This is a genomic window from Paenibacillus athensensis, assembly GCF_004514475.2.
Classification (GTDB): domain Bacteria; phylum Bacillota; class Bacilli; order Paenibacillales; family NBRC-103111; genus Paenibacillus_AL; species Paenibacillus_AL athensensis.
Map to the genome: position 1 here is coordinate 1 of NZ_MYFO02000016.1, position 105,464 is coordinate 105,464.

At 58.9% G+C, this 105,464-nt stretch carries 91 protein-coding genes and 1 other RNA gene; 9 read left to right on the forward strand and 83 right to left on the reverse strand.

What is annotated here, in order from left to right:
• The 12 genes from B5M42_RS22140 to B5M42_RS22195 form a co-directional block, all read right to left on the reverse strand.
• On the reverse strand, window positions 1-948 hold a 948-nt coding region (locus tag B5M42_RS22140), incomplete at its 3' end, for a hypothetical protein (protein ID WP_230633139.1).
• A 140-nt stretch (window positions 949-1,088) separates the two neighbouring features.
• Window positions 1,089-2,351 (reverse strand): adenosylhomocysteinase, encoded by a 1,263-nt coding sequence (locus tag B5M42_RS22145; protein ID WP_268999322.1) that lies wholly within the window; start codon window positions 2,349-2,351, stop codon window positions 1,089-1,091.
• A gap of 11 nt (window positions 2,352-2,362) precedes the next feature.
• Complete coding sequence (gene bshC, locus B5M42_RS22150) at window positions 2,363-3,994, reverse strand: bacillithiol biosynthesis cysteine-adding enzyme BshC (protein ID WP_134757304.1); 1,632 nt, start codon at window positions 3,992-3,994, stop codon at window positions 2,363-2,365.
• Between the two features lie 298 nt (window positions 3,995-4,292).
• Complete coding sequence (locus tag B5M42_RS22155; protein WP_134757302.1) at window positions 4,293-5,255, reverse strand: ABC transporter ATP-binding protein; 963 nt, start codon at window positions 5,253-5,255, stop codon at window positions 4,293-4,295.
• Window positions 5,248-6,435 carry an ABC transporter ATP-binding protein gene (locus B5M42_RS22160; protein WP_134757300.1) on the reverse strand — a complete coding sequence of 396 codons (1,188 nt, stop codon included), beginning with the start codon at window positions 6,433-6,435 and terminating at the stop codon, window positions 5,248-5,250. Before B5M42_RS22160 ends, B5M42_RS22155 begins: the two co-directional genes overlap by 8 nt.
• A 45-nt stretch (window positions 6,436-6,480) precedes the next feature.
• On the reverse strand, window positions 6,481-7,668 hold the full coding sequence (locus B5M42_RS22165) for an ABC transporter permease (protein WP_230633140.1): 1,188 nt from the start codon (window positions 7,666-7,668) through the stop codon (window positions 6,481-6,483).
• A gap of 1 nt (window position 7,669) precedes the next feature.
• Window positions 7,670-8,602, reverse strand: a complete 933-nt coding sequence (locus tag B5M42_RS22170; protein ID WP_134757298.1) for an ABC transporter permease — start codon at window positions 8,600-8,602, stop codon at window positions 7,670-7,672.
• A 1-nt stretch (window position 8,603) separates the two neighbouring features.
• Window positions 8,604-10,244 carry a peptide ABC transporter substrate-binding protein gene (locus B5M42_RS22175; protein ID WP_134757296.1) on the reverse strand — a complete coding sequence of 547 codons (1,641 nt, stop codon included), beginning with the start codon at window positions 10,242-10,244 and terminating at the stop codon, window positions 8,604-8,606.
• Between the two features lie 121 nt (window positions 10,245-10,365).
• The gene (locus tag B5M42_RS22180; protein WP_134757294.1) at window positions 10,366-10,647 is read right to left on the reverse strand and encodes a late competence development ComFB family protein; all 282 of its coding nucleotides are present in this window, start codon (window positions 10,645-10,647) and stop codon (window positions 10,366-10,368) included.
• A 67-nt stretch (window positions 10,648-10,714) separates the two neighbouring features.
• A complete protein-coding gene (locus B5M42_RS22185; RefSeq protein WP_134757292.1) occupies window positions 10,715-11,113 on the reverse strand; it encodes a DUF3397 domain-containing protein in 399 nt (132 codons plus the stop codon).
• A gap of 4 nt (window positions 11,114-11,117) precedes the next feature.
• The gene (locus B5M42_RS22190; protein WP_134757290.1) at window positions 11,118-12,071 is read right to left on the reverse strand and encodes a ketopantoate reductase family protein; all 954 of its coding nucleotides are present in this window, start codon (window positions 12,069-12,071) and stop codon (window positions 11,118-11,120) included.
• A 195-nt stretch (window positions 12,072-12,266) separates the two neighbouring features.
• Window positions 12,267-12,917: an RsfA family transcriptional regulator gene (locus B5M42_RS22195; RefSeq protein ID WP_134757288.1), complete on the reverse strand. Its 651-nt coding sequence runs from the start codon at window positions 12,915-12,917 to the stop codon at window positions 12,267-12,269.
• A 321-nt stretch (window positions 12,918-13,238) separates the two neighbouring features.
• On the opposite strand from B5M42_RS22195, the gene B5M42_RS22200 reads away from it, so the two are divergent.
• Complete coding sequence (locus tag B5M42_RS22200; RefSeq protein WP_134757287.1) at window positions 13,239-13,469, forward strand: DUF2626 domain-containing protein; 231 nt, start codon at window positions 13,239-13,241, stop codon at window positions 13,467-13,469.
• A gap of 270 nt (window positions 13,470-13,739) precedes the next feature.
• Here B5M42_RS22200 and B5M42_RS22205 read toward each other — a convergent pair whose 3' ends face one another.
• The gene (locus B5M42_RS22205; RefSeq protein ID WP_134757285.1) at window positions 13,740-14,939 is read right to left on the reverse strand and encodes a class I SAM-dependent methyltransferase; all 1,200 of its coding nucleotides are present in this window, start codon (window positions 14,937-14,939) and stop codon (window positions 13,740-13,742) included.
• A 107-nt stretch (window positions 14,940-15,046) separates the two neighbouring features.
• Between B5M42_RS22205 and B5M42_RS22210 the strand changes: the two genes are divergently transcribed.
• The 3 genes from B5M42_RS22210 (at window position 15,047) to B5M42_RS22220 (ending at window position 17,714) form a co-directional block, all read left to right on the forward strand.
• The gene (locus B5M42_RS22210) at window positions 15,047-16,027 is read left to right on the forward strand and encodes a hypothetical protein (protein ID WP_134757283.1); all 981 of its coding nucleotides are present in this window, start codon (window positions 15,047-15,049) and stop codon (window positions 16,025-16,027) included.
• A 93-nt stretch (window positions 16,028-16,120) separates the two neighbouring features.
• Window positions 16,121-17,203, forward strand: a complete 1,083-nt coding sequence (locus B5M42_RS22215; RefSeq protein ID WP_134757281.1) for a coiled-coil domain-containing protein — start codon at window positions 16,121-16,123, stop codon at window positions 17,201-17,203.
• Between the two features lie 22 nt (window positions 17,204-17,225).
• On the forward strand, window positions 17,226-17,714 hold the full coding sequence (locus B5M42_RS22220) for a hypothetical protein (protein ID WP_134757279.1): 489 nt from the start codon (window positions 17,226-17,228) through the stop codon (window positions 17,712-17,714).
• A gap of 151 nt (window positions 17,715-17,865) precedes the next feature.
• Here the strand turns inward: B5M42_RS22220 and B5M42_RS22225 are convergent, their stop codons facing one another.
• The 3 genes from B5M42_RS22225 to B5M42_RS22235 all read right to left on the reverse strand — a co-directional run bounded on the left by B5M42_RS22225 (window position 17,866) and on the right by B5M42_RS22235 (window position 20,869).
• Window positions 17,866-18,417: a dihydrofolate reductase family protein gene (locus B5M42_RS22225; RefSeq protein WP_134757277.1), complete on the reverse strand. Its 552-nt coding sequence runs from the start codon at window positions 18,415-18,417 to the stop codon at window positions 17,866-17,868.
• Window positions 18,418-18,486: 69 nt separating this feature from the next.
• Entirely contained in the window at window positions 18,487-19,416 is a 930-nt protein-coding gene (locus B5M42_RS22230; RefSeq protein ID WP_134757275.1) for an oxidoreductase, read from the reverse strand.
• Window positions 19,417-19,537: 121 nt separating this feature from the next.
• Complete coding sequence (locus B5M42_RS22235; RefSeq protein ID WP_134757273.1) at window positions 19,538-20,869, reverse strand: PhoH family protein; 1,332 nt, start codon at window positions 20,867-20,869, stop codon at window positions 19,538-19,540.
• Window positions 20,870-20,984: 115 nt separating this feature from the next.
• On the opposite strand from B5M42_RS22235, the gene B5M42_RS22240 reads away from it, so the two are divergent.
• Complete coding sequence (locus B5M42_RS22240; protein WP_134757309.1) at window positions 20,985-21,530, forward strand: YhcN/YlaJ family sporulation lipoprotein; 546 nt, start codon at window positions 20,985-20,987, stop codon at window positions 21,528-21,530.
• Between the two features lie 44 nt (window positions 21,531-21,574).
• On the opposite strand, the gene B5M42_RS22245 is transcribed toward B5M42_RS22240, so the two are convergent.
• The 23 genes from B5M42_RS22245 to B5M42_RS22355 form a co-directional block, all read right to left on the reverse strand.
• On the reverse strand, window positions 21,575-22,027 hold the full coding sequence (locus tag B5M42_RS22245; RefSeq protein ID WP_134757271.1) for a pyridoxamine 5'-phosphate oxidase family protein: 453 nt from the start codon (window positions 22,025-22,027) through the stop codon (window positions 21,575-21,577).
• A gap of 184 nt (window positions 22,028-22,211) precedes the next feature.
• Window positions 22,212-22,487, reverse strand: a complete 276-nt coding sequence (locus B5M42_RS22250) for a hypothetical protein (RefSeq protein WP_134757269.1) — start codon at window positions 22,485-22,487, stop codon at window positions 22,212-22,214.
• Complete coding sequence (locus B5M42_RS22255) at window positions 22,487-22,930, reverse strand: hypothetical protein (protein WP_134757268.1); 444 nt, start codon at window positions 22,928-22,930, stop codon at window positions 22,487-22,489. Before B5M42_RS22255 ends, B5M42_RS22250 begins: the two co-directional genes overlap by 1 nt.
• 69 nt (window positions 22,931-22,999) lie before the next feature.
• The gene (locus B5M42_RS22260) at window positions 23,000-23,275 is read right to left on the reverse strand and encodes a YlaH-like family protein (protein ID WP_134757307.1); all 276 of its coding nucleotides are present in this window, start codon (window positions 23,273-23,275) and stop codon (window positions 23,000-23,002) included.
• A 113-nt stretch (window positions 23,276-23,388) separates the two neighbouring features.
• Complete coding sequence (gene typA / locus B5M42_RS22265; RefSeq protein WP_134757266.1) at window positions 23,389-25,230, reverse strand: translational GTPase TypA; 1,842 nt, start codon at window positions 25,228-25,230, stop codon at window positions 23,389-23,391.
• 174 nt (window positions 25,231-25,404) lie between these two features.
• Window positions 25,405-25,887, reverse strand: coding sequence for a hypothetical protein (locus B5M42_RS22270; protein ID WP_134757264.1), 483 nt, complete (start codon window positions 25,885-25,887; stop codon window positions 25,405-25,407).
• Window positions 25,888-26,495: 608 nt separating this feature from the next.
• Window positions 26,496-29,489 carry a VWA domain-containing protein gene (locus B5M42_RS25625; protein WP_230633141.1) on the reverse strand — a complete coding sequence of 998 codons (2,994 nt, stop codon included), beginning with the start codon at window positions 29,487-29,489 and terminating at the stop codon, window positions 26,496-26,498.
• Entirely contained in the window at window positions 29,473-31,515 is a 2,043-nt protein-coding gene (locus B5M42_RS22280; RefSeq protein ID WP_134756657.1) for a vWA domain-containing protein, read from the reverse strand. The genes B5M42_RS25625 and B5M42_RS22280 overlap by 17 nt, the downstream gene beginning before the upstream one ends.
• A 92-nt stretch (window positions 31,516-31,607) precedes the next feature.
• Window positions 31,608-32,561, reverse strand: coding sequence for a DUF58 domain-containing protein (locus tag B5M42_RS22285; protein WP_134756655.1), 954 nt, complete (start codon window positions 32,559-32,561; stop codon window positions 31,608-31,610).
• Window positions 32,558-33,547 (reverse strand): AAA family ATPase, encoded by a 990-nt coding sequence (locus tag B5M42_RS22290; RefSeq protein WP_134756653.1) that lies wholly within the window; start codon window positions 33,545-33,547, stop codon window positions 32,558-32,560. Before B5M42_RS22290 ends, B5M42_RS22285 begins: the two co-directional genes overlap by 4 nt.
• Before the next feature lie 19 nt (window positions 33,548-33,566).
• Window positions 33,567-35,324, reverse strand: a complete 1,758-nt coding sequence (locus B5M42_RS22295; RefSeq protein ID WP_134756651.1) for a hypothetical protein — start codon at window positions 35,322-35,324, stop codon at window positions 33,567-33,569.
• 82 nt (window positions 35,325-35,406) lie between these two features.
• Entirely contained in the window at window positions 35,407-36,240 is an 834-nt protein-coding gene (locus B5M42_RS22300; protein WP_134756649.1) for an ABC transporter permease, read from the reverse strand.
• Window positions 36,212-37,165: an ABC transporter ATP-binding protein gene (locus tag B5M42_RS22305; RefSeq protein WP_134756647.1), complete on the reverse strand. Its 954-nt coding sequence runs from the start codon at window positions 37,163-37,165 to the stop codon at window positions 36,212-36,214. The genes B5M42_RS22300 and B5M42_RS22305 overlap by 29 nt, the downstream gene beginning before the upstream one ends.
• A complete protein-coding gene (locus B5M42_RS22310; protein ID WP_134756645.1) occupies window positions 37,162-39,567 on the reverse strand; it encodes a hypothetical protein in 2,406 nt (801 codons plus the stop codon). Before B5M42_RS22310 ends, B5M42_RS22305 begins: the two co-directional genes overlap by 4 nt.
• A 184-nt stretch (window positions 39,568-39,751) precedes the next feature.
• Window positions 39,752-40,426: a TerC family protein gene (locus B5M42_RS22315; protein WP_134756643.1), complete on the reverse strand. Its 675-nt coding sequence runs from the start codon at window positions 40,424-40,426 to the stop codon at window positions 39,752-39,754.
• Window positions 40,427-40,603: 177 nt separating this feature from the next.
• Complete coding sequence (gene thiI / locus B5M42_RS22320; protein WP_134756641.1) at window positions 40,604-41,809, reverse strand: tRNA uracil 4-sulfurtransferase ThiI; 1,206 nt, start codon at window positions 41,807-41,809, stop codon at window positions 40,604-40,606.
• Window positions 41,810-42,982, reverse strand: a complete 1,173-nt coding sequence (locus B5M42_RS22325) for a cysteine desulfurase family protein (protein WP_134756639.1) — start codon at window positions 42,980-42,982, stop codon at window positions 41,810-41,812.
• A 149-nt stretch (window positions 42,983-43,131) separates the two neighbouring features.
• Window positions 43,132-43,923 carry a lytic transglycosylase domain-containing protein gene (locus B5M42_RS22330; RefSeq protein WP_134756637.1) on the reverse strand — a complete coding sequence of 264 codons (792 nt, stop codon included), beginning with the start codon at window positions 43,921-43,923 and terminating at the stop codon, window positions 43,132-43,134.
• A gap of 183 nt (window positions 43,924-44,106) precedes the next feature.
• Entirely contained in the window at window positions 44,107-45,450 is a 1,344-nt protein-coding gene (locus tag B5M42_RS22335; RefSeq protein ID WP_134756635.1) for a hemolysin family protein, read from the reverse strand.
• Between the two features lie 352 nt (window positions 45,451-45,802).
• Window positions 45,803-46,213, reverse strand: a complete 411-nt coding sequence (locus B5M42_RS22340) for a hypothetical protein (protein WP_134756633.1) — start codon at window positions 46,211-46,213, stop codon at window positions 45,803-45,805.
• A 19-nt stretch (window positions 46,214-46,232) separates the two neighbouring features.
• Window positions 46,233-46,448 (reverse strand): DUF1540 domain-containing protein, encoded by a 216-nt coding sequence (locus tag B5M42_RS22345; RefSeq protein ID WP_134756631.1) that lies wholly within the window; start codon window positions 46,446-46,448, stop codon window positions 46,233-46,235.
• Between the two features lie 55 nt (window positions 46,449-46,503).
• A complete protein-coding gene (locus B5M42_RS22350) occupies window positions 46,504-47,658 on the reverse strand; it encodes a glycoside hydrolase family 15 protein (RefSeq protein ID WP_230633143.1) in 1,155 nt (384 codons plus the stop codon).
• A gap of 7 nt (window positions 47,659-47,665) precedes the next feature.
• A complete protein-coding gene (locus B5M42_RS22355; RefSeq protein WP_134756663.1) occupies window positions 47,666-48,166 on the reverse strand; it encodes a YpuI family protein in 501 nt (166 codons plus the stop codon).
• Between the two features lie 151 nt (window positions 48,167-48,317).
• Between B5M42_RS22355 and B5M42_RS22360 the strand changes: the two genes are divergently transcribed.
• Window positions 48,318-50,207 carry a S8 family peptidase gene (locus tag B5M42_RS22360; protein WP_134756629.1) on the forward strand — a complete coding sequence of 630 codons (1,890 nt, stop codon included), beginning with the start codon at window positions 48,318-48,320 and terminating at the stop codon, window positions 50,205-50,207.
• Between the two features lie 74 nt (window positions 50,208-50,281).
• Here the strand turns inward: B5M42_RS22360 and B5M42_RS22365 are convergent, their stop codons facing one another.
• The 30 genes from B5M42_RS22365 to B5M42_RS22510 form a co-directional block, all read right to left on the reverse strand.
• The gene (locus B5M42_RS22365; protein ID WP_134756628.1) at window positions 50,282-50,599 is read right to left on the reverse strand and encodes a thioredoxin family protein; all 318 of its coding nucleotides are present in this window, start codon (window positions 50,597-50,599) and stop codon (window positions 50,282-50,284) included.
• Between the two features lies 1 nt (window position 50,600).
• Complete coding sequence (locus B5M42_RS22370) at window positions 50,601-51,041, reverse strand: MarR family winged helix-turn-helix transcriptional regulator (protein ID WP_134756626.1); 441 nt, start codon at window positions 51,039-51,041, stop codon at window positions 50,601-50,603.
• Window positions 51,042-51,207: 166 nt separating this feature from the next.
• Window positions 51,208-51,623, reverse strand: an RNA gene (rnpB, locus tag B5M42_RS22375) — RNase P RNA component class A.
• A 282-nt stretch (window positions 51,624-51,905) separates the two neighbouring features.
• A complete protein-coding gene (locus tag B5M42_RS22380; protein WP_134756624.1) occupies window positions 51,906-53,015 on the reverse strand; it encodes a Nif3-like dinuclear metal center hexameric protein in 1,110 nt (369 codons plus the stop codon).
• Window positions 52,991-53,749 (reverse strand): tRNA (adenine(22)-N(1))-methyltransferase, encoded by a 759-nt coding sequence (locus B5M42_RS22385; protein WP_134756622.1) that lies wholly within the window; start codon window positions 53,747-53,749, stop codon window positions 52,991-52,993. The genes B5M42_RS22380 and B5M42_RS22385 overlap by 25 nt, the downstream gene beginning before the upstream one ends.
• 1 nt (window position 53,750) lies before the next feature.
• Entirely contained in the window at window positions 53,751-54,581 is an 831-nt protein-coding gene (locus B5M42_RS22390; protein ID WP_134756620.1) for a hypothetical protein, read from the reverse strand.
• A gap of 108 nt (window positions 54,582-54,689) precedes the next feature.
• On the reverse strand, window positions 54,690-55,808 hold the full coding sequence (gene rpoD, locus B5M42_RS22395) for an RNA polymerase sigma factor RpoD (RefSeq protein WP_134756618.1): 1,119 nt from the start codon (window positions 55,806-55,808) through the stop codon (window positions 54,690-54,692).
• Between the two features lie 34 nt (window positions 55,809-55,842).
• The gene (gene dnaG, locus B5M42_RS22400; protein ID WP_134756616.1) at window positions 55,843-57,675 is read right to left on the reverse strand and encodes a DNA primase; all 1,833 of its coding nucleotides are present in this window, start codon (window positions 57,673-57,675) and stop codon (window positions 55,843-55,845) included.
• Between the two features lie 49 nt (window positions 57,676-57,724).
• A complete protein-coding gene (locus B5M42_RS22405) occupies window positions 57,725-58,195 on the reverse strand; it encodes a YaiI/YqxD family protein (protein WP_134756614.1) in 471 nt (156 codons plus the stop codon).
• A 92-nt stretch (window positions 58,196-58,287) separates the two neighbouring features.
• Window positions 58,288-59,106, reverse strand: coding sequence for a pyruvate, water dikinase regulatory protein (locus B5M42_RS22410; RefSeq protein WP_134756612.1), 819 nt, complete (start codon window positions 59,104-59,106; stop codon window positions 58,288-58,290).
• Window positions 59,107-59,276: 170 nt separating this feature from the next.
• Window positions 59,277-60,032, reverse strand: a complete 756-nt coding sequence (gene recO / locus B5M42_RS22415) for a DNA repair protein RecO (protein WP_134756610.1) — start codon at window positions 60,030-60,032, stop codon at window positions 59,277-59,279.
• Between the two features lie 37 nt (window positions 60,033-60,069).
• Complete coding sequence (locus tag B5M42_RS22420; protein ID WP_134756608.1) at window positions 60,070-60,222, reverse strand: YqzL family protein; 153 nt, start codon at window positions 60,220-60,222, stop codon at window positions 60,070-60,072.
• Window positions 60,223-60,318: 96 nt separating this feature from the next.
• Window positions 60,319-61,218 (reverse strand): GTPase Era, encoded by a 900-nt coding sequence (gene era / locus B5M42_RS22425; protein ID WP_134756606.1) that lies wholly within the window; start codon window positions 61,216-61,218, stop codon window positions 60,319-60,321.
• Window positions 61,219-61,635: a cytidine deaminase gene (locus tag B5M42_RS22430; RefSeq protein WP_134756604.1), complete on the reverse strand. Its 417-nt coding sequence runs from the start codon at window positions 61,633-61,635 to the stop codon at window positions 61,219-61,221.
• A 16-nt stretch (window positions 61,636-61,651) separates the two neighbouring features.
• Window positions 61,652-62,356 (reverse strand): diacylglycerol kinase family protein, encoded by a 705-nt coding sequence (locus B5M42_RS22435; RefSeq protein WP_134756602.1) that lies wholly within the window; start codon window positions 62,354-62,356, stop codon window positions 61,652-61,654.
• The gene (gene ybeY / locus B5M42_RS22440; protein WP_134756599.1) at window positions 62,356-62,886 is read right to left on the reverse strand and encodes an rRNA maturation RNase YbeY; all 531 of its coding nucleotides are present in this window, start codon (window positions 62,884-62,886) and stop codon (window positions 62,356-62,358) included. The genes B5M42_RS22435 and ybeY overlap by 1 nt, the downstream gene beginning before the upstream one ends.
• A 27-nt stretch (window positions 62,887-62,913) precedes the next feature.
• On the reverse strand, window positions 62,914-65,139 hold the full coding sequence (locus tag B5M42_RS22445; RefSeq protein ID WP_134756597.1) for an HD family phosphohydrolase: 2,226 nt from the start codon (window positions 65,137-65,139) through the stop codon (window positions 62,914-62,916).
• Window positions 65,140-65,178: 39 nt separating this feature from the next.
• A complete protein-coding gene (locus B5M42_RS22450) occupies window positions 65,179-66,144 on the reverse strand; it encodes a PhoH family protein (protein ID WP_134756595.1) in 966 nt (321 codons plus the stop codon).
• Window positions 66,145-66,150: 6 nt separating this feature from the next.
• Window positions 66,151-67,344, reverse strand: a complete 1,194-nt coding sequence (gene yqfD, locus B5M42_RS22455) for a sporulation protein YqfD (RefSeq protein WP_209280783.1) — start codon at window positions 67,342-67,344, stop codon at window positions 66,151-66,153.
• 28 nt (window positions 67,345-67,372) lie between these two features.
• Complete coding sequence (gene yqfC, locus B5M42_RS22460) at window positions 67,373-67,651, reverse strand: sporulation protein YqfC (protein WP_134756593.1); 279 nt, start codon at window positions 67,649-67,651, stop codon at window positions 67,373-67,375.
• Window positions 67,652-68,155: 504 nt separating this feature from the next.
• Window positions 68,156-68,998 carry a hypothetical protein gene (locus B5M42_RS22465; RefSeq protein WP_134756591.1) on the reverse strand — a complete coding sequence of 281 codons (843 nt, stop codon included), beginning with the start codon at window positions 68,996-68,998 and terminating at the stop codon, window positions 68,156-68,158.
• Between the two features lie 155 nt (window positions 68,999-69,153).
• Entirely contained in the window at window positions 69,154-69,681 is a 528-nt protein-coding gene (locus tag B5M42_RS22470; protein WP_230633144.1) for a hypothetical protein, read from the reverse strand.
• 17 nt (window positions 69,682-69,698) lie between these two features.
• Entirely contained in the window at window positions 69,699-70,685 is a 987-nt protein-coding gene (floA, locus tag B5M42_RS22475; RefSeq protein WP_134757071.1) for a flotillin-like protein FloA, read from the reverse strand.
• A 38-nt stretch (window positions 70,686-70,723) separates the two neighbouring features.
• Window positions 70,724-71,437, reverse strand: coding sequence for an NfeD family protein (locus B5M42_RS22480; protein WP_134757069.1), 714 nt, complete (start codon window positions 71,435-71,437; stop codon window positions 70,724-70,726).
• A 120-nt stretch (window positions 71,438-71,557) separates the two neighbouring features.
• The gene (locus B5M42_RS22485; RefSeq protein ID WP_134757067.1) at window positions 71,558-72,001 is read right to left on the reverse strand and encodes a GatB/YqeY domain-containing protein; all 444 of its coding nucleotides are present in this window, start codon (window positions 71,999-72,001) and stop codon (window positions 71,558-71,560) included.
• 15 nt (window positions 72,002-72,016) lie between these two features.
• Window positions 72,017-72,190 (reverse strand): 30S ribosomal protein S21, encoded by a 174-nt coding sequence (gene rpsU / locus B5M42_RS22490; protein ID WP_010491812.1) that lies wholly within the window; start codon window positions 72,188-72,190, stop codon window positions 72,017-72,019.
• Between the two features lie 113 nt (window positions 72,191-72,303).
• Window positions 72,304-72,657, reverse strand: coding sequence for a histidine triad nucleotide-binding protein (locus B5M42_RS22495; protein WP_134757065.1), 354 nt, complete (start codon window positions 72,655-72,657; stop codon window positions 72,304-72,306).
• 88 nt (window positions 72,658-72,745) lie between these two features.
• Window positions 72,746-75,211: a putative bifunctional diguanylate cyclase/phosphodiesterase gene (locus B5M42_RS22500; protein ID WP_134757063.1), complete on the reverse strand. Its 2,466-nt coding sequence runs from the start codon at window positions 75,209-75,211 to the stop codon at window positions 72,746-72,748.
• A gap of 29 nt (window positions 75,212-75,240) precedes the next feature.
• On the reverse strand, window positions 75,241-76,704 hold the full coding sequence (locus B5M42_RS22505) for a methyl-accepting chemotaxis protein (RefSeq protein ID WP_134757061.1): 1,464 nt from the start codon (window positions 76,702-76,704) through the stop codon (window positions 75,241-75,243).
• Between the two features lie 165 nt (window positions 76,705-76,869).
• Entirely contained in the window at window positions 76,870-78,228 is a 1,359-nt protein-coding gene (locus B5M42_RS22510; protein ID WP_134757059.1) for a hypothetical protein, read from the reverse strand.
• Between the two features lie 207 nt (window positions 78,229-78,435).
• On the opposite strand from B5M42_RS22510, the gene B5M42_RS22515 reads away from it, so the two are divergent.
• The gene (locus tag B5M42_RS22515) at window positions 78,436-80,358 is read left to right on the forward strand and encodes an FAD-dependent oxidoreductase (protein WP_134757057.1); all 1,923 of its coding nucleotides are present in this window, start codon (window positions 78,436-78,438) and stop codon (window positions 80,356-80,358) included.
• A gap of 541 nt (window positions 80,359-80,899) precedes the next feature.
• Here the strand turns inward: B5M42_RS22515 and B5M42_RS22520 are convergent.
• The 5 genes from B5M42_RS22520 to addB all read right to left on the reverse strand — a co-directional run bounded on the left by B5M42_RS22520 (window position 80,900) and on the right by addB (window position 95,289).
• The gene (locus tag B5M42_RS22520) at window positions 80,900-82,006 is read right to left on the reverse strand and encodes a hypothetical protein (RefSeq protein ID WP_230633145.1); all 1,107 of its coding nucleotides are present in this window, start codon (window positions 82,004-82,006) and stop codon (window positions 80,900-80,902) included.
• Between the two features lie 342 nt (window positions 82,007-82,348).
• Entirely contained in the window at window positions 82,349-86,062 is a 3,714-nt protein-coding gene (locus tag B5M42_RS22525) for an AAA family ATPase (RefSeq protein WP_134757053.1), read from the reverse strand.
• A gap of 18 nt (window positions 86,063-86,080) precedes the next feature.
• Window positions 86,081-87,259: a metallophosphoesterase family protein gene (locus tag B5M42_RS22530; RefSeq protein WP_134757051.1), complete on the reverse strand. Its 1,179-nt coding sequence runs from the start codon at window positions 87,257-87,259 to the stop codon at window positions 86,081-86,083.
• Window positions 87,259-91,563 carry a UvrD-helicase domain-containing protein gene (locus B5M42_RS22535; protein WP_134757049.1) on the reverse strand — a complete coding sequence of 1,435 codons (4,305 nt, stop codon included), beginning with the start codon at window positions 91,561-91,563 and terminating at the stop codon, window positions 87,259-87,261. Before B5M42_RS22535 ends, B5M42_RS22530 begins: the two co-directional genes overlap by 1 nt.
• A 180-nt stretch (window positions 91,564-91,743) precedes the next feature.
• Entirely contained in the window at window positions 91,744-95,289 is a 3,546-nt protein-coding gene (gene addB, locus B5M42_RS22540) for a helicase-exonuclease AddAB subunit AddB (RefSeq protein ID WP_134757047.1), read from the reverse strand.
• Window positions 95,290-95,629: 340 nt separating this feature from the next.
• On the opposite strand from addB, the gene B5M42_RS22545 reads away from it, so the two are divergent.
• Entirely contained in the window at window positions 95,630-95,842 is a 213-nt protein-coding gene (locus tag B5M42_RS22545; RefSeq protein ID WP_134757045.1) for a hypothetical protein, read from the forward strand.
• 256 nt (window positions 95,843-96,098) lie between these two features.
• On the opposite strand, the gene B5M42_RS22550 is transcribed toward B5M42_RS22545, so the two are convergent.
• Window positions 96,099-97,475 (reverse strand): class I SAM-dependent rRNA methyltransferase, encoded by a 1,377-nt coding sequence (locus tag B5M42_RS22550; protein WP_134757043.1) that lies wholly within the window; start codon window positions 97,473-97,475, stop codon window positions 96,099-96,101.
• Window positions 97,476-97,588: 113 nt separating this feature from the next.
• Here B5M42_RS22550 and B5M42_RS22555 point away from each other — a divergent pair, with 113 nt between their 5' ends.
• On the forward strand, window positions 97,589-98,635 hold the full coding sequence (locus tag B5M42_RS22555; RefSeq protein WP_134757075.1) for a Na/Pi cotransporter family protein: 1,047 nt from the start codon (window positions 97,589-97,591) through the stop codon (window positions 98,633-98,635).
• Here B5M42_RS22555 and deoC read toward each other — a convergent pair.
• From deoC to B5M42_RS22600, 8 genes are all read right to left on the reverse strand, one after another.
• Window positions 98,601-99,713, reverse strand: a complete 1,113-nt coding sequence (gene deoC / locus B5M42_RS25630) for a deoxyribose-phosphate aldolase (RefSeq protein WP_134757041.1) — start codon at window positions 99,711-99,713, stop codon at window positions 98,601-98,603. The genes B5M42_RS22555 and deoC overlap by 35 nt on opposite strands.
• A 94-nt stretch (window positions 99,714-99,807) precedes the next feature.
• A complete protein-coding gene (gene mtaB, locus B5M42_RS22570) occupies window positions 99,808-101,163 on the reverse strand; it encodes a tRNA (N(6)-L-threonylcarbamoyladenosine(37)-C(2))-methylthiotransferase MtaB (protein WP_134757039.1) in 1,356 nt (451 codons plus the stop codon).
• A 6-nt stretch (window positions 101,164-101,169) separates the two neighbouring features.
• On the reverse strand, window positions 101,170-101,931 hold the full coding sequence (locus tag B5M42_RS22575; RefSeq protein ID WP_134757037.1) for a 16S rRNA (uracil(1498)-N(3))-methyltransferase: 762 nt from the start codon (window positions 101,929-101,931) through the stop codon (window positions 101,170-101,172).
• Window positions 101,932-102,019: 88 nt separating this feature from the next.
• Window positions 102,020-102,718: a site-2 protease family protein gene (locus B5M42_RS22580; RefSeq protein WP_134757034.1), complete on the reverse strand. Its 699-nt coding sequence runs from the start codon at window positions 102,716-102,718 to the stop codon at window positions 102,020-102,022.
• Window positions 102,719-102,728: 10 nt separating this feature from the next.
• Window positions 102,729-103,703: a 50S ribosomal protein L11 methyltransferase gene (gene prmA / locus B5M42_RS22585; RefSeq protein ID WP_134757032.1), complete on the reverse strand. Its 975-nt coding sequence runs from the start codon at window positions 103,701-103,703 to the stop codon at window positions 102,729-102,731.
• Window positions 103,704-104,097: 394 nt separating this feature from the next.
• Window positions 104,098-104,313: a hypothetical protein gene (locus B5M42_RS22590; RefSeq protein WP_134757030.1), complete on the reverse strand. Its 216-nt coding sequence runs from the start codon at window positions 104,311-104,313 to the stop codon at window positions 104,098-104,100.
• Window positions 104,303-104,635, reverse strand: a complete 333-nt coding sequence (locus tag B5M42_RS22595; protein WP_134757028.1) for a hypothetical protein — start codon at window positions 104,633-104,635, stop codon at window positions 104,303-104,305. The genes B5M42_RS22590 and B5M42_RS22595 overlap by 11 nt, the downstream gene beginning before the upstream one ends.
• A 13-nt stretch (window positions 104,636-104,648) precedes the next feature.
• A partial coding sequence (locus tag B5M42_RS22600; RefSeq protein ID WP_329959355.1) for a zincin-like metallopeptidase toxin domain-containing protein occupies window positions 104,649-105,464 on the reverse strand: 816 nt, incomplete at its 5' end.

A 105,464-nucleotide genomic window follows, 5' to 3' on the forward strand; every position in this document is an offset into this window, starting at 1 on the left:
CACCTGCTCTACACCAAAGCCCAGCATATCCGCTTTCTTGTTCGGATCGCCTTGTGCAAACTGCTCCTTCTTATCCGAAAAGCTTTGCTTGATGCCTTGCCACATCTCCTGTCCTTCCGCTGCCTTTTGCTTCATCGTTTGCAGCGCATCTTGGCGCAGCTTCTCCAGCGGCTTGTCGTCCGCGGCCGTTTCAATCAGGTACGTCGTGGCTTTGGTCATCTCGTTTGACGGTGTGTGCTTGAACAGCTCTGCCGAAGACAGGACAACCCCTTCTGCCAATATAAATGCCGTTGAAGTCAAGCCGCGAGCTGCACCTACCCGAAAATGCGATGCCAGCTGCGCCCCCTGATCCACGGTATCGATCACTTGATGCAGGTACTTGTTGTCCAGCCAAGTCCCTTCCAGCCATTTCTCCGCGATGCTTTTGTACTCGCCGTTGTACACGCCTTTTTCGAGCCATTCCTCTACAAATCGCTCGCCCCCGTCGAACCAGCGCATAACCATCGTTTCTCCGAGGTCGATCAACCGTTCCTTTGCTTGGATTTGTTGGCCCATATACTGTCCATATTGTACCACTTTTGACCCTAATGTGTGCATGTCGCGGTTCCACGCCGATTTGGCCGCGCTCCACCAGCCATTGTCGCCTCCATCCAAAACGCGGACGTCTGTCAGTTGTCCGGACCTGCGTACGATGTCCGACTCGGCCTGTCCATAGCGATCCACAGCGCCTTCGATACAACCGCACAGCTGCTGGAGCGCCGCTTCCACCCTATCCAATCGCTGAACAGTGCCGCTCAATCGCGAACTGATGCTTCGCCGGGAAGCGATCGCACCGTCCACTCCCGCCGACGCAGCATGGCTGCGCACCTCCGCTAACCGCCGCTTCAACTGCTGCAATTGGCCGTTCACTTCGCTTGTTACCGAGATGTCCAGCTTGATCCCGCTCACCTGCTCACCTCATTCATTTTGTTCATTTTATACGACATATTATTTTTAGATTAGCACAATGTTTTCCATCTGTCACTCGGTTTCCATAAAAAAGAAGCCTCCTAAGAGGCTCCCTTACGCATACGCGCATCGCGTAGCGATTAATGCTCGGTCCAGCTGTCCAGGTACGATCTTTGCTCCTCGGAGAGCGAATCGATGCCCGTGCCCAGCGACTCCAGCTTGTAGCGAGCGACCTGCTCGTCAAGCTCGTAAGGCACGTTAACGACCTTTTTGCCGATGCTTTCATATTGATCGTTTACGTATTTAAGCGACATGGCCTGCAACGCAAACGTCATATCCATAATTTCCGCCGGATGGCCGTCGCCTGCCGCCAGATTGACGAGCCGTCCTTCCGCCAGCAAATAAAATTTGCGGCCGTCGGCCAACTGATATTCTTCAATGTTCCGGCGCACCGTGCGCTTGGAAACGGACATCGCCTCCAATTCCGGCTTGTTCACTTCAACGTCGAAGTGACCGGCATTAGACAAAATCGCTCCGTCCTTCATCACTTTGTAGTGCTCGCCGCGGATCACATCGCGATTGCCCGTAACGGTAACGAAAAAGTCACCGTGCTTGGCCGCTTCGCTCATCGGCATGACGGCAAAGCCGTCCATGTAAGCTTCCACGGCTTTAATCGCATCGATTTCCGTCACAATTACATTGGCGCCCAGACCTTTGGCGCGCATCGCCACACCTTTGCCGCACCAGCCGTAACCGACGACAACAACGGTTTTCCCGGCAACCACGAGGTTCGTCGTCCGGTTGATGCCGTCCCACACGGATTGTCCAGTGCCATAGCGATTATCAAACAAATATTTGCAAAACGCATCGTTGACTGCGACCATCGGAAATTGCAGCTGATTTTCCTTTTCCATTGCCTTCAAGCGCAGGATGCCGGTAGTCGTCTCTTCCGCGCCGCCGCGCACCTGGGCCAGCAAATCACGGCGTTCCGAATGCAAAATCGACACCAGATCGCCGCCGTCGTCGATGATCAGATCAGGCTTTGTTTCGAGCGCCTTGATCAGCAGCTCCTTGTATTCTTCAGGACTTGGATTGTATTTGGCAAAAACGGTCACGCCGTCTTCGACCAACGCCGCGCACACATCATCTTGCGTGGACAGCGGGTTGCTGCCGGTAATCGTTACTTCCGCGCCGCCGGCCTGTACGACCTTGGCCAAGTAAGCCGTTTTCGCTTCCAGATGCAAGGAAATCGCTACCTTGAGCCCTTTAAACGGCTGCTCCTTTTCGAATTGCTCGCGAATGCGGTTCAGCACTGGCATGTGGGCTTGCACCCAATCGATTTTCAAATGACCCTCGGGAGCCAGTTTCATATCCGTTACAATACTTCTTTCTACTGCGTTCAAAATATCGCCTCCTATAAATAATAAACCCGGTGCTGCCCGTCGACCGGAATGCGCTGCTCGACAAGCTGCTGCAGCCAGCTGTTGCCGTACCTGTTCAAATATGCACACCCATTATACACTCTTTCCTGCGGCTTGGCTAATGGCAGCACCGTCAGCTTGATGCGGTCGAGCTGGCGCAGCGCCGCGTCGAATTGAGTCTGATGCGCATCCGACGCTTTAGCGGCGAGGAAATCGATCTGTTCCAAAATTTTTTGCAAATTCGTTTCGCCCAGCTTCTTGACGCCAGGATTAATCGCAGCCAGCGAATCGACCAACGGCTCGTATTCGGCCCGGAACGCCGTCTTGACAGAGGCAAAACGCTCAGGCAGCCGCAACGTATCTTGCGCATCCAACCACTGCCGCTTCTTCTCGTCAAAGCGATGCAGCACATCGTCCAGCGATAAGCCGTATTTGTTCATATGCTTGTGCACCGTGCCCTCCAGCAGCGTAAATTCCAGCCGCGGCACAATAATCGGCATCGGCAGTCCCAAACGTTCAAATGCCGGGCCCGTCAATCCCCAATAGGCAATTTCGCCCGGACCGAGCACCGTTGCCAGCGCCGGAAACAAAAATTGCTGCATCAGCGGCCGAGTCATCACGTTGTTACTCAAGCTATCCGGGCTGTTCGTTGCCAACTCCAGCAGCTCGTCGAGAGTAAGGCGCAGTTCTTGCTTTTTATCGGCAAAAAGCTCGCCGTCCCGCTGCAGCAGCAGCCGCTGGCCTGCATGGAACACAAACAGGTTGGCTCCATCGGGCGCCACCTCGGCCTGCGGCGTAAAGCCTGCGGCTTCAACAGCCGACCTCCCGGCGGACAAGGCTTCCGATAGTCCCGGGTTCTGCGCAATCAGCTCGGCGAAAAACGGGGCTTCAACCCGGCGCAGCGCCGGATCGTCGGAATCCAGAAGCACCAGCCCGTATTCACCGAACAAGCCAGCCATCCAGCGACCGAATGCTTCGGACAGCGTCGGCGCGCCCTCCGCACACGCCCGCAGCTTATCCAGCAGCGAAGCTTTGAATTCGGTATCGGGCAGTGTCATCTCCAGCGCCTCCAGCGCCCCATTCCACGTGGTCTCATTTATCGGCAGCCTGCTGACCGACGTGCGCCGACCTGTCGGATGCTCGACCTTGATTTTCTCGATCTGCTGCGCGGACGAAAGCACGGCGACATGATTCACTTCGTCAAAATCGTGATCCTCCCCGGCGATCCAGAACACCGGGACAACCGGGCGTTCCAGCCGCTCGCCCCACTCGCGAGCGAGCTGAAGCAGCGTAACCGCCTTATATAAAACGAGCAGCGGCCCGCCGAAAAGACCGGCTTGCTGCCCGCCGACCACGACCAGCGAGTCCGGGTGACGCAGATGGGCAAGCGCCTCCAGCGCCTGCGGGGCATTGCCGATCCGCTCGTTGTAGGCCCCGAGCGCTTCGACCAGCGCGGTCCGATCGGCGGAAGGTCCGCGGTGTGCCGACAACTGCTGCGCCTGGCGGCTCCAATCCGCTTCGCGGGCAAAATGATGCGGGAACAGCGGCAGCGCCTGCTCCGCACCTGCTATGTATGCCTCAGCCAGAGGCTGGCTTTTTTTCCAATGGAACGCTTCCCATGCCATCGTTTCGCGGTCTCCTCTATATGCGAAATAAGTGATATCCGATCCTGCATCATCGAACGTTACTCTATAGATTGTACACGCCTGAAGCGGGATCGTCAAAACTGTATTTTTTTCGTGTACAATTGATCCCGCCACATCCGTGGAAGGCGCCGTTTATGAGACAAGCGACGAGCGGGACAGCGCTCCCGCTCGCGGCTGGATAGCCGTGCGGTCGGAAGCGGAACGGCTGGAGAAGCGCCAGCCGCAACAAGCAGCGTGCACGACAAATAGCGGTCGCCTGCTAACGAACGGCAACCGCTTAAATCAAATGACAGGCCACTGTATGGTCGGGCCCTACTGTTTTTGGAGCAGGCATCGAAGCGGCGCAAACCGGCTGAGCGTGCGGACACCGCGTGCGGAATGGGCAGCCTGACGGCGGGTCAAGCGGGCTGGGCGGCTCGCCGCTCGGCAGCAGCCGCGGACGCAATCGCTCGGCCGCCGGATCGGGCAGCGGAGCGGCAGCGAGCAGCGACTGGGTGTACGGATGCTGCGGACGGGCATACAGCTCGGCGGACGGCGCCGTTTCGACGAGACAGCCCAAATACATGACGCCGACACGGTCGGAGATCAGCTTGACCATCGCCAGATCGTGAGCGATGAACAGATACGTCAAGCCGCGCTCGCGTTGCAATCGGTACAGCAGCTGCACGACCTGCGCTTGCACGGAAACATCGAGCGCAGACAGCGGCTCGTCGGCGACGAGCAGGCGCGGTTCAACGGCCAAAGCCCTGGCAATACCGATGCGCTGACGCTGGCCGCCGGAAAATTCATGCGGATAACGTCCGGCGGCATCTTCAGGCAGCCCGACAGCCTGCAGCAGCTCGGCTACGCGGGCCGCACGCTCGCGCCTGCCGGCGCATAGACGGTGAATATCCAGCCCCTCGCCGACAATTCCGCCAACCGTAATTCGCGGATTTAGCGAAGCGTAAGGGTCCTGGAACACCATCTGCACCGAACGGCGGAACGCCTGCAGCTTGCGGCCGCGCAGCCGGTGTACATCCTCGCCGTCGAACAGCACCTCGCCTTCCGTGGCTTCATACAGCCGCATAATCGTCCTGCCTGCCGTCGACTTGCCGCAGCCCGATTCGCCGACAAGGCCAACCGTTTCTCCGACGCGCACGCTGAGCGTAAACTGCTCGACAGCTTTGAGCAGCTTCCCCTGGCCGAGCGCAAAATGCTTTTTGAGCCCGCGCACAGCGAGCAGCGGACGCTCATCAGCCATTGGCGTCCACCTCCCCGGCGCTGGCTGCTTGGAGCTGGAGGCGAGCTTCGGCCAGGCCGCCAGCGGCAGCAGCGGCCGGGAGCGCAGCAGGTGCAGCGAACGCCGGCGATGACGCTGGCGGCTGCTTGGCCTGTGGCGGCGCACAGGACGGCGCGTACCGCGGCTCAGCCCATGACGCAGGAAGCGGCGCTTCCTGCGCCGCCACCGGGCCCAGCAGCCAGCAAGCCGCGCTGTGCCCGGGCGCGAGCTCCGTCGGCGGCGGCTCGGCCTCGCGGCACAGCGGCTGCGCCTGCGGACAGCGGGCCGCAAACGCGCAGCCGGCCGGAGGCGCCAGCAGGCTGGGCGGCGCGCCGGGAATCGGCGTCAGCGACGCGCAGCCCTGCGCCTCCAGCCGCGGCACGGCGCGCAGCAGTCCCTGCGTGTACGGATGACGCGGGGCGGCATACACGTCGTCGACAGGTCCCTGCTCGACGATTCGCCCCGCATACATGACCGCGACACGCCGGGCCATTGCGGCCACGACGCCCCAATCGTGCGTGATCAGCAGCACGGAGGCGCCGGTTTGCGCCGTCAAATCCTGCATTAGCGCGATCATTTGCGCCTGCACGGTGACATCAAGCGCCGTCGTCGGCTCATCGGCGATCAGCAGCTTCGGCTCGCAGGCCAGCGCCATCGCAATCATCGCTCGTTGCCGCATGCCGCCCGACAGCTCGTGCGGGTACTGGCGCAGCCGCCGCTCCGGCTGGCCCAGACCCGCCTGCGCCAGCAGCTTGCAGGCCCGCTGCCGCGCCGCTTTGCGGCGCAAGCCGCGATGGCGGACCAGCCCCTCGACGAGCTGCGCGCCTAGCGTCATCGTCGGGTTCAACGACGTCATCGGATCCTGGAATACCATCCCGATTTCCGCGCCGCGCACCCGCTGGAGCTGCCGTTCCTTCAACGCCGTCAGCTCCAGCCGTCCGTCAAAGCGGATCGAACCGGCGCGAATCGATGCAGAGGGCAGCAAGCGCAGGAGTGTTTTTGCAGTGACCGACTTGCCGCTCCCGGATTCGCCAACGAGCGCCAGTACCTCGCCGCGCCCAATCGTCAGCGACACGCCGCGGACAGCGTGTACATCGCCGGCAGTTGTCGGCAGGACAACATGCAGGTTGTCGATGGTTACTAAAGCTTCGTCCGCCTCCATAACAACTCTCCTTTCAAATAAACGGACACAGGATTCTCGCCCGCTTCACCTCCGGCGACCCGGATCCAACGCATCACGCAAGCCGTCGCCCAGCAAATTAAAGCTGACCAAAAGCAGGCTGAACACTACTGCCGGTCCAATCAGACGATGCTGGTGAAACCGAATATAGCCGCTGCCCTCCGACAGCAAATTGCCCAGCGAAGCGAGCGGCGGCTTGAGGCCCAGACCGATGAAGCTGAGAAACGCTTCTGCGAACATCGCCGCAGGCACCGCGAACGTCAGCTGCACAATCATCACGCTCAGCGCATTCGGCAGCAAATGGCGCCAGACGATGCGCAGGCCCGAAGCGCCAAGCGCTTGCGCAGCCAATACGTATTCCCGTTCTTTAAGCGACAGCAACTGACCCCGGACAAGCCGGGCCATCGGCACCCAGCCGGTGAGCGCATACGCCGCGATAATCGAAGGCAGCCCCGGCCCGATCACCATAATGAGCAATATCGCTACCAGCAAATAAGGCACCGCGTAGATGACCTCCAAAAGACGTTGAAGCGCATCGTCCACCCGTCCGCCCGCATAGGCCGAAATACCGCCGTACACGACGCCAACCACCAGATCGATCAAAGCAGCGCATACGCCAATCAACAGCGAGATCCGCGCTCCCCACCAGATTCGGGTCCACAAATCGCGTCCAAAATCGTCCGTACCGAACCAATGAGCCGCACTCGGCCCCTCATTACGAGCTGCAAGCTGCTGCGTGTCGTAGTCGTATGGCGACAGCCACGGAGCAATAAGCGCCAGTAACGTAAGCGCACACAACAGCCCCAAACCGAGCAACGCCAACCGATGGGTGGCCAGCTGACGCCACATCCCCGCCCGCACGGACAAAGCACCGGAGGTGGAAGTGGACAAGCTCTTGCCGGCTTGGCCGAATACGCTCGTCCAGACAACGTTCACGACATTCCCAAAAATCCCCGAGCTCCCCGTTTCCCCGACAATCTTCCCTTTCCCGACCCCTGCAACGCTCCGAGCGATCCCGGCTTTCTCATACGCCCCGGCCTCCGCAACGCCTCCGACATTCCCGGCACTCCCGACACTTTCGGCACTCCCGGCCCCATCAGCACTCCCCAATGCTCCGCCTTCGGCAGCAGACTCCCCATCTTCATACCTAAGCTCGTTATCCTCCCTGCCGGCCTCTCCGGCCAGCCATCCTCCCAAGGATGTCGCCTTCAGCATGCTAGGCTCCCCCCTTCTGCAAACGAATACGCGGGTCCACCCAGCCGTACAGCACATCTGTCAGCCACATCACAGCAATCAGCAGCGCCGAATAAAAAATCGTCAGCCCCGCAATCATCGTATAGTCATTGGCATAAACCGATTCGACGAAATGCTTGCCAAGTCCCGGCACCGCAAACACCTGCTCAACCACCAGTGTACCCGTAATTACATTGACGAAAATCGGCCCGATGATCGTCAATACCGGCAGCAGCGCATTGCGCAGCGCATGACGAATCAGCACCGCCGGCCCGCTCAGCCCTTTCGCCCGCGCCGTCTGGATGTAATCCATCTGCAGCACCTCCAACAACGTCGCCCGCATCAGCCTTGCAAGCACCGCCACCGTGCCAAAAGAGAGCGCCAGCGCCGGCAGCACGCGATGCTGCGGCCCTTCCCACAACCCTGCCGGCAGCCAGCCGAGCTTGACGCCGACGAAATAGGACAGCAGCGGGCCCGCGATCATCGAAGGCACCGCTACGCCCATAACCGCAACCAGCATGGCGGCATAATCGCCCGCCCGGTTATGGCGCATCGCCGCATACATGCCAAGCGTAAGCCCCATTGCCGCCGCCAGCGCCAGCGACCATAAACCAAGCTCCAGCGAAGCCGGCAGCGCCTGACGAATAATATCGGTCACACGCTGTGCCGGAAACTGGTAGGACACCCCCAAATCGCCGTGCGCAACATGCCCCATGTAGGTGGCATATTGCTGCCATAAGGGCTTGTCCAGCCCATATTGCCGCAGCAGCAGCGCACGCGTCTCCTGCGGGATGCGTTCGGCTCCTTCCCCCAGCGGATCGCCGGGCAGCTGCTTCATCAGCACAAACGTCAACGTGGCAATCAGCCACAACGTGAGCAGCGCATACAGCAGCCTGCGGGTCATATAACGAACCATCCTACAGTCCTCCCTTCAGCTCCCAGTCCATCCCGAACGGAGGCAGCGCCAGCTCGGCCGCCGCCGGCTTTTTCAAAAAAGCCCGCTTGCGGTAATACAACGGTGAAACCGCCTGCTCCTCCATCAAAAGCCGCTCCGCCTCAGCAAGCTGCTCCGCCCGCCGCGCTAGGCTCAGCTCCCGTCCCGCTGCAGCCAGCAGCGCGTCATAACGCGGATTGCTGAAGTCCCCCTCATTGAATTGCCCCCCGCTCGTCCACAAATCGAGAAACGACTGCGGATCGTTATAATCGGCCCCCCACAACGCCAAAGCGATCTGAAAATCGTGCCGGACGCAGCGCTCGATCCGCAGCGCATGCGGCAGCGGAGCGGCTTCCGCTTCATAACCAAGATGCTGCTTCCATTGGGCTAAAATAAATTCCAGCGACTTCTTCGCGCTTTCGGAATCGTCAGCGATCACAGTTAGCCTCGGAAGCCCGGCTAACCCCAGCTCGCGCAGCCCCTCGGCCAGCAGCAGCCGCGCTGCCGCCGGATCAAACGGCGGCTGGGTATCGCCTGCGGTCCGGCGGAACTCGCCGCCAGCGCCGTCCAGCGTGCCGACAGGCACAAGCCCGGCCGCCGGAGCCGCGCTCCCGGCAAGCGCCGTTTGCGTCAGCGCAGCGCGGTCAATCGCCATGCCGAGCGCCCGGCGAATCTTCGCGCTGCTCAGCGCCGGAACCCGCTGCGTCTGATACAGCAGGTAACCCGTCGTCAGCTCCTGTTTGACCGCGCGGTCCGGCTTGCCGGCGTACAACTGCAACTGGTCGCCGTTCACCTCGGTCAAATCGGCATGACCCGTTTCGTACAAATTGAGCGCCGTATGAATATCTTTGACGATGTGCAGCGTCGCCCGCGGAATATGCACGCTCGCTGCGTCCCAATAACGCGGATTTTTCACCAGCGCCAGCGACTGCCCATGCTTCCATTCAGCCAGCGTATACGGCCCGGCGCCGAGCACCGCTCTCGCCTCCGCCCCATACATCGCACCCTCGCGTTCAACCACATCCCTGCGCTGCGGAAAAAACACCGGAAACGCCAGCAGCTGCGTAAAAAACGGCACCGGCCGCTCCAGCCGGATTTCCAGCCGCCGTTCATCCAACGCGCGCGCTCCAAGCTGTTCCTGCGCCGCCCGCACGGCTGCCGGCGAACCCGCTTCCGTCACCGCCCGGCCTCCGGCAATCCAGCCGACCATAAAGCTGTAGGGCGCGCGCGTCGCCGGATCAAGGGTCCGCCGGAACGCATAGACGAAATCGTCCGCTGTTACCGGACGACCGTCAGCCCATACCGCATGGGGCCTGATCGACATCGTGTAGACCAGCCCGTCAGCCGACACCTGCGGCAGCGCCTCGGCCAGCCCCGGCACAACCTGGCCGTCGCGGCGGGTACGGTACAACCCTTCATGAAACGCATTGATCAGCGTGAACGCCGCATTTGAAGTCGTTTTCGAACTGTCGAGAATCGGCGGCTCGCCGGACAGATTGATGCGGATATCGGGCGCCCGGGCTGCAGCAGCAAGCATCGTTTCCTGCGGCGCAGAGCAGCCAGCCAAGCCGCCCGCCCCCAGCAATGAAGCAATGCAAGCCGCGAGTGCTTTGATTTTGTTCATAACGCCGCCCCTCCCTCCAGAAAACAAAAAAAAGAATTTATGCCCGCCAGCGATTTGCGCTTCGTCGGACATCCATTCTTTCTTTCAAGTTTATTGGTTATTGTTTACACTTGCCCGGTAATTATTCGGACGGCTGCTGGAATTCACTTTTGCGGCTGTAGTTGAGCACCTTCTCGGCGGCCAGCGACAGCTCGCGGTACACCTCCGGCTTCATCTGCTGCGCTTGCGCCTTGATGAACATTTCGCCCTGCAGCGACGACACATACTTGGGCGGCAAGCTGTTCAGCGCGATCGCCATGATGTCGTCTTGCGTCTTGACATCGCAGCCCTTCAGCGATTCCTGCGCGCCCATCATTTCATCCAGACATTGCTTAACGATTTCTTCCATTAAATTGCGAACCATACGGAACCGACCCCTTCGGCAAAATTTCAGAATCCATTTATGACCATTATCGGCTTTCGGCCTAAGTTTATGTAGAGAAAAGGAAGTTTTTTCCTATATTCAAAAAAAACAAAATCACATAGCAGCAGGTCAGCGCCATAAAGCCGAGCCGCCACACAATTCGTGTGACTTTCAGCAGGTCGGTACGGCCTTTTTCATGCGTTTGCAGCCCGCCGATCAAGCCAAAAGCAATCAGCAGCAGCAGCGCAATCAGCCAAAAACCAAAGGTCGATTGAAACAGCTTGTTCCACATGATCGACACCGAGCCGATCAGAAACAGCATCGTGATGTCCATCGACAGACGCGTGGTCATTTTTTTATCCTTTACAAAGACGTAGGCCACCAGCCAAACCGCCACAAACGTCAGCAGCGGAAAGATCGCCAACACCGCATACATCGTAGACAAAACGTTCATTATCGCAGACATCGACTCACCTCTTTGGCTCCAGCGCTTTTACGAAACGATAGACGGTCTGATGCTCGGGCAGCGTCAAGCCGTGCTTTTCAGCGATGCGCAGCAGACTGCCGTTCATGGTATCGATTTCCGTCGGCCGACCCATCTGGACATCCCGCAGCATGGAGGAATGGTTATCCGCCGTGGCCGTGCATACATCAAGCACGGTTTGCCACAAATCGTCCGGCAAGCGGACGCCCTGCAGCGCAGCGACCCGCTTGCCTTCCTCCAGCAGCGCCTCCATCATGCCCAGCGCCCAGCGAGAATGCAGCAGCCCGCCATTATTCACCTGCAGCATCGCCGTTAACGGATTAATAACGGCATTGATCAGCAGCTTGGTCCATATACGGATATCCATGTCATTCGACAAATTCGCGGAAAATCCTGCCTGCCGCAGCATGCCCAGCAACAATTTTTGCCGTTCTATTCGCCCATTTCCCTGCTCCGCTTCGCTTCCGTCATGCAACGCGCTCTCGATATACGTCATACCGCGCCCGGTATGCGTAACGCCCGTTGCGCTTTCCCGCCGCGCCGCTTCCGTCGTCACAGCCAGCGTCACGCGATCCGCCCCGAGCGCCGAGCGCAGCTTATCTTCATGGCCGATACCGTTCTGCAAGCCGACGACCAGCGTATTCGCGGCCAGCCGCAGCGCCAGCTCGACGAGCAGTTCCTCCGTCAAGGCGGGCTGCTTGAGCGTCAGCAGCAGCACGTCGGGCGCTTGAGCCAGCGGCCGCTGCGGCCAGGCCGAGATAACCGCAGGCCGGACGATTTGCCGCGACCCGTCGGGCTCCATCAGACGAATGCCTTGAAATTGCAGCAGCTCGGCCTGATTTACCGTGCGCGTCACCAATTCGACCGCAGCTCCCGACGCCGCCAACCGCGCAGCAAACAGCAAGCCCAAAGAGCCTGCTCCCATCACCGCAATCCGCATCTGAACCCTCCTCCACACTTTAGAACGAGCGCCTGCGTCTCATGCGCTGTCGTCTATTTGCTTACATTATAGCACTCCGTCCGGCGATTCAGGCAAATATCAGGCAACGCCAAATAGCCCGCGGCACCGCTTCCGCGGTTCCACGAGCTGTAAGTTTCTCTGCGGCGTTCAAGCCGGGCGCCTCAGTTTGCAGCGCTAATCCATTCGTTCCAGATTGCCGTTAGCGTCCATTTTAAAGCGCTTGCCTTCCTCTTCCTCTTCCACGAGAAACGCCAGCTTGCGCGCCCGATCCATAATCTGGATCAACGCCTTGTAATCGTCGTTCACGACGCGATAGTCGGTTTCCACCTCACTGACCTGATGGCTCAGCTTGTGATTTTCCCGTGCCAGTCTATCGATTTCCTCGTCTTTTTCCTGCAAATCCTTTTCCATTGTTTTCATATGCCGACACATATCCTGATAGGTATTGCGCCAATGCCGCAAAAAGCGGATCACAGCGTCAATGGACAGCGTTTCCTCGCTAAGCGGCTCGGCTTTGCCGCCTGCGGTTGGCTCTGACGGGTCCAGCGTAGCAATGGCCGAAGCGGATATGGTGACGCTTGCGTGTTTTTTTAAATGAGAGCGTTTTTGGCGTTGCGCTTTGGCGATTTGAATCGCCGCTTCGTATTTTTTGCGGACAAAGCTGTTCCAGCGGAACCCGCAAGCGGCCGCAGTCCGGCCGATCCGTTCCCCGACTTCCTCAAATGCGGACAGCTGCGTGCTGCCCTCGCGAATATGGCGCAGCGTCACCTCCGCTAAAATCAAGTCGTCTTCATCGCTCCAAGCGTCTTGTCTGATTGCTGACATAAGGGTCAATCCTCCTAACGTAATGTACAACCTGCATCTAAAGAAAGAGAATCAATTCGCCGTAAGAGGTATCGATTGATTCGTGCCATTATTCCTATTTCTATGCCCATACTAGAGTTCATAGAATCTATTTCATACTAAATGGTATTGCCATTTTTTTTGCGGCTCATACATGAAAGACCGGACAAAAAGCCATACTAGCAAAGCAGGACGAAATGTTTTTAAATTCGTCACCGTTTGACGGTTTACACTGTCTACCCCAAAAGGTATAATGTGATTTAGTTAATGTGCAACGCGGTTAGGAGAGGGGGATGTAACGGAATGGATCGCATGTTTCGGGTACTTGGATTTTGGACACTGGTCATCGCGCTGATGAGCTTAGCCGGCGATATGGTTCCGATGTCGCTGATTTTCTTTTTCCAAACAGCCGTATTCGTGATTCTGGGCTATATGCGCCTGTCAGAACGCACTTACATACTGTTGTTCTGGGGATATATGATACTGTCCTTTACCGGCTTCACGTACTGGTCATTTTTCAAAATGTCCATCTAATCGTGTCGGCCCAATCAAAAAGGCTGTGCCCTGCCGCGGGAGATGCTCCTGCAAGGGACAGCCTTTTTTTCTATGTTTCGGGGCAAAAAAGATCGGCCGCTCCGCGTCTGGAGAGAGCACGCTCGGGGGTGGAGCCGGTGCTGCGGAGCCGGGACAGTCCATTAGGGCAGCAGATGTTCCATCCGCAGCCCAAGCAGGCGCAAACAAACTCGCCGGGGCTTTGGATGAAGCTTATCCCGACCGCGCCGCGGGCAACACCTGCCCCTTGTCCTAGCGAACAGCCTCTTCTTCCGCAGATGCAGGATGCTTGTACGCCGTCATCACCTTGAACAGCTCACTCATCTGGTCGCTGAGCAGCAGCTGACGGATCGCCCGGTTGCGCCGCGCTTTCTCGCTGAACGGGTTCGGGTCGTGGGCGTCCTGCAGCTTGCCCAGAATACCCAGCTCGACCAGAAACTCACGTTGCGTCTGCAAGCGCGTCGGCGAGAAGCCGGCATCCGCCGCAGCGGCCAGACACACGCTGAAATTGACGTGAGCGGTCACATCCTGCTCGCCGGCGTACACCAGCGCATCGGCGCTGGCCTGATGACGGCGGTAGCACATCAGCGTGCCAAGCTGCCGATGGGCAGCGTACAGCTCGGCGCTTACATCGCCGTAGTCGATGACGATAAGCTGCCCGCTGCGGATGCGCCGGCCAACCCGGCGCACCCACTCTGCGGCGGCGAGATTGAACTCCGCCTGCTGCCCTTCGCGCCAGGCAACGCCAAGCGCGTCGGCGTGCGCGAGCAGCGCCGGATCGTCGGCGGGCCGCCACAGCTCGCCGAACGCCTTGCGCCGCTCGTCCCAGACGACGGCGCATTCCTCCCAGCGCTGCTCGCGCCAGCGCATCCGGTGGACGGGAAACGCGTCCACCAGCTCATTGGCGATGACGATGAGATGGTCTTCGGGCGGCTCCTCCGCCCAGACCTCGCCATCGGCAAAGCGGATCAACGCTGCGTGCTCATGCAGCGTTTCGGCCTGCAAGCGGCGGTGGTAGCCGCTTGATTCAATCAGCATATACGTCGTATGCGCGTATACGTCAGGATGGGCTCGACGCAGTTCGTCGAGCAGGTGCAGGGCGAGGCGGCCCGTGCCCCCGCCCCATTCGACCAGACGCAGCGGAGCTGGCGCTGCGTCTGGTCCGTGCGCTGCGGCGTCACGCTCGCCCGCGCTCGCCGCGTCACGCCCGCCCGCGCCATACGCCGCCACATGCGCGGCGAGCAGCTCGCCCATCAGCGTGCCGATCGACGCGCTCGTATAGAAATCGCCGTCGCGGCCGATTTTGACCCGCTCCTCGCGGTAATAGCCGTGCGGCTCGTGATATAACGCCAGCTCCATATAATCGCGGAACGTGATCGCTCCGTCGGGGCTGGCCGCCATGCGCTCGCGGATCGCGGCGACAACGGCCGGATGGCCTGCCGATTCGCTCATGCGGGCTTCCTCCTTTGCGGACTCCAATTTTACAACTCATTGCTTGAAGACAAACGACGGTGAAACCTTTATAATAAGAATGGTTTATGGAAGGAGCGATTACGCACATGTTGAAAAAATGGATGCCTCTGACGGCAGCCGCCGCTATCGGACTCGTTACGCTGACCGGCTGCACCGATCATACAAAGCTGAAGGATTCCGTCACCCAGGCACTCGATAAGCAGCAATCTATGAAAGCTTACACCTTCAAGGGAAGCGCCGAGCTTGGCCTCAGCGACAAGCTGTTGAACTCGCCGAACCTGCTGACCGGCGGCTTGCTGGCGATGCTGCGGGAAAGCACCATCGACTGGTCGGGCGCAGCCACGCTGGAGCCGCTGCAATACGAAAGCGATCTGACGATCACGCCAAAAGGCAGCACATCTCCCATCGCCATCCCTGTCCTCATTAAAGATAGCAAATTGTATTTCAATATGCCAGCCTTGAACAAGACAGCGGACGAATACTATATGGTGGATTTGCAGCAGATGAGCGCATCGGGCAAAAGTCCGATTACCGTCGACAGTCTGAAAAACAGCTCCGGCGTCGGCGTCGAGTTGGGACGTCTCCTGCTCACCGATCTGGACGCCAAATGGTTTAATGAAGCCAAAGAGCCATTAAAGCTGGCCGACGGCACAGCCGCTGCGCAATCGATCATCATCGATATTACCGCCAAAAACGAAGAGGCGCTCAACGCCGAGCTGAAAAACAAGCTGCCCGGACTGATTGACACGCTCTCCACCAACGGACTGCTGCCCACCGCCAAAGCCGATCAGCTCAAGCAAGCGCCTGACGGAGCGGTCAAGCTGCACGCGCCGGGGCAAATCAGCCTCGCGATCGACGATCAGGGCTTTATCCGCGATCAAGTGATTGACGTTGCGTTCACCACGACGCCCGCCGGAGGCCAAAGCGCCGACAATCACATCAAGCTGCATCAGTCGTTCGGTGCCATCAACCAGACGCCGACGTTCACCAAAGAAGTACCGGGCACGATCAAAAACTTCGACGATATCCTCAAGCAGCTTGGCAAGGCGCAAGCGCCGGCCAACTGATCTGCGATGCGTCCTCCACCAACGGAGGGCGCATTTTTTTCTGCTTTTTTTAATAAGATTATGGTAATCTGTTCGTAGGAGGAGAACTGGCACATGAGATGGGGAATCTTGTATATCATGCTGATCGGCTTGCTGCTCGCCGTCCTGCCTCCCGCCGCTTATGCGGAAGAAGCGGACACGCCGTCCGCGGAAACCAATGCGCTTGTGCAAAAAGGGTTGACGATCTTTGAAATCGATCGCGAGGTTGCGCGTCTCAATGACAAGGATGCAGCCATCGCCGCGCAGATCGGGCAAGCCGAGCTGGACATAACGGCGCAGGACGCCAAGGTCCAGGCCACCCGCAAGCATGCCGGAGGCGTATTGCGCGCCTATTATATGGGCAGCCGCAGCTCGCTGTGGATGATGATGCTCTCAGCAAATTCGCTGGCAGACGCGCTGCGGCTTTTTGAATATTTGCAAATGATCGTAACGAATGATCGGAAAGCGTTGAACGCTTATACCGAATCGTACAAGCAGCTGACAACTCTGAAATCCGGTTTGGAGGACTCGCGCGTCGCGCTGCAGATGACCAAAGTCGCCTACCTGAAGCAGCGCGAGCGGCTGGTGAGCCTGCAGGCCGAGCTGGACCGCGAGCTTGCAGAAAACAAGGAAGCGCAAGCGATCATGCAGCGGATTCAAGCGTTAAACGATCAGTGGCAGCATCAGGGCCTGCCGCTGTTCCAGCAATATTTTAACGGCTTGTCGGTCGCTTTCATGGATCTGCCCAAGCTGCTCGCCGACGGCAGCCGCCTGGATATGAGTTCATTCAAGAATCCGGTGTTCACCTTGACCGACAGCGACTTCAACGCCTTTTTGCAGCAGACGAACCGCGAGCTGTTTCAGACGCTGCAATTTCGCTTTGCGCCCAACGAGCTGGTGGCCAGCGGCGGCAAAGACGGCCATACGCTGGAGCTGCACGGCAGCTTTGCGCTGATTAAAGGCCCGTCGATGAATGAAGTGCGGTTTCAGGTCAACCGCATGTTGTTTGACGGTTATGAGCTGCCGGATACGACAGTGCAGGATTTGATGAGCCGCTTCCCGTTGGCGTTTCAGCCCAAGGCGTTTATTCCGGCTATAGACGTAGACACGGTGACGATGGACAATGGCAAGCTGGTCGTCAAGCTGGTTTTGCTATAACGAAAAAGGAGATCAACAACGTATGCAAATCAAATGGGGCGTATGCATCGATTTGCCTGACGACAAGCTGCCCGGCTTTTACGCGCAAATTGTCAAGGCGCTGGCCGGTAAAGCGAACCTGTTCGACCGCGACAAGGAGCTGCTTGTGCTGGGCACCGAGGAAGATCAGCAAACGACGCTGGACATTATGGACAGCTACAAGGTGCCGGCCGAGCCGCTAGCGCTGCTCCTGCTGCCGGAATCGGCGGAAACGACCGTGCTGTTCAGTGATTACGGCTTTGAAAGCCGTCTGGCCAACCGCTATTTGTATGCCAATCAGGTCCGCATATTCCGCTTCGCTGACGACGGCGCAACGCAGGCCGGACAAGCGGTGATGCAAATGCAGGAGCATTTGCTGGCGCGTTTTCCCGACGAGGACGGCGAGAAGCTTTATGCGGTCAGCCGGCAGTTGGATGCGCTGATGAGCGGCATTGCCCGCGCCTACCGCTGTGAGCTAGTATTTGTCCGCTAAGCGTTTCTGACTTGCAGCAGAAAGAGTTCAGAAGCCTTCTAAAGCTTCCGAGTTCCCGCTCAGCTCCCGCACAAGACGAAAAAGATGCTTCCAGCCCCGCGTTATCGTGGTTTTGGAAGCATCTTTTGCTTTATCCGCAGCCGGCTAGCCCTCAACCGGCGGGTACATAACGCATCAATACGACGCCGGAGCCAAAGGTTCTGGTCTCGGTCAGCTTGAGCTTCATTCGCCCACTGATCCCCCCCAATAATTGGGGGCCGCGTCCGGCAACGATGGGCTGCACCAGAAAGTGGTACTCGTCCACCAAGCCCAGTTGCGCCAGCGTGGAGCCGAGGCCGGGACCGCCGTTCACCAGCAGCGTCTTCCCTTCTGCCGTCAGCTTGGGCACCTCTTCAGAAACAGGTCCCTTCAACAAATAAGCATTCTGCCACGACACGTGATCCAGCGTCCGCGAGAACACATATTTGGGCTTGCGATCAAGCTTGCGCGCAAAATCGACCAGAAATTCTGGCCCTTCGCCGCTGCTCGCTATAGCCGGCCAAGTGCTCTCCATGAGCTGATAAATTGTACGTCCAAAAAGCCCGCCGTCGGACTGATCCATCAGGTCCGCCGTATATCGGTGAAGCTCCTCATCCGCAATCACCTGCGTGTGGTCACAGCAACCATCCAGCGTGACATTCATCATCAAAATGACTCGTCCCATTATGCAGCCTCCCTTTGACAATAGGTTATCATCTGCAAGCAGGTCCGGTTTCTCATGGATTGCTAATCTTCATATAAAGCTCAGCCCTGCCTGCCGTTCCGCAGTTTCCCACAGCCGCCGGGCCGATTCGCGATCCTCGGCCTGCGGCGCGATTCGCGCCGGAGCGGGATAGCCCCGGACTTCATTATAGCCGTCAGGGCCGTAATATCCGCCGCCTTGCGCAGCAGGCGAAGTGGCAGCGAACAAGGTAGGCAACGCGCCTTGCGCCGGCGTCTGGAACATCAGCGGCCCCATCAGCTTCAGCGACAACGTAAGCGGACTCCAGCGCCCTGCGCCGTTGGCCAGCAGCTCCGTGCGGGCAATGCCGGGATGGGCGGCCAGGCTCGACACCCCCCAGCCGGCTGCTTCGCTGCGCCGCTGCAGCTCCAGCGCAAACATCAAATTCGCCAGCTTGGACTGGCTGTACGCCACCATCGGCTTGTAGCTTATCTCCGATTGCAGGTCGTCAAAGTGAATCGTCCCGTTGCGATGGGCAATGCTGCTCACATGTATAACGCGCGGCTGGTCTCCTTGCCGCAGCAGCGGCAAAAGCCGGGCAGTCAAAGCAAAATGCCCGATAAAGTTCGTGCCCCACTGCAGCTCCAGCCCATCCTTGGTCGTCAGACGACGCGGCGGCGTCATAACACCCGCATTGTTGATCAAAAGATCAAGCTTGTCCCGCCGTCCCAGCTCCCGCTCCGCAAAAGCATGTACCGAAGCCAAGTCAGCCAAATCCAGCTCTTCGAAGCAGATATGGGCCGAGCCTGTCGCATCGCGCAAGCTGCGCACAGCCTCCGCTCCCTTTCCGGCATTGCGGCCGGCCAGCGTAACCTCGGCTCCGGCCCGCAGCAGCGCCAGCGCCGTCTCGTAGCCGAGTCCCCCTGTTCCGGTAATGACGACGCGGCGTCCGGTCTGGGACGGGATATCCGCTGCCGTCCAGCGTGTTGATCTTGTAGTCATGTCTGCTCCTCTCTTTCCGTTGCCATCGTCTGGCTCCTGTCCTCTTCGGTCCATCATACAACAAAAACTTCGCTCCCGCCGATCCGGCGAAAGCGAAGTTCGGTTGAGCAGCGCCAGCTGCTTACAGCAAGTCCGCTGCAAGCTGCGCCAGATTCGAGCGTTCGCCGCGTTCCAGCGTAATGTGACCGCTGACGCCCTGCTCCTTGAAGCGTTCCACGACGTAGGTCAAGCCATTGCTTGAAGCGTCGAGATATGGGTGGTCAATCTGGTCGGGATCGCCCAGCAGGACGATTTTACTGCCTTCGCCGACGCGCGACACAATCGTTTTGACTTCGTGTTTCGATAAGTTCTGGGCCTCGTCAATAATGATGAACTGGCTCGGAATCGAACGGCCGCGGATATAGGTCAGCGCTTCGACCTGAATGCTGCCGAGACCGGCAAGAATTTTATCGATGTCGCCCGGTTTTTTGGTATCGAACAGGAATTCCAGATTATCGTAGATCGGCTGCATCCACGGACGCAGCTTTTCGTCCTTTTCGCCGGGCAGGTAACCGATATCTTTGCCCATCGGCACGACCGGACGAGCGATCAGCAGCTTTTTGTATTTGCGTTCGTCTTCAATTTTCATCAGTCCCGCTGCAAGCGTCAGCAGCGTTTTGCCGGTTCCCGCTTTGCCGGTCAGCGTCACAAGCGGAATTTCGTCGTTCAGCAGCAGCTCCAGCGCCATGCGCTGTTGAACGTTGCGCGCCGCGATGCCCCAGATCGGGTCATTGCTCATGAACAACGGCTCCAGCCGCTTGCCGTCGGCATTCACCTTCAGCAGCGCCGATTTGGATGTGCCCAGCTCATCTTTCATAATGACAAACTCATGAGGATGCAGCGAACAGCCCAATTGCAACGAGCTGACGCTCAAATGCCGGTACGAATAAAATTCGTCGATCAGCGACGGGTGAACGTGCAGCGTGAGGCAGCCTGTATACATATCCGATTGAGACACAATGCGGTCGGTCAAATAGTCCTGCGCCGTTAAACCCAGCACATCGGCCTTGATGCGCACCAGGGTATCCTTGGTGACAATAATCACCGGCTTGGGCTCGCCTTTTTCCTGCTCCTCCAGATGATAGTTCAGAGCGACGGCGAGAATCCGGTTATCGTTGGTCAGCTCGGCGAACGTCTCCTGCAGCTTGGAGAAGCTGCGATGGTTGAGCTCAACCTTGACGCTGCCGCCGCTCTCCAGCTCCACGCCCTCGGAAAGCGTACCGCGGGCGCGAAAGCCGTCCAGCAGCCGCGACACATGACGGGCATTGCGTCCCAATTCGTCGGCATTTCGTTTTTTCGAATCGATTTCTTCCAACACCACGGCAGGAATGACTACTTCATTATCGGCGAAGGCAAACAACGCATTGGGGTCCTGAAGCAGTACGTTGGTATCCAGCACATAAATTTTTCTCATAGTGGGTCCCCTCCCGGATTTGGCGTCAGAGCATTTGCTGTGCATACTCCACAGCGGCTTTGAACAAACTAACGCATAAAGCAGGAACAAAAAAGGAGAGATTCGAGTGAAACGAATGTACGTGCTGCTTCCGCTGCTGGTCGTGCTGGCGGGCGGCTGCAGCCAAACGGCGAAAAATGGTGCTGCCTCCTCTCCCTTGCCCAATCAGAATCAGATTCAAGTGCAACAAATCGCTCCGCCCAAGCTGGAAATCAAGGATCGCGCGGCGGTTGCGGAGCGTTTGGAGAACCTTGCAGCCAGCATTCCACAGGTGGAAAGCGCTCATTGCGTCATCTTCGGCAATACAGCCGTCGTCGGAATCAACGTCCATCCGAATGTCGATCGTTCGCGGCTGGGCACCATCAAATATTCGGTAGCCGAAGCGCTGCATAAGGACCCGTACGGCGTACATGCGATTGTTACGGCGGATATGGATCTGGACCAGCGGCTGCGCAACATCCGCGACAACGTCAAGGCCGGAAGACCTGTGACCGGCTTCGCCGAGCAGATGGCCGACATTATCGGCCGCGTCATGCCGCAGCTTCCTCGCGATATTCAAGAGCAGCCGGCGAATCCGCTGCCGCAGGAAGCAGGCCAAGCCGGAACGAGCCCCAACCTGTAATCCGCCAAAAACCAACAAAAAGCCTGACCGGATCATTAGCCGGCCTAGGCTTTTTTCATCGCATCGAAAACTTGGGCATCCAGCTTGGCTGCAGCCCGCTCGTCGTACGTTTTCTCATATTCAGGTTCAGACACAATCCGGGCGCCGTAAAACATGGCGTCTTGCACCGACTCGATGTCGACATCGACGCAAGTCAGCTTGAACGGAACGCCTTCCAGCGCTTCCGCGACCATGCGCGCACGTCCGCTTACAACATGAACGGAGCCCGCGCCGATATAGCTCAGAGAAACAGAGGCAAACTGCTGCAGATTCGACACGATCCGGGATCGCGCATCAACAGCAAAACGCAGCGTGGACGGGTCCTTCGCATACACCCACGAAATCGCGTGGACGCTTGGCGCTCCGGTAGTCGCATCCAACGTGTTCAGAAGCATAAACTTCTCTTTCTGCAGGACTGAGAACAGCTGCTCCGGTAAAGCTGTGATGAGTTCAGCCATGACGTTTGCGCCTCCTACAAGGTAAGTGATGAACCGACCTTATGCCTTCAGTATAGCACAGGTTGGTGGCGTCTTCCACCGTTATGTAGCCCATTTTCGGCCTCATGCTTACACTCCTTTTCCAGCCGATATACTTTATTGTATCCGCAATTGGAAAAAGTTATGTCGGAGGTTTGCCCGCCACTCACTGATTGTATTTGGGGTTGGAGTTGATGTCGTCCAGCAGCTTTTCCGCCGTCTCCCGATCGAACGGCTGCTTGCGAAGCTCACCCTCCTGCTCGTAGGCGATATAAATGTTGTCGTCATCCTTGCCATCGACATAAAAGCGGGTTAAACCGTGATCTTCGCGCAAAATGATCGCAAAAAATTCAAGCGTTTCCGCCGCCGCCCCATCCTCGGGGCGCGCATCGGCCACGATATGCATTTGCAGCCAGTTATACAGTGCATCCTGCAGCTTCACTAGAACGATCCATCCTCTCTGAGCAAAATAACCTCGCAGCCGGCAGCCAGCCACTGCCGCATGACGCCGAGCCAGCGGGCGGAAGAAACGAATACTTCCTCCCCTTCGGCTCCGGCTTCGTCAAGCAGCGTCAACGCTTCGCGCGGCGACAAGAGCCGGTCGATAAAAGCCTCTGCGCAATGCGAAAGCATCAGCGACACGCCGTCGAATCGGATATCGTCCCCGCCGCCCCAATCGGGCTCCGCCGCTTCGTCGCCGCACGCCTCCGCTTCCTCGTCGCCGGGCAGCAGGCTCGCTTTGAACATCGGCAGCAGCCGCGGATGCAGCTTCGCGAGCTGCTCGCGCAGCCGTTCCAGCTCCGCTTGCGGCTCGCACACCAGCCGCTCGCCGCCAAGCGTCAGCGGCTCCTTCGCCGTTACCGGCGTCAGCCAATATCGCGCCATCGCGTCAACGCCTCCTTTTTACTACCAGCTTGTGATTCCATCAACCGCGGGCTTCCCGCGCCGCCGCACTCAGGACGGCCTGCGTCCGCTGCGTTTTTCCACAAAATAGCGCACCCGAACGAGCAGCATCAAAAATACCGCTACCGCCAGACACAAAATGATTGGCAGCCCGACAATCTGGAACACGAGCAGCATCACCGAGCCGATCGCCAGCAGTACATAGATGACGGCCGCTTTGAGCACAGGCAGCTTGCGGGTCCGAAATACCTTGTTGTAGACATAGGTCATAAACACAAAGATCAGCAGATACGAGATGTAAATATGATCGCTAAACCAATCTGTCAGCATATCGTTCTTCACCTTTCACAAGCGGCCGCAGCCGCGCTGATATAGGGAAAGGGAAATGCCGGCTGTAGACGCCGTCATTTCCCTTTCTGACGCAAGGCATTCCTTGCGGCTTATACGCCGGCTTCGGACATTTTGCGGTGCTTCTCTGCGCGCTCGCGCTCGCTTTTATTCAAAATCTTTTTGCGCAAACGCACCGATTTCGGCGTGATTTCGCAATATTCGTCGTCATTCAAATATTCCAGCGCCTGCTCCAGCGAATAGAGACGCGGCGTTTTCATTTTGACCGTTTCTTCCTTGTTGGCCGAACGGATGTTGTTGACGGCTTTTTCTTTACAGATGTTGACGATGATGTCGTTGTCGCGCGTATGCTCGCCAACGATCATGCCCTCGTATACTTCCGTTTGCGGATTGACGAACAAAATGCCGCGGTCTTCGACCGACAAAATACCGTACAGCGTCGAGACGCCGGTTTCGCTCGAAACAAGCACGCCTTCATGACGGCCGCCTACGCCTGCGCCCTGATAAGGACCATAGCTGTCGTAGGCATGGTTCATGATGCCGTAGCCGCGCGTCAGTGTCAGGAAATACGTGCGGTAGCCGATCAGGCCGCGGGCCGGAATCAGGAATTCCAGACGGACGTTGCCATTGCCGTTGTTGATCATGTTAACCATTTCCGCTTTGCGCGTGCCAAGGCTCTCCATGACCGCGCCCATGCTTTCTTCCGGCACGTCGATGATCAGGCGTTCGATCGGCTCCATCTTTTTGCCGTCGATTTCACGAATGATGACTTCCGGCTTGGACACCTGCAGTTCAAAGCCTTCACGGCGCATATTTTCGATCAAAATGCCCAAGTGCAGCTCGCCGCGGCCGGAAACGATAAATGCATCCGGGCTGTCCGTATCTTCCACGCGCAAGCTGACGTCGGTTTCCAGCTCTTTGTACAGGCGCTCGCGCAGCTTGCGCGACGTGACCCATTTGCCCTCGCGGCCAGCGAACGGGCTGTTGTTGACGAGGAACGTCATTTGCAGCGTCGGCTCGTCGATCTTGAGCACCGGCAGCGCCTCCGGATTGGCCGGGTCGGCTACCGTTTCCCCGATGTTGATTTCCTTAATGCCGGCAATCGCTACGATGTCGCCGGCGCCCGCCTCTTCGATTTCTACCCGTTTCAGACCGGAGAAGCCGAACAGCTTTTCGATTCTCGCTTGCTTGGTAAGGCCTTCGCGCGTAATGACTGCAACCGGCTGGCCTTGGCGGATTTTGCCGCGGTTCACGCGACCTACGCCGATGCGGCCCAAATATTCGTTGTAGTCCATCAGCGTCACGAGGAATTGCAGCGGCTGGCTGTCGTCTTCCGTCGGGGATGGAATGTGCTGCACGATCGTTTCGTAGATTGCTTCCATGTTGGCGTCTTGCGTGTCGGCGTTCAGGCTCGACGTGCCTTGCAGCGCCGACGCATAGACGACCGGGAAGTCAAGCTGCTCGTCGTTGGCGCCCAGCTCGATGAACAGATCGAGCACTTCGTCGACGACTTCAGCCGGACGTGCGTTCGGACGGTCGATCTTGTTGACAACAACAACCGGCGTCAGGTTCTGCTCCAACGCCTTGCGCAGCACGAATTTTGTCTGCGGCATCGTGCCTTCGAACGCATCGACGACGAGCAATACGCCGTCAACCATTTTCATAATCCGTTCCACTTCGCCGCCGAAATCGGCGTGCCCTGGCGTATCCACGATGTTGATCAAGAACTCTTTATACTTAATGGCTGTATTTTTCGCCAAAATCGTAATGCCGCGCTCCCGTTCCAAGTCGTTCGAGTCCATTGCTCTTTCTTGAACCGCCTCGTTCTCGCGAAATGCGCCCGACTGCTGGAGCAGCTTGTCGACAAGCGTCGTTTTACCGTGGTCGACGTGCGCGATAATCGCGATATTGCGGATTTTGTCCCTTGCGTGCATGTGTGTTCAAACCCTCTCTACCCGTGATTTTCGTCTATAATCTTCTTCATAAAAGAAGCGTCGGACAACAGCGCCGACGCTTGACATTAATATTCATTATACTGGCGCAACCGCTAAAAAGCAAGGCGTTCAGAGCCGTTTACGCAACTTTTACCCGAAAAAACGACGGAAATTTCACCAGATTTTCGGCTTGCGCAGAATCATGAAAACGCCCGCGAGTATAAGCAGCAGCACAATCACATATACGCCAAGCTTGAAAAGCAGCGTCATGCCGAACAGTCCGACAGCCACAGCCGCCAGAATCATGGCCGCAATCAGCACCCCGCGCTCGGCGTTGCGGTCAAATAAATGGAACTCGTACAGCCCGACGGCGACGCCGAGAATAAAGCCCGGCCACAGATAGCTCATCGCGCCCCAGCCCACAAAATTGCAAAACAAAAACATCAGCGCATATGTCGTTAAAATGCCGCCCGGCACCAGCACGCCGGCTGGCCAGATCCGCCCGAAAAACAGCGCGTGAAACAGCAGCCCCGGCACCAAAATAAACAGCGGCCACAGCATCGAGCCGACAAAATGAAATACACCCAGCTTGCCCAGCAGCAGAACAACTGCAAGACCGATCAGCACCACGCCTACGGAATAGCTGTTTCTAGCCATCAGTTCGCCTCCTGACTTCACGAATCGCCCTGCGATTCGACATCGTTCTACTTGCTAGTTTAGCGTACTCGCTCTGAAAATGCCAGAAGAATGGCGAAAATCACGTTGACCGGCACGAGCCTGTCGGGCAGGGTGCGAGCGACAGCTGCGCCGGTGGGGGCGGTGCGCGGCGGCCATGTGAGTTAGGCGCGCAGACAGACGACGGCCGCGCAAGACAAGCCGTTCCGGGAGCAGGCAGCTCACGTCGCTTTAGGCCGGCGGTGCGCGATCTCCCGAGCGCGGTGCCGTCTGTACGGCGGCTGTCAGCCCCGTGCGGACGGTGGTGCTTTGGAAGCAGCGGCCACGCGGGTGCGAGAACGGCCTGCGGGCGGACAGCGGTGCCGGCTCACGCAAGCGATGGTGCTGTCCGGGCGACGCGCGGCGGGCGCTCAAGCCTGAGACGCGCTTCACAAGCCGGGACTGACGCCGCGCAGGCCGAGCTCTGCGACGCGGGCAACGCCGCGCAGGCCGAGCTCTGCGACGCGGGCAACGCCGCGACAGGAACGGCAACGGCGTAAGCGGCTTGCCGCCCGCCAAGACGCCGCATGCCGCGTTGAACGCGCCAAGCGCTATTTGCGGCTGCGGCGCTTGGCCGCGAGCAGACGGCTCATCGCGGCGCCGTCGTCCGCAGCTGCGGCGCCCGGCGATGCCGCGGAGGCATCGTCGGGCGTGGCGGCATCCGGCGGGGAAGGCGGCGACGCGAAGCCAGGCGAGGCCGGAGCCGAGGCTGGCGGTGCGGGCGGCGAGGCTGGGGCCGGGGCGCCTGGCGCGGCCGATGGAGCCGCGGGCTCAGGCGGCGCGGGCGCTGCGGGAGCGGCCGGTGGCACCGCGGGCGCGGACCGCGCGGATGCCGGCGGCGGCACGCGACGGGCGGCCGCTTCGCGCGCCCGCTGCTCGCGCAGGCGGCCCAGCGGCCCGGCGGCGGATGCAGCCGGCGCAGCAGCCGACGCGGACGCAGCCGGGCGGCGCCGCGCCAGCGGCCAGCGAGCGGCCAGCGCCGCCAGCGCGCTCGCCGGCCAGCGCACGCGCCGAATCGCGATGTCGACGAGCAGCATCGCCAGCGCCGCAGCCAGCAGCGGCCACTCCAGCGGCGAGCTGCGCTGCGTGGAAGCAGCCGCGAACGCCAGCGCCGCTTCCGGCCGCTCCGGCGCCAGCACGCGGCCGCCGGTCAGCGCCGCAAGCTGCTGCAGCCGGGCATAGCCCCGGCCATCCGGCAGCCGGTACTCCGGCGAATAGGGCACGACGAAGCCGGTTGTCGAACTGCCGGTCAGCAGCGGCTTTTCGCCCGGCGCTCCCGGCTGTGTCAATTCCGTTCGCACCATATACACCCCAGGCTTATCCACAGATAGCTGCTGGGTATATTCACCGGGCGCCGTTGGCGTAAAGGGCAGCTCGCGCACATTCAGCGATTCGTCCGTAACCAGCGCCTTCAGCTCCTGCGCGCCGTCTGCACCGGCACTTCGGGCATCAAGCGTCACCACATCGCCGTTCAAATGAGCCTCAAGCTCAAGCGGCTCCGCTTGAAACTGCGGGAACGTCCATTTGACCATTTGGGAGATTACGGCCGGAAAACCGGACCAGCCGATCCAATGGGCCGACCAGCCTCCGCTCACATCGCTCGTCCACGCGGCTGCCCGACCCGCTCCATACTGCCAGCGCGCCAGAATCGGATCGGGCTCGGCGCTCGTCAGCACCGCTTCTGCCGTCTCTTTAAGCGTAGTGGCGACGTAGCCGTTCAGCAACGGCAGCCCGCTGCCAAGAGCCCCGCTGAAATCCGGCGCGCCGTTAAACGCCGGTGTCACTGGACGGTCTACGACGTATGTCCTTGATATCAGCACCGCCTCGCGGCTGAAAATGGCCGGTACAGTTGACTGGTCAGACGCGGCATAAAACCTCCCGCCGGCCAGCTTCGCCAGCCGCTCCAGCAGCGCCTGATCGGCGTCCGTTCCGATGGCGACTGTCGACATCGTGACGTTCGTTGCCTTCATTTGTTCGGCCAACGCTTCATAGCTGCCGCCCGATGCCGATTGCCCGTCCGTCAGCACAATGACATGCTTGCGCTGGGCATCGACGCCGGCCAGCTTGTCATAAGCGGCCTTGACCGCCGGATAGATTTCCGTGCCGCCGTCGGCCGGAATCGAGTTAATTTTTTGAATCACGTCTGCACGGTTCTGGGCGTTTTGCAGCTTTTGCGGCTCTACATACCAAAGCGGCGATGAATCGAAGCCGAGCACGCCCAAGCTGTCTCCGTCGCGCAGCAAATCGACAGTACGGGCAGCCGCTTCCTGGGCCAGTTGCATTTTATCGCCGCTCATGCTCCCGGACTTGTCGATCACCAGCACGATTCCCAGTGACGGAAGCTGCCTTTTGCCCCGTAAATCCATATACACCGGAAGCGCCCGCTCAATCGGCGTCTGGAAATATCCGCCCAAGCCAAAGCTGTTGTCGCCGCCCAGCATAACAAGTCCCGTACCGTAATCGCGCACGGCCATCTCGATCATTTCCATGTGGGTCTGCGACAGCTGCGTCGCCCCCACATTGTTCAGTACGATGCTTTGATAACCGGCATAAGTCGTAAAATCATTGGACAGCAATTCAGGACGAACCGTGTCAAAAGGAATCAGCGCCGCCTGCAGAACAGATTCCACATTGCGCGAGCTGCCGCTTTTCCCTTCTACAATCAGCACCTTGGGCGGTCCTTTGACCGTGCTGAACGCGTAGCTTGTATTATTGGCAGCCTGCTCGTCCCCGGTCATGTAAATTTCCGCCCGATAGCGATGCAGCCCAGGCGACTTGGCCAGCGCACGAATCGCAAAGCGGTTGTCCCCCTGCTCCAGCCGGATTTGCTGAACGGCAATCTCCTGCTTGTCCTCATAAACGCGCAGCTCCGCATCCCCGGCTTCGGTGGCGCGCACCTCCACCTCGGCCGTATAGGCCTCTGCCTGATACAGCGATTCCGGAACGCGCAGCGCCTCGATCGCCGCGTCGCGCTTTTCGCGCGCCAAGAGCGGCAATACGTCGACAGTAATGCCGCGATCGCGCAGCAGCCGGCCTTGACTGAGCAGGTCGCCAACGTTCTCCTCGCCGTCCGACAGCAGCACGATTCGGCCTGCCCCCGGCAGCAGCGCTCCGGCCAACTGCAAGCCCGCGGCGGCATTGGTAAATTGGCCGTTGACTTGGGCGTCGAAGCCAAACGCGTCTAGCCCGCGGGCGTCCAGCGGCTTTTCAATCGCTGCGCTCAAGCCGAAGGAGACAACCGCCGATTGTTCCTTGCCGTCCCCGCCTTTCATCGCGGCGCGCAGCCATTGCCCGACCTGCGCATCTGTGTTCAGACTCGCCGAGCGATCCACAGCAAACACGATGTTTTTTTGCGCAAGCGGCGTTTGCCAATACGGACCGGCCAACGCCAGAACGAGCAAAATCAAGACGCAGGTTCGAGCTGCAGCGGCCCATCGCTTGCGCCCGCGCTCCAGCCGGTGCAGTCTGGTCCACAGCCACCAGATGTACGCCGGCAACAGCGCCAGCAGCAGCAACGCCTCGACCCGGTCAAATCGTATGCCCACGCCGATACACCTCCCATTCCACAAGCACAACAAGCAGCAGCGCGGCAATGATCCACGGAGCAAGAGGCACGCCGTTTTTACTTGCTGCCAAAAGCTGCTGTGCAGCCTGCTCCCCGTCCGAGTCCGCCCCCTGTGCTGCTCCGCTCCGGCTTCCCGTTTCGCCATCCGGCTCGGCCGGCGGCCAGGCCGATCTCGCGTCCACATCCGCCTCGCGCGGGTCCGTCCTGACCGCGAGCCAGCGCTGCTGCAGCTCGGCTCCGCTTGCATCCCGCTCGACAAAGCGGTAGAGCCCGGGCTCTGTCGGGGCGTTTTGCTGCGGCGATACCGCGCCGTCAATGACCTCAGCAGGCAACGCAGCGCCCGAAGCGGACACCCACTGCGCCGACACCGCTTCCGGCCGCACGGCAAGCGTCAACCGCTCTCCCGCAAGCATCTGGCCCAAATAACCGGCTGCTTGCGCTGTCAGCCATGTGACGGCATTTTGCACCAAAACCGGAAACTCCGCGCGCAGCGGCAAATCGCTTTGCGTTAGCGCAAAGGCAAATTCCAGCCGCGGCTGACCGGCCATAGCGCCGGCAACGACCAGCGGACGCCCGTCGCCGGTCGATATAAGCGGCTTCCATCCGGCGGCCTTCGCGCCAAGCGGCTGAAGCTGAGCGACGTGTACGCCATCGAGCCGCAGATAGCGATTGACGGGATGATCGTTAAATTCAAACGGTGCATCGGCCGGCCCGCTGCTCGTGTCTGCCGCTGGAGCCGCCACCGGAAATTCCCAAATCGGCGTAGCGGCCAGAAGCCGCTGCCAGCCTGCAGCAGCCACTTCGGCCGGCGCAACGCCATCGAGCACGATCAAATCGGGTGAACCCGACGCGGGTGCGCCGTAAATCCCGTCAGCGCCCTTTTCCGCCCGCAGCACGTCCACACCGGCCAAAGCAAGCGCTTTGTCCAAAAACAAATTTCCTGCGCCCGCATAAACGGCCCGCTTGCGCTCGACATTGGCAGCGGCGAAAGCAAACGCCGTGTTATCCGCAAGATAAGCGTCACGAACGTCAAGCTCCAGCCGATAAACTCCTGCGCCTCGCAGCCGTTGCCAGTAAACCGGCTGCTGCTCGCCCGGCTGCAGCGTCACCCGTTGCAGAGCTTCGGCATGCTCGTCAGCATATACGACAGCATCGAACGTCGCTGGCGCTGTCCCCCAATTTTTCAGCACAGCCACCGCCTCTTGAACGGTTGTCCCACCTTCCCCGGACACATCGGTGTAGGGCAAAGCCGTTTGCGCGGATGAAGCCGCCGATGCCTTGACGCCAAATTGCACGATACTGACATTACCCTCGGCCGCACCGCCGATCCGCTCGACCTGCACCGGCACATCAAAGCGCAAGCCGTCCATCGTTTCCGGCCATTGCTGATCCGTATACACGCGCACCTCGGCCGTGCGGTCTCCGCGCGTCAGCGCCGAAGCCAGCGAAAGCGTTTCGCGGTAAGCCGCATGTCCGTAAAACGGTTGCGCCTTATCGAGCGCCGCTTGCAAATCGGCAATCCCCGCCTGCCGCTGCATAACCAGCTCAGGCTGACCGCGCAGCAGCAGCAGCGAATATTCGCTGCCACCCGCTTCATCCTGCGCGTAACGAATAATCGCTTCTTTGGCGCGCTCCAGCCTGCTGGGCACAGGCAGCCGTTCCCCTTCCGGCCGGTCGGCGGCGCTTGCCGATTCCGCAGCCGCTTGCATGCTCGCCGAAGCATCCAGAACAAACAAAACGTGCGCCCGGGCATGGCCCTCAGTCCTTACAGACGGCTGGGTCAGCGCCAACACAAGCAGCGCAGCCGCCAGCAGCTGCAGCCAAACCAGCAATTGCCGGCGAAGCCGCTGCCAGGGCCGATTCGCTTCTTGCTCGCGTAACACCCGTCGCCATAGCAGATGGCTGGAGACAGGCGTATCCACATAACGACGCTTCAATAAATATAAAATCACGATCAGCGGCAGCGATACAGCTAGCCACAAGCTGCTTAGCGATGCGAATTCCATGATTCACCCCCGGCGTCACCGCTCTCTTTTCACACTGTCCCATACCGTCTTGGTCCACACGCAAACGCAGCAACGCGGCAATTGCCGCCTGCTCAGCCGAGCAAGCCGCTCCTGCGCAGCTCCTTCAGCAGCACCTCTTCCAGCGGCATATCGGTCACAGCCAATACATAAGCGATCCCCCGCTCGAAGCAAAAAGCCCGCAGCTCGCCGGTAAAATGCTCAAACGCCTCGCTATACGCCTTCAATACCTTGTCGCTGAGCGCAACCTCTTTCCCTAGCCCGGTTTCGCTGTCAATCAGCTTCAATTCACCGCTCAAGGAGGGCGTTACTTCCTCGCGCGCCAGCACCTGCACCACGACAACCTCTTGCCGCGCCGCCAATAAATAACTGAGCGCCTCGCGCACGCCAGATTCATACATGAAATCGGAAAACAGCCACGTCATGCCCGGCTTTTCCGGCAACGCCCCCGGACGGCCGAACACCGACAGCGCATCGCCGGTGCCCGCCAGCGCACATTGCTCCAGAAACGCAAAAAGGCGCGGCGCGCCGCCCTTTCCCCTGAGCGGGGCAAGCCGGCTTTCGATGCGGTCCGTAAAGCTTGCCGCACCGACCCGGTCGAAGCGATTCAAAGCCATATAGCCGATCGCCGCAGCCAGACGTTTGGCATATTCCAGCTTGCTTAACGGCTGTACGCCGGACTTGCTTCCGCCGATTGCCGGATTCTCCGGCGTATGTGCGTCTTCTTTTGCTCCGCCAAAGCCCATCGAAGCCGATACGTCCAGCCACACATGCACCTGCAGCTCCTGCTCGTCCATGAACAGCTTGATAAACGGCTTGCCGGTTCGGCCATAGGCATTCCAATCCAGCCGGCGCGGATCGTCGCCGGGGCTGTAGAGCCGATAATCGGCAAATTCGAGCGAAGAACCGAGTCCGCGCGAGCGCCGCCGGCCCATCTGCGCGCCGCGCATGCGCGTTTTGGCAGCAATACCAAGCAGGTCCAGACGGGCCAGCAGCCGGGGATCCAGCAATCCCGCCCCGCTGCTCATCGCGCTTCCTCCAGCGCCGCAATCGCGGCCTGCACAATCGAGTCAGCGGAAATCCCCATCGCCTGACCTTCAAAATTCAGCAAGACCCGGTGCCGCAGCGCCGGTAGCGCAACAGCCGCCACGTCCTGGCGCGACACGTGGTATCGGCCGGCCATAAAGGCACGCACTTTAGCCACTGCTATTATCGCTTGCGCACCCCGCGGCCCGGGCCCGAAGCGCACGTAACGGTTGACCGCTTCCGGAGCGCGCTCGCCTCCGGGATGTGTCGCCAGCAGCAGAGACACCGCGTAATCCAACACCTCGTCGGCCACCAGCATGCCGCGGAGTCCCGCCTGCATCGCCAGCAGCAGCGGGCCGTCGGCCACCGGCTCCGCTTGGGGAGCTTCGGTCGCCGTCGTGCGGCTGACAATCGCCTTTAACTCCTCTTTTGTGGGGAAGGTGACGAGAATTTTCAGCAAAAAACGATCGAGCTGCGCTTCCGGCAGCGGGTACGTCCCTTCCTGCTCCAGCGGATTTTGCGTAGCCAGTACAAAAAAGGGCGCAGGCAGCGAATGCGTCGCCGCCCCGACCGTAACCGTCTGCTCCTGCATCGCTTCCAAAAGGGCGCTTTGCGTCTTGGGCGTAGCCCGGTTGATTTCATCCGCCAGCACGAAATGGCCAAAAATCGGTCCCTGTTCAAAACGATGCGACGTTTCGCTGCCGCTGCCAAAGCGGATCACATTCGTTCCGGTAATATCGGCCGGCATCAAATCCGGCGTAAACTGAATGCGCGAAAAGCTTAAATCCACGGTATCGGCCACCGTTTTGACCAGCATCGTTTTCCCAAGCCCCGGAATGCCCTCCAGCAGCGCATGACCGCCGGCCAACAGACACCAGAGCAGTTGCTCGACCACCTCCTGCTGACCGACGATCACACGTCCGATCTGCTCGCGCATGCGCGCAACCGCCGCTCCCCAGGCGTCAAGCTCCGCTTTTGAATCCACCATCTGCATCCAACTCCCTATCCTAGCGCTGCGGCTGTATTTGCAAAAAATAATCGCGAACGAGATTTTGCACGTTTTGCGGAAGCTCGGAGCGGTTCAGCGCAGATGACGCCTCGGCAGCGTAGTCGGCATACACGTCCTCATACGGACGCGAGCCGCCATCTACGCCAGCCGCACTGCCGGCCTGCGATGTTGTACCGCCGCTGCCCCCGCCAAGCGGACCGCTGTCAAGAACCGGATCGGCTCCTCCTGCCGTGCGTTCACGCGGCGTGGATACCAGCCCGCGCGAGCCTGCGCCGGTCCCAGCCCCGGCTCCGCTTCCGCCCGGCGCATCGGCTCCGCTTCCGCCCTGAGCGCCCGCTCCGCTTCCGCCCTGCGCGCTGGCTCCGCTTCCGCCTTGCGCGCCGGCTCCGCTTCCGCCCTGCGCGCCGGCTCCGCTCCCGCCTTGCACGCCGGCTCCTGCAGCAAGCTCCGCAGCTTGCTGCCCGGCCACGGCTCGCTGCTCCGCAAGCGCGAGCCGGCCTGCGGCGGCGTCGCCAAGCGCCGCCGTCAAGCCCTGCAGCGCCGCCGCCGCGCTGCCCGTATCGCCGCCGGCTAACGCAGCGGCGGCTTGCTCCAGACCGCCGGCCAATCCGGCAGCGGTCTGCCCCGGGGCCGCGGCTTCCGCCGACGCGGCCAGCCGCCGGAGCTCGTCGGCGAGCTGCTGTTGCTGCGGCGTCATGCCCGCCACAGCCTCAGCAACGCCGCCGAGCTCGCGGCGCACCCCGGCGGCATCGCCGCGAGCGAGCGCCTCGCCAATGCCGCGCAGCAACGCGGTCCGCTGCCACGAGTCCGCCCACGCCTGCGCCGCGAGCTGCTGCTTATCCAGGTCCTTCAGGCCCTGGTCCAGCCGCTGCAGCGCCGCTTCCAGCTGATCAAGCGCCTCCGGCCCCGTTGTATCGGGAGCCAATTGCTTCCCCAGCTGCGACAAATCGCCGGCCATGCGCTGCACGGCCGGGGCCGGCGAGGGCAGCGCCGCAAGCGCCGCAGCGAGCCGTTCCACCTGCTGCTGCTCAGCAATCCACGCCTGATCCATCTGGCGGCGCGCCAGCGCCGCGTCCTGCCCGTTCGGCAGCAGCAGCAGGAGCCCCAGCAGCGCCGCAAGCGTAGCGGCAGACAGCCACAGCCGCCGCGGGGGCTGGAGCGGCAAAGCCGCTTGCAAGCCGCCATGCGCCAGCCACGCTTCAAGCCGTTCCGCCGCTTCTCGCCGCTGAAGCTCGGCGAACACGGACGTATCCCCGCGAAAACGCAGCGCCGTAGTCAACCGCTCCTCCAAACCGCTGGCATCCGTGAGCGCAGCTGCCGCTTGCAGCGGAATGCGGCGTAAAGCTGACGGCAGAAGACCTGCGACAATCGCAACCGCCGGCAAAATCCAAACCGCGCTCCGGTAGCCGGCAATCGGCCACAGTCGTCCAGCCGCCAGCACCAGACAAGCGGCACCCAAGCCGGCCATCACCGCCCACCAGCCGTTACGCAGCGCCCGGGCTTGGCGCATCCGCCGGATGACCGGACGTAATCGTCCGCTCCACTCCTCCTGCCGCTCCATATCGCCTTCCTCCTCTTTCTGTTGACCTGTTGCCTCCCACCTGCCCTCGACCTGCCTCCTGCCCGCAGCAATCAGCAGACAAACAATCAACACCGCCTTAGAGCCGGGTCCGCTCGCCGCCGACCGCTGCATGTTCTCCGCAGGTAACTGCAGCTCCGCGACAGCCCGTGCAGATTGGCGCGCGGCTAGCGCCATATTTTCCGCGCCTTACAGCGTTCTCCCTGTGCGTCCGCCAAGCGGAAACAAGCCGTTCAAGCAAGCGGGCAGCAGCGCCACCCTACTTCCTTTTTCGCAGCACAGGCCGCAAATAACGCACGCTGAACAGCAGCAGGAGCGCAGAAAGCAACGCATAAAACACCGTGAAAATATGCCACATCTGCAAATACTGGTGGTTGTGGAAAAATTCCTTGGCCAGATCGGGAACCATCAGACTGAGCAGCACGACCATCGGATTAAAGCTCAGGAAATAGCCGAGCACCTCTTCGTTCATCGAATTGCCGGCCAATTCGCCGAAAAACAGCCCGGCCAGCGCCGTAAAGCCGAAAATGACCAGCACAAAGCCGTAAGTGATAATGACGGAAATAACCGTTTTTTTGAACATCGTGGAAAAAAAGATACCTGCCGAGCCAATCGTCAGCATCACGAACAAATAAAAAGCAAAAATCGCCATCAACTGCCCCGGCGAGACGCCGCCGTACAAAAACACAATGCTATACAGCGGCATCGTCGCCAGCACCGTCAGCAGCATGAAGCTTAGCGAAGCGAGCAGCTTGCTCAAAATAATCGTGCTTGAGCTTTGCTGCGTCGTCAGCAGCATATTCAGCGTCTGCTTTTCGCGCTCGCCGCTGATCGTCCCCGCGGTCAGCCCCGGCGTCATAAACGAAATCAGCACGAGCTGCACGCCGCTCAGAAAGTAAAACAGCTCGCTGCTCTTGGTCGCGCTAAGCACATTGCCCGCGCCGCCGACATTGATGTAGGCGAAGCCAAGAGCCAGCAGCCCGATCGCCAGCAAATAGGCGAAAATTGCGATCGGCGAGCGCAGCGAACGCATGCGCAAGCGGATTTCTTTTTCCAGCACGGGATTAATCCACAGCTTCCTGCGAGTGTTCATGCGCGCCGCCTCCTTTCGTAATTTCCAAAAATACATCCTCCAGATTGGTCGCCGCTTCGCTGAACGCAATCACGGCAAAGCCCTGGCCGATCAGCTCGGTCAGCAGAGCCGCCTGTGCAGCATCGTCGCCGCCGAAATGCACCTGCAGGCTTTTGCCTTCGTCCTGCACGCCGCTTACCAGCGGCAGCCCCTGCAAATAGGCGGCAGCCTCTTCCCTGCGGCTGTCCAGCCGGATATGCAGCACGCGATTGGCCTTCATCCTGCTTTGGATGTCGTCGACGCGCCCTTTGGCGATCAGCTTGCCGTATTCAATCACGCCGATTTCATCGACCATCTCGGCCAGCTCGGGCAAAATGTGCGAGGAAATGATGATCGTCTTGCCCATCGCTTTCAATTCCTTGAGAATTTCCCGCATCTCGATGCGCGCCCGCGGGTCAAGCCCCGATGCCGGCTCGTCAAGAATGAGCACCTCCGGCTCATGAACGAGACAGCGGGCCAGACATAGCCGCTGCTTCATGCCGCGCGACAGCGTATCGACGTAAAAATCCGCTTTATCCGTCAAATTGACCAGCTCCAGCAGCTGCGGAATCAGCTTCACCCGCTCCGCCCGCGGAATGCCGTAGCTCGCGCCGTAAAAGTCCAGATATTCCGTCGTTTTGAAATTGTCGTATACCCCGAAAAAATCCGGCATGTAGCCGATCAGCTTGCGAACCTCCTTGGGCTTCTCCGTCACCTCGTATCCGCCGACCTTGGCCGAGCCCGACGTCGGAGCCAGCAGCGTGGCCAAGATCGCCATCGTCGTTGACTTTCCCGCGCCGTTAGGTCCGACGAAGCCAAATACGGTGCCTTTGCCAATATGCATGGTCAGGGAATCCAACGCTGTAAAGCTGCCGTAGCGCTTGGTCAAATTATCGATCTCAATCATCGCTGCACCGCTCCTTCCAATGAAAACGCCGGGAACGTCAGCCAGACGTCCTGCTGCGTTGTAGCCGCCTGCATACGGAGCACGCCTTCCTGAATGAAAGGCTGCAGCTTGTCATTTTCCACAACCAGCTTTGCTCCGGGCTCCAGAGCTTCCCAAGCAGCCGTCTGCGCATTCCACAGCTTCAGCGTTACCGCATTGTTGTTTTCGGACTCCAGCTGCAGCCGGCTGTACTCGGCGCCCGGCAACTGCGGCAGCCGGTATTCGAAGATCAGTTGACCGCTGCTCAGATGGACGCGCTGTCCGTCCTGATAATCGATCGCGCCCGCAGTCATTTCCGTGCTTGTAATGATCGGAGCCAGCGCCGTGCCAGGGATAAAAATACGTCCGTCTTCACCGGCAAACTGCAAGCTTACCGGCTGCACCCACAAGGAAATTTGCTCCGAGCGAACCGGATGCCCGTCCACGGTCAAATCCGAACCGCTTTCCCGCACAAAGCCGAACACGGCGGGAGGAATCAGCGAAGCTCCGGCGTTCCTGTTGTAAAAATAATCGGTCAACAGCGCTTTCTCCCGCACGTTCGTATCCGAATTCTGCATGACTCCGTAGGGGAACATCAGGTCGGCCAACGACGAAGGATCGCTGACATAGCTGCCGCCGGAAGCTTCCACATTGGCGGAAGCGCCGGGCGCCAGGTCCCCGATTTGCAGCCACTTGTTATTGATCAGCAGCCCGACGCTGAGCAGCTGCTGCTGCGTATGGTTCGTCACCACGCCGCTCAGCTTGTCGGGAGCCGAGGACTTGAGCGTAAAATCGAGCGTTCCCGCCGCCGGCAGCGTGCGTTCACCCGTTACCGTTTTGCTGATCGATGAATAAGGCACGCGGTGAAGCTGGATGGACGCGCCCGTCCCGCTTGTCGACATCGTCCAGCCGTTAGAGCTGCCGAGCCGCTGCGCTGCAGCCGTAGCGGCGGACGACAGCGGCTGCGCCGCCTCGACGCCGGGCAGACCAAGCTCCGGACTACCTCCCTTGGGCACAAACAGCGCCAGTGCCGTGCGCTGCACCGCCTGTCCCGTTCCGTTCAGCTCCACCGTATTCAGCTGCTGAGCCAGCATGCTGCCCCGGCTGGAAATGCCGAACTGGAAAATGCCGATGCTGGTCAGCACGGCAAGCGCCGGAATGACCACCCAAGCCCATTCGCGCCTGTCCCACTTGCGCAAAACCAAATAAAGCAGCGGCCCGACGATGATCGCATAAGCGAGCAGCACGAGCGAAAGCACGCCCAGCTTAGGCGGCTTGAGCTGCGGGAAATAATCCAGCGCATTGTCCAGCTGCCAAAACGACGGATAAGGACCCATGCGGTTGATGATAACGTTATTGGCGCCATTCGGCAGTCGGTCCGCGAGCAGCCGCTCCCACAGCCCGGCATTGCCCGGCCAGGAAGCAAGCGGGTCCAGCGCCAGGTCGTAAGCGACATAGCCGACCGTACCGCTCCCGTAAGCACGATGAGCGGCAAGCAGCTGCCCATCCTGCTGCACGTCGATCAGCGCTCCCGCCACCGGCTTGGCGAGCGATACGGTAAAAGGCACGCTCAAATTCAGCGGCTTGCCGCCGGCTTCGGCCAACGCCGTCAGCGCGGTTACAGCCGCCGTACCCGTATAGGTCACCGGGGACAACCCGGCAAACGGCCCCGCTGTTTTCGGAAAGCCTGCGCCTCCGGCGAGCAGCAGCTCGCCGCCCTGCTCCACCCAACGGGCAATCGCTTGCAATTGCGCAGGCGTCAACGTATCGGACGCAAAATCATTGATCGCAAGCACATCCAGATTGTGCAATGCGAGCGCATTGTCCGGCATATCAGCCGCCTGCACATGCAGCACGTCGACCTGCCGATTGTCCGCGTTCAGCAGTGCCAAAAAATTCAGCGTGTCCGCGCCTGCCGCCAGCACGCCTACCTGCAGCGCCGTCGGCGCCGTCATGCTGACTTCAAGCGCCGTATCGCCCGTAGCCGCGACCTCGCTTCCGTCTTCTACTGAATGCTCATAAAAAGCGATATGATTGCTTTCTTTCGTATATACGATGCCCGGAAGCAGCATCGCAACGGTTTTGACGCCGCCTTGCGGCAGCTCCACATGCTGCTTGTAGCTGAAATCGGGCTGGCCGCTCCCCTGTCGTCCGATTCGCACGACAAGATCACCTTCCAGATCCGCTCCCGGATTGCTCAGCGTAAAACGTACCGGCAGCCAAGCTCCCTCTTTGACTTTCGGTGCGGCCAGACCTGGCTGCGCCTCAATATGCAGCTGCGGCTCCGCCGCCGCTGCCACGCCGCTCGCTCCGACGCCCAGCAGCCCGAGCGCCAGACAGCCGCTCAAGCAAGCTTTGTAAAATCGCTGAAACTTGACGTACACGCCGACAACTCCCTTTTCATGTTAAGATACAAATCCATCAAATAGACGAAAACGGGCGAGAAAAGGTTTCATCGCCGCTAGTCCCATTGTATCGGATGCGCCGCGTATTTGGAAGAGAATGCAAAAAAACGCCGGACAGCGAATGCCCGGCGACATGCATGATGTTCGTTCCTGCGGACGGCAGCTACTCTGTGCGTGCGCGCAGCGTTTTGACCCACTTGCCGCCAAAGCCGGCCACCACCACCAGGAGCGTCGACCACACAGGCAGCCAAACATGCAGAAACTCAAATTGATATAAAAACAAGTCGATCATCTTTTCGTCCTGCACGAACATCTCTCCTGCCGTATAGCCCAGAATGCCCGCACCCAGATAAACCAGAACCGGAAAACGCGTCAACAGCCGCATCACGAGCGTGCTGCCCCAGATGATGATCGGAATGCTCAGCCCGATGCCGAGAATAATTACGGTCGGGTTGCCGTGGCCTTTGGCGGCAATTGCCAGCACATTGTCCAGACTCATGACAAAATCGGCGACAATGATCGTCCAGATCGCTTTGCCAAGCGTTGAGGCTTCTTTTACATGGGAATGGCTGTCGTCATCGGCCAGCAGCTTGACGGCGATCCATAGGAGCAGCACTGCCCCCGCAGCCTGCAAATACGGCACCTGCAGCAGACTGACCGCAACGAGCGTCAGCACCAGCCGCAGCGCAATCGCGCCGAACGCTCCCCACCAGATCGCCCGCTTGCGCTCGCGCAGCGGCAGATTTTTGCTAGCCAGAGCGATGACGACCGCGTTATCGCCGCTCAGCACCATGTTGATCAGCATAATTTGCAAAAACAGCAGCAATTCCTCCAGCATTGGGCCAACCCCTTTTCCTTAAACGAAAAGCGAGAGACGCCGAGTACCCGAGCTATAAGTACGCCGAGCCGTAACGCGGCATACGACTCCGGCGCACCGCACGGTCTGACAAACGCCGCGCGGCCGGCACCGCGCTCCGGGCGTCGCGCATTGTGCGCAGCCGCCGGAAGCAGGCGGTTACAGCAGGTGGTGCTCCCGCTCCTCCTTTTGATCAGATCGAATGATCAGGGTTTCCGTTTGCGCAGCGGCGCGCTGGATCAGCTCGGGTAAAAATGCCATCCCGCTTTCGATTTTCTCGACGACACGCAGGTTCGGGTTCGTGCTCGGCGACGGCGGCAGGAACAGCGTACAGCAGTCCTCATAAGGCAAAATCGAAATCGGGAACGTGCCGATCCGCTCGGCGATGCGGACAATTTCCTTCTTGTCCATCATCATCAGCGGCTGCAAAATCGGCAGCTGCGCCACGTTTCCGATCGCATGCAGACTCGGCAGCGTCTGGCTGGCCACTTGACCGAGGCTTTCCCCGGTCACCAGCGCCTGCAGCCCTTCCCGCTCGGCTACCAGACCGGCGATGCGGTACATCGCCCGGCGCATGAGCGTCACCAGCAGATTTTCCTTATAAGCGGCGTGAATCGCTGTCTGCACCTCGGTAAACGAAACGAGATGCATTTTGACCGACTCCGCGTAGCCGGCGAGCTGCCTGGCCAAATCCAGCACCTTGAGCTTGGCCCGCTCACTCGTATACGGATAGCTGTGGAAATGAATCATTTCCAGCTCCAGCCCTTTGCGCATCGCCAGCCAGCCGGCTACCGGGCTGTCAATCCCCCCGGAAAGCAGCAGCAGCGCTTTGCCGCTGCTCCCCGCCGGGAAGCCGCCCGCGCCTTCGACCGACTCGGCATATAAGAGCGCACGCTCCTCGCGCAGCTCGACGCGCAGCTCGACCTCGGGCCGATGCACGTCCACCGTCAGGCCCGGACAGCCCTCCAGCACATAACCACCCACCAGATAATTCATCTGCTGGGAATCATGCGGGAACGTCTTGTTCACGCGGCGCGCGTTGATCTTGAACGTTGCCGGTCGTTTCGGCAGCGCCAGCATGATCTGCAGCGCCAGCTCGCGGACCGCTTCAAGCTCCAGCGGCGCGGTATACGCCGGACTGAAGGAAGCCAGTCCGAATACGCGTCCGAGCGCCGCTGCGGCCGCTTCATAGGAAACACCCCTTAGCTCCACATATACGCGGCCAAATTCGGAAATATACCTCAAATCGGGAAAAGGCGCCAGCACGCGGCGAATTTGCCGCAGCACCGCCTTTTCAAATCGGCTGCGGTTTCGCCCCTTGAGCGTCAGCTCGCCGAGCTTGAGCAGCAAGCAATCCGGTTTCATCTATCGTCTTCTCCTCCCATGTTGCTCTCTTCGCGCCGGAGCGAGCTGCTCCGCGACTTGCGCCAGCGCCGCGAGAAAACGGTCCGCCTCGGCCTCCGGCAGCTCGGCCGGAAAGCTGACGCGCAGGCCGCTGGCCGCCTGCGCGCCGGAATAGCCCATCGCCAGCAGCACGGCGCTGGGCTGATCCTCCCCCGAAGCGCACGCGGACTTCGTGGAAATATACATGCCATGCTGCTCCAGCGCGTGCACAACGACCTCGGCCTTCATGCCGGGGTACGTAAAGTGCACGATATGCGGCGCATGGCAGTCCTCTTGGTCTGGCCCGCTGACGGCCAGACCGGGAATGGCCGCGATCCCTGCGGCCAAGCGGCGGCGCAGCCGGTACGCCGCCTCCGTCCGGGACTCGCGCCCCTGCATGGCCAGACGCAGCGCCTTGGCCATGCCAACAACCAGCGGCACATTCTCCGTGCCGCTGCGCACGCCCTGCTCTTGGCCGCCCCCGGCGAGCTGCGGTACAAGCCGCACGCCCTCACGGCGGTAGAGCAGGCCAACCCCCTTGGGGCCGCGGAATTTGTGCGCCGACACGCTGCACAAGTCGACGCCCAGCTCGCGCAGCCCCAAGGGCAGCTTGCCGATGCTCTGAATCGCATCGACATGGAACAGCACGGTCGGCTTGTCCGCCAGCAGCCGGCCGATCGCGGCGAGCGGCTGCACCGAGCCGACCTCATTGTTCACGTGCATCACGCTGACCAGCACTGTGTCGGGACGCAGCGCCGCGGCTAGCGCGTCGACGCTGACCAGCCCCTGCGCGTCCACCGGCAGACGCGTCACTTCAAAGCCGCTCTCCTCCAGCTGACGCAGCGGCTCCAGCACGGACGGATGCTCAATCTGCGTCGTGATCAGATGGCGGCCGCGGCTCTGATTCGCCCAAGCGGCGCCTTTAATCGCCAGATTATTGCTCTCCGTGCCGCCCGACGTGACGATCAGCTCGCGCCCGTCGACGCCCAGCGCCGCAGCCATCACATCCTTCGCGCGGCCCAGCAGCCGCTCGGCCTCTATGCCAAGCCCGTGAATGGAAGACGGGTTCCCGTAATGGCTGCGCATGGCCTCGGCCACGGCAGTGACGACTTCCTCGTAGGGCGGCGTTGTCGCCGCCCAATCCAAATACAGCATATGTAGCTTTCAGTCCTTTCGCTTGTACCCTCATTAAAGCGCAAAACACGTCCCCGCTCAAGCCGCACGCCTGCCAACAACAGAAAAAGCCGTCCCGCGTGTTGCGGAATCGGCTGTATGGCTGTATATGCCCGCTGCCCGGAGAGGGATCAGGTCGCGGCGTAGCCCGCTTTGAGCCCGAGCACCTTTTTCACATAAGCCTGCGTTTCCTTAGGCAGCATGAAAAGCTTGTCGGCCAGATCGCTGTCGGTCTTAATATTCAGACGGTCGACGCGTCCCGGTCCGGCGTTATAAGCAGCAAGCGCCACCCCTTCATTGCCGTTGTATTTGCTCAGCAGATTCGCCAGAAAATGCGTCCCTGCGGTCACGTTCTGCTGCGGATCAAACGGATTCGTAACGCCGAAGCCGCTGCCCGTGCCGTCCATCAGCTGCATCAAGCCTTTGGCTCCAGCCGATGATACCGCCGTATGGTCAAAATCGGATTCCTGGTGAATCACCGCTTTGACCAGCGCCGGATCAACGCCGAACCGACTCGCTGCCGACTGAATCAAGCCGTCGTATTGCGCCGAAGCATTCGACGTATCCAGTGTTGCGCTCGCGCTGCCGAGCGCCGACAGCGGATTATACGACTTGTTCAGCGCATAAAGCGAAGCCGGGATGTAGCTATTTCCCGACGAGGTGCCTGCCGACAGACCGGACAGCAGCCCGCTCAAATCGGACGAACCGCCGCCGCCCAGCGCCGCGAGCGCAGCCAGCGGATCGCTATCGCTGCCCGTCTCCGCCGCTCCTGTCTGACCCTGCTCCATCATCGTTTCAAGCAGCGCCTGAAAGTCGAGTCCGCCATCGTCGGAAGACGCATCGGCGCCGCCTGAAATCAGGCTCATTTTATTCAAAAGCTGCAGCTGCAGCAATTCCTTCATCACGCGCGGATCGATATTCATACGATACCTCGTTTCCCTCTATCGTTCGCTGATACCATTGTACACGTTTTGAACGCTCGGAGCCATACCAAATTTCAGGAAGCGCCCGTTTCCGTCGGGTGGGCACCTCGTCCTTCCTCCTATGTACCTATGCGCCACCGCATGCAAAAAGAACAGCCCCGCGGCTGTTCTCTCCATCGTAACTTATGAAATGTTTTGCTGAAAAATTTCCTGCTCCGGCAGCCTGCGCACGGTCACGCGCGAAATGCGCAAATGGTCGATTTCCTCGACAACAAACACGAATTCGTCGTTGTACACGACCTGCTGGTTGCGGCTCGGCGGAATCTCGATTTGCGAATAAATCCATCCGCCAATCGTATCGTAATCGTCCGATTCGATCTCGACGCCGAAGTAGTCGTTTACCTCGTCGATCAGCAGCAAGCCGTCGATGGAAAACGTATGCTCATCGCGCATCTCGATCGACGGACGCTCTTCGTCGAATTCGTCCTGAATTTCACCGACGATTTCTTCCATAATGTCCTCCAGCGTAACTAGACCGGAGGTTCCCCCGTATTCGTCGATCAGCAGCGCCATCTGGCTTTTCTTCTTCTGCATCAGCTTGAGCAGATCGCTGATCTGGATCGAATCCGGCACCGTGGTAATCGGACGGATGATTTTTTTGATCCCGGTCAGGTTGGCGTTAGGCTTGAGCAAATCCTTGATATGCACAAAACCGATGATATTGTCCTTGTCAGGGTCGCAAACCGGATAGCGGGTGCGCATTTCCTTCATGGCAATGCCCAGATTCTCGGCAAAGCTCAGCCGAGCGTACAAGCAGTCCATCTCGGTGCGCGGAATCATGATTTCTTTGGCGGTTGTTTCCGCAAAGTCGAATATATTGTCAACAAGCGTCAGCTCTGTATTATCGATAAGTCCGCTTTTGTGGCTTTCTTTCATCAGGACGCGAATTTCTTCCTCGGTATGCGCCGATTCATGCTCCGTCGTCGGTTCAATCCCGGCGCGGCGCAGCATCCAGTTGGAGATGCCGTTAAGCATCCAGATAAACGGGTACATGATTTTGTAGAAAACGATCATCGGACCGGCGGCCAGCAGCGTCACGTTCTCCGCTTTGCGGATCGCGTAAGTCTTGGGGAACTGCTCGCCGAGCGTGATGTGAAAAACCGTCATCATCGCAAAGGCAATCAAAAACGTAATCGTATGGAACAAACCGTCGGACAAATGCAGCGGGCGGAATAACGGCTCCAGCACCAATGCAAAGGCAGGCTCGCCGACATAACCCAAACCGAGCGACGTCAGTGTAATGCCCAATTGGCAGGCCGACAAATACGCATCAAGATTATTGATAATTCCTCTGGCAAACTTGGCATTCCGATTGCCGTCTTCTGCGAGCGATTCGATCCGGCTGCCCCGAACCTTGACCATCGCAAACTCGGCGGCGACGAAAAAACCGTTGAGCAATACAAGCACTACAACTAAAGCAAAGTTAAACAAAATCGGTAACGGATCACTGTCCAATACCCTACCCATCCCCTCGATCAAGCTTGAGGAGAATAGGTACACCTCCCTTAAAGTCATTTTTTATTCAATATTACTTTTCATTATATAATAATACTCTAATCCGTCAAACGTGAGAATATGACCTGAGCCGCCAAAAAGATCAAGAAATCGGGCGCACACAGGGTAAAATGGGCAAGCGAAGGGACTATTTACGCCGAGAATCGCCGATCCAGCCGATTTCGGACATTGCTGCATAAAAATAACCCCATCTCTGTAGAGATGAGGTTATTTTCCGGTGGCTCCATCCGATGCGGACATCAGTCGAGCCCCCATTTGCGGATCGGACGGGCAGGACGAAGCCTGCACGTCCGGACCTGAACGTTTACGCATAATTCGGTACGAGGAAAAAATAGGCAGCGATTGCCAGCAGTCCAAGCGAAATCGCCCATGCCCCCAGCGCCCGGTTGCCGCGCAGGAAAGCGAAAAAGCCTAACGCCACACCCGCCGGACCTAACACGGCCGGCAGCGCGAACAAGGAAATCAGCGCTGTAAATAAAGCGATGTATCCGAATGTCCGCGAGCGATTAACCGCTTCCTCCGTTTCCTCCAGCCGTTTCGCGTCAGCAGCATGCTCCATAGGAGCTGCAGCGCGCGACGACAGGGAGATTGGCAAACCGACGGCGTCCGCCGCGAATTCCTCGCGGTCGTTCAAGCCGCCTTTTTGGCGCAGCTGTTCCGTCCGGGCCCGCAGCTTGGCTGCTTTGCCCGATGCGAAGTCTGTTTGTTTGTCCATAACATCCTCCACGGACTGGCTATTTGCGCTTTTTCGGCTCGAACGTGTGGCAGCACGTTTGCGCTGTGTTGCTGGCGGCGTCCTGATGCTGCGAATCAAACGACTCTTCAGCGAACTCGGTGTCAAAGTGCGCGTTGGCGTGCTGATCGACATCGATCATAATCGTGTCTGCGCTGCATTTGTTGCCCTGCGACCAATATTCACAGTTGGCAACCGAACATTTCACTTCCGGCATTCGTCATCACCCCTCTAACAATTTGCCCGCTAAAAGGGTGACCTATTCTTATCGCCTACAGCTTGCTAGAAAGCACCAGATACATTGCATGCGACCACAGCAGCGGCATCGCCGGATCGCCCCATTGCTCCAGCCATTGGTCATAGGCTTCCGGAGCGCGCAGCGCGTCCGGCACCTGCTCCGGCAGCCGTCCGAGCGTATCGGCCTTGCTTGCGATCCAGTCCAGACAACGCTCGGCTTCGGCGCGGTCGCCTTGCTCCAGCTTGATCCAGCCGTACCAGGCCGTCAGCAGCAGCCATTCGCCGCCGCCATAGTACGTATCTTCGGCATAACGTTGAATGCCACCGTGCTTCAGCTCCGCTTCGATCGTTCGGACGGTCGCTTCCATCCGCGGATCATGCGGGTCCACCAGCCCGAACGGAACCGACAGCCACAGCAAACTGGCGTCAACGCCCGGCAGAACCGGCTGCCAGCTTTCATGCTCGCATTGGATGGATTTCACAAATCGCCCTTCATGCACCGCATGGCGCAGCACGAATTGCTTGATTTCCTCTGCCTTGTCCAGCAGCTCCGTTCTTTCTTCCAGCTCGCCCATTGCCCGCAAGCCGCCGTAGATGCAAGCGAGCGTCGCCGGATGCACATAATCGGCATTTTCCTCCCAGCAATCGAAGTTCGGAAAATGCCAGAAAGCGTGCAAATAATCGACAGTCAGCTCGATGCTGTCGCGCAGTTCATTCAGCAGACCACGATTGCCGGTCAGCCGGATATGCTCGGCCAACCCCCAGAGCCAGGCGCCGTAGCCGTCCAGCTGGAAATGGCCCCACTCCGAGCTATCGTCGCGGCCGTCCAGGTGGTAGCGGGTGCCCAGAAATTCGTAACGTTCGATCCATGCGCCGGCACGATGCTTCTCCAGCAGGCCATCCACTTGCCCGCGTTTGCTTTGCAGGACGCGATGCACCCATCTGAAAAACAGCTCGGCGCTGTCCCGCTCGCCGCTGACATCCATCGCATGCGCAATAAACGTACCGTCGCGCAGCCAGCTGTAAGCATAATGCGCGAATAGCGGACTTGCGGCGTAGCCGCCGCGCGGATGCTGATTGAGCTTGATGATTTCATGACTTTTTGCCGTCAACTGCGGATGCTTCAACCGTTCAACTCCCCCATTCATACGAAAGGAGATGCGCTTGTCCGCATCCCCTGTTGTTTTCATGTTTAGATTACACCTTTTCGCCTTGCATGCGGCGTTGTGTAATATAGTCGGTTTCGTAGTAGGACAAATCCTCGCGCAATTCCTCAAATACTTTGGACAGCTCAATCGTCAAATCGCGCACCTCGCGCGAAGGCTTTTTGCGGAAACGAATCGCGTCTTGACCGGTATAAGCATAACGGCCGTCTTCGGAATAGCACTCATTTTTCGGATAGAAAAACGTATTTACGCATGTATGATACACTTCGTACAGCACTTTCTCGGAAAAATCAACGTTGAATGTCGGGCGGCGCAAGCACACGCCGAGCTTCTCGTAAGCGACTTCACAAAATACGAGCAAATGCCGGGTATCCTGCAGGTAGCCGCGGTAGAACTCGTCCATGGCCGGATCGCTCTCCACGTTCAGTTGAGGCAGCGAATGCTGGTTCAAGAACAGCTCCATTTTAGCTGTCGCTTCTTTCAATTTCGTCCGCGTCGAGTCGCAAATATTTTTCACATTAAAAACAGCCATCATGAAGACCTCCTCTTTTTGCGCTGCTCTTATCGTACCATAAATTTGTCATAAAAGGTATATGCAAATGCGCCGGGAACAAGTGCATAAAAGCCTTGTCCGCACCCAACTCTAACGAATAGAAAACAGACTCACACAAGGAGGCTCTCATATGTGGCGTTATGTATGGTCCGCCGTGCTGGTTGTTGGTTTGGGCTTGTTTGTTCTGACAGGCAGTCCCAAGCACAAGGGCGCGCCGGGGCCCGAGGTATACAGTGTCAAGCAGGAAACGGGCAGCAAAATGACGCTCGTCCAGCAGGATGTCCGCTTGACCGACGAGCTTTGCCGCAGCCAATGCTCGTTCGATTTGCGCAGCATGGTTGCGCGGATTGAGGCCGGCCAGCCGGCTCGCGAGGTGCTCGCTGCCATGCGGCATCATCATGAAAAAATGGATATGCTCGTTTGGTCGCAGCGCGGCCAAAAGCTGGAGCAAGGCGTCAAAGAAGGCCAGGTGCTGTCGGACTACGCCGCAGACACGAATCGCTACGTGCAAGAGGCCAAAGCTGCTGCCGACGCAGGTAAAAGCTATCAGTCGCCAGCGTTTGGCCAAGGCAATCAGACGTATTTCGTACTGGCGCAGCCATCCGCGCTGGCAGCGGGCTCGCTGATCGGCGTCATCCACCAGGATGTGCTGTCCCAGGTCGAGGAGCATCAGAAAAAAAATCTGCGGCTGGCTCCTTACCCGGCCGAAAAAAGCTGGAAAATCGAATCTGTCGATACCGACACCTTGCAGGACAAGGTCGTTGATCACCCTGAGGATAATCAGGGGACGAGCCATTATCACCCGAACGAGGTCGTGGTGCGTTTCAAGAAGGACCCGACAGACAGCGAGCTCAACCGGATCAAAAGCGAAATCGGCAGCCGCACGGTGCGCAAGCTCGGCTATACGTATGTGTTCACAGCTGACGGCATGGAAGCAAAGCAGCTGATGGCGTATTTCAAAAAATGGGACGTCAGCTATGTTGAGCCGCATTTTCTGTATTTGACCAATGATGCCGCGGCTTCGTCCGGCAAAGCGCCGGGTGAAACGAACGGCAGGAATGACGTGACGGCCAATTTTATCCCCAACGACTATTTGTTCAGCCGCTATCAGTGGAATCTGCCTACCATTGAAACCGTTCAAGGCTGGCAAACGACGCGCGGGGCGCAAGACGTCATCGTTGGCGTCGTCGATACCGGCGTGGACCTGCAGCACCCGGATTTGCAGGGCCAGCTCGTGCCCGGCTACAATGTCGTCGGCAACAACGACGTGCCGCAGGACGATGTCGGCCACGGCACCCATGTCGCCGGGGTCATTGCCGCCGTTGTCAACAACAATGTCGGCGTGGCTGGCATGAGCTGGTACAACAAGGTGCTTCCCGTCAAGGTGCTCGATCAGTCGGGGGCCGGCAGCACATATGCCGTGGCGCAAGGGGTCATCTGGGCAACAGACCACGGGGCGAAGGTGATCAACATGAGTCTGGGCAACTATGCTGATTCCAGCTTTTTGCATGACGCGATTAAATACGCCTTCGATCACGATGTCGCGCTGATTGCCGCCAGCGGCAACGACAATACCGACCGGCCCGGATTTCCGGCGGCCTATCCCGAGGTGTTCGCCGTAGCGGCCACGGACGCACAAAATCAAAAAGCGCCTTTCTCCAACTACGGCGATTACATCGACGTGGCCGCGCCGGGCGTCAGCATTGCCAGCACGTATCCGAACAATCAATACGCGGCCCTGTCGGGCACCTCGATGGCCAGCCCGCACGTTACAGCGCTCGCCGCTCTGATCCGCTCGGTCAATCCGCTGCTGAAAAATACCGAGGTGTACGATATTATCCGCCAGACGGCCCAGGATTTGGGCGATAAAGGACGCGACGCCTATTACGGCTATGGGCTGATCGATGTCGACAAAGCGGTCAAGGCTGCTTCCGCAGCAGCAACGTCGCTGAACTATTGGCCGCAAAACACGGCGCGCGAAATGAACCGGCTACAGCGGCAATACGCGCCTGCTTCGTAAATCTTGCGCATACAACAACAAAAGCTTCCCTTGTCCGCTATGCAGCGGCGGGAAGCTTTTTGATCTGTAGGTCCTTACGCATATTTGGCCGCGATGTTCAAATACGCTTCTTTGGACCTTAAACCAACCAGCTTGTCGACCGCTTGCCCGTCTTTGAACACGACCACAGTCGGCATCGACATGACGCCAAACAGCGCAGCCGAGCTTGGAGCGTAATCGACATCGACCTTGACAATCGTCAGCCACGGTTGCTCGCGATCAAGCTGATCGAGAATCGGCAGCAGCGTTTTGCAAGGCGCGCACCAAGCTGCGCCAAAATCGACAAGTGTTACGCCGGTTGACGCAACGGCCCCCTGAAACATTTCATCGGAATGAACGGTTTGAATCGCCATTTTATTTGGCCTCCCGAAAATAACTGATCGTTTGCTGCAGCAAGCGCAGCAGCTCTCCGCCGTCCCCTTGGCCCAAATGCTCGACCAGCCCCTGGAACAGCTCGAAAAAATAAGCTTCCGTCTCCCGTACCTTATCTTGGCCGCGGGATGTAATGCGCACCATCACCACCCGCTTGTCGCCCGTTCCGGACAGCCGTTCGAGCAATTGCTGCGTTTCCAGCGTTTTCACCAGATGCGTCGCGCCGGACGGCGTCATTTGCAAAGCTTTGCTCAGCTCGGAAATTCGTATGCCGCCGCCCGTCGGCTCCGTCAGATTGTAAGCGACAGACAGCAGCTGAAATTCGCTGTATCTGAGCCCTTGATAAGATCGGCTATGGCTGTTCAAACGGTTTAACGTGCTGAATGTGCGTGCCAGCTCTTGAGCTAACCTCGTTCTTGTCATGGAATCGAACGCTTCGATAATTCGTTCCTCCCTTTCAAGTTTCAAGTTTGTTTATTTTATTTAGTAAAGTATATAAATATTATTTACTAAGTAAATCAATTTGTCAATATGCAGCATAAAAAAGCAAATACCCGCCCGGCGCAAGGCCGAGCGGGTAACGAGCGTAACGGAAAGCTTGCCGTAAGCCGGGTTCTGTGCTTCCAGTGGTCGTAACGGAGCGTCGTTCTCCTCCCACCGTTGAAGCGACAATCATCTATCTAGGCCGTACATTGCTGCACAGCTCCAGCGACCAACCCGAACGCGTCTCGGGCAAAGACTGCCGCCCCGAAGGCGGCTTGCGTTCCTCTAGGTCTTGCTCCAGGTGGGGTTTACCAGGAGCTATGTCACCATAGCTCCTCGTGGTCTCTTACACCACGGTTCCACCCTTGCCTGTGCGCTTCAAGCGCCATCGGCGGTCCGTTTCTGTGGCACTATCCTTCAGCTCGCGCTGACTGGACGTTATCCAGCACCCTGCCCTGTGGAGCCCGGACTTTCCTCTCGCAGCGGCATGACCCGCTTGCCAGCGATTGTCTGTCAAACTTTCCAATGCATTTGCTAGTATACAAGGAATAGCAGCGGAATACAACCGTTATTCGCTGCCTGCGCCGCCAATTCCGGGCAAACGCCTTGGTTCGTTTCGCATTTTGGCGTGTTTCGCAGGCCGGATCGCCATTGGCGCTTCAGCTTCGTCCCAAGCCCCGCCTGCTCGCACGCAAGGTTGCCACACAGCGGCTTACTTGCCCCAACCGGCTTAGCCCGACAGACGCCGTGCAGCCGGTGCCCAGGCCCAGCATCGGGAGTATGGGGCGAGCGCCGGACGCAACGTTACGCGAACTGGAACGGCTCCGTATCGACGGCCGACGCGACCACCTGCGTGCCGGTCTTGGCCAGCGCGGCGGCGAGATAATCGGCGACGCCGCGCTTCATGATCTTCTCAACGTTATGGCCGACGTCGATCAGGGCTATCCCCGCGGCGAGCGCATCGTGCGCCGTGTGGTAGTCGATGTCGCCGGTGACCAGCACATCGGCGCCGGCAAACAAGGCGTGCCGCATATACCGGCCGCCCGACCCGCCCAGAACGGCCGCTTTGCGAACAGGCCGTTCCAGATCGCCGACGACGCGCACAGCCGGCACGTCGAAGGCCGTCTTCGCGAGCGCAACCAGCTCGCGCAGGCTCATCGGCCCGGGCAGCTTGCCCGCCCGGCCGAGCCCGAACACTCTACCCTTGAGATCCATCGGGTAGAGGTCATAGGCCACCTCTTCGTAAGGGTGGGCCTTGAGCATGGCCTGAACGACCTTGCGCTGCAGCCGTTCAGGTACAATCGTCTCGACGCGCACTTCGGCGACGCGCTCGGTTTGCCCGGCCTGCCCGATGTAGGGGCTGGCCCCCTCTTGCGGCCGGAACGTGCCGGTGCCGCTAATGTTGAAGCTGCAATGGCTGTATTGGCCAATATGGCCCGCGCCCGCCGCAAACAACGCCTCCAGCACCTGCGGGTGATGCGTTTCGGGCACGAATACGACCAGCTTTTGCAGCTTTTCCGTATGGATGTCCTCCAGCGGCGTAAGCTCGGTCAGCCCGAGCGCTTCGGCCATCATATCGTTGATGCCGCCCTCCGCGACATCGAGATTCGTATGCGCGATGTAGACGGCGATATCGTGCTTGATCAGCTTCTCGTAAAGCCGGCCGGCCGGCGTATCCGTCTGCAGGTGCCCCAGCGGCCGGTAAATGATCGCATGATGCGCAATGATCAAATCCGCGCCTTCGCGAATCGCTTCCTCCACCACCGCGTCGGTGACGTCCAGCGCCACCAGCACCTTGCGGATATCCTTCTGCAGCGTGCCGAGCTGCAGGCCGATTTTATCGTCCGGCATCGCATAATGCTTGGGCGCCAGCTGCTCGAACAGCTGAATTACCGTTTGACCTTTTGCAAGCACAGCAGTACCTCCCGAATGTCATTGATTTCCCGCTCCAGCTCCAGCGCCTTGTTCTTCGACGCTTCGCTTTCCGACAGCCCCAGCTGCCTGCGGATCATCGCCAGCTTGTCCAGCTCGCTTTCCCATTTGCGGAACCAGACCTCGTCTTTTTGCCCGACCAAAAAAGGACCGAGCTGCTGCAGCCGCGGCTTGTCCAACGTCAGCCCGCCTTCCAGCGTCCGCCGCGCGTACAAGGCAGCCAGCGCTTCAGCAGAGCCGCGCTCAGCAGTCAAAATCTCATAAATCTTCCCGTCTTCTTCGATAATCGTCTCCGAAGTCAACAGCCAGCCCTCGCTGTCCAGCCAGCGGCGTACCAGCTCCTCGCCAACGTTCGGCTGGAGAATCAGCCGGCTTACGCCGTCCAGCTTCGCTTTCCCTTCTTCGAGAATCGTCGCGATCAGCCCGCCGCCCATGCCGGCAATCGTGATCGTGTCGACCTCGCCGGCGCCGATGACGGCCAAGCCGTTGCCTCCGCGCACGTCGACGAGCCGCCCTTGGCCGCTTTCCGCGACCTGACGCTTCGCCGCCTCCAGCGGGCCGGGATTGACCTCACCGGCCACGGCCAGCGCGACGACGCCGCTCTGCGCCAAATGAACGGGCAGCAGCGCGTGGTCGGAGCCGATATCGGCCAGCCGGGCGCCGCGAGGCACCAAGTCGGCAATCAGTTGCAAACGCTTTGATAATTTTACAGTCATCTCACATAATCCATTCTATCCATTTTTTGCGAAGCGCGAACAAGACGCCGCCTCCCGCCAGCAGCTTGCCGATAAACGAAAGCTGAATCCAGCGCGAAGCAATCGAAACCTCGACCAGCAACGTCGAGCCTTCCGGCGCCAGCCAGACCAGACAGCCGACCAGCAATAGCACGCCGGCCGCTTGCTTGTTGCGATGATGAACCAGCCAGGCCAGCCAGATGAACACAATGCTGACGGGAATCCAGCTGATCTCCAGCGGCAGCCAACCCGGTTCCTCCAAACGGCGCAGCAGCAGCCAACCATATACGCACAGCAAACCGCCCCAGCCACTGAACTGGAAAATCGCCATCCGTCCGGCCAAGCCGGTGATCAGCCATAGCAAGCTGCAAAAGGCGACATATCCAACAAAGGCGGCAGGAGCCGTCACACCCTGCACATGCAGGATGTACACCCCGATAAACAGCACAAATACAGAAGCCAAACCGCAAAGCATATACGTCATTAAAGGCGAGCTGCTTCGCTTGCGGTAAGCAAACGTATAGCAAAGCACGGCAAAAAGTGCAGACACCCCTATTTGCATTGGCAATGCAAAAGAGTTAAAATTAAGGGCAGATAAGGCAAGAGCGGCTACGACGGCAATGGACACCATCCATATTTTCCAATTACTTTCAGTGACGGCAGTAGCAGATACGCCCATTAGCGATTTCGGCTTAGGCGCTCCGTCCTCCAAATACAAGTTGAGCAGGAAGTCGCAATATTGCCCGGGGAGCAGCTTGCTTCTCCGCCAATGCTCGATTTCTCTGACAATCGTTTTTCTTTTCTCGGCATCCATGTCTCGCTCACCTTCCTAGCTACATTATCGGCGTGCCGGGCTTTTCCTGTTAGGGCATTCGGCAAAAAAAAGACCCCGCCGTTTCCGTCAGCAGGGCCGATGTTGCCTTTATTCCAGAAAATCCTTCAACCGCTTGCTTCGGCTCGGATGGCGCAGCTTGCGCAGCGCTTTGGCTTCGATCTGGCGAATCCGCTCGCGCGTCACGCCAAACACCTTGCCGACTTCCTCCAGCGTACGGGTCCGACCGTCATCGAGTCCGAAACGCAGCCTCAAGACGTTCTCTTCACGCTCAGTTAGCGTATCCAGCACATCCTCCAGCTGCTCCTTCAACAGCTCGTAAGCCGCTGCGTCAGCCGGCGCCAGCGCCTCCTGATCTTCAATGAAGTCGCCGAGATGCGAATCGTCCTCTTCACCGATCGGCGTTTCGAGCGAAACCGGCTCCTGAGCGATTTTCATAATCTCCCGCACCTTGTCGGTGCTCAAATCCATTTCCTTGGCGATTTCCTCCGGCGTCGGTTCGCGCCCCAGCTCCTGCAGCAGCTGCCGGGAGACACGGATCAATTTATTGATCGTTTCGACCATATGTACCGGAATCCGGATCGTTCTGGCTTGGTCGGCAATCGCCCGCGTAATCGCTTGGCGAATCCACCAGGTCGCATACGTACTGAACTTGAAGCCCTTCACGTGATCGAATTTCTCGACGGCTTTGATCAAGCCCATGTTGCCTTCCTGAATCAAATCGAGGAACAGCATGCCGCGTCCCACATAACGCTTGGCGATGCTGACAACAAGCCGCAGGTTCGCTTCGGCCAGACGCCGCTTCGCTTCTTCGTCGCCGTTTTCGATACGGCGGGCCAGGTCGATTTCGTCTTCGGCCGACAACAGCGGCACGCGTCCGATTTCTTTTAAATACATGCGCACCGGATCGTTGATTTTAATGCCTGGCGGGAGCGACAGATCGTCGTCGAAATTAAATTCGTCATGCTCCTGCTCATCCGGGTTCATGGACATCTCATCGTCCGATTCATTGCCCACATCGATGCCGAGTTCGGACAGCTGTTCAAAAAATTCATCAATCTGTTCAGCGTCCTGATCGAACGGAGCCAGCTTCTCCATAATATCCTTATAGGTCAGGGAGGATCGCTTCTTCCCTTGTTCGATAAGCTGCTCCTTGACCTGATCCAGAGTTAATTCAGTCTCTAATTCTGTGCGCTGATCGTTCGCCATAGTACGGACTCCCTCCTCCCTAGACTTGAGCCATTCATGATGTCTTTAATCGTTGTTCTAGGGCTATAATCTCAATTGCTATTTGTGCTGCCTGAAGATGATCCCCCGCGCGTTCGGCCCGGAGTCTCTCTTCCTTTTTGCGGTCGATTTCTAGCTGCATCGGTACTTTGCGGATTTGACGGATGTAGTCGTCGATGACCTGCTCGTTCACTCCGTGGCCTACCCCGATCATGACAATGGAACTCGCCAGACTCTCCAGTTGTTCGTCCTGCAGCATGGCTATGTAGCGGCTTGCGCTAGGCTCCGTGTGCTGAGCGTAGTAAGCATATAAATAAGCAGCTAATACTGCATGAGCTTCAACATGAAACTGATCACCCAATTGCTTTTCTACATAAAGACAAACATCACGATCATGCATCATGATAGCTAAAAGATAACGTTCCGCATTGTGATACGCGGGAAGCAGCGTTGGTGTTCGTTCCGCTGTTCTCCCATTATTCCTAACATTATTCCACAGAAAAGGTTTATTATCCCCATCGCTACGGTTTTTTTCCGACTGTAGCAGGATCTCGTGCATGTCCTGTTTCATGGCTTCATAGGAAGCGTCGGGGAACTCTGAAGCGAGCTGGCGCAAATAATGGTCCCTTTCCAGCGGAGAGCTGAGCTCAGCTATCGTTTTGACAGCGGATTGCAAATAACGGATGCGGTCACCGTCCTCGTGCAGTTTGAAATTTTTGCGGATATACAAAAGCTTATATTTCATCGACGGTACGGCAGGTTCAATGATCTCCCGTACAAATCGGTCAAAACCATAGTTCGTTACATATTCGTCAGGGTCCTTCCCGTCCGGCAGCATCGCCACCGAAACGCTGCTGCCGGCTTCCTCCAGCAACGGGATGCACTTGTACGCAGCCGCCTGTCCGGCGTTATCGCCGTCATAACAAACGACGATCTGGTCGGCGTTGCGGTTCAATACGCCAGCGTGCTCCTTGGTCAGCGAGGTGCCCATTGTAGCGACGCCGTTCAGCACGCCGGCTTCCCACGCCTTGATGACGTCGACATAGCCTTCGAACAAGACGACCTGCTGCAGCTTGCGAATGTGCGGCCGGGCCAGATGCAGATTGTACACGGTGCGGCTTTTGTTAAACAGCATCGATTCAGGACTGTTCAAATACTTCGGCTGCCCGTCGCCCATCGCTCTTCCGCCAAAGGCGATGACCTTGCCCGAGGCGTCGCAGATCGGGAACATGATCCGCTCGCGAAATTTGTCCACGTAGCCGCCGCCTTCGCGGGCGGAAATCAAGCCGCCTCGCTCCATCAGCGCCAGCTCAAATTGCCGTTTGTCGAGCTGCTGCACCAGCGTATCCCACATCGGCGGCGCATAGCCGAGCTGAAACGTATCGATCAGCTTGTCTGAAATACCGCGCGAGCGCAAGTACGAAAGCGCCCTTTTTCCCTGCTCCGTACTTTTCAATATATAATGATACAGCTTGGCGGTGAATTCGTGCGCTTTAAGCAGCACGCTGCGCTCCTGCTGCTGCTCGGTTTGCTCGTCCGTTGCCTCTTGCCAGGTGACGGCCACGCCCGCTTCTTCAGCCAGCCGCGTGACGGCTTCGGTAAAGCTGAAGCCCTCAATCTCCATCACGAAGCGGATGAGATGGCCGCCGGCCCCACACCCGAAACATCGGTAAATTTGCTTTTCCGGGGTGACGGTAAACGAAGGGCTTTTCTCGGAATGAAACGGGCAAAGCCCTTTCATATAATGCCCCTGCTTGGTCAACTGCACGTAGCGGCCGATCACCTCGACGATATCATGGTGACGAAGAACCGCTTCAATCGCTTCTTCAGGAATTCGTCCGTGCCTCATCGGTGTCCACCTTCCATCCGGGTCGGCTGCTCCGACTTATTACTATTCGCTACCTCTTTTCAATCTCCTGCAAACCGGATAAAACTTTTGTCAAACTTTGTAGAAAAAACAGGCGATCCGCGGCTGTAAAGGGCTTAGGGCCTTTGCCGTACTTGCCGCTTCGCCTAAGCCTCGCCGATTCGTGACGACGCTCCAGCAAATAATCAATCGAGCTATCCGTGTACGTCTGACCGCGATTGGACAAGCAAATCGCCTTCTTGGCCAAGCCGATGGCGGCCAGACCGAAATCCTGCGTGACGAGTATGTCGCCGGGTCGCAAGTGATTGGCGATAAATAAATCGACAGACTGATCGGAGCGATCGACCTGCACCACCGTCACTTTTCCCTGCTCGCTTTCGCGCATCCGATGATCGAATGAAGCGACGAGCAGCACTTCAACTCCAAATTGTCCGGCCGTATGTTCAATTTCGGCTTTTACCGGGCAAGCGTCAGCATCAACAACGATTCTAGTAACCGCCATCCGTAGTCTCACCCCCGGCGCTTCCGAAATGTTACCGTAGTATTATATACGATGGAGTTGCAAAAAATCCTGCAAAGCAAATGATAAAAACGTCAACCGCCCAGCTCGATGTAATCGAGAATCAAGCTCGCCGTTTCCTCCACGGCACGGTTCGACACATCAAAAACGACACAGCCGATCCGGGTCATAATTTTGTCGGCAAATTGTAGCTCTTGTTTAATACGTTCTACATTCGCATAAGTTGCATTTTCCGCCAAACCCAATGTCCGCAGACGCTCCTGGCGGATCAGGTTCAGCTTGGCCGGATCGATGCGAAGCCCGATAATTTTATGGCTCGGCACCGAATAAATCGCTTCCGGCGGCTGCATTTCCGGAACGAGCGGCACGTTGGCGACCTTGATCTTTTTATGAGCCAGATACATCGACAACGGTGTTTTGGACGTACGCGAGACGCCGAGCAGCACGATATCCGCTTTGGCGATGCCGCTGAAATCACGGCCATCGTCGTATTTGACGGCGAACTCGACCGCTTCAACCTTTTTGAAATAGTCCTCGTCGAGTGGATGCAGGTTGCCCGGCTCATTGCGGGGCGGCTTGTTCATCGCCTGCTGCAGCACAGCCAGCACCGGACCAAGCAAATCGACATAGGCAATGCCCAGCCGCGCGGCCTGCTCGACGAGACGCTGGCGCAGCTCGGGGACGACCAGCGTGAAGACGACGATGCCTCCGCCCGCCTTGACCGTGGCCAGCACCTTGTCGATGCCGGCGGCATCGTGTACAAACGGCGCGCGCACGATGTCGACCGGCGTCGGATAAAACTGCATCGCGGCTGCGCGCACGACCGACTCGCCCGTCTCCCCGGCCGAATCGGATACAACGTATACCCGCATATGCGGGGAAGGAAGCGTCATCCGTCAAAACCCCTTTCGCCTGTGAAGTCGATGCAACAGCTCGTTTCCTACATAAATATGTAAATACCCGCGTAACAGAACGCCGGCAAGCACAAAAAATCCCACCGCTATGTGGCCATAGGGCGAGAAGGTTAGAAAATCATAGCAGACGGGATACGCGGCTGTCAACCTTATTCGCCGATCCCGTATTTCTCCATTTGCTCGATAAAGCCGCGCGATTTCCAGTTGATCCCGATATGCGTATCCATGTAAGCGCGCATACAGAGCTTGAGCTGTTCCTTTGTTTCCGGCTTGACGGCAATAGCGCCGAGCCGCCGCAAATCCATGCGCGGAAACAGCTTGAGCAGCTTGAGCGTCCCTTCGCCGACAGCAAGCGCTTGAGCGTCCTTGTACAGACAGCGTCTGCATAGCACACCGCCAAGCATCGAGCTGAACGCTGCCAGCCCGTCGGCTGCTCCACAGCTGACGCAAGCGTCCGTCACCGGCAGGTAGCCGGCCAGCTCGAACATTTTCATCTCGAACAAGTGAACGATGATTTGCATGTCCTTGCGCTCCTCGATCGCAGTCAGACCGGCCTTGAGCTGCTCGAACACATAACCCGAGCCTTCTTCGTCGCCGAGCATACGATCGGCCATTTCCGCCAAATACGAGGAATACGCCGACATATGCAAATCCTCGCGCAGCGCATGATGGGCATCGATAATCTCCGCATTGCTAAGCGTGCCCATTTGCCCTGAGTTCTTGAAAAACACAAAATCGCCGTACGTAAACAGCTGCGTAACGGCGCTATGTCGGCTTTTAACTTTTTTGGCTCCGCGGGCCATCACGCTGACCTTGCCCAGCTCGAGCGTCAGCAAGCTGACAATTTTGTTGCCTTCTCCGTAGTCCATGCTCCTGAGCACAATTCCTTGTACACTGCGCAGCACCTGATTTCCCCCATACGATTGCCGGGGGTGCGGTCATCTAGCCGCTAAAGCCCTCCAGCGAATCCTCGTTTCCCTGCTCATCCTCCTGCATGTCGGCTTCGGGCGCAAGCTCGTCCGTCACCTGCTTATACAGCAGATAAGCGTCAACATCACCGGTCATTGAAAAGTACTTCCACGAAAAATCCTTCATGTGGCGCCATCCTCCCCATCGATCGTGATGGTGTTAGGATGGGACGCCGCGGAGGGAACTATGCGATGCAATAACTGGTATGATACCAAACAAGCGTTACTCGTGGCGGAAGCCCAGATCGCGCAGGACGCGGTCCTGATTGCGCCAGTCCTTTTTCACCTTGACCCACAGCTCCAGGAACGTCTTGGAGCCGAGCAAGGCTTCAATATCCTTGCGCGCCTGCTTGCCGACTTCCTTGAGCAAGCTGCCTTGTTTGCCGATAATAATCCCTTTTTGCGAATCGCGCTCGACGAAAATAACCGCGGAAATACGCACAAGCCCGTTTTCTTCCACGCGCATATCCTCGATTTGCACGGCAATGGAATGCGGGATTTCCTCACGTGTCAAATGCAAAATTTTCTCGCGGATCAGCTCGGCGCAGACGAATTGCTCGGGATGATCGGTCACCTGGTCGGCTGGATAGTATTGCGGGCCTTCCGGCAAATAACGGACGATTTGCTCCAGCAGCGTTGTCACGTTATTGCCCTTCAACGCCGAGATTGGCACGATTTCAGCAAACGGATACAAATCCTTGTAGGCGACGATGATCGGCAGCAGCGCTTCCGGATGCACCTGATCGATCTTGTTCAGCACGAGAATGACCGGCGTATCGACCGCCTTCAGCTGCTCGATAATGTAGCGGTCGCCGCCGCCGATGCCGTCGACGACATCGACGAGAAACAGCACCGCGTCGACTTCGCCGAGCGTGCTGTGCGCGGTTTTCATCATGTAATCGCCGAGCTTGGAATTCGGCTTGTGAATGCCTGGTGTGTCGAGAAACACGATCTGGCCTTCTTCGGACGTATATACGCCGTGAATTTTATTGCGCGTCGTTTGCGGCTTGTCTGACATAATCGCGATTTTTTGCCCGATGATTTGATTCATTAAGGTCGACTTGCCGACGTTCGGGCGTCCGATGATGGCGACGAACCCTGATTTGAAGCCTGATTTATTCACTTATCGTTCCTCCGTTGGTTGAACATCTTTCGGTGTAAAAGCTCCGGGCAGCAGCGCGGCAACCGTTGTAGCCAGCCACTCGCCCCGCAGGTTGCCGAGATAAACCGGCATGTCCGGCCGGCACAGCTCGACCAGCACCTGGCGGCAAACGCCGCAAGGGGCAATCGGAGCGTCCGTATCGCCGATGACGGCGATAGCCTGAAACGTGCCGGGCCCGCAGCCGTCGGCGACGGCGCGAAATAACGCGGTGCGCTCGGCGCAGTTGGTCGGTCCGTAGGCGGCGTTCTCTACGTTGCAGCCCATGTGGATCCGGCCTTCCGCGTCAAGCAGCGCCGCGCCGACCTGAAAATGCGAATAAGGCGTATAAGCCCGTTGTCTGGCTTCTGCCGCCAGTTGAAGCATCGCTTGCGCGTCCATAGCCGCCTCTCCTTCCTTACAGCAGGTTGAAGCAAAAAAATGCGAGCGCAGTCACCGATGCGCCGATGATCGCGCCGAGAAACAAAGCCGGGAACGGCCGCGTTTTTTTATCATACAGCACCAATAGCATCATGGCAGCCAGCAAATAGCCCAGCAGCGATACCAGCGTCGCTGCAGCAAACAACGCGATGACGGTAGCGACGGCAAAAGCGACAGCCGCCAGCAGACTCGGCCGCACCAGCTTGCCCTTATCGGAAAAACGCGTCTCGATGACGATGACCGACAAAACGACAAGCGCCAGCAGCACCCATACCGCACCTGCGGAAATGGCATGCGTCTGCAGCCGCCCTTCGCGCAGCAGCCGGTCGATCGGTTCAAAGAACACGATCAGACCGACCGCTACGGCAAAGCCGGCGCACACCAGCACGGAAGCGGCAGCGACGTCCTTGGCGATTTTTGCCAGCGGATGCCGATCCGGCATAGCCAGATCGACGGCCTTTTCCACCGCCGTATTGATCAGCTCCGTGACAATCATCAGCGTCACAGCCAATAGCAGAAACAGGATGTCCGTCTTGGACAGCCGCAAAAACAACGCCGCGAGCAGCACAAGAAAAGCGACCGTAAAATGGAATTTCATATTGCGCTGCGTATCGAGCGCGTATTTGATCCCTTCGTAGGCGTAGCGGAAGCTGCGCCGCCATTTGCGGAAGCCGCCGCTCATCAGCGCGTCAGGCCCGCTTTTTGCAAGATCTCCTCTTGCTTGGCAAACATGACTTTCTCTTCTTCTTCCGTCTCATGATCGTAGCCGATCAGATGTAAAAAGCCGTGTACGAACAAAAAGCCCAGCTCACGATCGACCGAATGGCCGTATTCCTCGGCCTGGGCCATCGCCCGCGGCACGGAAATGATAATATCGCCCAGCGGCTCAATGAACGCTTCGCTGACATCCTCGTCGCCTTCCTCCGGCTCCTCATCGCCTTCGGCTTCGTAATGAATCTCGATTTCGTCTTCGCCGAACTCGCTCATTGCAAAGCTGAGCACGTCGGTCGGCTTATCGATGCCGCGGTATTGCAGGTTCAGCTCGTGAATTGCCTCGTCGTCGACGAACGTCAGTGCGACCTCGCCTTCCGTGACGCCTTCCGCTTCGCCGGCCAGACGCAGCAGCTCCGTCAGCTTCTCGATCAGCCCTGGCGTTATCTCGGCTGCTTCCTGCTCATTGCTCCATTCGAGCGTTAAATCCGATTGGGCCATGAAAAGCCCTCCTTCGATCGTAAAATGTCAGCTTGATTTTTTCCCCGCCAGCTCGCTCGGGTATTCAATCCGCGAATGGAAAATGCCGAGCAGCGTCTCGTTCAGCGTCTTGGCGATCGTATCCAGCTCCTTGAGCGTGATGTCGCATTCGTTGAACTGGCCGTCGTCCAGACGGGACTTGATAATTTTGTGCACCATCGAATCGATCTGCTCCAGCGTCGGGTTGCGCAGCGAGCGGACCGCCGCTTCCACACTGTCGGCGATACCGATAATTGCCGCTTCCTTCGATTGCGCTTTCGGCCCCGGATAGCGGAAATCCTCTTCGCGAATCTCCTTCTCGCTGTTGTCCTCCGCGGCCATCTTCACAGCCTTGTGATAGAAAAAATGCAGCAGCGTCGTGCCGTGATGCTGTTCGGCGATATCGCGGATCGGCTTGGGAATTTTGAAATCCTTGAGCATTTCCACCCCGTCGCGCGGATGCGCGGTAATGATCGACTTGCTCAAATTCGGATCGATCCGGTCATGCGGATTTTCGATATTCGTCTGATTTTCGATAAAATAGCTCGGCCGCTTCGTCTTGCCGATATCGTGGTAATAGGAGCCGACCCGGCAAAGCAAGCCGTCGGCGCCGATTGATTCGGCCGCAGCCTCCGACAAGTTGCCGACCATCACGCTGTGATGGTACGTGCCCGGCGTTTCGGTGAGCAGCTTGCGCAGCAGCGGATGATTGGGGTTGGACAGCTCCACGAGCTTGAGCGGCGACAGGATGCCGAAGGCAACCTCGAAGAACGGCAGCAACCCGATCACAAACACGGCTGTCAACAACCCGCTGGCGGCAGCAAACGAAAACGCCATGAGCGCTTCCTTTTGCGTAAAGCGATCATCCAGCAGCAGCAGGGCGCAAATCGTCAGCATCGAGAAAAAGGAAATCATAAGTCCCGCTTTTAAAATCGTGGCCCGCTGGCTGGCCCGCTGAATCGTAAAAACCGCTCCGAAGCAAACGACAAGGCTGACCAGACCGTAGCGGAAATCGAACAGCTCGGCGTGCTCGGTGTTAAAGATAATGCTCGACATCAGCGAAAACAGCACGGAAGCGATAAACGCCAGCGGCGCGTCCAGCAAAATCGCGATCAATATGCTGCCCATTGCCGTAGGAGCCAAATAACCGATATACGGATAATCGAGATTTTGGCCGAGCGAAACAATTTTCATCCCCACCACATTGATCATCACAATCAGCACCAGCATGACCAGCTGCGAATTGTTGTAATGAATCGGCAGCGAGCTCATTCTGACAAACATAAACAGCACGAAGCTCAGCATCGCCACCAGTATCGCCAGTCCGAGCTCGGGCCAATGATTCGCTTTGTCGCGCAGCAGCTCGAGCTTATCCAGACGCTGGTAAATCTCCTCGGAAATGACCTCACCTTTGTTGACAAGCACGTCGTTTTTATTGATATAGACGGGGCCGACACTTTCGCGAGCTTGCCCCTTGGCGTCATCCGTGCCCTTTTGATCAAAAAACTTGTTCGGCGTCAATACAGCGCGCACCAGCTCCTGCACCATTTCGCGTGAGGTGTTCTTCGACAGCGTCGACGTATTGACCAGCTCGGCAACCTTGGCCCGCGCCGTTTGCGCGTCCAGAATCTGCTCGTTCATCAGCTTGGAGACGATTTCCTTCGTCACCGGCTCCATCGCCATCAAATCTTCCTTTGTCAGCCGGGGCAGCTTGAAATACGACTCCTCCGGCAGCGGATACGCCTGATCGGTCAGTTGCTGATCGATCAGTTGCAGCAGCGGCTCGTTATATTGCCCGCTTTCGCGCAGCGACTTGATCGCGCTGCCTTCGCCGTCGCGAATCAGCTGCGGAATGACGCTGCGGAAGATGCTCACTTTATCCTCAAATTTAACTTCCGCGTCGTTATTGATTTGCAGCAGCTTGTCGTAAATCGCATCGACCAGCGCCTCGTTTTTCAAATTGACGATCCGATATACCGGCTGAACGCGCTTGGCCGCATCTTCCTTGGCTTTTTCCGTAGCCAGTGCGTTTTCGATTTGTCTCGGCGCATAGATCGTCTTCTCGCTGACCGCGCCAAGCTGAATATCGTATACCTGCGGTACGAGCTTGACATAAAGCGCAAAATAAAAGAGGAGCGCCAGCAGCAAAAACAGCAGCAGCCGCACCCAAATACTGTATTTCCATCCGTTCAGCCGATAATGAAATTTGCCCTTGATTTGCACTTCATTCTTCATCACGGAGGTCATCCTCTCTGCTTAGACAACCGATGGAGCTTATTTGTCCTTGTCTGCGTTGTAGGCGACGATAATTTTCTGCACGAGGGAATGGCGCACCACGTCCTGCTCGTCAAAATACATAAAGCCGAGTTCGTCAATGCCGTGCAAAATCCGTTCGGCCTCTACCAGCCCGGACGATTTGCCGCGCGGCAGATCGATTTGCGTGACGTCGCCGGTAATCACCATCTTCGAGCCAAAGCCCAGACGGGTCAAAAACATCTTCATTTGCTCAGGCGTCGTGTTCTGGGCCTCGTCCAAAATAATGAACGAATCGTCGAGCGTCCGGCCACGCATATAGGCAAGCGGCGCAATTTCGATCAACCCGCGCTCCAGCGATTTGGCCACCTGCTCGGCGCCCAGCACATCGTTAAGAGCATCATACAACGGCCTCAAATAAGGGTCAACCTTTTCCTGGAGATCGCCTGGCAAAAAACCGAGGCTTTCTCCGGCCTCCACGGCGGGACGCGTCAGGACGATCCGCTTGACCTGTCCTTCCTTGAGCGCGGTGACGGCGAGCACGACGGCCAGGTACGTTTTGCCCGTACCGGCGGGACCAATGCCAAAGACAATGTCTTTCTTTTTGATGCTGCTCACGTACTGCCGCTGTCCGATCGTTTTGACGCGAATCGGCTTGCCCCGATGCGTGACGGCAATTTCGCCCTTGAACAAATCGAGCAGCTGGTCGGCCTTCATTTGCTTGGCCAGCTCGATCGCATATTTGACGTCGCGCTCCGTCAGCGTGTACGCATGGCGGACCAGCTGCAGCAGAACCTCAAAAAGCTGCTGAAGCGCGTTAACTTCGGCAGCAGCTCCCTGAATCGTGACTTCCGCTTCGCGCGTAAAAATTTGCGCCGGTATTTCCCGCTCGATCAGCCGAAGAAATTTATCTTGCGGACCGAACAGAGCCAGTCCCTCCGCCGGGTTTTGCAGGGCGACTTTCACGGTTTGTGCATGTTCTACCAACAGGCCTCATTCTCCTTGTACGACAATTGGTTGCTCTTCGCTTATCGTTTCTTCAACTTCAAAATGCACTTTCATATAAACTTTACCATTCTCTGATTTCTCATGCAAAATTTTTTCGCCGGCAATGCGCGATTCCGGCCCCGCTGCGGCCAGCAAACGACTGCGCGCCTGCTCCAGACCGCTCTGCCTGGCCTGCGCCAGCTCTACCGGCTGCTCGACCTGACGCACCTCCATCAGCTTCTCGTGCATCCAGCCTACGGGCAGCGTATAGCCGAGCCAGCTCAAGGTCTTGCGCTCCGTCAGCGTCTCGTGCTGCTCAAAAGCCAGCTTGCCGTAGCCGGTCACCTGCAGCGCCCGCGAGCCGAAGACAAGGTAGCTGCGCTCCTTGCTTTCGCCCGTATACGTCTTGAACGTCTGCGTCAGCGGCACCTCGATCTGAGACGTGTACCAGACAATGCCCTTGACCTTGCCGCTCGCGACGACGACCTGATAGTTTTCTTCGTCGCCAATTTTGCCGCTGATCAGCACGTCCCCCTTGCGGACATACGCATTCGGCTGCACGAGCGGCCGCCCCTTTTCGGCCATGATTTCCGTCACAAGCGCATTTTTCGAAGCCACGAGATTGCGCGGATTCATCAGCTCCGGCTTTTGCGGAATCGTCGCTTCGACCACCTTGATATGCACGTGCGTGCCGCGAACCTCAACGCCAACCCAAGCGGCCTGCGGCAGCGCAGCTTGAATGCCGTGCGCCAGCTCCTCCGTCTGCGGCAGCTTGAATTTCCATTGAAAGCGGTGGATGCCCAGCTGCTCGGCCGCGCGCATCACATCGGCTTGGGCAATCCGTTCATTGCCCTCCACCGACACCTGCCACACCAGCGAGCTGAGCAGAAACATACCGAGCAAAAAGCCGGCTCCTCCAGCAAAAAACAGCTTCCGCCGCCCCAGTTTGTCCAGAAAAAAAGGCAAGCCGCGCCGTTCCAGGACGTGCATCCGGCAGCCTGTCCGCTTGAGCAGCGGCTTCAGCTCAAAAAACTCGCCAACCGGCACGCACAGCCGCAGCCGCTCGTCCTGCATCGGCTGGATATCCCATGCGGACAAGCCCGTTGCCAGCATTTCGTTAATCATCGCTTCGCCGCCGCGCCCGCGCAGCTCCAGACGCACATAGCCGCGAAGCCGCGCGATAAACATCGATTGTCTCATTCTTACATGGCCCCCCTACAAGCCCGATTTACGGAATGTATTTGACATCGTCGATCGTGCCTTCAATCAGCACTTCTTCCGGTAAAATAGCGCGGATGACCAGCTCTTTGCCCTTGACGTCAAGCTGGCCCGTCGTCAGATTGAGCTTCAAAAATTCGCTGGACACATGCAGCACCCCGCGGTGATTCTCCACGTAGAGCTGGACATTGCCGATCATCGTAATGCGCGGCAAATCGTGTACGATATCTTGGGGAAGATCGAGAAGTTTGGCCGTAAACTGGTTCCATTTGCGGGTCAAGCGACGCATAACAGGGCAATCCCCCTCTGAAAGTTGAAGTCAGGCGGCAATGCGCATAAACTTTTTACCAAAATATGCGCCGCCTGGCCGCTTTATGAGTCAGGGGACAAAAAAGCGCGCCGTCATTCGGGCTTGGAGCTTTTGTAAGGGGGCAGCAATCGGGCTGCAACCGCTCGGGACCGCTTGGGGAGCAAGCGGCGGCTGGCGGCAAGGGCATCGGATGGACGGTGAGCGGTCTTGCACAGGGGCAGGCTGACAGGCGAGCGGAAACATGTACAGGTTCTTGGAGCATGGGGCGGGCCGTTGTAGGGCAAGCCGGGGAGCCGGGAATTGACGGACAATCCGGTGCGATACGAAAACCGATGGATACAAGCAAGGTTCAATGTACGAAACGGTTCGATGCAAGCAGCGGTTCGATGTACAGAACGGTTCGATTCAAGCAAGGTTCGATGTACGAAACGGTTCGATGCAAGCAAGGTTCGATGTACGAAACGGTTCGATGCAAGCAGCGGTTCAAGGTTGGCTTCCGGCTGGCGCGACGCGCGTCAAGCGGTTTTTGCTCCATCTCCACCCGGACGCCGCTCCTTGCGGACCCTGTGCCTGGAAGACGCCGGATTGCTTGTTATAGATGACCAAAGACGCGTGCAGGAGCGCATTCAGATTCGCTACTGCCGGTTCGCCGCGGACGACGGTATAGACGGTCGTTTCCGCCAAGGTGCCGACCGACGCCACGATTTCACAGCTTCCGTCTCCGTCCAGATCGACTTCTTCGGTATGCGCTTCGATTCGCAGCAACACAGGCACCGGTTGTCCTAAGCGCACATACGCGCTGATCGGACAGTTCGCTCCGCAGGCGCCGATGATTTTGACATAAGCACCATGCAGCGCTTCGACTTCGCTGACCTCGTACTGATCGGGCTGTGCCGTGTAACCGATCGGGCCGACGGCAAAAAGCTCGGTGTCTGTCTGGAGCGCCGCATATACGTTTTCATTATCAGCTGGCGTTTGGTACAACAGCACCTTGCCGCCGTCAGCAAGCGGCCAAACAGCGATCACGCTTGCCAACTGATCCGGCTTGATCACAGCGAGCGGCAGAGCCGACTCGATGGGCCCGAAGCGCAGCTCGACGCTGTCGACGGAAGCGGTATGGTCCGCAGGCGCAGCGGGCGGCGCTGTAAAGGAGCCGGCGGCGACGGTCGGGACGGGATGCTGCACGAGGGCGGAGACGGGACTCGAAGCCGCGGCCAAAGCTGCCGACGGAGCCGGTTCGACAGCTGCCGATTTGCCGCCCGTCGCGCAAGCTGCCAGCAGCCCGCAAACAGCCAACGCAGCCGCGGCCGATAACCAATGCCGCATCGGACTTCCCCCCCTTTCGTAATGAGCCGCGTCATCAATTAGACGCGCACGAAATGAAAGCGGTTTAATTCTGCGGCAAAAAAACACCTTGCGCATGTGAAGAGAACCCGTGAAGCCGGGGCTCTTGCAGAATTACGCAAGGTGTCGGGCCCGTTTCAGCGCCGCTGAAACGGTTTTTTGGCGCGCGGCGGGCCGAGAATTTCGGCCCACAGCACGCCTTGGCGCAGCTGCTCGGCGCTGGGCGCAGCGAGCGCTGGCGCGGCCGCAGCCGCGGCGGTCGGCGCGCCGAACGGCGCTGCGGCCGCGGCTGAGGGCCGCTCGCGGCGCGAAGGCGCGGCGCCTGCGGCGGCAGCCGGCTCGCGCGCAGGCGCAACGCCGGCGCCGGCTAGCGCGGCGGCTCCCGCCGCAGCGGGCGCAGCCGGCCGGCGCTGGGCGGCCGCGAAGCCGCCGCGCGCCTGCGGCTGGCGCGACGTCGGCCGCTCGGCGCTCGCGGGCGCGTCGGGCCGCGGCGGGCGGCCTCCCGGCGCGGCGGGCCGCGGCGGCGCTGCGCCGGCGCCGGAGCGGCGCTCGGCCTCGCGGGCCTGGGCCGCGCGCTTGCGCCGCGCCGCCAGCTGCTGATACACAGCCAGCAGCAGCACAACGATGAACCAATTATGCAACAGAAATTGGATAAGCTTGAGCATAGCGGCGCACCTCCCCGCTATTCTTTATCCGGCTTGCCGCCGTCGTTCATTTTGCCAAGGGATGAACGCATTTGCGTATCGGCGTCGATATTTTTCAAATTCATGTAATCCATCACGCCAAGCTGTCCGCTGCGCAGCGCCTCGGCCATCGCCAGCGGCACCTGCGATTCGGATTCGACGACCTTGGCCCGCATCTCGATGACGCGCGCCTTCATTTCCTGCTCGGCGGCAACCGCCATTGCCCGACGCTCCTCGGCCTTGGCCTGGGCAATCCGCTTGTCGGCTTCCGCCTGCTCGGTTTGCAGGTGCGCGCCGATATTTTTGCCGACATCGACATCGGCGATGTCAATCGATAAAATTTCAAACGCCGTACCGGCGTCCAGCCCCTTGCCCAGCACCGTTCGCGAGATTTTATCCGGATTCTCCAGAACGTCCTTATGCGAATCGCTGCTGCCTACGGTCGTAACGATCCCCTCGCCGACGCGGGCAATGATCGTCTCCTCGCCGGCGCCGCCGACGAGCCGGTCGATATTCGCGCGAACCGTGACGCGGGCGATAACCTTGACCTCGATACCGTTTTTGGCCACAGCCGACACAACAGGCGTCTCGATAACTCGCGGGTTTACGCTCATTTGCACGGCCATCAGCACGTCCCGACCGGCCAAATCAATCGCCGCGGCCCGCTCAAACTCCAGATGAATGTTGGCGCGATGCGCAGCAATCAGCGCATTGACGACGCGATCGACGTCGCCTCCGGCCAGATAATGGCTTTCCAGTTGGTTAATGCTCAGCTCCAGCCCCGCCTTTGTCGCCTTGATCATCGGATTGACGATCCGGCTCGGCACAACTCTTCTGAGGCGCATCGCTATCAGCGTAATAATGCTGATGCGCACGCCGGACGCCAAAGCGGAAATCCACAGCATGACCGGCACTATGCTCAAAAGGACTACAAGCGCGATCAGGATCAGCGCAACTAAAAAAAGCAAATACAAATTCGGTTCCATCGATTCATCCTCCTTATGCGACTCGCATCGCAAAATATTTAGATCTTGATATTCTCCTGCTGCTGAACGACTACGCGCGTCCCTTCGACGCGCACGACGACAATCGGCGAATCCGGCGTCACGAAACTGCCCTCTGTAACCACATCGACCCGCTCACTGCCAATCAGCGCAGTGCCTGAAGGTCTTAACGGGGTCAGCGACATTCCCTTCGCCCCAAGCAAGTAGCTGCGATCCGGGTTCGACGTGAAGCCCTTGTCCGTAGACAGGCGCTCCTTGAGTATCAACCGATGCCAGACGCCGCGGTGCTGCAAATATTTAAACGACACGCCGATGACCACGAGCGCGATGGCAAGCGCCACGCCAAGCTGCACCCCTGCCTGAGCCGGATCGGCCGCCGCCGCCAGCACACCGCCGACCAGACACGCCGCGCCCAGCAAAGTCAAGACGCCAAAGCTCGGCACCACCAGCTCCAGCAGCAGCAGCACGAAGCCGGCAGCAAAAATCGCCAAATCGCCAAAGCCCGCCGCGCCACTCCAGTAAAACCCAAGAAAATACAAGCCAAAACCGATCAAACCCGTCAAACCGAACAAGCCGGTTGAGAAAAAAAGCATCTCCAGTGCGATCCCGACAATCCCGATCAGCAGCAGAGCCGTTACCGTCACCGGATGCGTCAATACCGCCGATACGCGCTCCATCCATCCCATATCCTGCGCCAGTTGACCCGCCGCGCTCATGTAAGCGCTTAGCATCATCCCTCTCACTCCCTTCGCTTGGTGTACGTCTCCCCATACATACGAACGAAACGACGCTTTGTTTCACTTGAGATAGAAAAAGACCGAAAAGCTTGCGCCTTCCGGTCTTCGGTACTTTCATTAAGTTAACGATTGTTGTACGAGCTGATTGACGAGCTTGCCGTCAGCCAACCCTTTTACCTTGGGCATCAAAGCTGTCATTACTTTGCCCATATCCGCTTTGGAAGAAGCACCAACTTGTTGGATGGTCTGCTGTACAATGGCTTTTACTTCTTCCTCAGTAAGCTGTTGCGGCATATAGTCAGCAAGAATGAGCAACTCGGCCTTCAGGCCTTCGGCCAGATCGTTACGGCCTGCTTTCTCAAATTCTTGGAGGGAATCTTTGCGTTGTTTGATCTCACGAGTTAGAATATCAAGCACTTCGCTGTCATCGAGGGTTCTTTTGGCATCTATCTCAACGTTCTTGATAGAAGAACGAACCATCCGGATTACGGAAAGTTTAAACTTGTCCTGACTCTTCATCGCTTGCTTCATATCTTCGTTCAATCGTTCGCCTAAGCTCATCGCCAAAATTGCCTCCTAGAACTTTCTTTTACGAGCAGCCTCTGACTTCTTCTTGCGCTTAACGCTAGGCTTCTCATAGTGTTTGCGTTTCTTAACCTCTGCTAGAACGCCATCTTTAGCGATGGAACGCTTGAAGCGACGAAGTGCAGCATCTATAGTTTCGTTCTTGCGAACTCGAGTTTCTGACACCAGTTTTCCCTCCCTCCGAACAGACCGTCCAAGACAAAGCGGTTCATCAAATTTCATTATAAGTGATCAGCAAACGGGGTGTCAATATGAAACCTTCATTTGCTGCAAGCACGCTAATTATTCGATGTGCCGAGCGGAGACAAACGCGCGCCGGCCATCAAATGATAATGCAAGTGAAAGACTTCCTGACCGGCATTCGGCCCGCAGTTATTAACAAGACGATAGCCCGATTCGGCAACACCCAGCTCCCTTGCTACCTGCTGCGCGACTTTGTGAACGAGCGCGATCAAGGGCCATTCCTCGTCGGTCACGTCATCCATCGAAGCGATATGCTTCTTGGGAATGATCAGCGCGTGAATCGGCGCTCCCGGATAAATATTCTGGAAGGCCAGCACCTGGTCGTCTTCATACAGCTTGGTGGAAGGCAGCGTTCCTTCGACAATTTGACAAAAAATACAATCGCTCATGCGTATCTACCCTCAGCTTTCCTCGAATCATGGCTATTGCTTATTGTAGCGGAAACCCCGGCAAAAATCCAATTTTCCCGCGCGAAAATTAAGGAAGCGGCAAACAGGCGGCAAAGCGGCGCGCCTCTCCGGCTGGCAGCGGCCGGCTGAAGTAAAAGCCCTGCAGCTCGCTGCACTTGCGTGAAGCGAGAAATTGAAACTGGGCGTCTGACTCGACGCCTTCAGCGACGACGCGCATATTGAGCCGGCGGGCCAATGCGATAATCGTTTTCGTAATCGCCGTGTCTTTGGCCGAATGAGGGATATCCTTGACAAAGGAACGGTCAATCTTGATCGCATCAAGCTGAAAATGCTTCAAATAACTAAGCGAGGAAAAGCCGGTTCCGAAGTCGTCAATCGAAATGCGAATGCCGATTTCTTTGAGACGGCCCAGCTTTTGCACCGTAAGCGCGACATTTTTCATCACCGCCGTTTCCGTTACCTCCAGCTCCAGCCAGCCCGGTTCGAGACCGGATTCCTCCAGACAGCGCAGCAGCTTGTCGGTAAAATCAGCCCGCTCGAACTGCGAGGCCGAGACATTAACGGAAATCGTCAGCGGCTCGTAGCCCTCGCGCTGCCAGCCCACCGCCTGCAGGCAGGCGGTTTGCAATACCCAGTCGCCCAGCGGAACGATGAGGCCCGTCTCTTCGGCGAGCGGGATAAAGTCCGCAGGCAAAATCAGCCCCTGCTCGGGATGCCGCCAGCGCACCAGCGCCTCCATCGCGCTGACCCGTCCGGTCTGCAAATCGACGCGCGGCTGGTAATACAACACGAACTGCCCGTGCTGCAGTGCGCTGCGCAGGTCGGTTTCTCCCTTGAGCCGCAGCGCGGCTTTTTCGGACATGACCGGATCGAAAAATTGCACATTGTTACGGCCCTTGCTCTTGGCGTAGTACATGGCCGTGTCCGCGTGCTTGACCAGCGTTTCGGCGTCGTCGCCGTCAAACGGAAACAAGCTGACGCCTACACTGGTGGAAATGTTCAACCGCTGCTGGCGCAGCTCGATCGGCTCCGCCAGCGCGTGCAGAATGCGTTCGGCCAGCGCCGCGGCGTCGTTAATCGCATGCAGGCCCACGGCAATCAAAATAAATTCGTCGCCGCCCAGCCGGCACACGGTATCGCCGTCGCGCAAACAGAGCAGCAGCCGTTGGGCCACCTCGCGCAGCAGCTGGTCGCCGCTGTCGTGCCCTAGCGTATCGTTGACAACCTTGAAACGATCGAGGTCCAGGAACAGCACGGCGACCATTTTGCCGTTGCGGCGCGCCTGAGAAAGCGCTGTAGACAGCCGGTCCTGAAACAGCAGCCGGTTCGGCATCCCGGTCAACGCATCGTGATAAGCCAGCTTCTGTACTTGCTCGGCGTGCTGCCGCCGCTCGACCATCATGCGCTCGGCGGCGTCCACCATCCGGTTGTACGATTCGATAACGTGGCTCCACTCGTCGCGCGTAGCCCCTGCTGCAACGCGTACGGACAAATCGCCCTTTTCCACCAGCCGCGACGCTTCCAGCAGCCCGGCAACCGTATTGCGCATCGAACGGTAAAACGCGACGAACAAATAAAGCACCAGCAGCCAGATCGCCAGCGACAGCGATAAAACGACGCCCTGACGCAGCTCCAGCCGTCCGGCTTCGTCGGCCAGCGAGCTGTCGAGCTGAGGCAGCAGCTCGGAAAACAAATGCGCTCCAGAACCGAGCGCTGCCGTGGCGGCTTCATAATATGGATGCGGGTCGAGCGTAATCGGAGCGGCGTCGAGCAGCTGCGCGCCGGTCATCGCCACAAAAGCGTCCAGCTTGGAGAAATCCGCTTCCCGCTCCTGCTGCTTGAGCTTGACGCTCATCGTTTGCAAATCGCTGCGCAGCATGCCGGCATAGACGATCAGATCGGAACGTTCCTCCGCACCAAGCTGCCCGGCAGCCGCGGCTCCCGTGCCGATACCGCGCATCCGCCCGACGTTCTCCAGCAGCGGCGGCAGCTTGAGCAGCACGGCATTGATCAACGGGTAGCGCCCTTTGTCTTCGTCCCGCTGCAGACCCGACGCCTCGGCAGCAGCGGCAATGGTATCAAGCAGCTGCCGGATGACCGACGAATGGGCTTCAAAGCTGATTCCGGCGTTCTGCAGGCCGAGCAGCCAATCCGCATCGACGCGGCTGAAGCGCGGAGCGGCAAACGAGGAAATCGCTTTCCGTTCGGCGGTCGTCAGCTGCTCTAGCCGCTGACCGAGCTCGCGGCGGTTGGCTTCGATGGCCGGAGCAAAGCTGACGTCGCCGCGCAAATAGGCGTTGCGCATGCCCCGCTGCTGCTGCAGCGATTCGACGGCCTTCTGAAGCGCTTCGATATAGGCAAGCCCGCTGCGTTTTTGCCGGGCCTGATCGATATCCTTGTGAATGTCCGATAACAGGAAAAAGGCCGTTAGCGTCATCGGCAGCACCAGCAAAAATCCGATGAGCGCAAATTTCTGCACATAGGTCAGCCTGTTCATGAATGCAATGGCAGGCGCAAAAACGGTGTTCGCCATAACCGACCCTCCTCATCTCGCAAGCCCGCTTAACCGTCCAGCCATCCCTGTGCCAAATCCAGCGCTCGTTTGAAACGGGCACGACCGATATTGACCAGCCCCTGACGCGCTTTCTCATATTCGCCGTCCAGCATCCACCTGGCGTTGCGCTCCTTCGCTTCAGCGAACGACTCCCAAGCCGCCTGCAGCTCTGCAAGCCGCTCCTGGTCGCCGGGCAAGCGGCACAGCTCGCCCAGCCGCGCAAACGCCTTGGACAGCTCCGCCTCCGCCAGCGTCTTCTCTTCGTGCCAATAGCGAATCCGCCCCGCTTCGCGCGCTTCGATCATCGATACCATAACCGCGCGTATGCCGATAGCCCGCTCCATCCAGCCGTCAATGGCCTCATGCAGCGGATGCGTCTTGGCCGCTTCGGGCAGCTTGAATTGCGAAACGGCGGAGCGCAGCGTCAGGCTGCTTCGTCCGGCTTCGCGAATGCCCGCGTTCATTTGTACAATGCCGCGCTGCTGCATTTCTGCTGAAGCCAGCACCTCTTCGCTGCCCGCAGCAACCTGCTCGAACATAGCCGACGTGCGGTGTACGACATCGGAAATGGCATGCACGCTCCCCGTCACGCCAAGCAGCGATTCATCCACCGTTTCAATGCTGCCGCACAAGCCGGCTAAAAACGATTCGACCTGCTCATAGCGCTCAAAGCCGGCGTCCATAACGAACGCGCCCGCATCGGCGGTTTGCTTCATCGCTTCAATGGACGATGCGAGCGTTTGCGCCGAAGCCGACACGGTGCGCACATGCTCGCCGACCAGGCCCGTCGCTTGCTTGGACTGCTGGGCCAGCCGGGAAATCTCCTGCGCAACGACGGCAAAGCCCTTGCCGTGCTCGCCGGCCCGCGCCGCTTCGATATTGGCGTTCAACGCCAACAGCTGCGTCAGACCCGAAACCTGCTCCACGATCCTCGTAATATCGACGATTTGGGCAAGCGCCTGCTTCAATTGCGCCATCTCCTCATGGAGTTGAGCGCTTTCGGTTGTCATTCGCCGCATTTGCGCCGCCGCATCGGCGATTTCCCGCTTGCCCTCGCCAACGGCCGCCGAAACCTCGCCGGATGCTGCAACGACGGCACCGTTATCGCGGCGAATCTGCTCCAGCAGTCCCTGAATGTGCTGCATCTGTGCTGCGGCGTCTTGAATATGCTCGGCGGAATCCTGAATGCCGGCTGTTATTTCGCGAATCGTATGCGTAACGCCTTCCACCTGCTGCGCGATCAGATTCGAGGAGTCCTGAATCGTCTCCACCTGCCCGTGCAGCTGCCGCGAGGCACGTTCGACAAGTCGAATCAACGCTTTTAAGCCTTGAGCCGTCTTATGCACGACCTTCGTATAAGGGCCTCTGGCCCGCGAGGAATCGTTGCCCAGAATCGTCAAGTCTCCCGAAGCGAGCCGGGTCAGCAGCTCCGTCGTTTGACGTTTTGAAGTTGAAAACGGTAGTACCCTCACACAAACCACCCCTATTATGTTATTTTTATGTAAGTTATCTAGTTGTTTTCTCGTTATAATGTAATATTTTCTTACACAAAAGTATAAGGGCTTGGAAAAAAATATTCAATTCCTTTGTGCGTTTTTGTGCACAAAAAAACCGGAGATGAGGTTCTCCGGTCGATTTTACAAATTGTCATAGGTTTCGTTCGTGTCGGCAATTGCCAGCAATCTTGCCAGATTGACGGCCGTGTAGCCGTATCCGGCGTTATACCTGCGGTCATAAGGCTTCGTATGTCCGTAATTCGGCTGGGAAGTGTCGTCGGGATAATGCGTATGCACGACAGCCACATTGTTGTAAAACGCCTGCTTGGGCGCAGGCGCAGCGACCGCGAACTCAGCGCCCCACGTGCCCGGCCCGCCGTATTTGCGCACATAATCCAGCTGCGTAATTGTCCCGTCGTTAATCTCATTGATCAATTTAATAAACGGCTGCACATACGGAACAAAATTGCCGTTCATATCGTAAAAAGTTTCTTTGACCTCGTTATAAAGCACCGATGCCAGGAAGTCCTGCCACACGGCCGGCAACGCGGCTGCCGATTCGATGACGGCCCACACATTCTCACCGGCGAGCTGCACTTCTTCTGCCAACCATGCAGAAACAATCGCCGTTTCTTCTTCAATATACTCACAGAGCTCCGTGTCGTTCATATCGCTCAAATCGGCTTCTTCATAACCTTCCGAAGCATTGATTTTCGTCCGCAGACCTTCGAAATCCGTATAGCTTTTCCAATCGCCGCTTCCCACCAAGCCGGCAATAAAGCTCGAATTAACAGATTCATTCTCCACCGCGGTTTCCTTCAGCACCTTTTTCAAGCCGTCGTTGCCGTCACGCTCCTTACCCTTGACGATCGCGTTGCTGTCATCCTTGAGCAGTTGCGCATATTCGACGAAAATAGCGTTAGCTTCGCCCAGCGCCGCTACCTCGGGACGCATTTCTTCAACGCCTGCGCCCCGGCGGGGATAAGAAAACAACTGCCGCTGCACGACCGGCGACCCGGCAGGGCTGTGGTTGCGCACGGCCCCAACGGAGCCTGCAGCATAGGTTTTGCGCTGAATTTCCGGCGCTGTCGCGCCAAGCTCGTCCGCTTCTCCGCCTTTCGCTTCGCCTTTACTGCCGGAAACCGGCCCCGTCACAGATGACGGCGCAAGCGACGCTGCAGCTTGGCGCTGGAGCGCTTCTCCCCCCGACAGCTCCGGCGCTCGCTCAGCAGCCTCAGGCTGAACTTGGCGACGAACGACGCCACTCGCTTGAACCGCCGCTGACGGAGCCCTATGCAGCTGCGAGCGCATCAGCTGAGCCACCGCCTGATTGCCGACAGTCCGCTGCAAGCCGCTTACGCCCGCTGCCGACGAAATCGCCGGGCTTGCCTGACTGGCATAATAAGTTTCCTGCTCGCCGCTCTGCCGCGCCACATATTCCGTCGCCGGATCCAGTGCTGCCGCGCGGGCACTGCGGCGGGCCGTTTGATCCTTCATCATCGTCGCCTCCTGCTGCCGATTTGGTATTTGTTTTCTATGATAACACAAGCTTTAGCAAAAAAGGGGGAAAACTGTCGCGTTGCGCTACAATTGGCGTCTGCAGGCAGGTTCACTTTTGAAATAAATAGACTTTTAGTCTAATTTAACTGGACACCTTGCCGCGATCGGCATATACTGAACGTAATCTAACTCGAACGGAGGTCTCCCGTGAATCAATTCATGCGCGCCGCCACCCGCAAAAAACGCGGGCTTGTTCTGGAAACCGCTTTGTCCTTATTCGCCGACCAAGGGTACGAAGCCGTGTCCGTGGATGACATTATCGCAGCCACCGGCACGTCGAAGGGGACGTTTTACCACTATTTCAAAAGCAAGGATGCACTCGTATCCGCCGTCTACGACCGCCAAATCGAAGTTATTGAAGCGTGGGTCAAGCAGCCTCCCTCCAAAGTACTTTCGCTGGAAGGCCATATTAACCGGCTGTTTTTAGACTTAGGGTTTACAATAGGCGATTCCCGCCGGCTGATCCGCAGCTTGCTGGCGCTTGCGTTGCAAAACGACACTGTACAAAAAAGCGAACGGAACTACACCCGCATCCTTTTTGATGCCATCGTTCATTGGCTGCCCGACCGGGCAAAAGCGCAATTGCTCGTCAGCGTCTATGGAGGAATCGTCGCCCATTGGTGCAACGAGCCGGACACGGAGCTGGAACCCCTGCTACGCAGCGGACTCGCGCTGGTCTGGAGCGGACTGCGCCACAGCGACGGGGCCGATTTCACACTGGAAGCCGCTCCGAAGGAGGAACCTGCTATGAAAGTAGCCGTCATCGGCGGTGGTTTGGCCGGCCTGACCGCAGCCGCTTATTTGTCGGAAAGCCCGCATGTGGAAGGGATTGTGCTGGAACGAAGCCCGCAGCTCGGAGGCCGCGCATTTACTTACGAAAAAGCCGGGTTTACACTTAACTACGGCGCGCACGCCATCTATGGCATCGACCGGCATAATTTAACCGTCATGGAAAAAGAGCTCGGCCTGTCGTTCAGCTCGAAGCAGGTCGATAAACGGCGGGTCATGTACGCCAAGCATGGGCGGCTGACCGAGGCTCCGCTCGATTTTGTCAATTTGCTGCGCACAGAGCTGCTCAGCACGCGGCAAAAGATGCGTTTTGTCGGGGAAATTACCGCGATCATCGCCAACATTCACAATTTGAAAAATTACGCCACACTCGGCGATTATTTGGCTGAATCGGATGCCGACGAAGACGTCAAGGAGCTGTGGGAGCATCTGGTCTGCTCCAACTTCTTCATCACGCCCGAAGACGCGCGAAACGTATCCGGCGCTGCGATCAGCGAGTATTATCACAATTTATTTTTGTCAGGACGTCCCGTCAACTACGTGCTGGGCAGTTGGGCCGTTATTATCAATCAGCTCAAGCTGAAGCTGGAGACGTCGGGCCGCTGGCAAATTGCCTTGCAGGAAGGCGTCGAGCAGCTCCGCTACGCCGACCGACGGTTCGTGCTGCACACCAAAAACCGTGAAATCGCCGTCGATAAGGTTGTATTCGCGATGCCGGTGCAGCAGGTCGTCAAGCTGCTCAAAGGCACGGCCTGGGAGCCCTTCCTTGCTCCCTATGAAGGCAGCAGCGCAACCGAGGTCATGGTGTACGATATCGGCCTCAGCCGCGTCGTCGCCCGCCCGTTCAGCTACATCAGCGACATGGACAACAAGCTGTTCATCAGCGACGTTTCGGCAACAGACCATACGCTTGTGCCTGAAGGCGGGCAGCTGCTGCAGGCGATCGCGTATCTGAATGACGACTTCACCGACGAAGCCCGGCGCAAAGAGTATCTGGACGGCAAAATGCAACAGCTCGAAGCACTGTTTGACCAGCATTACCCTGGCTGGCGCGAGGCGGTTGCCGTCAAGCGGGTTTCCAAAAAAGCGATGGTATCGAGCGTCAAAAATGTCGCCGCCAACCGGCTGCTGCCGGTGCGGGTGGAGAACGTGCCGTTTTATTTTTGCGGCGACGGCTGCGAGGGCAAAGGCGAGCTGGCCGAGCGCGCCTTCTCCAGCGCGCGGAGTGCGGCGCTGGCGCTGGTCGAGGAAGCGGCACGGCTGGCCCCGGGCATCTTGTAAAGCGACGCTTTGAGCAGGAGAATACGCGGGCGAGTCTGGTGCGCTTTTGGGATGCGTGTGTGGATTAGGGTGGTCGTAAGCTAGAAAAAAACGCCGCCGTGATCTGTAAAGATCACAGCGGCGCTGCGGATATCGGCACGTTGCGGCAGAGCGATGCGGCATCCGGTGCGGCTGCGGCAGTGCGATGCGGCGTCCGATGCGGCTGCGGCAGTGCGATGCGGCGTCCCGTGCGGCTGCGGCAGAGCGATGCGGCGTCCGGCGCGGCTGCGGCAGTGCGATGCGGCGTCCCGTGCGGCTGCGACAGTGCGATGCGGCGTCCCGTGCTGCTGCGGCAGTGCGATGCGGCGTCCCGTGCGGCTGCGACAGTGCGATGCGGCGTCCCGTGCGGCTGCGACAGTGCGATGCGGCGTCCCGTGCGGCTACGGCAGTGCGATGCGGCGTCCGGCGCGGCTGCGGCAGAGCGATGCGGCGTCCGGCGCGGCTGCGGCAGTGCGATGCGGCGTCCCGTGCGGCTGCGGCAGAGAAAGATGCCTTACTGCGCCTAGCGCGATGCTCTGACGCGAATGGCCCGCAGGCGGGCCCGCTGGCGAGCCGTCAGCGGCTGGACATACGCATGGTTGCCCTGAGGAGCAGCGCCTTTAACGGCTCCGGCGGCGAATTTGCCGTCAGCGGCCGGAATGGCCACCCGCAAGCCGAAAATCGACATGACCGAAGCAATCGGGTTGCTGATCGACCGCAAGCCGTCGGCAGTTCCGGCAAAGTTCAGCGCTGCGGCATAGCGGTCGCTGGCCCGCAGCCAGACCGAACCGGAATCGCCCGGCAGCGATACCGGAACTGTACCGCGAATCACCGACTGGTTGCGAAACAGCAGGACGCCCAGCGATCCGCCGTAGTCGACGCGCACGTCAACGTTGTTCGATTCGACAATGCCGGTGACATACTCTGTGGTCCGGCCAAATTTCATGAAAAGCTCGCCGACGCGGTAGCTGAGCAGATGACCCGGCACGGTAATCAATGCGCCGTTTCGATTGATTACATATCGCGGATTAAGCGTGCTATTCGAGAGCGGCAGGGCAATCGCCGCATCGACCACGTTGGCGATATCCTTGCGCAGCCGAACAAACTCATAGGCCCGGCCAACCCGGTCGATGACCGTGCGACCGCCGTCGGCCGGTCCAGGCTGCAGCGTCTCGGAATAGGCGGTGCTATTGTTTTTGATCAGGACATGGTTGTTGCTGAGGATGTACAGCTGATTATTTTTGATCACAATCAGGCCCGCTGTACCCGTTGCTGCAGGATCGGGCTTGCCGATGCTGACGCCCCCGGGCACCGGACGGACGCGCTTGCCGTATACGGCAGGCTTGGCCCCGGATTGTGCCTTTGGGCCCGCATGGCCGTGGAACGTCCCCGTCGAAACGAATCGCATCGGCACATTCGCTCCAGCTCCTGTCGCCCGCGTCACCGCCAGCTTCAGACTGGTGATCTCGGCTGCGGCGATATTTTTTTTCGTATAAACAATGACACATGCTCCCGACGCCGGTTTGCCCGGATCGGCATAGCCGACCCCTACCGCCATAACCCCCGCACGCTTGAGCAGTACGGGCGACAGGCGGTTTTTATGCTGCAATGCTTGATGAAAGTTCGCCATTGGCATCCCCCTTTTAAATCGAAGATGCTGTCAGCATATGGAAAATACAAGCAACCCGAACTCTCTGTTAACCTACCTGTCCGCAAAATCGGCGATTGACGGGTAAGCACAGTCCGACTGCAGCAGGTATCGTGCACGACTCCCCGAGCGTGGCTCGGGCCGGACGATGGGTGGCGGGAGAACGTTTGGAAGACCGAACAACGGCTGGCAGACCGGATGCAAAAAGCCCCGCCCTGCGCCAGCGAGCGCGGAGCGGAGCTTGGGAGTGATTGTGGCTGCCCGCATTCGGGGAGTGCCCGTTTGCGCCAGAGCGCAAAAGCAGGCGCGGTTGCTGCTCAGGCGTTACTGCTCCTCCAGCACAATGCGGCTGCCGCGACCCGACGGTTCTGCCGGCAGCACCACCAGCTTGCGCGGCAGCCGGGCCCGCAACTCGGCCACATGGCTGATCACGCCTACGGCGAGCCTGTCCATGTGCAGCTTTTCCAGCGCGCCGACCACCATATCCAGCAGATCGGGATCAAGCGTGCCAAAGCCTTCGTCGAGAAAGAAAAACTCCAGCGGATACTCACCCTTCAATTGAATTTGCGCGGACAGCGCCAGCGCTAGCGCAAGCGAGGTCAGGAACGTTTCGCCGCCGGATAAGGTACCGACCGGGCGTTTGACGCCGCCGTTCGCGTCGTCGCGAATGACGAAGCCGCCGCCGGAATCGACCTCCAGCGCATAACGCCGCCTCGTCAACTGGCCTAACCGCTCGGAAGCGGCGCGGCTCACCTGCATCAACTGCTCCTCGGCCAAAAATTCCACAAACGCGTTGGCTTTCAGCACGTTTTGCAGCTTGCCGAGCCGCTCCTGGCGCTCTGCCAGCCCGGCGCGGCGCGCCTCCAGCTCGCGCCAGCGCTCATGCCGCACCGCCAGCTCCTCGGCCGCGCGCATAGCCGTCGCGCAAGCGGCCAGCGCCGCTTCGGCGCGCGTCCTGGCGGCGCTGCGCCCGGCCTGCGCCGCTTCCCAATCGGCCGCGCTGACGACGCGGCCGGCGAGCTTGGCTGCGAGCTGCGCCAGCGCCAGCCGCAGCTCGTGCTCGCGCGCGCGATGCGCTGTCACGCGCTCGCTCCAGGCGCGGCGCGTCGGCTCCGCCAGCGCCGCCGCTTCGGCGGCTTCGCGCGACGCGAAGCCGCTTTGTTCGAGCGCGGCGGCCAGCTCGCGCTCGGTTTGCGCCCGCTGCCGCGCCCCGGCAGCGGCGGCTTCCGCCGCGGCGCTGGCGCGCTGCGCGGCGGTTTGCTGCGCATGGAGCGCTGCGCCATGCGCGGTTTTGGCCCGCTGCGCCGCGGTGCGCAGCGTCTCAAGAGCAGCTGCGGCTTCGCCGTGCAGCTGCTTGGCGCTCGCGCCGGGCGCGAGCAGCGCGGCCAGCTGCCGCGCTTTGTCGGCGGCGCGCTCGCGCAAGCCCTGCAGCCGCGTCTCGGCTTGCAGGGCCGCTTTGTCGAGCTCCTGCGCGCGGCGCTGGAGCTCGTCGATTTCGCCGAGCAGCCCGTCGAGGAACGGGATGCTCTTGTCGATGCGGCCGCGCAGCTCGTCGGCTGCCTGATCGCGGTCGAGCAGCTCGCGGAGCCGCTGCTCGACCGTCTCCCAGTCCGCTTGCCCGGCGAAGCGGACATCCCAGGCCTGCCGCTGCCGGCGCACTGCCTCAGCGGCGTTGTCCACGCGCTGGCCCGCTTCGGCCAGCGCGTGGTCGGCCGCTCCAAGCTGGGCGGAGCTCTGGTCGGCCTGACGCTCGGCCGTTTGCAGCTCCTTCAGCAGCGCGGCCAGCCACCGCTCGCCGGTTGCGGTATCGGCCGCCAAACGCTCCAAGCGCTCGCGTTGCGCAGCCAGCGTTCGCTCAAACGCCTCAGCCTCCAATTCGCCAAAAGCCCCAGCTCTTGCCGTGCCCTCAGCTTCCACCTCGCCCAACGCACCTGCTCTTGCCGCACCCTCAGCTTCCACCTCACCTAACGCACCTGCTCGCGCCGTACCCTCAGCTTCCACCTCACCCAACGCACCTGCTCGCGCCGTACCCTCAGCTTCCACCTCGCCCAACGCACCAGCCCGCGTCACGCCCTCAGCTTCCACCTCGCCCAACGCACCTGCTCGCGCCGTACCCTCAGCTTCCACCGCACCTAACGCTCCGGCTAGCGACACATCCAACGCATCAGCCCCGGCCACCCCTGCAGCCGCTTCCGCCCAGCCAGGCGCGTCTGCCAGCCCGGCAGACTCCGCAGCTTGCAGCGCGCTGCCGTATAGCGAAACCGTCCGGCTTTGCGCGAGCCGCACCGCGCCCAGCAGCTCGCGCGCCTCTTGCGCCAGCTCCTGCAGGCGCAAGGCCGCTTGCTCGGCCGCTTCGGCCCCGTTCGCAGCCTCGCCGCCCGCGCCATACGGCGCGGGATGCTCCGTCGCGCCGCAAACCGGGCACGCTTCGCCCGCCGCCAGCCCCGCGGCAAGCCTTGCCGCCAGCGCATGCCGTTCGGCTTGCCGCCACGCCGCGCGCTGACGCTCAGCCGCTGCCGCAGCAGCCGGCACCAGCGCGGCCGCTTCAGCCGCAAGCGCCGCTTCGGCTGCCAGCCGTCCGGCCATCTCGCCAAACCAGCCGCCCAGCTGCGCCGCTGCTTGCTCCCGTCCGGCAAGCGCTTGCTCGTGAGCACGCCGTGCGCCTTGAGCTTGCGTCTCCAGCCGGTCGCGGTCAGACCGGCGCTCGCGCTCCTGCTCCTCCAGCTGGCGCACAGCCAGCTTGCCCTGCACCGCATCCTGAAGTGCCTGACGCGCCTGACTGGAAACCTCGACGCGCTTGAGCTGCTCCTTCAAATCGGCTTGCTTGGCAAGCGCCTTCTCCTTCGTCTCCAGCTTGGCCTTGAGCTCCGCCTGCTTGGCAGCGCCGGCTGCGCGCGCTTCGCGCTCCTCGCCCTCGCAGCCAGCGATTTGCTGTTCAACCTCGGCCAGCTCCGCCTGCTGCTCCAGCGCTTGCTTGAGCTGCTGCAACCTCAGAAGCAGCGGTTCCTCGCCTTCGGTAAGCGCCTGCTGCGCCCGCACAAGCTCCGTTTCCGCCGCCTGATAGGCCGCATTGGCAACGACGCGGGCACGTTCGGCCTCCTCCAGTTGCCGCCGGGTGGCGTCTGCCTCGGCCGACGCAGAAGCGGCGCGCTCCACGTAAGGCCGTGCCCGCTCGGCCTGCTCGGCTTGGCGCAGCAGTGTCTCCTTGGCGCAAATATCAGCTTCATCCGCGCCAAGCAGCGCCGCTTCGCGCTCCAGCGCCTCTTGCTCGCGCTGCCAAAGCATCAGCTGCTTGTAATCCTCATACAGCCGTTCGGCCTGCTCCAGCGCTGTGCGGCTGAGTCCTTGTTCAGCTTCAGCAGCTGTCAGCGCCTGACGCGCAGCTTCCAGCGCCTCCTCCGACGCTTCTCCGAGACCAAGCTGTTCGGCGGCAATTTGCTTGCCGGCGCTGTCGGCTTCTTTGAAGCTGGCGCTCACTTTTTCGCTCAAACGGTCCCCGTATTGCTCCAAATGAAACAGCCGCTGCAGCATTTGCCGGCGGTCCTTGCCCGTCAGCGTCAGAAATTCGGCAAATTTCCCCTGAGGCAGCACAACCGCACGCGTAAAATCCTGCATCGACAGGCCCAAAATCGCCTGAATCCGCTGATTGACATCCTTATCCTTATCGGCTAGCACCGTGGAAGAACCTCCAGCAATCTGTACGAGCCGGCTGATCGTATTTTTGACGGAAAGCTCGGATTCCCGCTTGTATTGCCGCTCCACCCGATAGCGCAGCGCACCGGACGCATTCGTCAGCTCAAACGTAAACGAAACGGACAACGTGGTCTCCGCGTGATTCATAATCGCTTGCGTGCCGCGGCTGGCCCGCTCCACCGTACCGTACAGTGCCAGAGTCAGCGCATCGAGAATCGAGGATTTGCCGCTGCCCGTCGGACCGAAAATCCCGAATACGCCGGCCGCGCACAGCCGGGTAAAATCAATTTCCTGCGGCTCCCGATAGCTTTGCAGCCCGGATAATTGCAAATGAATCGGACGCATCTCGTTTCACTTCCCCCTTCACTCCCCCGACGTTTCCTGCGCCGTCGTCTCATGCAGCAGCTCCAGAAACAACCGGACCAGCTCCGGCTCTGGAACAGCTCCTCCGGTGCGCCGCGCATAAAAGCGCGTAAACAGCTCGTCCATCGGCAAAGACGACATTGCCGTCAGCTCTGTGGTATCCGCTATTTCTGTAAACACAGGACGTATGTGGATAAATCCCGCGCGCGCTCGGCGCAGCGCCTGAATTTGCTCCAGCGACATCGCCTCGGTCATCAGGATTTCCAAATCAATCCATGCAGACGGATCGCGGCCTTCGTCCAGCCAACGATGCACCTGCTGCAAACCTTCAACAGCTTTCCAGCTAACCAGTGGGCGGCCCGAACGCAGAAAAATTTCCCGCGGACGTGCCTCCTCGCCCGGCGCAAGCTCCAGCACCGTCACCGATTTGGCTTGCCCGGCTTCCGAAAAGCTGTACGCCAGCGGCGAACCCGCATAGCGAATCGGCATCGGCGCTTTGACCAGCTGCGGTCTATGTAAATGCCCGAGCGCCACATATTGCGCTCCGGCGGTCAATGCGGCCGTATCAACGGTGTACGCTCCGCCGACCTGAATCGGACGCTCGGATTCCGTTTCGCTGCCGCCAAGCACGTACAAATGGCTCATAACCACGTTCACGCTATCGCCGGTGAACCCGGACGCCATTCGGCGAATGAGCTGTCCGACCCGCGCCGAATAATGGCTGCGCAGCGACTCTTCGTCCGCATCCTCGGACAACAGCTCCTTGAGCCGGGCCTCGGACGGATAAGGCAGCGCAGCGATTTTTGCCAGCTCGCCCGTTCTCGCCGTACCTGCCGTGACCAGCTGCGGCGTCGGCAAGCCGAGCAGCGTAATGCCTTGAGCAGCAGCCAGCGGACTGGAAGCCGCCAAGCGCTCCGGTTGATCGTGATTGCCCGCAATGACCACCACCTGCCGCCGTCCGCCCGCCGCCAGTCGGGACACGCCTTCGTAGAACAGCTGCTCGGCCAAGGCCGGAGGATTCACGCTGTCATACACGTCGCCGGCGACCAGAACAAGATCAATCTGCTCATCCTCGACGATTTGCACCAGCTCGTCCATGAAGGCCGACTGCTCCTCCATCCGGCTGCGCCCTTCCAGCGCGCGGCCAAAATGCCAATCGGCGGTATGCAAAATGCGCATCAGCCTCGTTCCTCCTCCGGTACATCCATTTCAACCAAAATTTCGCCGTCAAAAAAATATAAATACGCGCCGCTCAGCGGACGCCGCCAAATATGCGCAACCGCTTGGGCATACAGCCCGATCTGCACCCGGTAGCGCTCTCGCAGCTCATCCGGCGAGCTGCCGCGCACGGCGTCGGTTTTGTAATCAAGCAGCACCAGCCCTTGATCGTCTTCAAACAAGCAATCGATAACACCTTGAATCAGCACCGTTTCTCCCGCTGCCGAAGGACCCGCATGGACGTACACCTCGGATGCGTCCAGCCCGTAGCTGAACGGCACCTCGCGGCGCAAGCGCGGCGCAAGCAGCATCCGCCGGCCAAGATCGGTAGCAAAAAAGCGCAAAATCGCTTCGGGCTCCACCGATTCAGCCTGCAAGCAGGTGAGCATTTGCCGCTCGAGCATCGAAGCCAGCAGCTCGCGGATGGAATCCGCCGTTGGCGGCGGGACGAGCGGAAGATTTTGCATCACGGCATGGACCACTGTGCCTTTTTCCGCAGCGGTCAGCCGCCGTTGCTCCAAAAAACGCGGACGACGCAGCACGGACGGCGCTGCAGCGGGCTCACGGCCCAAGCCGAATACGGCCGACGGCAGCTCCTCCTCGGCCGTTATGCGGCCGCGGTCGGCAAGACGTTTCATTTCGGAAACGGTCGTTTTGGCAAAAAATGCCGGTGCCTCTGCATACGCATACTGCCAGCTCAGCCGCTGCTCCAGACGCTCGCGCCAGATGCCGCTTGAGGGGACCGGCGCAAGCTGGCGCAGCGCCTCCAGACGGCTTTGCGCCAAGGCTGCCGCTGCCGACTGCGCCTCATCGGCATTCGGCTCCTCGGCCGGCGCGGTCGGAGCCAGCAGCTCCTGCGGACGCAGCACCGTAAACGTCCATTCAGACGCATCCGCCAGCAGCGCGTTCGCATTCCCCGGCAGGTCGAGCCGTTGCCGCCAGCCCTCCGCTGCCGGATGACGCAGGAGCGCCGGGCCGACCCAATCCAAATAGCATTTGGCCCGCGCCAGCTCATAGTCCGGCAAATGCGGCTGCCCTCCCGCCAGATGGCGCGACCACGCACCAAGCAGCTTGTTCAGCGATTTGACCGTGCCCAGCAAGATCAGCTTTTCGCGCGCTCGCGTCAGCGCTACATAAAGCACCCGCATCTCCTCGGCCAGCAGCTCCAGCTTCATGCGCCGTTTGATGGCCAGTGAAGGCAGCGACGGATAGCCGACCCTCAGCTCGGTATCAATAAATCGCGGACCAAAACCTAACTCCTTGTGCAGCAAAAAAGCATCGTTCAGATCGCGCTGATTGAACGATTTGGCCATACCGGCGACGAAAACAACCGGAAACTCCAGCCCCTTGCTCTTATGGATCGACATGATGCGGACGACATCCTCCTGCTCGCCAAGCGAACGGGCCGTCCCCAAGTCGCCGCCGGTTTCCTGCATCCGCTCCAAAAACCGCAAAAAGCGGAACAAGCCGCGCAGTGACGTGCTTTCATACTGGCGCGCCCGGTCGTAAAGCGCCCGCAAATTCGCTTGACGCTGCACGCCTCCCGGCAGACCGCCGACAAAATCGTAATACCCGGTTTCGCGATAAATCCGCCAGATCAAATCAGCCAGCGAGCCTTGCCGCGCTTCGCTGCGCCACAGCTCCAGCTGCTCCAGGAAACGCCGCAGCTTGACCACCAGCTCGTCCGGCTCCGACGCAGCGTCATCAGGGCTTTCCTGACCGGGCGTATCGCAGTCGCCGGCCTTGCCGTCAGCTCGCTCGCCAGCACCAGCAACGGCCGGCTCCAGTCCGGCGAACCCTTTGCCGCCGCTTGCGCCCGCCGCTTGCCCGCTGTCGGCGGCTTCCGCCCCGGCAGCCGCTTCCGTATCGGCTTCATCCGGCTCCACGCCGCCCTTTGCCGCCCGCAGCAGCGCCTCGTAGAAAGGCTGTCCCTTGCCAACCGCGCGAATGCGGGCCAGCTCATCGGCATTCAGCAGCACGACGGGGGAACGCAGCACCGCTGCCAGCGGAATGTCCTGATACGGATTGTCGATAATTTTGAGCAGGGACAGCATAACCTCCACTTCTGTTGCGGAAAAATACCCCGTGCTTAAATCGGCATACGCGGGAATGCCCATATGCTTGAACTCCTCGATAATAACCGGAGCCCACATCTGCGTAGCCCGCAGCAAAATGACGATATCGCGGTACGTAGCCGGGCGCATGCCGCCAACGCGCTTGTCAAATACTTGAAAAGCTTGCTGCCCTTTCGTCCCGTCCGCGGGCGCATCGCCGCCCAGCAGCCGACGGATTTGAGCCGCCATCGCGCGCGCTTCGAGCTGTACGGTTTCCAGCTCCTGCGCCTCCAGCTCCAAATCGCTGGGACCGGCCCCCTCCGTCGCAACGCCTCCGTCTTCTTCCTCCGTGTAGCGGTCGGCTTCATCTTCGGCCTCGCCCGTCTCCACGGAGCGATCGATCAAAACCATCTCCACGGCGCAATCCGATTCCGCTTCCGGATACCCGGCTCCATAAATCAGCTCGGCCCGCTCGTCGTAAGCAATTTCGCCAACGCCTTCATTCATCAATTGGCGGAACAAGAAATTCACGGCGTCGACAACCTGGCGGCGGCTGCGGAAATTGCGCGCCAAATCGATGCGCAAGCCGCTGGCGGCAACATCGCGCGCATACGCCTTGTATTTTTCCAGAAACAGTCCTGGCTCGGCGAGACGAAATCGGTAAATGCTCTGCTTGACGTCGCCGACCATGAAGCGGTTGCCGGCTCCGGGCCGCGAGATCAGCTCGACGATCGCTTCCTGCACGCGATTCGTGTCCTGATATTCGTCCAGCAGCACCTCGACGAATTGCTCGCGGTACGCCAAAGCCGCTTGCGACGGTACCAGCTGGCCCGGAGCTGCGCCCGGCTCGCGCAAAATCTGCAAACAGTAATGCTCCAGATCGGCAAAATCGATCAGCCCCTTGGCCGCTTTCGCCTGCTGATAACGCCCGGCAAAATCGCAAACCAGATCGACGAGCGTATGCAGCAGCGGCGCCATATCCGCCACCTCCTGAGCGAATTGCGCCATCGTGCGCCCGAACAGCTCCTCGCGAATTTTGCCGACCTGCTCCTTGGCCCGGTTGCGCAGCTCCTTGACCTGCTCCTGCAGCTGCTTGTCGTAATCGTCGCCCTTGCAAGCCTTCAGCTTGCCGAACTCCGCCGTCTGAAACCGCGCATGCAGATCGGACCACGGTCCGCGCGACGCTGTAAGCAGCTCCCCGATCAGCTGCAGGTCATCGGACAGGTTGGCCAAATACGGCGTCGGACCGCCCGGCTGCTCCGCCAGCTCCTGCGCCTGCCGCAGCACGTCGGCCGCTCCGGTCAGCTCCAGCTGCACATCGGCGACCAAGCTGGCTTCCCAGCGCGAGAAGTCGACAGGCGCTGCAGCCGCTTCCCCATCAAGCTTCGCCGATGCTGCATCGTTCAGCCGCCAAGCCGCAAATTCCGGCGCATCGGATCGTCTGTCCGTCTCCATAGCCGCTGCCGCTTCCTGCCATGCCGCCTCCAGCTCCGCCGCAGCTTCCGCTTCCGCAAGCGGGCTGCCAGCTTCGGCGGCTTCCTGCAGCCTTTCCGCTGCGGCCTCAGGCTGCGGGCCAAACATCAATGCAGCTTCGCGCAGCCACTGGTCCGGCCACGGGTGGCTTCGCGACACGTCGTACAGCTTTTGCACCAGCTGCATCAACGCCGCGTCGCTCCGCTCGCCGCTAAATGCGTCGACCAGCCGCCAGAACGGACTGGATGACTCCGATTCGCTGGCCGCATAATACGACTCCAGCAGCTCCTCCAGCAAATCCTGGCGCAGCAGCTCCGCTTCGGTCTCGTTGGCGATGCGAAACCCGGGATCGAGCCGGATCAGGCTGAAATACCGCTGCACCACCTCCAGACAAAACGAATGCAGCGTCGTAATCGAAGCGCGTCCCATCAGCGCGAGCTGCTTGCGTAAATGCTGCGAACGTGGCTGGCGCAGCAGCTCCTTCTCCAGCGCGTCGCGAATCCGGTGCTTCATCTCGGAAGCAGCCGCTTTTGTAAAGGTCGCAACCAGCAGCCGGTCGACATCGACGGGCTGCTGCTCGCTCGCAATCCGCCGAATGATCCGCTCGACCAAAACCGCGGTTTTGCCCGATCCTGCCGCAGCGGCAACGAGCATATTGCGGCCGGCGAGCGTAATCGCGTCCCATTGATCGTCGGTCCATGTGCTGTCCAAAGGCTTAGGTTGTTGCTGCATTGACATGACGTGAATCTCCTTTCCCAACGGCCACTGCCGGTTTATCTGCTTCGCTTGAACAAAGCGGAGACGCCGTCGCAACGTCCCCGCTTGTTTGGCACCGCTTTTTGCCCCCGCGACGATTGATCAAGCCGACCTGTAGCCCGAACGACGGTGTATCTGACGGTCTGCTTGCTCCGCCATTGCCTAACGCTCCTGCGTCCGCTCCAGCTCCTGCCAAATTTGCTCCTTGCTGCGCGGACGCAGCGTGATCAGCTCATTGTCGTCCAGCAGCGGATCGAACTGGCATACCGCCTTATAGTCGCAAAACTGGCAGGCGGTTTTTTTGCCCATCCGAAACGGCGTGATCGCGACATGTCCGTCGGTAATGCCTACGCCAATCCGCTGCACCATATTGCGCACATAGCTGCGCAGCTGCTCCCATTGCGCATCAGTAGCGACCGAGGAGCTGCTGTAAAAGCTGCCGTCCTTTTTCAAAGCAACCGGAATCAATTGCGAGTGGCCTCCGCTGCGCGCCAGCTCATCGTCCATCCGCCCTGCCACGTCGGGGTCGGCTGTTACGAGTCCCTTCATCTTGAACCGCTTGCGCAGCTCGCGCTCGATCTCACCGCGGTCCAATGCGTTTTTCGGCGACAGCAGCGGGTTATGTACGTGAAAATAAAGCACGCCGGCCGGCTTGGCGGGCAGCCCCAGCCACAGCTCGGCATGGGTAAGCACGACGTCCAAATAAGTCAGCATTTGCAGGCTGAGCCCGTACATCAGCTCGGAGAGCTGCAAAGAGGTCTGGCTCGATTTATAGTCAATCACGCGCAACAGCCAGCCGGTTTGGCCCTCGGCGCCGTCGACGCGATCGATGCGTCCGATAATTTCCATTGTACAGCCGTTCTCCAGCGTAAACGTAAGCGGCGGCAGCGTCTGGCCCGGCCCGAACGCCAGCTCCAGGCCCAGCGGCTTGAACTCGCCGCGCCGGGCGTGCTCGCCGAGAACAACGGCGGCCCGGCCGACAACTTGCTTGAGCTTGCGGGCAATGTAGGCGTAACGGCTGGAGCTGAGCAAAATTTCCCCCTGCAGCCTTGGCGACAATTCTTCAACGACCTGCGCCGAGCGGGAGAAAATTTCTTCGTCGGTCAGCATCCCCCACTCCAGCTGCTCCTCCTGCAAGCCACGTGCGAACTGGTTCAACGCTGCGTGGAATAACTGACCGATGTCCGGCGCGTCGAGCTTGTAAACCCTGCGCTGCTGAAGCTTGAGTCCGTGCGACGCAAAATGGGAAAACGGGCAGGCCGCGAATTTTTCCATCCGCGATACGCTGGCCCTTAGGTGCCGTCCGTACAGTCGGCGGCTTGCCTCCGGGCTCAAATCGGCTTCCCGGTTCGTGTACAGCAGTGCTTTGACCAGCGGCTGCAGCCCGGTCTGGCCGCCTCTCTGGCCGGCAAACCAGTTGTAAGCGTCCCACCACAGCTCCGGCATGGGCTCGCCGTTCATCCAGCCCTTCAGCCGCACAGCAAGCCGCGAGAGCGTATGCCCCGGATGGGCAATAAAATCCAGCTGCTCCTCCTCCGGCTGCTCCGGCGCGGGTTCGGCCGGCAGCAAACGTTCTCCGACAGCCGGGAACAGGCGGCGCAGCTGTTTGATCAGCTCCGACGGCAGCAGCGTCTTGCCCTCCTCGTCGGACAGCGGATAGCTCAGCCACAACCTGTGGCTCGGTACAGTCAACGATGTGTAGATCAGAAATTGCTCATCCAGCAGCTTGCGCCGGCTGCCGTCGGCCATCGGCAAACCGCCCGATGCCAACAGCTCGCGCTCCGCTTCGGTCAGCACGCCGTTTTCCTGCAGCTGCGCCGGAACGACGCCTTCATTCAAGCCAAGCAGGTATGCATAACGAATGCCGCTGGAGCGGGTGCGGTCCATGCTGCCGATCAGCACCTGATCCATCGACGGCGGCACGAGGCCCAGCTTCATGCTCTCCAGACCCGTATCGACGAGACCGGCAAACAGCTCGCCCGACAGCTCCTGTTCACCCATCGTTTCGACCAGTTGGTCGAACATATCGATGATGCCGTTCCACATTTGCCCGTGCTCGCGGGCCTTTTCGGGATTACCGGCAGCGAGGGCCGCTGCGCTCCACGCCTCCAGCTTGTCCGGGGCCTCGATATCGAGCAGCAGCTCGTACAGCGCTTCAACCTTGCCCTGCACCGTCCGCGCCTGCCGCAGCCGTTTGGCCAGCGCTTGCAGCGGACCGACGACCCAGGCACGGCACGTGTTCAACCGCTCCGTATACACCGCATCGGCGAGCTGCTGCTGCTCGGGATTGTCCAGATCGGCGCGCAGCGTATACGTCCACGGCTTGCCGTCCGTCCAGCGCGAGCCCTTGATGCCGCAGGCCAACACGTAATTTTCGAGCTGATCCATCGCGCTGCGCTGCTCGGCCAGCAAGGGCTCGCTGCCCGCTCCCGGCAGCAGCAGATCGGTTTTGACACAGCGGAATACCGCATCGTAAGGCCAATTACTGGCGACCGTCTCCAGCGCCGAGCGGATAAACTCGACCAGCGGGTGGTGAAGCACCGTTCTTTTTTCATCAAAAAAATGCGGGATGCCGAAATCCGTCAGCACCGTGCGCAGCAAGTCGCCGTAGCTCTCCATGTTGCGCACCATCACGGCCATATCGCGCCAGCGCACGCCCTTCTCGCGCGCCAGTCGCAGCATGTCGCGCGCTGCGCCCTCCGCCTCCGCGCGCCGGTTGACCGCATCGCGAATCGTCAGCTGCTCCTCCAGACCGCGCTGGCCCGGTTGGACGGCGAAGCTTTCGCCGATCGCGCCGACGCGCTGCTCGAAGGCCCGCTCCAAATAAGCGAGCGCCGGACTTTGCGCAAATCGCGGAGCGACCTCGGGCCGCAGCTGCACCTGCTCGCCTGGCGGCAAGCCGAGCTGGACCAGCCGGTTTTGCAGCTCAATCATAGTTTGGGCCGTCGGATGAAACAAATCCAGCTCCTGCGGCTCCGCACCGGGCTCATACCCCCGATTGAGACACAGCGTAACGGTCACCTCGGCGCACTGCGCAAACAGCCGCTCCAGCGCCGTCAGCTCCTGCGGCGTAAAGCCGTGAAAGCCGTCAATCCACACCGACGCCTCGCGCAAATACGTCGATGCGAGAATTTGCTGCGCCAGCAGCGTCAAATAATCTTCGCCGTCCAAATATTGCCGGGCCAGCTCACGCTCGAAGTCGGCATAGACAAGCCGAATGTCGTGCAGCTTGTCGCCGACCATGCCGCCGTAGCCGAATTCGCCGGCCATGCCGCTTTCCTGCTTGGCCAGCAGCTCGGCGGTTACGCAGTAGCGCTTCAGCTCCGTAAACAGCTGATTCAGCCGGTCGACGAAGCCCGTTTGCTCGGCGGCGTGCCGAAACAGGCGCAAATCGTCCTTGCGCTCCTGCAAGATCCTGAACAGCAGCAGCTTTTTGCCCGTTTCGTCGATCGCCAGGCGCGCCGTGCCGCCTTCCTCCTGCATCAGCCGCCACGCCAGCCGATGAAAGCTGAGCACCTGCGCGCGGATCATGCCGCCGACGCCCGGCGACGACACCAGCGCATGCTCGGCCTGGAAGGTCGCCTGCTCGGGGACGAGCAGAATGAGTGGCGGGCCATCCGGGTCCGCCAGCAGCCGCTGCTTGATGTCGCGCAGGCACAGCTCGCTTTTACCACTGCCCGCCCGTCCGATCACAAATCGCACTGCCATATCCCGATCTCTCCTTTCCGGTCTATCTTTCTCCCTATTCTATCATATTATTGCAAAAAACGCGGCTTGGCACTTGCTGCCAGAGACCGAAGCGCCGCAGCTCCACGCATAAAACGTTCGGCATTGGCGCATCCTAGAAGTCCGGTGAAGAAGTGGCCGGAGAGTCGATAGGGAGCTGGAACAGCGTCAGCGGTCGCCCTTGTCGACGGATTTTCACCCCAAACGGGGTCATTCTATCGGAAAATCCGGCTACAACAGCGAGTGGAAACCGCTATCGAGCGGAGGACACTGGTTTTTCACCGGAGTTCTAACGCATATGAAAACAAAGAGGTGATCGTTTATGAATACCCCCGATAACAACCGCGCCAAACGTCAGGCCGCCGCTCAAGAAGCGCTGCTGTCGCCAATGGAGCGCAAAAACGCCGCGCCCACCGATCCGATCAGCGACGCCGTTGCTGAAATCGTGCAAAACGTGGAGGAAGCTTTTACCGGACACGAGCATGGGCATGAGAATGAGCACGATCATGAGCATGGGCATAGGCAGGAACATTAGTCTCGGCGCAAATCCGAAACGCACGTATCCGCTAAACATGCAGGTCGCCTTGCAAAAGTTTCCGTACCGCGTGGCTCCCGGAATGAGCTGCCGGCGGTAAGGCGGCTGTAAGACGCGTGCCAACCCGGCTGCGTCCGACGGTTGGTTGCATGATAGGCCTCAGCTCCGCTTAGCACGTCCATATCAAAAAGCCGGTCGGCCAAAGGACATCTCATCCCTTGCGCCAACCGGCTTTTCCGCTTCCGCCGCTTGCTTGCTATTTGCTTTTGCTGCGCACCTCAAAGATCGCAAACTTCAAATAATGCCCCTCGTCCACGCCCAGCAGCCGCGGATGATCCTTGCCCGCCCCGCGAAAATCGACCAGCCGCAGCTGCTTGCCGGCATCGACGGCCGCTGCGTGAATCGTCTCCAGAAACAGCTCGGGCCGCATATGATACGAGCAGCTGGCCGTAACGAGAAATCCGCCTTCGTTCACCAGCTTCATCCCGTGCAGGTTAATGTCCTTGTAGCCGCGGCAAGCGCCTTCGACCGCGCTTTTCGTCTTGGCAAACGCCGGCGGATCGAGAATCACAACATCCCACGTGCGCCCTTCGCCGCCCAGTGGCTTCGACGTATCGAGCTTGATCTCGCCCTGACCGGCTTTGGCCCGCTGCTTGCGCTCCTCGACGCCCTTGGCCTGGCTGCGCAAATAATCAAACGCATCGGCGACGACGAATTCAACGCGCTCCTCAAACCCGTTCAACGCCACATTCATCCGCGCGCTTTCAATCGCATGCTCGGAAATGTCGAGACAGGTCACCTTCTTCGCCCCGTATTTGCAGGCGTTCAGCGTAAAGCTGCCGGTATGCGAAAAGCATTCCAGCACCGTCGCTCCGTCCCAATAGGGGAATGTCACTTCCTTGCCGCTTTTGTTCACCGCCGCGCGGCGCACGCCCTCGCCATCGGCAATTTCCCGCAGCTCAATGCCGCTGCGCTTGCCCCAGCCCGTCATCAGGGGCGCAATCGCCGCCCGATTTTCCCGCTGATCGAAAAAATACCCCGTCTTTTGGCCCGCCTCGATATCGACGCGAATCCGCAGACCGTTCTCCACAATGTCGACATGCTTGGGACATTCCCCATACAACGCGCCCTTCGTCTGCTCCAGCCCCTCCAGCTCGCGCACCGCTACATCGCTGCGCTCATAGATGCCCTTGGGCTGAAACAGCTCGACCAGCGCGCTCACCAGCGTCTCGCGGCAGCGGTCCATGCCCAGCGTCAGGATTTGCACGACAAGCACGTCGGCAAACTTGTCGACGATCAGCCCGGGCAATCCGTCCGCTTCGCCGTAAACGAGCCGATACGACTCGGCTTCGCCGAGAAACCGGGTGCGCAAAGCCGCACAGCGCTCCAGCCTTTCGCGGAAAAAGTCCGCGTCCATCGCAGCCAGCGGCTCGTAAGCGACAACGCGCACCGTAATTTGCGACGCTTCATTATAGTAGCCTGTAGCCAGATATTGGCCGTTGTGGCTGTGCACAGCGACGAGCTGGCCCGGGGCGGGAACGCCGTCCGCCCGCTCGATTTCGCTGCGGTACACCCAAGGGTGGCCTTGCTCCAGCCGGAATTTTCGTTTTTTCTGCAAATAAATCGCAACCATCGTCCGTCCGCCATCCTTTTCCTGAACACGTGCCCGCTGCCAGCCGGCTTGTCATGCTCGTCTGCCGGGTCACATATATTGAATGCAAAAGCAAGCGAAGGAGATCGCCGCTTATGTTTACTGCAATTGTTCTGCCCATGCTGATGGGTCTGGCTGTTTTTTTGTTTGGCATGAAGCTGATGGAAGCGGCGCTCCACCAATGGGCGGGCGCGCGTCTGACCTCGTGGCTCGAGCGCTTCACCCGCACGCCGCTGCGCGGCATGGCCGCCAGCGCCGTTTTGACCGCGATGCTGCAAAGCAGCACCGCGATTACCGTCATCGCCATCGGGCTGGTGAACGCTGGCGTCCTGACCTTTGCGCGCACGCTTGGCATCGTGCTCGGCACGAACATCGGCACATGCCTGACGACCGAGCTGATCGGCTTGTCGATCAGCGGTCTCGGCCTGCCGCTGCTGCTGATCGGCGCCGCCGGCTGGCTGGCGAGCTGGCTGCTCGCCGGGGCGCTGCCGCCGCCTGCCGCCAGGCGCGCCATTGACGGCGGTCGCGACTGCGGCAACGGCGGCGATGCAACCGGCGCTGCGCCCGCGGCTCCCACGGCCCGCGGCTGGCAACGCAGCTTGCGCTTCGGCTCGCTCGCCTTGGCCGGCTTTGCGCTCGTGCTGCTCGGCATCGCCATGCTCCAGGCGTTAGGCCCGGCGCTGGAAGCGCAGGGGCTGTTCGCCTGGTTCACTGCGCATGCCGCGCAAAGCCTGCTGTGGGGCGTGCTTGCCGGCGCTGCCGTCACCGCGCTCATCCACAGCAGCGCCGCCGTCATCGCGATGGCGATGAGCCTCGCCGCCAGCGGCGCGCTGACGCCGGAGCTCGGCATCGCCATCACGCTTGGCGCCAACGTCGGCACGTGCGCTACGGCGCTGATCGCCGCGCTCGGCGGCAGCCGGGCCGGGCAGCTCGTCGCCTGGTCGCACGTTGTGCTCAACGTCGGCGGCGCGCTGCTCTTTTACCCGCTGCTGCACCAGCTCGCGGCGCTGTCTGCGCTGCTGGCGCACGACCCGGCGGCGCAAATCGCCCGCGCGCAGACGTTATTCAACGTCATCTGCTCGCTGATCGCGCTGCCGGCCGCCTATCTCAATAGCTGGAGCCGCTTGAGCCTCCGCTCATGATCGCGACGCCGGAGCTCGTGCCCAGCCGCGTTGCGCCCGCTTCGATCATTTGCAGCGCCGTTTCGCGGTCGCGCACCCCGCCGGACGCCTTGACGGTCAATGCAGGCGTAATGCTCGCGTACATCAGCCGCACGTCCTCAACCGTCGCGCCGCCGTGGCCGAAGCCGGTCGACGTCTTGACGAAATGCGCTCCGGCTTGCTCGGATAAGCGGCAGGCGCGGGCTTTTTGCTCGTCATTCAGCAGTCCGGTCTCCAGAATCACCTTGACAATTGCTTGGCCGCGCACCGCATCCACCACCTGGCGGATATCGTCGCGGACCGCGTCGTCTTGGCCGTCGATCAACAGGCCCACCGGCAGCACCGTATCGATTTCCGTCGCCCCGCAACGCACCGCTGCCGCTGCTTCAAACGCCTTGACCTCGCTCAACGACGCGCCGAACGGGAAGCCTACCACCGCCGCTATCTGTACGCCGCTGCCAGCGAGCGCCGCCGCACAGCGCTCTACCCACACGCTGTTTACACACACGCTGTAGAAGCCGTATTGCTTCGCTTCGGCGCACAGCTTGTCTATCGCTGCAGCGCCCGCTCCCGGAATCAGCAGCGTATGATCGATATACTTGGCCAGCTGTGCCGCAGGCATGTCGCGAATCGACGCCGCCCTGCAGCCAAGACGCGCCAGTGCCTTGTGCAGCACGACATTATTGTTGTCGTAGCCCGACTCCAATTGACGCTTCCACGCTTCCTCCGGCGTCAGCCACAACACGTCGCTGATTTCTTCCACCTGCACCTGCACATCGGCATCAAGAGCTTCCACGAGATAGTAATGCACCTCTTTCTCAACATCGCCCTTGACCGCATCGGAGAAGCGGTATGCGATCCGCTCCAGCGGTCCGACGATCCGTCCATGAATGCCCGTTTCTTCGCCAATTTCGCGCAGCGCCGTTTCCTCCACCGTTTCGCCAGGCTCCATCTTGCCCTTGGCCAGCGTCATGTTGCCAAAACGGTCCTGAATCAATTGGATGAGCAATTCGTCCGCTTCACGGCGAAACACGACGCCGCCCGCTGAAATTTCCTTCATAACATAAATTCCTCCCTGAATCGAAAATGAGAAAACCTCTATCGCAGCGGCTCCGGCTGGAGCATCCACGGCTAGAGGCAGTTATTTCATCCGTTTATAGATTTACCGCTTGCGCCGTCTGCGGCGTCCCGGATTGCCCGGCTTCCACCAGCTCGCCGCGGCTTTCATTCACTCCGGCTTCGACGACCTTCACCCGGCATACTTGTCCGATCATGTCCGCTGTACCCGGAAACACCATTTGCACATAGTTGTCGGAGTACCCCATCATCAAGCCGCTATCCGGCGCGCCCTTGTAAGCCCGTTCCGGAATGACCTCCAGCACCTGTCCGACAAAACGCTGCGCGTAGGCCAGCTGCATCTTTTCCGACAAGTCGATCAGCTCATGGACGCGGGTATTTTTCACTTCCTCGTCGATTTGGTCGACCATCCGCGCCGCCGGCGTGCCGGTTCGTTTGGAATACGGAAACACGTGCATTTCCGAAAAACCCATCCGCTCCATAAATGCATAGCCGCTGCGGAACATCTCGTCCGTCTCGCCGGGGAAGCCGACGATCACGTCCGTTGTAATCGCCACGCCGGGCATAATCGCATGAATCCGTTCGATCTTGCTGGCAAACTCCTCCGTCGTATACTTGCGGCGCATTCGCGACAGCACCTCATCATGGCCGGCCTGCAGCGGAATGTGCAAATGGCGGCACATTTTGTCCGAGCCGTTCAGCACCTCCAGCACCTCATCGGTGATCTGGCTCGCTTCAATCGAGCTGATGCGGATGCGCTTGAGCCCTTCCACCTTGTCCAGATCCCACAACAGCTTGGCCAAGCTGTAATCCTCGATGTCTTCTCCGTATCCTCCGGTATGAATGCCGGTCAATACAATTTCCTGATAGCCGGCAGCAACCAGAGCTTTCGCCTGGCGAATGACGCTTTCCGGCTCGCGACTGCGCATCAGCCCGCGCGACCAAGGAATAATGCAAAACGTACAAAAGTTGTTGCAGCCTTCCTGGATTTTCAAAAAAGCCCGCGTCCGGTCGGCAAAATCCGGCACGTCCAGCTCCTCAAACTGCCGGGTTTTCATAATATTGCGCACGGCGTTAATCGGCTGGCGCTCCTGCTCGAACTGTTTGACCAGCGGAATGATATTATCGCGGTCCTGCGTCCCGATCACCATATCCACGCCGGGAATCGCCAAAATTTCCGCCGGCGACGTCTGCGCATAGCAGCCCGTCACCGCGACAATCGCTTCGGGATTGCGGCGAATCGCCCGGCGAATCATTTGCCGGCTTTTTTTATCGCCCGTGTTGGTCACCGTACATGTATTAATCACGTAAACGTCGGCCGTCTGCTCAAAATCGACCTGCTCGTAGCCCTCGTTTTTAAACAGCTGCCAAATCGCTTCCGTATCGTAAAAATTCACTTTACAGCCCAACGTATGAAACGCGACTGTTGCCATGTTGCTTCATCCTCCCATCTCTCCGGTTTCATAAAATAGGCAGGTCAATCCGACCATCGCGGCCGTCTCCGTCCGCAAAATCCGCGCGCCAAGCGACACCGATTCAAAGCCGGCCGCTTCCGCTGCCGCAATCTCCTGCGGCGTAAAGCCGCCCTCCGGTCCGACGGCAAGCAGCACGCGCCGCCCCGGCTCCAGCTTGCCGGCCGCGAGCGCCTTGCGAAGCGCCGGGCGCAGCTGGCTGCCGTCCTCTTTTTCATAGCAAATCCACGCCGCATCGACCTCGCCCGCCAGCTTCAGCAGTTCATTCCACGTCAGCACCGCTTCAACCTTGGGCACGCAATTGCGATGCGCCTGCTCAGCGGCTTCCTTGGCGATTTTCTGCCAGCGCTCGGCGCGCCTAGCTTCCTTGCGAGCATCGTATTGCACGACGGTTCGCTCCGATAAAAAAGGAAGAAACCGGGCTGCCCCGATCTCGGTCCCTTTTTGAATGACCAGCTCCATTTTATCGCCTTTGGGCAAGCTTTGCGCCACCCACACCTGCACCGCAGATTCGGCGTTCATCGCCAGCTCCTTGACGATTTGCGCTGTAACGACGCCCTTCTCCAGCGCCGTAATTCGAGCCTGCACCTCGCGGTCCAGACCGTTGCTGCAAATAAACTGATCGCCGATTTCGGCGCGCATCACCCGCTGCAAATGGTGGGCGTCGTCGCCCTCAAGCACAACCGTATCCGCGCGCAGCTGCTCCGGCGCAACAAAATAACGCTGCATACAACAAGCCTCTCTATCTGTAAAGAATCCGTTTAAAGGTAAACATTCACCCTACATGATACCTGTTTTGGTCGGGAAAAGCTACTGGCTACATGAGCATTTGCCGCCAGTCAAGGGCGTAGCCAAATATCCAGCGAAGCGGAATATTATAGAAATCCAAAATATACCATTGCAGATTGAACAAGGGATCAATCGTCACGTGCCGCAACGGCGGAATGAACACCAGTAGCAGGAAAACATACGGCGCCCATTGCTCATATTTTTGCATTTTGGCAGCAAAGCGATACGGCATCCAATAACGAATAATCAAATACCCGTCCAAAGGAGGAAGCGGAATAATATTGAGCAGAAACAGCACCAGATTAAAGCTCAGAAAATAAAACAAGAAAATGACGATGGCCCGCGCTCCCCCAAGCGACATCGCATTCAACCAGTCAAAATGATTGAACAGGTTGATCAGAAAAGCGCCTAGAAAAGCCAAGATTAAATGACTAAAAGGTCCGGCCGCCGCCACAATGGTTCCATGCCAACGTGGCTTCTTAAATCTGCCTGCACTGACAAGCACCGGCTTGGCCCAGCCAATACCCGCGATTACTAACAACACCAAACCGAATATGTCAATATGGACAATCGGATTTAAAGTCACTCGCCCCATTTGACGCGGACCCGGATCGCCGAACTTGTCGGCTAAATACGCATGAGAATATTCATGAATGGTGAAAGCAATAATCGCAACTAGCAAGATAAAAGGAATGTATTCAAGCGGAAAGCGCAAGAAGGAATCCATCGCCGATCACCTACATCTTTCTCGCCGTAATTACGACCCAATCGGAATCGTAGCTTTTATCCACAATCGTAAAATTGGCTGCGAGCAGCCCCTTCTCGACATCGGCTTCCTTGCTCGTAATGATGCCCGAAGCGATATAATGACCGCCCGGCTGCAGCGCCGCATACACATCGTCCATGAACAGCAGCAAAATTTCCGCCAAAATATTGGCAACGACGACCTGAACTGGCACCTGAACGCCGTATTCGCCGGAGCCGTCCGCACCGCTCGCTTTAATCACGCCGAGCAAGTCGCTGTGCTTGACCGTGATCGTCGCTTCCAACGCATTCAACCGCGCGTTTTCCGTAGCGCTTGATACCGCAACCGGATCCAGATCGACAGCCAGCACATGACGAGCGCCGAGCTTGGCGGCGGCAATGGACAAAATGCCCGAGCCTGTTCCCACGTCAATCACGTCATCGCCTGGACGGACAACCTTCTCCAGCGTGCGCAAACAAAGCGCCGTCGTCGCGTGCGTACCTGTGCCAAACGCCATGCCCGGATCCAGCTCCAGAATCAGCTCGCCTTCCGTCGGCTCGTAGTCCTCCCACGTCGGCTTGATCGTCAAGCGGTCAGAGACACGAATCGGTTTGAAATACGTTTTCCAGGCATTCGCCCAGTCCTCGTCATCCACCTCTTTAACTTCATAGGTCGGCTCTCCGGTATCGATATCAAATTCACGCAACTGCTCAACCGAGCGCTGAAGCTGCTCCAGCACTTCGTCCGTATTCGTGCCTTGGGCAAAATACCCCTTGATCACCGCACGCCCTTCGGGAATATCGTTAAGCGGCAACTCATACCACTGCCCCAGCGACGTGTCGCGTTCCTTATTCAGCGTACCCGATTCCTCGATTGAAACGCCTCCGGCGCCCAGCTCGTGAATAAAATTCGAAATCATTTCGATTGCTTCTTCCGTTGTATGTACAGTAATTTCGTGCCAACGCATCGTATGGTTCCCCCTGTCTTTCTGCCTGTAAAAAAAGGCTCCGGCCGCAACAGCCGCCATTTCACAAAGCCTATTGTACTACACTTAGGGTTCCCCTTACAATGAAGCGGGCTTGGAGCGCGATGCGCTGCAAAATAAAACAATCGGGAGTGATTTCTCCCGACTGTTCCTGACTGTCGCTTCCGAATCTCAGTGAAGCTCGGCTTTTATTTGTTCAATTTCCCCTTCGGATAATCCCGTAACTCCGGCAGCGTATCCATAGCTTTTTGCAGAATAGGTGCTTTCTTCACAATTTCTTCCCATAACTCCGGTTTATCTACTGTTCCAACATATGAATTTCAATGTCATCAGTAAGTACTTGGCCCGTATGTTCTTCCCGCAACTGTATAGCCCATTACAAAATATGTCCAAAATGTCCTTTGTATTGTTCAATATCCTGAAAGATTTTCTTAATATCCTCGGCTTCTAATTCTTCATTTAAAAATTCTTCAAAATCTTCAACAATAAATTGCTTCAGTTCCTTATATTCACTTAACATTGGTATCATCTCACTAATTTTTAAATTCACTAAATGATCTAAGTTAGTTTGGCAGGTAGTACTATTGATCACTATCATCATTCCATTGTGAATCAAATTCATCATGTGTCAAAGTTTCTAAATGGGGGCTATGAACATGACCATTTGGGTCGATGATATATTTAACTGATGCTTCTTTATCAGAAATTACAATTGTGTATTCATTTTCTGCAAAAAAGTCATTTGGCGTAATACTTACCATCACCAACCATACTGACCCAGTGATACTATCAAAATCAGAATAGAATCTTATTGTACGCTCCAAGTTTTCTAAAATATCGCCTGAAAGATCATACTTGCTCATATAATCTTTAGCGATACTTAAAGCCATACTTAAGGTTATATTTGTTCCCATTGTATCCCCCTTCTCATTCAAAACCTTTCCATCCGGGTGGTGGCCACTCGCCAGTTCGTAATTTAAATATATACTTTTGTGAAAACAAAATTTCTGCACTTGTGTACAAATCTTTATTTTTCATTATTTGACTATATACATATTCTTCTCTTTCTAAAGTCGTTAGTTTCAAATACTGCTCTTGTCCAAGTTCGAGCCATTGTTGCGCATGATATGATTCATGCTTTGCACTTAAGTATGTTGGCTCTTTTTTCAACACAATTTGACCAGTTGTAGGATTGAATCCTCCGTCCGCAAAACTTGGCAATATCTTACCTTTGCTATCAATAACCACTCTAATATTTTTTTCATTCATTTCTTTCGTAAACATTTTTAAATCACGTATGCTAATCAATCTGTGTCCATTTGGTGCTGTTTGTACTTGACCGCTAACAGGCATATCTGCCCATTCTTTAAAATCAAGATCACCCGTCCCCTCAGCCGCCCTTTTCGCCGCCAAGTCCTCCATCAGCTTCCGCTCGTTCAGCAAATACTCGTCAATACGCGACGCTTCACGAATCGTCCAATTCTGCTCAATATGGGCGATGACCCTGCTCCGCAGCATGGCCGCTTCCATCGCCGCTTTTCTCGCTGCCAAAAGACTTTTTACCTCTGCCGCGCCCACAAAAAACTCCGCCACCTGCTCTACACCAAAGCCCAGCATATCCGCTTTCTTGTTCGGATCGCCTTGTGCAAACTGCTCCTTCTTATCCGAAAAGCTTTGCTTGATGCCTTGCCACATCTCCTGTCCTTCCGCTGCCTTTTGCTTCATCGTTTGCAGCGCATCTTG

Excerpts from the sequence above, each read along its gene's own strand:
- bshC (WP_134757304.1), bottom strand. The coding sequence starts at position 3,994 with ATGGCATGGGAAGCGTTCCATTGGAAAAAAAGCCAGCCTCTGGCTGAG.
- B5M42_RS22155 (WP_134757302.1), bottom strand. The coding sequence starts at position 5,255 with ATGGCTGATGAGCGTCCGCTGCTCGCTGTGCGCGGGCTCAAAAAGCAT.
- B5M42_RS22160 (WP_134757300.1), bottom strand. The coding sequence starts at position 6,435 with ATGGAGGCGGACGAAGCTTTAGTAACCATCGACAACCTGCATGTTGTC.
- B5M42_RS22165 (WP_230633140.1), bottom strand. The coding sequence starts at position 7,668 with ATGCTGAAGGCGACATCCTTGGGAGGATGGCTGGCCGGAGAGGCCGGC.
- B5M42_RS22170 (WP_134757298.1), bottom strand. The coding sequence starts at position 8,602 with ATGGTTCGTTATATGACCCGCAGGCTGCTGTATGCGCTGCTCACGTTG.
- B5M42_RS22175 (WP_134757296.1), bottom strand. The coding sequence starts at position 10,244 with ATGAACAAAATCAAAGCACTCGCGGCTTGCATTGCTTCATTGCTGGGG.
- B5M42_RS22180 (WP_134757294.1), bottom strand. The coding sequence starts at position 10,647 with ATGGTTCGCAATTTAATGGAAGAAATCGTTAAGCAATGTCTGGATGAA.
- B5M42_RS22185 (WP_134757292.1), bottom strand. The coding sequence starts at position 11,113 with ATGTCTGCGATAATGAACGTTTTGTCTACGATGTATGCGGTGTTGGCG.
- B5M42_RS22190 (WP_134757290.1), bottom strand. The coding sequence starts at position 12,071 with ATGCGGATTGCGGTGATGGGAGCAGGCTCTTTGGGCTTGCTGTTTGCT.
- B5M42_RS22195 (WP_134757288.1), bottom strand. The coding sequence starts at position 12,917 with ATGTCAGCAATCAGACAAGACGCTTGGAGCGATGAAGACGACTTGATT.
- B5M42_RS22200 (WP_134757287.1), top strand. The coding sequence starts at position 13,239 with ATGGATCGCATGTTTCGGGTACTTGGATTTTGGACACTGGTCATCGCG.
- B5M42_RS22205 (WP_134757285.1), bottom strand. The coding sequence starts at position 14,939 with ATGAGCGAATCGGCAGGCCATCCGGCCGTTGTCGCCGCGATCCGCGAG.
- B5M42_RS22210 (WP_134757283.1), top strand. The coding sequence starts at position 15,047 with ATGTTGAAAAAATGGATGCCTCTGACGGCAGCCGCCGCTATCGGACTC.
- B5M42_RS22215 (WP_134757281.1), top strand. The coding sequence starts at position 16,121 with ATGAGATGGGGAATCTTGTATATCATGCTGATCGGCTTGCTGCTCGCC.
- B5M42_RS22220 (WP_134757279.1), top strand. The coding sequence starts at position 17,226 with ATGCAAATCAAATGGGGCGTATGCATCGATTTGCCTGACGACAAGCTG.
- B5M42_RS22225 (WP_134757277.1), bottom strand. The coding sequence starts at position 18,417 with ATGGGACGAGTCATTTTGATGATGAATGTCACGCTGGATGGTTGCTGT.
- B5M42_RS22230 (WP_134757275.1), bottom strand. The coding sequence starts at position 19,416 with ATGACTACAAGATCAACACGCTGGACGGCAGCGGATATCCCGTCCCAG.
- B5M42_RS22235 (WP_134757273.1), bottom strand. The coding sequence starts at position 20,869 with ATGAGAAAAATTTATGTGCTGGATACCAACGTACTGCTTCAGGACCCC.
- B5M42_RS22240 (WP_134757309.1), top strand. The coding sequence starts at position 20,985 with ATGTACGTGCTGCTTCCGCTGCTGGTCGTGCTGGCGGGCGGCTGCAGC.
- B5M42_RS22245 (WP_134757271.1), bottom strand. The coding sequence starts at position 22,027 with ATGGCTGAACTCATCACAGCTTTACCGGAGCAGCTGTTCTCAGTCCTG.
- B5M42_RS22255 (WP_134757268.1), bottom strand. The coding sequence starts at position 22,930 with ATGGCGCGATATTGGCTGACGCCGGTAACGGCGAAGGAGCCGCTGACG.
- typA (WP_134757266.1), bottom strand. The coding sequence starts at position 25,230 with ATGCACGCAAGGGACAAAATCCGCAATATCGCGATTATCGCGCACGTC.
- B5M42_RS22270 (WP_134757264.1), bottom strand. The coding sequence starts at position 25,887 with ATGGCTAGAAACAGCTATTCCGTAGGCGTGGTGCTGATCGGTCTTGCA.
- B5M42_RS22280 (WP_134756657.1), bottom strand. The coding sequence starts at position 31,515 with ATGGAATTCGCATCGCTAAGCAGCTTGTGGCTAGCTGTATCGCTGCCG.
- B5M42_RS22285 (WP_134756655.1), bottom strand. The coding sequence starts at position 32,561 with ATGAGCAGCGGGGCGGGATTGCTGGATCCCCGGCTGCTGGCCCGTCTG.
- B5M42_RS22290 (WP_134756653.1), bottom strand. The coding sequence starts at position 33,547 with ATGGTGGATTCAAAAGCGGAGCTTGACGCCTGGGGAGCGGCGGTTGCG.
- B5M42_RS22295 (WP_134756651.1), bottom strand. The coding sequence starts at position 35,324 with ATGGCGCTAGCCGCGCGCCAATCTGCACGGGCTGTCGCGGAGCTGCAG.
- B5M42_RS22300 (WP_134756649.1), bottom strand. The coding sequence starts at position 36,240 with ATGAACACTCGCAGGAAGCTGTGGATTAATCCCGTGCTGGAAAAAGAA.
- B5M42_RS22305 (WP_134756647.1), bottom strand. The coding sequence starts at position 37,165 with ATGATTGAGATCGATAATTTGACCAAGCGCTACGGCAGCTTTACAGCG.
- B5M42_RS22315 (WP_134756643.1), bottom strand. The coding sequence starts at position 40,426 with ATGCTGGAGGAATTGCTGCTGTTTTTGCAAATTATGCTGATCAACATG.
- thiI (WP_134756641.1), bottom strand. The coding sequence starts at position 41,809 with ATGAAACCGGATTGCTTGCTGCTCAAGCTCGGCGAGCTGACGCTCAAG.
- B5M42_RS22325 (WP_134756639.1), bottom strand. The coding sequence starts at position 42,982 with ATGCTGTATTTGGATTGGGCGGCGACAACGCCGCCCTACGAGGAAGTC.
- B5M42_RS22330 (WP_134756637.1), bottom strand. The coding sequence starts at position 43,923 with ATGAATATCGATCCGCGCGTGATGAAGGAATTGCTGCAGCTGCAGCTT.
- B5M42_RS22335 (WP_134756635.1), bottom strand. The coding sequence starts at position 45,450 with ATGGGTAGGGTATTGGACAGTGATCCGTTACCGATTTTGTTTAACTTT.
- B5M42_RS22340 (WP_134756633.1), bottom strand. The coding sequence starts at position 46,213 with ATGGACAAACAAACAGACTTCGCATCGGGCAAAGCAGCCAAGCTGCGG.
- B5M42_RS22345 (WP_134756631.1), bottom strand. The coding sequence starts at position 46,448 with ATGCCGGAAGTGAAATGTTCGGTTGCCAACTGTGAATATTGGTCGCAG.
- B5M42_RS22350 (WP_230633143.1), bottom strand. The coding sequence starts at position 47,658 with ATGAAAACAACAGGGGATGCGGACAAGCGCATCTCCTTTCGTATGAAT.
- B5M42_RS22355 (WP_134756663.1), bottom strand. The coding sequence starts at position 48,166 with ATGGCTGTTTTTAATGTGAAAAATATTTGCGACTCGACGCGGACGAAA.
- B5M42_RS22360 (WP_134756629.1), top strand. The coding sequence starts at position 48,318 with ATGTGGCGTTATGTATGGTCCGCCGTGCTGGTTGTTGGTTTGGGCTTG.
- B5M42_RS22365 (WP_134756628.1), bottom strand. The coding sequence starts at position 50,599 with ATGGCGATTCAAACCGTTCATTCCGATGAAATGTTTCAGGGGGCCGTT.
- B5M42_RS22370 (WP_134756626.1), bottom strand. The coding sequence starts at position 51,041 with ATGACAAGAACGAGGTTAGCTCAAGAGCTGGCACGCACATTCAGCACG.
- B5M42_RS22385 (WP_134756622.1), bottom strand. The coding sequence starts at position 53,749 with ATGACTGTAAAATTATCAAAGCGTTTGCAACTGATTGCCGACTTGGTG.
- B5M42_RS22390 (WP_134756620.1), bottom strand. The coding sequence starts at position 54,581 with ATGGATGCCGAGAAAAGAAAAACGATTGTCAGAGAAATCGAGCATTGG.
- rpoD (WP_134756618.1), bottom strand. The coding sequence starts at position 55,808 with ATGGCGAACGATCAGCGCACAGAATTAGAGACTGAATTAACTCTGGAT.
- dnaG (WP_134756616.1), bottom strand. The coding sequence starts at position 57,675 with ATGAGGCACGGACGAATTCCTGAAGAAGCGATTGAAGCGGTTCTTCGT.
- B5M42_RS22405 (WP_134756614.1), bottom strand. The coding sequence starts at position 58,195 with ATGGCGGTTACTAGAATCGTTGTTGATGCTGACGCTTGCCCGGTAAAA.
- B5M42_RS22410 (WP_134756612.1), bottom strand. The coding sequence starts at position 59,106 with ATGACGCTTCCTTCCCCGCATATGCGGGTATACGTTGTATCCGATTCG.
- B5M42_RS22420 (WP_134756608.1), bottom strand. The coding sequence starts at position 60,222 with ATGAAGGATTTTTCGTGGAAGTACTTTTCAATGACCGGTGATGTTGAC.
- B5M42_RS22430 (WP_134756604.1), bottom strand. The coding sequence starts at position 61,635 with ATGGACGCGCAAGCGATGCTTCAACTGGCGGCAGAAGCCAGACAACGG.
- B5M42_RS22435 (WP_134756602.1), bottom strand. The coding sequence starts at position 62,356 with ATGAGCGGCGGCTTCCGCAAATGGCGGCGCAGCTTCCGCTACGCCTAC.
- ybeY (WP_134756599.1), bottom strand. The coding sequence starts at position 62,886 with ATGGCCCAATCGGATTTAACGCTCGAATGGAGCAATGAGCAGGAAGCA.
- B5M42_RS22445 (WP_134756597.1), bottom strand. The coding sequence starts at position 65,139 with ATGAAGAATGAAGTGCAAATCAAGGGCAAATTTCATTATCGGCTGAAC.
- yqfD (WP_209280783.1), bottom strand. The coding sequence starts at position 67,344 with ATGAGACAATCGATGTTTATCGCGCGGCTTCGCGGCTATGTGCGTCTG.
- yqfC (WP_134756593.1), bottom strand. The coding sequence starts at position 67,651 with ATGCGTCGCTTGACCCGCAAATGGAACCAGTTTACGGCCAAACTTCTC.
- B5M42_RS22465 (WP_134756591.1), bottom strand. The coding sequence starts at position 68,998 with ATGCGGCATTGGTTATCGGCCGCGGCTGCGTTGGCTGTTTGCGGGCTG.
- B5M42_RS22470 (WP_230633144.1), bottom strand. The coding sequence starts at position 69,681 with ATGCTCAAGCTTATCCAATTTCTGTTGCATAATTGGTTCATCGTTGTG.
- floA (WP_134757071.1), bottom strand. The coding sequence starts at position 70,685 with ATGGAACCGAATTTGTATTTGCTTTTTTTAGTTGCGCTGATCCTGATC.
- B5M42_RS22480 (WP_134757069.1), bottom strand. The coding sequence starts at position 71,437 with ATGATGCTAAGCGCTTACATGAGCGCGGCGGGTCAACTGGCGCAGGAT.
- B5M42_RS22485 (WP_134757067.1), bottom strand. The coding sequence starts at position 72,001 with ATGAGCTTAGGCGAACGATTGAACGAAGATATGAAGCAAGCGATGAAG.
- B5M42_RS22495 (WP_134757065.1), bottom strand. The coding sequence starts at position 72,657 with ATGAGCGATTGTATTTTTTGTCAAATTGTCGAAGGAACGCTGCCTTCC.
- B5M42_RS22500 (WP_134757063.1), bottom strand. The coding sequence starts at position 75,211 with ATGGCGAACACCGTTTTTGCGCCTGCCATTGCATTCATGAACAGGCTG.
- B5M42_RS22510 (WP_134757059.1), bottom strand. The coding sequence starts at position 78,228 with ATGATGAAGGATCAAACGGCCCGCCGCAGTGCCCGCGCGGCAGCACTG.
- B5M42_RS22520 (WP_230633145.1), bottom strand. The coding sequence starts at position 82,006 with ATGGCGAACTTTCATCAAGCATTGCAGCATAAAAACCGCCTGTCGCCC.
- B5M42_RS22525 (WP_134757053.1), bottom strand. The coding sequence starts at position 86,062 with ATGCGTCCGATTCATTTGCAATTATCCGGGCTGCAAAGCTATCGGGAG.
- B5M42_RS22530 (WP_134757051.1), bottom strand. The coding sequence starts at position 87,259 with ATGCGCATTTTGCATACCGCCGATTGGCATTTTGGCCGCGCGCTGGAA.
- B5M42_RS22535 (WP_134757049.1), bottom strand. The coding sequence starts at position 91,563 with ATGTCAATGCAGCAACAACCTAAGCCTTTGGACAGCACATGGACCGAC.
- addB (WP_134757047.1), bottom strand. The coding sequence starts at position 95,289 with ATGGCAGTGCGATTTGTGATCGGACGGGCGGGCAGTGGTAAAAGCGAG.
- B5M42_RS22545 (WP_134757045.1), top strand. The coding sequence starts at position 95,630 with ATGAATACCCCCGATAACAACCGCGCCAAACGTCAGGCCGCCGCTCAA.
- B5M42_RS22550 (WP_134757043.1), bottom strand. The coding sequence starts at position 97,475 with ATGGTTGCGATTTATTTGCAGAAAAAACGAAAATTCCGGCTGGAGCAA.
- B5M42_RS22555 (WP_134757075.1), top strand. The coding sequence starts at position 97,589 with ATGTTTACTGCAATTGTTCTGCCCATGCTGATGGGTCTGGCTGTTTTT.
- deoC (WP_134757041.1), bottom strand. The coding sequence starts at position 99,713 with ATGAAGGAAATTTCAGCGGGCGGCGTCGTGTTTCGCCGTGAAGCGGAC.
- mtaB (WP_134757039.1), bottom strand. The coding sequence starts at position 101,163 with ATGGCAACAGTCGCGTTTCATACGTTGGGCTGTAAAGTGAATTTTTAC.
- B5M42_RS22575 (WP_134757037.1), bottom strand. The coding sequence starts at position 101,931 with ATGCAGCGTTATTTTGTTGCGCCGGAGCAGCTGCGCGCGGATACGGTT.
- B5M42_RS22580 (WP_134757034.1), bottom strand. The coding sequence starts at position 102,718 with ATGGATTCCTTCTTGCGCTTTCCGCTTGAATACATTCCTTTTATCTTG.
- prmA (WP_134757032.1), bottom strand. The coding sequence starts at position 103,703 with ATGCGTTGGCACGAAATTACTGTACATACAACGGAAGAAGCAATCGAA.
- B5M42_RS22595 (WP_134757028.1), bottom strand. The coding sequence starts at position 104,635 with ATGGGAACAAATATAACCTTAAGTATGGCTTTAAGTATCGCTAAAGAT.